The organism is Burkholderia mycopellens, from assembly GCF_964265025.1.
Classification (GTDB): Bacteria; Pseudomonadota; Gammaproteobacteria; order Burkholderiales; family Burkholderiaceae; genus Burkholderia.
In genome coordinates this window covers 230687-346029 of sequence record NZ_OZ183804.1, presented here as the reverse complement: position 1 = coordinate 346029, position 115343 = coordinate 230687, and the positions used below count along the sequence as shown (strand labels likewise).

The following is a 115343-nucleotide window of genomic DNA, read 5'->3' as shown; positions in this document are numbered from 1 at the left end:
GCGCACCATACGGAATCGGTTCCTCCCTTTACCGGACGGAACGCGTGTCGCTATACGCTGTCCGCCCCACTGTCGGCCACCCGGTTCGTCCGCGCGGTCACTTCGCGGCGATAGCGGTTCAGTTCCTGCGCGGTCGCGAACGTGTGCTCGAACAGGATCGACAGGTTGTGCAGGATCCGCTCGACGACCTTCTTTTCCCACTCGCCGTCGAACCGGATCTGCTCGTCGAGCCAGCGCTCGAGCCATTCCGGATCGGGCAGGCGCGACTGCACGGTGTCGCGCGGGAACAGCGCCTGGTTCACGTGCAGGTTGGTCGGGTGCAGCGGCTTCTCGGTGCGGCGCGCCGACGCCATCAGCACGCCGATCTTCGCGAACGCGGCACGCGCAACGTCGCCGCAGTCGTTCAGCGCCTTCTTCATGTAGCGCAGGTACGCGCCGCCGTGGCGTGCTTCATCGCGCGAGATCGTTTCGTAGATGTGCTTGATGACCGGCTCCGTATGCCAGTCGGCCGCGCAACGGTACCAGTGGTTCAGGCGGATCTCGCCGCAGAAGTGCAGCATCAGCGTCTCGAGCGGCGGCGCCGGATCGAATTCGAAGCGCACCGCGTGCAGTTCCTCTTCGGTCGGCACCCTCTCCGGCCGGAAACGGCGCAGGTATTCCATCAGCACGAGCGAATGCTTCTGCTCCTCGAAGAACCACACGCTCATGAACGCGGAAAAGTCGCTGTCGTGCTGGTTGTCGCGCAGGAACATTTCCGTCGCGGGCAGCGCCGACCATTCGGTGATCGCGTTCATCCTGATCGTCTCGGCCTGCTCGTCGGTGAGCAGCGAAGCGTCGAACGTGTCCCACGGAATGTCCTTCTCCATGTCCCAGCGCACCGCTTCCAGCGACCTGAAAAGTTCCGGATAAAGCATCGTCGTCACCGTCGTCGAAAAGCGTTCGGGCCCGGCACCGGCCACCACCGTCGCGCTCATGCCGATTGCGTGGATGCCGGCGCCGCCGCGTCGGCATCGGGCATGCGGTCGTCCGCGTCGTCTTCCACCGTGCGCGGCGACAGCCTGCCGCGCAGCAGCGCGTAATAGAACTGCCGGTACGTGCGGTGGTAGTAGCGGATGCGCGGCCCGATCGCGCCATGCAGGTCATGCAGCCGCTCGATCGGCAGGTTCGGCATCATGTGGTGCTCGACGTGATAGTTGTTGCCGTTCGTGAACCACGTCATGAACGCATTGCTCTCGATCGTCCGCGTGTTGCGGAACGGATCGGTGCTCGTCAGGTCGCAGCGGTAATGCTCGGGCATCTCGACCAGCGCATGCACGGGCGCGGCCACGAACACGAGCGGCACGACCCACACCCACACGACGAACCCGGTGTGCAGCGCGAACGACACGGCGGCCAGCAGCGCAATCGCCGCGACCATCAGCAGGTGATCGCGGCGGATCGCGCGCGACACGAGCGGATTGTCGCCGAAGCGTGCGCCCGGCACGACGAGTTTCGCGACGTTCTTCGCGAACTGGATATAGTGCGCGGCCATCGACAGCCGCCACGCCCACAGGCCGAGACTGACGACGGGGCTCGCGCCGTACTGGTCCCCGTAGTCGAAGAACTCCTTGTTCTCGGGCGTGCCGAGCAGCCGGTGATGGCGCAGGTGGCTGTCCTGGTACGCATGGAACGACACGAGCATCGGCATGCCGAGCAGCACGCCGAACACCATGTTGAGCCGCTTGCTCCTGAATCCCTGGTAATGCAGCGCCTGGTGCTGCAGCTCGACGCCGTGCGCGTACATCGCGCCGATCAGCAGGATGCCGACAATCTTCAGGACCACATACGTCGACAGCGCGAACAGCATGCCATGCGCGATGAGTGCGACGTAGACCGCCAGCTTCAGCGAGAAGACGACGCCGCTCGGGCGGCTCTTCAGGTCTGCAACCGGTTTCGGGCGGGCGACAAGCGATGAGGTGACGGACAAGACGCTCTCCTTGAGCCGGACCTTGCCCGGCACGATGACGCGGCGACGCTGGCGCGCTGCCGGGTTGCAATTCTTCTGTGAGTCGATGCTTCGGACAAACGAATTTTCCGAACGCATTGCATGACGCCCGCGCATGAGCGCCCCACATCGTGAACTAGACGACCGGTCGAATGCGTACCGACCATTCACCTCGCACGTGCTCACGCGTATCGCCACGCCGAGTGGATGCGTGCTGCTCATGCATAGCCTGCAAATATTCCGTTTGTCGCGCCCTGACGATCCGGCAAGAATCCCCCTCACTCGACGAACGGCGCCGCCGGCACCGTGGCGCGAGCGGCCGTGTTCCTCAAGGGGAGAATCCTCGTGACGAAGTACGCATCCACCATTCATCGCCTGATCGAATCGCTCGAGGACGTCGCCGGCGCCATGCATCGCATGACGTTCGTCGACGAAGCCGGCAACGAGGCGAGCATCACGTACCGGCGCTTCGCGGAAGAAGTGTTTCGCCAGTCCGGCGCGCTGCGCGAACTCGATGTGCGCGAGAACGACATGGTGATGCTGGCATTGCCCGCGTCGATCGAACACGCGGCCGCGATGATGGCCTGCGTGATGACGGGCGCGCTGCCCTGCACCGTGCCGGTTCCCGCGCGCCGCGCCACCGCCGGGCGGCAAGTGATCGACGTCGCATGCGAGCTGTACCGGCCGCGCCTCGTCATCGCCGCGGATGCCCGGTCCGCCGCATGGCGCGACGACGCGTTTCCCGCCTCGTCCACGCGCGTCGTCGATCTCGAGACGCTGTCGCTCGCTGCGGATGCCGGCGCACGCGCGCTGATCAGTGCGAAGCACGGCAGCGATCCGCATCATGTCCAGCTCACGTCGGGCTCGACGTCGCACCCGAAGGCCGCGGTGCTCAGCCACGAGAACGTGATCTCGAACGTGCTCGGCATCGGCGGGTCGGTGCGTTTCGACCTCGCGGCCGGCGACGGTACCGCGTCGTGGCTGCCGCTCTATCACGACATGGGGCTGCTCACGCTGCTGTCGAACATGCATTACCGCGCGCCGCTGCTGATGATGCAGCCGAACAGCTTCATCCGGAATCCGCTCGGCTGGTTGAAGCGCATCGCGTCGGCGCGCGCGACGACGACGTCGGTGCCGACCTTCGCGCTGCGCTACTGCGTGCGCCGTTTCAACGCCGCCGCGATGGAGGGCGTCGATCTGTCCGCGTGCCGCAACATCTTCATCGGCGGCGAACGCGTGGACGACGCGACGCTGCGCGACTTCGCCGCGACGTTCGCCCCGTACGGTCTCGCGGCCTCGACGCTGCAGCCGTGCTACGGGATGGCCGAATCGACGCTCGCGGTGTCGATGCATCGCGCGTGGCACGAAGGCGCGGTCGATGGCGCGCCGTACGTGATCGCCGACACGCTCGACCGGCGCGCGCTGATCGAGCGCCGCGATGCGCAACCGGCCGCCGCGAACGACGGCGCCGACATCGACACCGAAACCGTGCTGGCGATGGGCACGCCGATCGACGGCATGGCGTTCCGGATCCTCGACGACGGCGACCATGCGCTGCCGAACCGCGCCGTCGGGGAAGTCGCGATCCGCGGCACGTCGGTGATGCTCGGCTACCTGAATCCGGAAGACGGCTCGATCGCCGCGCCGCTGACGGCCGACGGCTGGTTCCGCACCGGCGACATCGGCTACGTCGCCGACGGCCAGCTGCATATCCTCGGGCGCAAGAAGGAAGTCATCATCATTCGCGGCAGCAACTACTTCCCGCACGAAATCGAGGAGGCGCTTGCGTCGCATCGCACGCTGCGCAAGAGCACCTGCATCGCGTTCGGCCTGCCCGACCCGGAGACCGGCACCGAGCGGCTGGTCGTCGCGATCGAGGCGCGGCCCGTCGATGCGACGCCGCAGACGCGCGCCGAGTGCCAGCAACTGCTCGCATCCCGGATCGGCTTCGCCGCGCAGGACCTGTGCTTCGTCGAACCCGGCTCGCTGCCGCGCACGACGAGCGGCAAGCTGCAGCGACTGAAGTGCCGCGACCTCTATGCGAACGGCGCGCTGTCCGTCATCCACGCGGCGGCCGCCGCCGAAGCCGGCCAGGGAGCGTACGCATGACGGCCGCCACGCTCACCCCGGTGCTCGAATTGCGCGACGTCACCCGCGTGTACGAGGGCGCCGGCCGGGTCGTCGCGGTGCGCGGCGCGACGATCTCGATCGGCCAGCGCGACGTCGTCGCGCTCGTCGGCCCGTCGGGCAGCGGCAAGAGCACGCTGCTCAACCTGGCCGGTTTTCTCGACGTGCCGAGCAGCGGCGAGCGCTGGCTCGAAGGCCGCCGGATCGACGACGCGCCGGACACGCTCGAACGGATCCGCCGCGAGCGCATCGGTTTCGTGTTCCAGCAGTTCAACCTGATACCGGTGATGTCCGCGCTCGAGAACGTCGAACTCGGCTGCTTCGCGTGGGGCACGCCGCGCACGCGCCGCGAGCGCGCCCGCGCGATGCTCGACGCGGTGGGGCTCGCCGCGCGCGAACGCCACCGCCCCGGCGAGCTGTCCGGCGGCGAGCAGCAGCGGGTCGCGCTGGCCCGCGCGCTCGCCAAGGAGCCGGCGATCGTGATCGCGGACGAGCCGACCGCCAGCCTCGACAGCACCAACGCCCGGGCGGTGGCCGAGCTGATCCTCGACACCAACCGCACGCTGGGCACCGCCTTTCTGATTGCGTCGCACGACGATCGTCTGTGCGCGCACCTGCCGCGCCGCATCGAGATGCGCGACGGCGTACCGGGAGTGAATCGTGAACTGGTCGACGTTTGCGTGGCGTAACCTCTGGCGCAACAAGCGCCGCACCGTGCTCACGATGGCGATGATCGGCGTTGCCGCGTTCGCGTCGAGCCTCGCGCTCGGCTATGTGATCGCGACCTTCGACGCGGTGCGCGAAGGGTCGATCGACAGCGGCGTCGGCCACGTGCAGGTGCTGCACCACGGCTATCTCGACCTGATCGGCGAGCGGCCGCTGCAGTACGGGCTGAGCGCCGACGAGCAGGCCGCCGCAACGCGCGCGATCGCGGCGCTGCCCGGCGTCGCGACCACCGCGCGCGGCATCGACTTCGACGGGCTGATCTCGAACGGCGACCTGAGCGACGGCTTCGTCGGCGAAGGCATCGAGCCGAACCGCGAGCCGCCCGGCTTCTTCGACTATCACACGGTGCTGTCGGGCCGTTACCTGTCGCCGACGAATGCCGGCACCGAAGTCGTCGTCGGCGCCGAACTCGCGCGCAAGCTCGGCGTGCACGTCGGCTCGGTCGTGCAGCTGATGGCGTCGACCGCGCACGGCGGCATCAACGCGACCGACGCACAGATCGTCGGCGTGATGAGCACGGGCAACAAGGACGTCGACGAGCGGATCGTCAACGTGACGTTCACGGCCGCGCAGGCGCTGCTGCGCACCGACCGCGCGTCGCGCATCGCGGTGTTCCTGTCGGACACGGCGCACACGCCGGCCGCCGCCGCGGCGCTACGCGCCGCGCTGCCGACGCTCGACGTGAAGACCTGGGACCAGCTCGTGTCGCTCTATCACCAGGTCGTCGCGCTGTACAAGAACCAGTTCTCGGTGTTCGGCGCGATTCTCTGCCTGACCATCCTGCTGTCGATGAGCAACTGGATCCTGATGAGCATCGTCGAGCGCCGTCGCGAGATCTCGACCCTGCGTGCGCTCGGTGTGCCGGCTGCAACGGTGCGCGGCGTGCTGATCCAGGAAACCGCCTTCCTCGGCCTGCTCGGCGCGGCCGCCGGCATCGCGGTGGCGCTGCTGACGATGGTCGCGCTCAATCACGCGCAGATCCACCTGCCGCCGCCGCCGGGCCGCGTGAAGCCGATCCTGCTCGAATTCACGGTCTCGCCGGCCGCCGTGGCCGCCGTCGAAGGCGCGTTCGTCGCGCTCGGGGTGGCCGCCGCGCTGCTCGCGACGCTCGGGCTCGCCAAACGCAACATCCTCGAAGGACTCGCCCCATGATTCGCATTCGCCACCTGGCCGCCGCGCTCGTCGCGTGCGCGCCGCTCGTTCATGCCGCCGACACGCCGACGGCCCAGGCCATGCTCGCCCGTGCGGACGCATACCGCAGCACGGCCGCCGATACGCAGACGAACATCCAGATCACGAACGAAGTCGGCGGACAGTCCGGCGACGCGACGCGCTATCTCGTCTATACGCGCGGCAACGGCGACACGCTCGCGCTGACGCGCAGCGGCGAGAACGACGGCCAGAAATACCTCGCGACCACGCGCGGCCATTGGTTCTACGTGCCGAACACGCGCAGCGCGGTCCGCATCAACGGGATGCAGCGGCTGCAGGGCGAGGTCGTGATCAGCGACATCACGCGCACGCACTGGGCGGACAGCTATCGCGCATCGGCCGCGGCCGGCGCGACGACGATCGCCGGCAAGCCGGCCACCGAGCTCGACCTGACCGCGACCGATCCCGACAACGTCTACCCGACGATCAAGCTGTGGGTCACGCCCGACACCGACGTGCCAGTGCGCGCGCAGTTCTTCCTCGCCAGCGGCCTGCTGTTCCGCAGCGCCGACTTCTCCGCGCCGGTCGATGCGAACGGGCGCAAGGTGATCCGCAAGATCACGTATCGCAACGAGATCGAAAAGCAGCGCGCAAGCGTCGTCGACATCCTCGACGGCCAGCCGCGCAAGATTCCGTCGGGCTGGTTCAATCCCGACACGCTTGCCGATGGCCAGTGACCACGACGCCCATGTCGACGCCCATCGTGACCGCCTCCGTCCATCGCCCGGCCGACTCTGGCCCGCCGTCGCGCTCGCCGTCCCGCTTGCGCTCGGCTGCACGCTCGCGCACGGAGCATCGCTGATGGAACAGTTGAGCACGCTGAACGGCATCGCGTACGCACGCTCGGTCGACAGCATGGACGGCCACGCGCTGCTCGGCAGCCTGATCGGCGACGAGCCGCGCAACCAGCAGGAAGCCGGGCTGCTCGCGCGCATCGACGGCGAGAACCTGTTCATGAATGCGCGCGCCGTCGCCAGCACCCATTCGCTCGGCGCGCAGGCCACCCGCTTCAACGAGGCCGGCGTGCGCTACGCGTTCGACAACGGCATCACGCTCACCGCCGGCAAGCGGATCGATCCGCTCGACACGTCGCAGGCGTTCTTTCCGCTCGGCTTCTTCCAGAAGCGCGCCGCGACGGCCGACATCTACGACCGCTACGGCGATGTCGAAGGCACGCCGCTCGTCGAGGCGAAATGGGCCGGCGAGCAGACCACGCTGCAGTTCATCGCCGGCGAGAACCGCACGCTGCGCAGCGACGTCGACAACCGCGACGTGCAGGGCGCGACGCAGCTCGTGCGCGGTGCATACAACTGGGCCGGCGGCTCCGCGGCGTTGCTCGCCGGCCGTCATGCGGGCCGCGGCGGCGCGGGCGCGACGCTGTCGTTCGACGTCGCGCGCTCGAACACCGTCTATGCGAGCGCGTGGCTCGAACGCGGCACGACACGGCCGCTGCCCGCCTTCATCGCGAACGGCACGCCGCTCGATTCGCCGGCCGCCTACGACGCGGTCGATCGCCGCAATGACCGCCAGGTCATGTGGCGCAGCGCGGTCGGCATGCAGAGCGCGCTGCCCGGCAACCTGTCGCTGATCGTCGAGTGGTCGCACGACGAGGCGCGTTACGACGCGAGCCAGTGGCGCCAGATGGTCGGCGCGGTCCGCGCGAACAACGCGCTGCTGCCCGTCGCACCCGGCGCGGCGCTGGCCGGCCTCGGCGGCACGGCCGATTTCGTGAGCGTCGACGGCAACCTGCGCGACTACCTGTTCGCGCGGCTCGGCAAGAAGATCGGCCGCGTCGAGTATTCGCTGCGCGGGGTCTATTCGCCGCAGGACAAGGGCCTGCTCGCCATCGCGCAAGTCGTCGCCGACGTGAACCAGCGTGTGAGCGTCGATGTCGCGGTCACCCGTGCGTTCTCCGACAGCCACTCCGAGTACCGGATGGTCGGTCTCGGCACCCGTATCGACGCCGCCGTGCGCGTGCGCTTCTGACAGGAACCCTGCCCCATGTCCACGCTTTCCGTCCCCGCTTCGTCCGCCGGCCCGTTCGCGACCCCGCCGCTGCTGCCGCGCGTGGCCGACCAGGCCGCGTATCCGGTGCTGCGCCACTTCGACACGATCGCGTCGCTCGGCACGCCGCCGCGCGCGGCGGCCCGGCTCGTCGAAGCGGCCGCCGTGCGGCTGCTCGACAGCGAAATGGTGATCGCGCTGCGCGCCGCCACGCCGGATGTGCTGCCCGATTCGTCCGCGTCGACGCCGCTGCGGCACGACGAGGCGCCGCTCACCGAAGCGCTGCTCGACCAGATCGGCCGCGAAGGCTTCCATCACCTGTTCAAGCCGTTCATGCGCGCCTTCATCCGCATCATGTTCGGGCTGTTCTTCTCCGACGACCAGAACCGTCGCGCGTGCGACTGCATCGACAGCGGCCATAACTTCGCGTTCCTGATGAGCGACGGCGGCGGCCCGACGCTCGCCGCATGGCGCACGGTCGTGCGCAGCGACGACAACGGCCTCGCGCTCACCGTCGACAAGGTATGGGGCATCGAGGCGCATCGCGACTGCATGGCGGTCGTCGCCGCGCGGTTGCCGGGCGTGATGTTCCCGGCCGCCTACCTCGTGTGGCCCGACGAATACCGGAAGCTGACGCGCACGACCTGCGGCGCACCGTTCCTCGCGGGCAACCTGCAGCTCGCGAATGTCGGCGGCCAGGTGCGCGCGAGTGCCGAAGATCGCCTGCGGATCGGCGGCCCGACCGTGTTCAACAAGTACCTGACCGTCGTGCGCCCCTACTTCGTCCGCGCATTGATGGCGCATATCGGCTGGCTCGAACGCACCGGCCGCGTCGAACTCGACGCCGACGCGCGCGCCGTGCACCGGTTCATCGCGGACGCCGCGCGCAGCCAGACCGACGACGCGCACTACAGCTTCGGCAAGGTGCAGCGCGTGCTCGCGATCAAGCTGCTGTCGAACGAGTTCCTGACGGCGCTCGTGCGCGACGGCAGGGTCGCCGCGTTCGACGACCAGCGCGACCTGCTGGCGTTTTCGAAGATGGAAGGCAGTTCGTACCGTTGTTATCACGAGCTTCGCAAGAGCCTGCGCTGCGAAGCCGGCAGTTGACCCACGCGACAGGCCGATCGATCCCGATCAACCCACTTCATTATCAGGAGCTCCTCTCATGACGACCCAGAACGTTCCGGCCGACGCGCTCGACATCCTGTCCCGCGAAGTCGCGAAGATCCTCAACGTCGAAACCGTCGATACCGACGCCGGCATCGGCGAGCTCGGCATCGATTCGCTGAACATCGTCGAGTTGATCGTGTTCTGCGAACAGCTGTACGGTTCGATCGACCCGGAAGCGCTGAACATCACGCAGTACACGACGCTGCAGCAGCTCGACGCGCAACTGCGCCGCCAGCAGCACGCCGCCTGACACGACGATGCTCGCGCCCCTTGCGACCGTGGCGGCCCCCGCCGCCCAGCCGGCCCCGGCGACCGCGCTGACCGTGCAGGCACTCGCGTACCGGCGCGTCGCGCCGTCGCGCGACGGCGCGGCCGTGCCGCTCGACGACACGGCCCGCGCGATCGGCCTGCTCGCGTGCGCCGAACGCGAGCGGCTGTGCGGCGCGGTCGGCGCGGACGACTACGTGGTCAGCTCGACGATCCTGTCGATGCTGCTGATGAACGATTCGCCGCCGCATCGCGTGTTCGCCCAGGCACTCGCCGGCGCGAACGACTACACGCCCGACTGGATGACCTGCTCGTACGAATGCGCGGGCTGGGGCTACGTGCTGCGCCGCACGCTCGCGACCGCAGCCGAGACCGGGCCGCGCACGCTGCTGCTGCAGATCGTCGACATCGACGTGCACGGTTTTACGTACTGGCACGGCAACCCCGCATGGGGACGCTCGGGCTTCGGCGTGTGCACGCTGCTCGTCGACGTCGGCCGCGAAGCGTCGCCGTCGGCGCCGTCGGTGCTGGCCGATGCCGCACCGCCGGCCAGCGCGGTCGTGCGGCTGGGCCGCGACATCCGCACCTTCTGCGCGGCCCGCCCCGGTTTGCAGGCGGCGCTGCCGTTCTTTCCGGCGACGTCGCGCCGCGCGCTGCTCGCGTCCGTCGGCAAGACGCCGTTGCTGCCGGACGGCCACGGGCTGTTCGGTCATGCGTTCGGCAGCGATCCGTGGCTGTCGGTGCTGCTCGCGCATCGCGACGGCGACACGCCGCGCCGCGCGGCCGTCTGCTCGCTCGCGCTGAACGGCTATTACGCGGTCGCCGACGTCGCGTTCGCGCCGGACGCGACGTTCTCTCTCGACGACGAGGCGTGACATGGTGCGACCCGTTCACTTCACCTACCGGATCGAGCGCGATGCGCGGCAGCCGGTCGCGGTCGCCGCGAGCGCGTACCGGATGCCGCTCGAGACACCGGCCGACTATGCGCGCGCCGCGCTCGCGGAAAGCGCCGGCGACCTCTACGACGCGGGCGATGCGCCCGGCGGCGAGCGCCGCGTGCTCCTCGACCACGTCCAGTACTTCGCGTTCCTCGCGGAAGTCACCGCGCGCATCCGCGATGCCGTGCATCCGGACGCACGCGTGTTCATCGAAGTCTGCGCACCGTACTTCGGTGCGCTGCCCGCCGAACTGCTCGCGCCGCACGTGCTGCTCGGCGTGCACCTGTACGACGAAGCATTACGCGATGCCGCGCGCGGCGCACCGGTCGTGTGGATCGGCGACCGGATCCTGCGCGATGCGGAGTTCGCCGGCGACAACCGCGTGTGCTGCGCGATCTGGCCCGCGCGGCTCGCCGACGTCTTCGACGCGCAGTTGCGCGGCCCGTGGCCGTCGTATGCGATCCGCCTCGACCCGCACTCAGCCATGCCGCGCGGCGCCGTCACGACGTTTACCGATTCCGCCCATGATTCCGGCGCCGCCGCGCGGCCGGGGAGACCTTGAAATGACTGACACGCTCACCGTTATGCAGGACACGGCCGACATCCGCTGGTCGATGCCCGTCGACGCACTGATGTCGAACGATTACGCGCTGCGCGAAGAGGCGCTGAACCGGCTGTACGAAAAGGCGAAGGCCGCGCAGTGGGACGTCGCGACCGACGTCGACTGGAGTCACGACCTCGATCCGGCGAATCCGCTGGGCATGCCCGACCCGACGCTGCTGATCTACGGCACGGAACTGTGGGGCAAGCTGTCCGACGCCGACAAGCGCGAGGTGCGTCATCACGCGCAGGGCTGGCTGCTGTCGCAGATCCTGCATGGCGAGCAGGCCGCGCTGATCTGCGCGTCGAAGCTCGCGTCGGCCGAGAACGGCCTGAGCGCGCGGCTGTGCGCCGCCGCGCAGATGATGGACGAAGCGCGCCACGTCGAGGCGTACGCGAAGCTCGTCAACGAGAAGCTCGACGTCAGCTACCCGATGAGCCGCTCGCTGAAGGGGCTGCTGCACGACACGATCACGAGCAGCGCGCTCGACATGACGAACCTCGGGATGCAGGTGCTCGTCGAGGGTATCGCGCTGTCGATCTTCCAGAGCGTGGTCGCGTACAGCACCGATCCGTTCATCAAGGACCTGTTCGTGCGGATCCAGCGCGACGAATCACGCCACTTCGCGGTCGGCCGGATCACGCTGTGCCGCGTGTATGCGGAGATGAGCGCGGTCGAGCTGCGCGAACGCGAGGAGTTCGTCTGCGAAGGCGCGGCCGTGCTGTACGAGCACCTGTGCGCGGACGACATCTGGGAACCGATGGGGCTGTCGAAACGCGAATGCAGCGCAATGGTGCGCGAGTCGCCGGTGTCCAGCTCGATCCGCCGCTCGATCTTCCGGCGCCTGGTGCCGACGATCCGCGAGATGGGCCTGCTCACGCCGACCGTGCAGGCGACCTTCGAAAAACTCGATGTCCTCGACTACGCGGCGATGCCGCTCAACTGAACCATGACGACGAACGCCTCCCAAGCATCCCGCGACGCCGGCTTCTGGATCGGCATCGACGCGGCGGCCTACGAGCTGCCGGGCCTGCCCGTCGATATCGAGGCCTGGGCCGCCGAGCGCGACTACCCGGCGCAGCGGGCCGCGGCGATCGCACACTCGGGCAGCCGCTATTTCCACATGGCGCTCGACACGAGCGAGACCGATCTCGCGATCGCGGCGGCCGGCCGCCTGCTCGACACCGCGCGCGTGCATCCGTCCGACATCGGCGCGATCGTGCACGTGCACACGCAGCAGTTCAGCGTGCCGCCCGCGCCGCGCAGCCTGCCGCACGAGCTGGCCGCCGAGCTCGGCATCGAGCCGCTGTGGCTCGGCTCGGTCGCGCAGCTGAACTGCGTGTCGGTCGCGGCCGGCATCGAGACGGTGCGCGCGCTGATGCGCCGCCATCCGCAGCTCGACGCGGCGCTCGTCGTGTCGTCCGACCGCGTGTACGGCGAGGACTACCGGATGCGGCAGATGACCGGCGTGCAGTGCGACGGCGCGGCCGCGATGCTGATCGCGCGCAATAGCACGAAGAACCGGCTCGGCGGCATCGCGATCGAGACGCATGCGAAATGGCATCGCGGCTCGGATACCGTCGCCGCGAACGAGGCCGACCTGATCATGATGGAGTGGCCGTACACGCGCAAGGCGATCGACGCGGCGGTCGCGCTCGAGCCGCATGCGCTCGATGCGTACGAACTCGTGCTGCCGCACAACGCCGACCTGCCCGGCTGGAATGCGCTGTGCCGCGCGATGCGCGTGCCGGCCGAGCGGCTCTATGCGGAAAACATCCATGCGCGCGGCCATGCGTGCTGTTCGGATTTCCCGATCAACCTGGCCGACGTCGGGCTCGACGCGGTCGCGCGCGGGCAGCGCGTGCTCGGCGTGATGCAGTCCAACTGCGGCGCGTACGCGGCCGCGACGCTCCATCCGGTGGGCCGCCATGACGCCTGAGCGCCCGCTTCCGCCCGCCGGCGACCACGCGTGGATCGCCGACCTGCGCACGCCGTGCTACGTGTACGAGCCGGAAGTCGCGATCGCGCGCTACCGGTCGCTGAAGGCGCGGCTCGGCACCCGGCTGATCGTGTCGCTGAAGGCGAACCCGAACCAGGACATGCTCGCCCGCTGCGCGCATGCGTACGAGGACGGCGTCGAACTCGCGAGCCGCGGCGAACTCGACGCGGTGATCGGCCGGATCAAGACGCCGCGCTACCTGAACAACCCGTCGATGGACGAGATGTTCATGCGCGCCGGGCTCGCGTCGCGCTGTCATTTCGTGCTCGACAACCCGGACGCGGTTGCCCGCTTTGTGCCGCTGGCGCGCGAGGCGGCGGCCGGCGGCAGCACGCCGGGCCCGGTCCTGCTGCGCGTGAACGCCGGCGCGCTGGCCGGCGACGATGCGCGCGCGCTGTGGCACGACCACTTCGGGATGACGCCGAACGAGGCGCACGGCGCGGTGCGCACGCTCGCCGCCGCCGGCCTGGCCGTGGCCGGGCTGCACGTGTTCTCCGGCCCGCATTCGTTCATCCGCCAGGACGCGGCGCAGCCCGACACGCTCGTGCTGCCCGAACGGCTCGCGGCGCTGGCCCGCGACCTCGCGCCCGCCAACGGCGCCCCGCTCGCGTCGCTGAGCCTCGGCGGCGGCTTTGCCGACGATCATCCGGGCGACGCCGCGTTCGAACGCTATGCCGCCGCGCTCGCCCCGCTGGCCGGCCAGTACTCGCTTGCGCACGAATCCGGCCGCGCAATCTTCGCGGATGCCGGTGTGTTCGCGACGCGCGTCGTCGCGGTCAAGACGTGGCAGGACCGCACGATCGCGGTCTGCGACGGCGGGCTGTCGCATGCGTTCCTGCTTGCGCAGACCGAATCGGTGATGCGCCGGCTGGCCGCGCCGTCGCTCGTGCGCCGCACGGCGGCGCCGCCGGTGCGCGGCGTGCCGACGATCTATGTCGGCAGCACCTGCAGCCGTGCGGACGTGATCGGCCGCGACGACACGGGCGCACCGCCGCAGGCCGGCGACATCGCCGTGTTCGCGCGCTGCGGCGCCTATCACCGCACGTACTCGATGGCGCATTTCCTGTCCCACGACGCCGCGCACGTGTACGTGCGGCCCGCCTAGACCAACCCGACAGAGGAGCCGATCATGAATGCCCTGATCAGCGTCGCCGACCTGCTCGAACACGGCGCCGCGCGCTGGCCGCGGCATCCCGCGTATGCCGACGGCGGCGGCACGATGACCTACGAACAGCTTGCGCGCGCGGTTCGGCGCGCGGCAGCCGCGCTCGCATCGCGCGGCGTCCGGCCCGGCGAGCGCGTCGCCATCTACGCGCCGAAACGCATCGAAACCGTGGTTGCGATGCTTGCGGCCAACACGCTCGGTGCAATCTTCGTGCCGGTCAATCCGCAGTTGAAGGAAGCGCAGATCGAACACATCGTCACCGACAGCGGCGCGGCGCTGTTCATCACCGGCGCGCAGCGCTTGAAGCGCCTGCCGGCGCTCGCCGCGCTCGTCGGCGAGCGCGCGATGCTGATCGAGGAACTGGCCGATGCGATCGATGCGCCCTGCGCCGACACGCCGGCGCAGGCGCTCGCCGGCCGGCCGGTGGACGACGATCCCGCCGCGCTGCTCTACACGTCCGGCTCGACCGGCAAGCCGAAAGGCGTGGTCGTGTCGCACCGCAACCTGGTGTCCGGCGCGTACAGCGTTGCCGCGTACCAGGGGCTGGCCGGCGACGACGTCGTGCTCGGCGTGCTGCCGCTCAGCTTCGACGCGGGCCTGAGCCAGCTCACGACCGCGCTGGCGTCCGGCGCGTGTTACGCACCGCTCGACTTCCTGCAGCCGGCGGAAGTGCCGCGCCATTGCGACGCGTTCGGCGTGACGTCGATCACCGGCGTGCCGCCGTTGTGGATGCAGCTCGCGTCCGCCGGCTGGAGCGACACGGCGCGCACGCGGATCCGCCGCTTCGCGAACACCGGCGGCCATCTCGCGACGCCGCTGCTGCACCGCCTGCAGGCGCTGTTCACGCACGCCGCGCCCTACCTGATGTACGGATTGACCGAAGCGTTCCGCTCGACCTACCTGCCGCCGGCCGACGCGGCGCTGCGCCCGACATCGATCGGCAAGGCCGTGCCGAACGCCGAGATCCTCGTGCTGCGCGCGGACGGCAGCGAATGTGCGGCCGACGAACCCGGCGAACTCGTGCATCGCGGTGCGTTCGTCACGCTCGGCTACTGGAACCGGCCCGAGCTGACCGCGCAGCGCTTTCGACCGCTGCCGCGCCGGCACGGCGAGATCCCGCGCCCCGACGTCGCCGTGTGGTCCGGCGACATCGTGCGGCGCGACGCGGACGGCTACCTGTATTTCGTCGCGCGCGGCGACGACATGATCAAGACGTCCGGCTATCGCGTCAGCCCGACCGAAGTCGAGGACGTGCTGTTCGCGCTGCCCCACATCCGCGAAGCGGCGGTGTTCGGCGTCCCGCACGCATCGCTCGGCGAAGCGATCGCCGCATGCGTCGTCTCGACGCTCGACGCCGACGCATGCCGCGCCGACATCGCGCGCGCGTGCCGCGACGCGCTGCCGACCTACATGAGCCCGCTCGTCGTCGAGCCGCTGCCGGCGTTGCCGCGCAACCCGAACGGCAAGATCGACCGCCCCGCGCTGAAAAACCAGTATCGCGACGCGTTCGCGCGCACGAACGAGGAGACCGCCGCATGACCCTGTCGACGCTCGATGAAACCTGCCTCGGCGCGCGCCGCGTCGCCGAACCCGGCACGCTGGCCCTGTCCGGCGGCGTCGTGGTGCTGCCGCCCGCCGTGGTGTTCAGCGCGATCCAGGCCCAGGAACGCCATCCCGGCTACCGGCACCTGCTGTTGCCGCAGGCACGCTTCGCGCGGCCGCGCGGCATGGGGGCGCTGACGCCCGACGAAAGCACGCGCCTCGCGCCGGGCGGCCGGCCCACGCTGCGGGTCGCGCCGCCCGGGCGCAGTCTCGCCGACCTGGCCGCCGATGCGGCCCTCGACCTGCGCGACCAGCTCGGCTCCGGGCAGTTGGCCCGCACGACCCACGTGATCGTCGCGAGCTGCGCGCTCAACGAAGGCATCGGCGACTCGGTCGTCGGCCGCATGCAGTACGAACTCGGCCTGCAGCGCGTGACGCCGTTCGCGCTCGGCCAGAACGGCACGCTCGGCTGGTATTCGGCGCTGATGCTGCTCGACGGGCTGCTCGACGAAGGCGACCAGGCGCTCGTGATCCTCAGCGACAAGTGGCTCTATCCGTTCTTCCGCCAGTTCGGCGACCTGGTCGGCTACGGCGACGCGGCGGCCGCGCTGCTCGTGTCGCGCGCGGGCCCGGCGCCGGAGCCGGCCGACTGGGGCGGCGTACGGTCCGTCGCGGTCGAATTCGGGCCGTCGATCGCCGATCCGTGGGCCGACGCGCCGGGCGCGCTGCGCGACGCGCTCGCACCGGTCGCCGCCCGCGCGATCCGCCGCGCGCTCGACATGGCCGGGCTGCGCGCCGGCCAGATCGACTGGTGCGTGCCGCCCGGCTTCGATCCCGGCTTCGCGGCGCGCGTGGCCGATGCCGCGTCGATCCCGGTCGCCGCCCGCATCCAGCATGAAGCCGCCGGCCACCTGTCGTCGGCCGAATCGGCCGCCGCGCTGATCCGGCTCGCGGGCGCGCTCGACGAAGGCGAACGCCGCACGGTGCTCGTGTGGGATGCGGCATTGCATGGCGCGGCGGCGGCGGCCGTCGTCGACCTCGCCGGCGGCCTCGATGCCGCACTCGATATCGAAGGAGACGCATGATGAGCGCCTACAAGGTGAGCCTGCGCGAGTTGCGCTTCTTTCTGTGGGAACTGTTCGAGGCCGACAAGCGGTTCCTCGCGGAACACGGCCTGTACGGCACGCACGACCGCGCGTCGATCGATGCGCTGCTCGAACGTGCGCGCGACTTCGCGCTCGATCTCGGCCGCAGCTACCAGCAGGCGGACGTCGAAGGCTGCACGCTGCTCGACGACGGCCAGGTGCGCATTCCGTCGCATTTCCACGCGCTGTGGGCGCGGTTTCGCGACGAATGGTCGAACACGCTGTTCGGCACCGCGCACGGGCTGCCGCCGATCGTCACGCAGATGATCTACGAGATGTTCATGGGCGCGAACCCGTCGTTCATGACGTATGGCGGCTTCACGCGCCCCGCGATCAAGCTGCTGCAGATGCACGGCACGCCGCACCAGAAGGCGCTGATCGCGCCGCTCGAGGCGTACCGCTGGGACGCCTGCTTCTGCGCGACCGAACCGCAGGCCGGCACCGACCTCACCGCGGTCGCGCTGCGCGCGACGCCGCTCGAACGCGACATTTATGCGATCGACGGCGAGAAGGTCTACATCTCGGCCGGCATGCACGAGCTGACCGAGAACACGCTGTACTTCGTGCTCGGCCGCATCGACACCGCGTCGCCCGACTCGTTCTCGCTGTCGTGCCTCGTCGTGCCGCGCTTCTGGCCTGACGAGGAAACCGGCGAGCTGCAGCCGAACCATGTCGACTGCATCGGCCTGCCGCGCAAGATGGGGCTCAAGGGCTGCGCGAACACGCATCTCGTGTTCGGCGCGAACGGCACGACCAAAGGCTGGCTGCTCGGCGGCCGCCGCAATGTCGGCCTGCTGCAACTGATGCCGCTGATGAACCAGGCGCGGATGAGCACCGGGATGTTCGGTGTCGGCGTCGCGTCGAGCGCGTACCTGCATGCGGTCGAGTATGCGGGGCGCCGGCTGCAGGGCCGGCCGATCGAGCGCGCGTCGAACACCCACGCCGCACGCGTCGCGATCGTCGAGCACGCGGACGTGCAGCGCATGCTGGTCGACATGAAGAGCCGCGTCGACGGTTGCCGCGGCCTGCTCGGCAAGCTCGCGGCGACCGCCACGCGCGCGGCGATGCTCGAAGCCACGCCCGACGCCGACCCGGCCGAGATCGAGCGCCATCGCAAGCTCCAGCTGCTGCTGACACCGATCTGCAAGGCATTCATCTCCGACCAGGCATGGCGGATCTGCGAAACCGCGATCCAGGTGCACGGCGGGCTCGGCTATACCGATGCGAGCCCCGTCGAGCAGAACGCGCGCGACGTGAAGATCCTGTCGATCTGGGAAGGCACGAACTACATCCAGGCGCAGGACCTCGTGCGCGACAAGCTCGGCTTCGGCCGTCATTCGCGGCTGATCCAGTACTACCGCGACGAACTCGACGTGTTTCTCGCACGCCAGCATCACGCGGGCACGCATGCGGAGCTGCGTCCGCTGTTCGACGCGCTGCGCGCGGGCGCCGATCGCATCGCCGCCGCGCTCGACGACATCGCGCGCGACGTGCAGGACGGCCACACGCATCGCAGCAGCCAGTTCTACACGCGCTTTCTCGAGATGTTCGGCGTCGTCACGTCGGCGTGGGTGCTGCTCGAATCGGCGACGATCGCCGCGCGCCGGCTCGACGCGCCGGAAACAGCCGACACGCCCGCCGAACTCGCGTTCTATCGCGGCAAGCTGAAAAGCGCGCGCTACTACTTCGCGAACGTGCTGCCCGTCGTCGACCAGCACGCGGCCGTGATCGCCGCGATGGCGCAGGCGGCGATCAGCGTCAGCAGCGAAGAACTCGCGCAGGTGGAATGACATGGATACGACCCTCGACTCCGGCGCGACAGCCTCGGCCGCCACGCGCCCCGCGGCAGGCGACGCGCCGCGCAACCTGCTCGGCCGCCCGGCCACTCGCCATCGCGGCACCGACCTCGACGGCGCGACGCTCGAACCCGAAGCGCTGCGCGTGCGCGATCTCGACCTGAACGCGCTGATCGGCGCGACGACGTTCGAAGGCGCGCTCGCGCACCTGTGGTTCGACGTCACGCCCGGCAGCGCCGCGCATCGCGCGCACGAGGCGGCAATCGGCACGCGGCTCGCGGCGTTCGCCGAGGCACTGGCGCCCGGCTCGGCCGCGCAATCCGTCGCAGCGGATCTCGGCGCGGCAGGCGTCGCGCCGGTGTTCGCGGCGGCATCCGGCCTGCTGCGCGGTTTCGACGACGTAACGGCCCGCCTGCACGGCGAAGCGCCGGGCGACGCCGATCTCGACACGATGCTGCTGTGCGCGGCCGCCGCGCCGTTCCTGCTGCACGCGGCGATCGAAGGCCGCCCGCTCGCCATGCGCGACGACTCGGCCGGCGCAGCGCTCGCCGCCACGTCGAACCACGCACAACGCATGCTCGTGCTGACCGGCGCGACGCGCACCGATGCCCCGGCGCAAGCCGCGATGGACATGCTGCTCGTCGCGTGGCACGCCGGCTTCGGCTACATCACGCCGACCGTGCTCGCGCCGCGTGTCGCGATCGGCACCGGCGTCACGCTCACGCAGGCGATCGCATCCGGTTTCCTCGCGAGCGGACCGTCCCACGTCGGCGCCGCGCTCGAAGCGATGCACTGGCTCGCCGCGCTCGCGCGGTCGATCCCGGGCGGCACCGGTGCACCGCCCGCCGCGCTCGACGCGGCCGGGCGCGCGGCGATCGATGCGGCGCTCGACGCGAAGCACACGCTGTACGGCTTCGGCCATCCGCTGTTCGTGGCAGACCCGCGTCCGCCGCACATGCGCGCGCGGTTCGCGGCGCAAGGCTTCGACGGCGCGTACGTGACGCTGTTCGACGCGTGCTGCGCGCAAGCCGCCGCCCGCCGCGCCTTGCGGCCGAACATCGATTTCCTGACGGCCGCGACGCTGCTCGAACTCGGTGTCGCCGCACCGTCGTGGGGCGTCGGCGTCGGTCTCGGCGCGCGCATCGCGGCGATGGCCGCGCATGCGGTCGAACGCCGGCGCCGCCCTGCCTTCGGCGTCAACAGCGCGACCGCGCGACGGCTGCTGGCCGCCGTGCCGGTCGGCTGGCTGTGAACCTTCCTCCCTCCGCACTCAGCAAAAGGAACGTCATGCTGCTCAAGAACCTGCGCCCGGCGAACGACTACGATCGCTTTGCCACCGAAACGCTTGAACCGTGGGACCTGCTGTTCATCAGCCGCATCCGCCAGCTCGCGCGCGGGATGACGCCCGGCGTGATCGCCGACATCGGCACGGCCACCGGCGTCGTGCCGGTGCGGCTCGCAACCGATCCGGCGATGCGCGGCTGGCGCTACGTCGGCATCGACCTCGATCCGGCGATGCTCGATGAAGGCCGCCCGCGCATCCACGAACTCGATCTCGACGACACGATCGAGATGCGCGTCGGCGACGCGCTCGCGCTGCCGTTCGACGACGGCGCGCTGACGATGGCCGTCGGCCGCGCGACGCTGCACCACCTGCCCGACAAGGCGTTGAGCCTCACCGAGATGTATCGCGTGCTGGAGCCGGGCGGCATCGCGCTCGTGCACGACATGCGCCGCGACGCGCCGCAGCACCTGCTCGACCGCTTCACCGAGATGCGCGCCGCCGCCGACTATCCGCCGACCCACGTCGAGGAAAAGATCACGCTCGACGAAGCGCATGCGCTCGTCGCCGAAGCCGGTCTCGCGGCAGTCGCGTCGATCTACAGCCCGAGCGCCGGGCTCGGCGCGCTCGGCTTCGAGATCCTGCTGAAGAAACCGGCGCTGGCCTGAGTGATGACCGACCTCGCCTTCCTCGCCGCACACGCCGCCGCGCGGCTCGGCGCCGACGACGTGCACTGCTCGGCGGTCGCGCCCGGTGCGACGCTGCCGCTGTGCGTGACGCCGCGCAGCGCCGAACTCGCGACCTCGCCGGAAATGTTCGTCGCATGGTACCGCTCGCGGCTCGACACGATCGACACGCTGCTCGACGCGTGCGGCGCGCTGCTGTGGCGCGGCTTCGCGGTACCCGACACCGCCGCGTTCGGCCGCCTCGGCGCGCTGTATCCGGCACACGCGAACGGCTACACGGCGGGTGCGGCGCCCCGCCAGCAGATCGACGGCCAGGTGTACGAGTCGACCCGCATGCCGCCGCCGTTCAAGATCGGGCTGCACCAGGAGATGGCCTACATGCCCGCGTTCCCGCGCCTCGTCGCGTTCTATTGCCGGCAGCCGGCCGACGCGGGCGGCGAGACGCCGATCTGCGACATGCGGCGCGTAACCGCGCGCGTGCCGGCCGCGCTGCGCGAACGGTTCGCCGAACGCGGCGTGATGTACCTGCGCAATTTCGCGGCGCCCGGCGATCGCGCGGACGGCCTCGCCGCCAACCCAAACCTGCCGTTCGCCGAATACCACCGGCCGTGGCATGACGCGTTCGGCACGTGCGAGCGCGACGAGGTCGAGCGGCTGTGCGCGGAGCGCGGCGTCGGCTGCCGCTGGCTCGACGACGGCAGCGTGACCGTGTCGCACGTCGGCAGCGCGCTGCGCACGCATCCTCGCACCGGCGAGACGGTGTGGTTCAACCAGGCGAGCGCGCAACACCCGAACCCGCGTTCGATGGGCGAGCTCAGCTACCGCTACCTGCAACGCATGTACGCCGGGCGCGCGGCGTTCCCGTACGAGATCCGCTATGGCGACGGGTCGCCGATGCCGTTCGACGATCTCGTCGCGATCTACGACGCATTCGACGACGAGGAGCTTGCGTTCCCGTGGCAGGCCGGCGACGTGCTCGTCGTCGACAACATGCTGGTCGCGCACGGCCGCAACCCGTACCGGGGCGCGCGCGACACGCAGGTCATGCTGTTCGACTGACAGGATGCAACGATGAGCGATTCGTTCCTCGCCTCCGTGCGCGCGCTGTTCGGCCCGCACACCGCGTTCGACCGGCCGCAGCGCACGGCCACGCCGCCGCTGCCCGATGCGCACGCGCCGGGCGCGGCGCTCGGCGCGCGCGCGATCGACGTCGCGGCCGGCGATTTCCGTTTTTCCGCGCGGCATGTGCGGTTCCGGCTCGGCGCCGTCACCGCGATCGTCGGGCCGAACGGCTCCGGCAAGACCACGCTGCTCGAGACGCTGCTCGGCTTCCGGCGCGGCGGCACCGACGTGCGCGTGCTCGACGTGCCGGCCGCGCGCTTCATGCGCGATACGCCGTCGCTGCGGCGCATCGGCGCGCAATTGCAGAAGGTCGAGTATCCCGACCATCTGCGCGTGTCGGAAATCGTCGCGCTGCACCGTGCGATGTACGTGCACGCGGATGCGGCGGTCACGGATGCGCTCGGCATCGCCGAACTGCTCGACAAGCCGTGCCGCGCGCTTTCGAAGGGGCAGCGCCAGCGCGTCGATCTCTACGTCGCGCTCGCGCACCGGCCCGAACTCGCCGTGCTCGACGAACCGTTTACCGGCCTCGACCGCCGCTATGCGGGCGTCGTGATCGACCTGCTGCGCCAGCGTGCACGCGGCACGAGCGTGGCGATGATCTGCCACGCGGAGGAGGAACTTGCCGTCGTCGACGATCTCGTGTGGGTGCGCGACGGCGGCGTGCGCTACCAGGGCGACAAGGACGCGCTGCGCGCCGAGCTCGTCGGCGAGGCGCGCGCGGTCCTGCATTGCCGCGACGAAGCCGATGCGCGCGCGCTGCGCAAGCGCCTCGCGGCGCTGCCGGGCGTGACCGGCGTGCGCGTATCGGCCACGCATGTCGTCGAGGTGTTCGGCGACGCGACGCTGCATCCGAACGTGCACCGGATCGTCGGCGAACAGGGCATCCAGCATCTCGCGCTCGCGCCGAGCACGCCGGGCGACCTGCTGCGCCTCTGTACCGAGGGCCCTTCCCATGACTAAGGTGTTCCTGATCCTGGTGCGCAACGAGCTGCTCGGCTATCTGCGCAGCCGCTCGTCGCTGTTCTGGACGCTCGTGTTCCCGCTGTTCCTGCTGAGCGTGATGCTGTTCGCGTTCGGCGGATCGGGTTCGCTCGGCACCGCGGACATCGCGTTCGACGTGCCCGGCGGCGCAACGCCGTACAGCCGCGCCTGCGAAGCGCAGATCGTCGCCAGCTTCTCGCACAGCGACACGGTGAAGGCGAGGTTCGACGGCCGCGGCGCGGCGGCCGATCGCGTGACCGTCGTGCTCGGCACCGACGAGCGCACGCCCGCGACGATCCGCTACGACTTCAACGGCTCGCTCGCGGTCAAGGCCGCGTCGCGCGTCGTCGAGATCGCGCTCGCGCGCTGCGCCGCGCAGCGGCTCGGGGTGCCCGCCGCGCAAGTGCACTACGAGAACGCGGCGCCGGCGCGCCGCCCGTTCGACTATGGCGCGTTCTTCGCGACCGGCATTCTCGTGATGGCGTTCATGGCGATCGGCCTCAATTCGACGACGACCGCGATCGCGTCGCTGCGCGAACGCAATACGTTCAAGCTGTACGTGTGCTTCCCGGTCTCGCGCGGCGTGTTCCTCGCCGCGCTGATCGTCGCGCGGATGGTGATGATGGCGCTGTCGGCGCTCGTGCTGCTGACGGTCGCACGCGTTGCGTTCGGCATCGCGCTGCCGATCGCGACGCCGGACGGGCTGCGCGCGTTGCCGATCGTCCTGCTCGGCGCGGCGATGGTGCTCAGCATCGGCGTGCTGCTCGCGAGCCGCACCCAATCGCTGGCCGCCGCCGAACTCGCCTGCAACGTCACCTACTACCCGCTGCTGTTCTTCAGCGACCTGACGATCCCGATGCACGACGCGCCGGCCTGGCTGAAGGCGGCGCTCGCGTTCCTGCCGACCAACCAGTTCGCGGTCGCGCTGCGCGGCGCGCTGGTCGACGGCGCCCCCTATGCGCAGCTCGCGCCGCAACTGCTCGGCATGGCCGCGAGCACGGCGCTGTTCCTGTTCGCCGCCGTGCGGCTGTTCCGCTGGCACGACGCATGACGCGTCGTCCGCTGTTTCGACGTTTCGCTGTTTCGACGAAGGAGAACCACCCGATGAAATCGAGCAATCCCATGACCGACTACCTGCTGCACGCGAGCAACTTCCTGCCGGCGATCGTGTTCCTGTTCTATGGCCGGCTCGGCCCCGAGCAGCCGGACGTGCGCTGGACGCACGCGTTCCTGATCGGCGGCGTGCTGGCGCTCGTGCACGGCGCGTGGCTGATCCGCCGCGCGGACCGCAACAGCATCGCGCTCGGCGTCGACCTGTTCCTCGTGATCGGCGCGGTGCTCGCGCTCGTGTCGCCGACAGGTAGCCGTTTGTGGGGCGAGGAACTCGGGCCCGCCGCGATGCTCGTCTGCGTGCTGGTCGTCGGCATCGTGCATACCGCGTGGTCGGACGGCGGCTTCGTCGACGGCACGTTCGTCGACCACGCTCGGGCGCGCTCGCTGTCGATCGTGCTGCTCGCCGTCACTGTCGTCGCGCTCGCCGTGTCGATCACGATGCGCCACAGTCCGCTGTGGGGCGGCGTCGTGCCGCTGATCGCGCTGGTCGTCGTGCGCGGCCGGCTGCGCAAGCAGCTCGTGCGGGCCGGCTGACGATGAGCGCGCTGCCCGACCGCACCGCGCAGCGGCACGCGCTCGCCGCGACGCTCGGCGACGGCTGGCTCGACGGTGCGTCCGACGACGCATGCGAGCCGTACACGACGGACGTGACGCTCCACGGCGGCATTGCGCTCGGCGTCGCGCGGCCGGCTTCGACCGCCGACACGAGCGCGCTCGCGCGGATCGCCGTCGCGCACCGCATCGCGCTCGTCGCGCAGGGCGCGCGCACCGGGCTCGTCGGCGCCGCCGTGCCCGATCGCAACGGCACGCAATGCGTGGTGTCGTTCGACCGGATGCGTGCCGTTCGCGCGTTCGACGCGGCGAATCGCAGCATCACGGTCGAGGCCGGCGTGCGGCTGTCCGACATCAACCGCGTGGCGGCCGAAGCCGGCCTCTGCCTGCCGATCGACCTCGGCAGCGATCCGGCGGCCGGCGGCCTCGTCGGCGCCAACGCGGGCGGCAGCCGCCTGATCAAGTACGGCGACGTGCGCCGCAACGTGCTCGGCGTCGAAGTCGTGCTCGCCGACGCAGCGGGCACCGTGATCGACGCGCTCGCGCCGCTGCGCAAACGCAACGCGGGCTTCGACGTCGCGCAATGCTTCATCGGCGCGAACGGCGCCAACGGGCTCGTGACGGCCGTGTCGTTCGCCCTCGCGCCGCTCGAACGGTCGTCGTGCGCCGCGTTCGTCGCGTTTGCGTCGTACGACGCGGCGCTCGCCGGCCTGCTCGCGTTCGAGCGCGTGTTCGGCGAGATGCTGTCGGCATTCGAATTCATGTCGGCGGCGGCCGTCGGCTGCGTCGCGGCCGCGTTTCCGGCGTTGCGCGTTCCGTTCGCCGCAAACGACGCCGCGTGCTACGCGCTCGTCGAGATCGCGACCGGCATGGCGGGGCTCGATGCGCTGCTCGAGGAACGCACCGTCGCGACGCTCGACGCGCTGGCGGGCGAACGCGTGGTGCTCGACGCGGCCTGCGCGCCGGCCGAACGGTTCTGGCGAATCCGCGACGCGCTGCCGGTCGCGGTCGCGCAAGAAGGCCTGCCGCTGTCGTTCGACGTGTCGTTTCCGCGCAGCGCACTGGCCGCGTTCGTCGCCGATGCCGAGCAATGGATCGCGGCCACGCATCCGTCGCTGCGCTGTTACGCGTTCGGGCATTTCGGCGACGGCGGCTGTCATCTCGTCGTGTCGATCCCGCACGCGAGTGCGGAACGCTACGGGCCACTGCAGCAGGTGGCGCTGCGCGGCGCGCTGTACGACCGCGTGGTGCGGGCCGGTGGCTGCTTCAGCGCCGAGCATGGCGTCGGGCCGGTCAACGTCGCGTACTACCGCAAGCATGTGCCGGCCGCGCACCGCCAGGTCGCCGCCGCCGTCCAGCACGCGATCGACCCGCTGGGGTTGATCGGGCGTGTCCGCTACTGACGCGCCGTATCGAGGCGCCATGGAGAATTCAGATGATGTTTCGACGCCCGCCCGGCCCGCGCACCGCTTCCGAACCGGACGCCGGTCAACCGTGCTCCGGTATCCCGGCCACGCTGCCCGACTCGGGTGTCGTGGTCAACGTGCGCGGCGCCGTCTACGTGATCGCGCTGTCGCCCCGCGATCACGCGCGCCCGGCGCTGTGGCGCGAGCTGGCGGATTGGCGCGATGATCGGCAGGCCGATGGACCGCCATGCAATGGGGGTGCCCCGGATGCGTCGGTCGACAGATAGGCCCTGCTCACCGCGAGCGGCACTGCAGCGTGTCTTCGTGCTCACGCGTCTTCCGGTGACGTGAAGGGAGCAACGCATGCAAAGGCGGCGCCGGACCACCTCGGTCGTCCGGCGCCGCGACGGGCGAAGACAAGCGAAGCGCGCGATCAGAACACCGCGTGCCCGCTGATGACGCTCGGCAGCCACGTCGAGAAGAACGGCAGGTACGTGACGATGTTGATCGCACTGAAGATCGCGAGATAATACGGCCACGCCATCTTCGTGGTCTCGCCGATCGACACGTTGCCGATCGCGCAGCCGACGAACTGCACCGAGCCGATCGGCGGGTGCACGAGGCCGAGCGAGCAGTTCAGCAGCAGCATGATCCCGAACTGCACCGGCCCGACGCCGCACGCCATCGCGATCGGCAGGAACAGCGGCGTCGTGATCAGGATGTGCGCGGCCATGTCGACGAACGTGCCGAGGAACACCTGGATGATGTTGATGTACAGCAGCATCAGCCAGGGCGCTGCGGTCGACTGCTTCAGCAGCCCTTCGATCGCATCCGGGATCTCGAGGTACGACATCTGGAAGCGCAGCATGTTGGACACCGCGATCAGCAGCAGCACGACACCCGTCGTACGCGCCGCATGCGTCAGCGCGCGGCGCAGCTTCTCGGCCGTCAGCGTCCGGTAGACCACCGCGGTCAGCACGAGCGAGTACACGACGGCGATCGCGGCCGCTTCGGTCGCGGTGGCAATCCCCTTCGCGACACACACGAGGATGATCGCGATCACCATCAGCCCGGGCACCGCGCCGACGAAGCTGCGCAGCACCGCATACCAGCCGGGAAACGCGGGCAGCGCCGACGAACCGTCTTCACGGCGCGGATAGCCGTGACGCACGGCCTGCCAGTACGCGGCGGCGAGCACGAAACCCATCACCCACAACACCGGCAGCAGCCCCGAGAACAGCAGGTCGCCGATCGACACGCCGCTCACCGGCTGGCCGTGCAGCATGCCGGTGATGCCCTGCGCGGCGAACGCGTAGATGATCATGTTGGTCGACGTCGGCATCAGCGCGCCGGCAAGCGAAGCATGCGTCGTCACGTTGACCGCGTACGCGGCGCTGTATCCTTCGCGCTTCATCAGCGGAATCACCACGCCGCCCATCGCCGACGTATCGGCGGTCGGCGAGCCCGACACGCCGCCGAACAGCGTACAGGCAACGACGTTCGCCATCCCGAGGCCACCGCGGAAGTGGCCGACGGTTGCCTGCGCGAAGCGCAGGATCCGGTCCGCGATGCCGCCGTGCAGCATCAGTTCGCCGGAGAAGATGAAGAACGGCACCGCGAGGAACGAGAACGCATTCATCCCAGAAATCATGGCCTGCATCGCGGTCGCGATCGGCAAGCCTTCGACCATATAGGTCAGCACGCAGGCTATCCCGAGCGCGAACGACACAGGCACGCCCAGCACGAGGAAAATCAGAAAACTGACGGACAGGATCGCGAGTTCCATGGCGTTATTGTCCCGGCGTAGAACGACGAAGCGCGAGCAGGTGCTCGAGCGAGAAGAGGATGATGGCGATCGCCGCGGGCATCGCGATCAGGTAGCGCACACCTTCCGGAATCCCGATGATCGGGATGCGATCGCCCATCGTCTCGGCGGCCATGCTGCCGCAGCCGACCATGATCATGATCGCGAACGCGATCAGGCTCAGGTGCTGGATCGCGATCACCACCGTGCGCGATGTCGGCGGCAGCCGGCGCACGAGCGAATCGAGCCCGATATGGCCGCCGTCGCGCACCTTCATCGCCGCACCGAACATCGCGATCACGATCACGAGCAGCAGCGCGATCGGCTCGACGAAATCCGGCGCGTTCTCGAACACGTAGCGCATCACGACCGCGTAGAACACCAGCACCGTCAGCACCGCCAGGCACGCCGACGCGATCACGGCCAGCACGCGCAACAGCACGTCGTTCACGCAGCGCAAGAGCGGCGCGGCATGCGGCCGCGCCGGCGTCGCGCCGTCCGGGGCGGCGCCCGCCCCGCCCGCGGCCGCTGCGCTGTTCAGGGAAGTGCGACGCGTCACTTGGTGGCCTCGATCTCGTCGACGATCTGCTTCATCTGCGGCGTCTTTTCATACTTGGTCCACAGCGGCTGCATCGCCTTCACGAACGCCGCGCGGTCGATCTGCGCGGCCGGCAGGATCTTCGCGCCGCCCTTCGTCACGGCCTGCTGCGCGGACGCTTCGCGCGCGGTCCACAGCTTCTGGTAGTACGGCACCGAATCGGCCGCCGCCTTCTTGATGGCCGCCTGCTCCTGCGGCGACAGCGTGTCCCAGACCTTCTTCGAGAACACCAGCACTTCCGGCGTCATCGCGTGCTGCGTCTCCGAGTAGTCGGGCGCTACTTCGTAGTGCTTTGTTTCCTCGTACGACGGCATGTTGTTTTCGGCCGCGTCGACGAGCCCCGTCTTCAGGCCCGTATACACCTCTGCGAACGGCATCGGCGTCGGCGTGCCGCCCATCGCCCTGATCTCGTCGACCATCAGGTCGGACGGTTGCACGCGCACCTTCAGCCCCTTCATGTCGGCCGGCGAGCGCACCGGGCGCTTCGCGTAGATCGAGCGCGCGCCGCTCTCGTAGAACGTCAGCGCGATCATCCCCTTCGCGGTGAACGCATCGAGGATCTTCTGGCCGGCCGGGCCATACATCGCCTTGCGGAAATGGTCGACGTCGCGGAACAGGAACGGGAACGACGGGATCAACGATTCCGGCACGATCTCGTTGAACGACGCGCCGTTCACGCGCGCCATGTCGATCGCGCCGATCCGCACCTGGTCGACCGTGTCCTTCTCCGAGCCGAGCGCGCTGTTGCCGAACACCTTGATCGAATCCTTGCCGCCCGTCTGCTTCGACAGTTCGTCGCCCATGAACTTCACGGCCATGTTGGTCGGGAAGTTGTCGCCATGCACGTCCGCCGAGCGGAACACGCGCGCCTGGGCAGACATCGCGCAGCCAGCCATCAGCGCGACGGCCAGGGCAATACGGGAGCGGTTGAATCGGTGCTTCATCGTCAGTCTCCTTGATGGTTGTGCTCGTTGTTGCGCGGCGATCCGCCGGCATGCGCATGCTTCGGCGGCGTGCGCGCTGACCGCTGAGTCATACGTCGTATGACGTGTTGACGCGAATGTACGTCGGTTAATCGTTTAACTCACTTGGTGCATACCCGTAGAAGCATTGTCATGGCGGGTTGTGGGGAAATTTCAGGGAATCGTTTTCTCTGTTTAGGCGTATTTGCGCGAAACGTTTTCTGGATCCGGGGCCGCATTCGAGCCGGAGGGGCGGCCCGTTGCTTCCGCCGGCATCGGGAAGCAATCTTTCGCGTCGCCTGCATTTGTTGTAGGATGACTGATCACACCGCTAGTCCGTTGGCGCGATGCCATGCGCGCGCGCCGGCCACGCACCGCCGCGTGCGGCACGACCGGGAAGGAACGACAGGGAATCCGGGCGGCGGCAGGCGCCCAGGCCTGCCCCGCGCCATCACGTCTGCATGACCAGCGATGTCAGTTGCGCCGCGCGCGCCACTGCCGTCTTCGCGTAGATCGATTTGATCTGCGAGCGGATCGTGCCGATCGACACGCCGCGCAACCCGGCGCATTCCTGCGGCGACAGCCCGTCGCAGCACAACAGCACGGCGAGCTCGGCTTCGGCCGACGACAGCCCGTAGAACACGCGCAGCCGCTGCGCGCGGGCCGACGGCGAACGCAGGTCGGCGGCCGTCATCAGCGTCGCGACGCCCGGCCGCTCGCGCATCAGCCGTGACTGCTCGGGCACCGGCATCAGCGCCAGCGGCAGCGGTTCGCCCGTCGAGCGCCGCAACAGCAGCCCGCCGCGCGCGTGCGCGCGCCGCCATTGCGCATCGTCGACACAGCCTTCCGGCGCGAATCGCCCGTTCACGACCCGCAGCGCCGGTTCGGCCGCGAGCAGTTGATCGGCCGCGCGATTCGTATAGCGCAGCTCACGCTGCTCGCCGAGCAGGAAGACCGGCACCGGAATCGCGTCAAGCGCCGATTCGGCGGCGGCCACGCGCGCTTCGAGCGCGCCGATCCGTGCCTGGATCTGCAGCGCGCGGCCGATGTGCATTCCCATGGTTTCGATCGCGTGGCGCTGGTCATCGGAAAGGCCTTGCGATTCGGGGCCGCTCTGGACGCTGAGGAATGCGCCGGAGCCCTCGCTGCGACGGATGTACAGGCCCGAGATGCTGCCGAGCCCATAAGGGTGAAGGAATTCCTGGTAGAACGCGCCGTGTGCGCGCTGGTGGGCAGACAGGTGCTTGACGTCCTCGAACCAGCGGCCCGCCGGCCAGTTGGCGGCGACCGGCACGACCGGGTCGTACAGATAGAACTCGGTGTTGTAAGTGTCGTAACACGCGGCGACCCACGACGCGTCGTCACCCGCCGCCTGCTCGATCGCCGGCACCCGCGCCGCGTCGTCGAACGACAGCAGCGTGACCATGCGCACGCCGACCCACGATCGCAGCCCGTCCAGCACCGTTTCCCATCGCTGATCGCCGAGTGCCGCAGCATAGACGTCATCGACCCATGCCGATGGAATCAATCCGTTCATTTGCATCTGGCCACCCCGCGCCGTGCGTTTTTGTCGAACGTCTTCTGCGCATCTTAGTCAATCGGCGCCAACGTTTGAATCACTCGTTCGCGCTTGATCGAAATACCACGTTTGTTACCGTTTATCGTCTGACGTAATGGCCGTTTTTCCGGCATATGCGATGCCGATCGCTTTTCATCCGGATCACGGTATGCCATGATGCGGCGCATGACGATTCGAAACACCACGCTCTCGCTGCACCATCACCACGGCCGCCCCCTGTTGCGCCGTGGCTCGTTTCGCATCTAGCAATTGCATCGGGTAAATACCCGATCAAGACGACAACCAAGGCGCCTCCGGCGCCTTTTTTGTTTTTTGCCGCCTCGAAAACCTGCCGCGCCGATCAATCGAACCCGTATGGAGTGTCTTCAATGCAACAGCCCTGGAAAGCAATCGCGTTGCCGGATTTACCGCTGCGCGAGGATCTCAAGTTGCAGCACGCGTACGGGGCGCCGCAGCTCGACGTGCCGGTCTGCCTGAACGTCAACGAGAATCCGTATCCGCCGTCGCCCGCGCTCGTCGAGCGCATCGCGACCGCGGTGGCCGACGCGGCGCGCGCGGCGAACCGCTATCCCGATCGCGACTTTGCCGAGCTGCGGGCGCATCTGGCTGCGTATCTGACGCACGACACCGGCGTGACGGTCGACGCCTCGCGCGTGTGGGCGGCCAACGGCTCGAATGAAGTGATCCAGCAGATCCTGCAGGCATTCGGCGGCCCGGGGCGTTCGGCGCTGGCCTTCACGCCCGCGTATCCCATGTATGACGAATACTGCCGCACGACTTTCACGCGCCTGCATACGTTGCCGCGCACCAGGGATTTCACGCTGGATCGGGATCAGGCGCTCGACAGCATTCGCGAGCACCAGCCGAGCGTGGTGCTGCTGACGTCGCCGAACAACCCGACCGGCACCGCGCTGCCGATCGACGATATCCGCGCGATACTCGACGTCGCGCCGGGCGTGGTCGTCGTCGACGAAGCTTATGCGGAGTTCCGGCGTCGCGGCGTCCCCAGCGCGGTGACGCTGCTGCCCGAGCATCCGCGGCTCGTCGTCACCCGCACGTTGAGCAAGGCGTTCAAGTTCGCGGGCGGCCGCGTCGGGTATTGCGCGTGCGCGCCGGCGGTCGTCGAAGCGCTGAAGCGGGTTCGATTGCCCTACCACCTGTCCGCGTTTACCCAGGCGGCGGCCTGCGCGGCGCTGGCCGCGCGCGACGAGATGCTGTCGCAAGTCGAGGCCATCAAGGCCGAGCGCGATTCGACCGTCCGCTGGCTGCGTGGCCTGGGCCTCACGGTAGCCGATTCCGATGCCAACTTCGTGATGTTCGGCGAGTTTGCGGATCGACACCGGATCTGGAGCGGACTCCTGCGCCACGGCGTCCTGATTCGCGAGTCCGGGCCGCCGGCGTACCTTCGCGTGTCCATCGGCACCGCTGCGGAGATGGCCGCGTTTCGCGCGGCCCTGCTTGACGTGATGACACCCGGACAAGCGACCGGCCATCCGGTCGGCGACGCGATGAAGCGCATGTAAGCGCCGCATCCGACGATGACTTTACTTCATCGTCGCGAACCGCATCTCCATCGCGTCGAGCTTCGCGAGCACCGCTTCGCTGAGCGTCCTGACGTGGCGCGGCACATCGGGCGCCGACAGCAGTTCCTCGATTCGCCCGCGCCAGTAGCTCGGATGTCGCACACGCCCCGCGCCCGACATCGACACATCGTCAGCGTTCGTCTCGCTGTCCAGGAGAGCGACCATTCTCTGAATGTGAGAGAGCTCTCGTTCTGCATAGTCTCGTGCCAGCATATGGATTGAAATTCCCCGAAATACGACAACAGGCCTTCCGTCATCAACGCGCCATCGTGTTGCGATGCAAACGACTCACCGCACACGTCGTGTCGCCATCGTACGCAGAAGCTGTGTCAGTCAACCTCGTGGGCATTCACTGATTTCGACACGGAACGGCGGGCCTGTCCGTTTGTTCTGATGACATCCGACCCGATGCCCTGCGGTCAATCGTAGGCTTGCTGTCGGGTGCTGGCATCTCCCAAAGTGGGGATGCGGCGCGAGATTGGCGGGACGGGGATTTCCGGTGGTGACGGGAAGCCCGGAGTCGCGCGGCAGGAATGCGGTTGCCGGCCGGCGACGGGGCGCCATCGCACCGGCCACTTGAACGGCGCGCAGTCAGCACACTGCCGCCGGGCAGGCAGGAGGCGCGGATGTGTGGCGTGCACGGGCGTAGTGCACGCCCCCATGCGCGACGACTGCGAGCGCGAACGTGGAGCGCCGTGCGCCATATGCGTCGGCCACGGCAACGTCCGCCCCCTGCTCGACGAGCGAGATCGTCTGGATGCAGGTCGCACGACAGCGCAGCCCACCTTCCCCGCCCGCCGCGCAGGTTCGCATCACAGGTATCGAATGCCGCCTGAACCTTCGCGAGATCCTCTTCGTCGAGCGACGTCTCGAATTCGTTCGCCAGCCGTTTCATTTTCTTTCGGCATTGCAGGTGCCTGTTGTCACTCGCAGGCAAGTCGTGTGCCGGATATCCGAATGTTTCGCGGAACTACGCACCCGCGAGAGACGACCCGTTTCAGTCAGTCATCGGCATTGCCCTGCTTCAACCCGAAAATGAAATCCGCTTCCACCGACGCGCCTTTGGGCAATTGCAGCACGCCGACCGACGAACGCGCGTGGACGCCTGCGTCGCCAAGCACCGCGTACAGGACATCGGATGCGCCGTCAGCCACTTCGCTTTGCATCGTGAAGTCAGGCGTGCTTCGCACATAGACGGTGATGCGTGGCACCGTCGCGATCGCGTCGAGCGTGCCGCAGTGCTTTCTGATCAGCGAGAGCGCACGCAGCGCCGATACGCCGGCGGCCCGGCGAGCTTCGTCGAGCGAAACGGATTCCCCCACGACGCCAACGAAATGCACCACATCGCCGATCCGCGGAATCTGACCGGCAATGTAGGCCGTGTTCCCGTCGACCAGGACGGGCCGGTACTTTCCACCAATCCTGATTTCCTCGTCCGGATTGAAGCCGAATTCGGCCGAGATCCGGCTCAGCTTATCGTCTCTGTTCATGGGTGAATTCCCCGATACTTCATAAAAAATGTAAAGCGGAGTTAAGTTTATGCCGGTTGTCTTCAAGAAGAAAACCCGCCGGGAACGGTCAAAGCGACGTGCCGCTGCCGTTAAAAGTGTCCGGGTAACCCTCTACGATTTCTCAAACATGACACACTTTTCAGGTGTTCGAAGCAGTCCTGTGTCGTCTTATCGACAACAAAACGCGTCGTAGAAGAGAATTTCCTCAAAATTTTCCGCTGAAACCGCTATCATGTGTGTACTCAACCTGAAGAGTGATACATGGCAACGTACAAGGAACTGAAAGCCCAAATGGAAGCTTTGGCCGAGAAAGCCGAAGCTGCACGTGCCGCGGAATTCCAGGCGATCGTCGACGACATCCGCACCAAGGTGGCGGAATTCGGCATTACCGAGAAGGATATTTTCGGTACGCGCCGTGGTCGACCGGCCAAGCAAGCGGCCGCCCCCGTGCAGGCAAAGTATCGCGACCCGAAGACCGGGGCAACCTGGTCGGGCCGTGGTCGCGCGCCCGCATGGATCAAGGACGCGAAGAATCGCAATCGATTCCTGATCCAGGAATAAGATTCCAGACGTGCAACGGCGTGCGGGTCAGCACGCCGTCCTGTTATTTGGGCATCGATACCGGCGGTATTCAAAGACCGTTCCGGTTGATGAAGCTTTGTCTCATTCGGCGCGTGGCGGCATGCTACGCGCCCGATCGTATTCTGCCCAATATTTCCTGATTCAACGTTCGTAATAAATCGCAAGCCAGACGGATTGCGTTTCTTCGTGCGTCCACGCGACGCGATGGCGGCAATGCGGCTCGATCAGCACGTAGTCGCCCGGGTGCATTTCATGGCGCGTCGGGCCTTCTTCGAATTCGAGTACGGCTGCGCCCGACAGCAACACGACCCATTCGGCGCGTGAGTCGTCATACCAAAAGCCGTCGGGGCTCGTGTGCCCCATCGATACGATTCGCTCTACGTTCAGACGCTGGCCCGTGACGAGGAGATCGATTTGCTCATCGTTGCCGCGCCGGCCTTCGGTGGCGAACAGGTTACCGGTTTGAAGTTGCATGGATTGGTCTCGTCGATGATCCGCGTAGGGGGAAGCCGGTTCGAAGGCGCCGGGGAAGCGCTCACTCTAGCCCAATGACCTGACGAACACCATTGCTCGGGCAAGACCGGTTCAAGCACATCCATGAACACGCCAATGAATCGATCGCGGCGAATTGATTGCATGACCTCGGCCGGGGTGCGTTCGCGTTCGCATTTGCCGACGACGCCAACCTACGCCGCGCAGATAGCCAGATCGCCATCGTTGCGCATCCGGCTGCCATGTGTCGGGAATGTCTTTTGAGCACTCACGTATTGGCGTGACCGGAACTGAATAATGCGCGCCAGTTTTTCAAGAAATATTCCGCGACCGCAAACCGACACCCTGCATGTCGGGAAAAATCCAAGCCCATTCCCGCCTCGGTATATGGCGGCGCGAGTCGAGACTCGCCTAATCTGCACATCGCAACTCGAACATGTCGACATCCTGAACCGGTTCGCAGATTCACCGGCAGGCCAGGATGGACGAAAAAAACTGAATCGGCATATGCAGGAGTTCATTGTGCGGAGCGCGCTTTTATCAACCTGGCTTGCCAGCAGAGGCACGACCTGCACGAAGAGCGGGATGCCATCCTGTCCAGCAAGTGCCAGCAGCCATTGAGCAATGCCGTCGAGGCGGCGGCCTTGATCCACTTGCCGCGGCTCTGGCACTGCAGCAACCGGTGAATTTGCAGTCTTGTCTCCGCTGAAGCCCGGCACCGCAACGCTGACCTTGTTTGACTCCGGATATATCCTGTCAGGCGAATTGACACGGCGCTTCAAGAAATCACCGGCTAATCACTCGCTGCGCCCGGGAAAGAAAAATTGGACGCCTATATTGACTTCTTCGAATCAGTTGACCTTAATTGACAGTCGAATATCACACGAGCCGGTAGGTTTACACCGATCCGCCATTTTCTGACGAATGTCACAAGCACGGGGCAGATTCGAGTCAGTCAAGCTAATTCAAAATTCCGGTCTCGAGCGGGTCCCGTCAGTACCCGTATCGATACTTCTATTCAATCGTCGTCAGATACGCGATCTGTCATGGAAAATCACTATCCCTCGGGGCCGTCGGATGTACCGGCCGGATTGACGCGTCCCGGCCCGTCCTACAAGCGAAATGCCTGGTTGGCCGTGGCCGGGCTGGTCACGTTCATCGTGCTGTACCTCGCGCTGACCGTCTGGTTTGCGTTGACGGGCATCAACCGGTTGCTGGCGCTCAACGCGCATTCGGGCCCGCTCGACTTCCTGGTCTGTGCATGCAGCCTGTTCCTGACGGTGTTCCTGGTCAAGGCGCTGTTCTTCATCAAGAAGGGCGAGTACGCAGGCGTGATCGAACTCAAGCGCGCGGAACAGCCGGGCCTGTTCGCCTTCCTCGACCGGGTCGCCGACGATGCCGGCGCGCCACGTCCGCACAAGGTGTTCGTCAGCGGACGGGTCAACGCCGCGGTGTTCTACGACCTGTCGCTCGTCAACCTGGTGTTTCCTTCGCGCAAGAACCTGGAGATCGGCCTCGGGCTGGTCAACATGCTCAATCTGAGCGAATTCAAGGCGGTCTGCGCACACGAGTTCGGGCACTTTGCGCAGCGCTCCATGGCGCTCGGGCGATGGGTCTACACCACCCAGCAGATCGCGGCGCATATCGTCGGCAAGCGCGACGCGCTGGACGGCTTCCTGCGACAGTTGTCGCACTTCGACATTCGGGTCGCGTGGATCGGCTGGGGGCTGAGCCTCATCGTGTGGGCGTTGCGGTCGATCGTGGATTCGGGGTTCCGGCTGGTGATGATCGTTCAGCGGGCACTGTCGCGTGAAATGGAGATGCAGGCCGACCTGGTGGCCGTGTCGCTCACCGGCAGCGACGCGCTGATTCACGCACTGCACCAGCTGCAGGTGGCCGACGATGCGTGGGACCGCGCCGTCGGGTTCGTACGCGGCGAGGCCGGGGCCGAACGCCCGCCACGCGATGTCTTTGTCGTGCAGCAGGCCATCGCGACCCGTCTCGGCCGGATTTACAACGACCCGGCCTACGGCCAGCGACCGCAGGTCCCCGTCACCGACGCCGCGGCGTTCCGCGTTTTCAAGGCCGAGCTCGCGCAGCCGCCCCGGATGTGGGCAACCCATCCGCAGAATCACGAGCGCGAGGAAAACGCCAAGCGCACGTACCTGGCGTCGCCGGAAGACACACGCAGCGCCTGGACCCTGTTCGACAACGCGCCCGCCTTGCGCGAGCGCATGACCCGGGAACTCATCGGCGACACCTCGCACGCCGTCGTCGAACCGGCCGTCACGTTGCAGCGCCTCGACGATCAGTTCGCGATCGAACAGCTCAAGCCGCACTATCGCGGCATCTATCTCGGCTTTCCGGTTACGCGCCATGCCGCCCGCGCCGACGAGTTGTACGCAGCGGTACCCGCGGACAGCGCACTCGATCCTGAAACGCTGTATCCGGCCTCGATCTCCCAGGACCTCGAGGCCCTGCGCGCGCTGGACCACGAGCATGCCCTGCTGCGCTCGCTGCGCGACGGTGTGTATGCCGCCGCCGACGGCGTGATTCGACACCGCGGCCGCATCCTCAAACACAGCGAGCTGCAACCCGCCATCGACGCGGTGGGCACGGAGCGCGCCGCGATTCGCGCTCGCCTGGCCGCTACGCTCAAGCGTGTGCGCAGCCTGCACCAGGCGCACGCCGGGCAACTGTCGCCGCAGTGGCAGGCCTATCTGAAGGGGCTGTTGCACGTGCTGCACTATGCGCACCACGCCGAGGCCGAACTGCGCGATACGCAGGCCGCCCTCGCCCGTTGCTGGCAACGCGTGAGCGCGAGCGGATCGGTCAATGCGCGCGGGGTGAAGGACGTGCTGGCCCGCGCGGAAGCCGTGCAACGCGCGCTCATCGACGTGTTCGGCGCGAGAAACGATGTTCAGCCTGGAGAACGTGTCCTGGCCGAACTCGGTCACGAGAGCTGGCCTGCCATGCTGGGCGAGCTCGGCCTCGGCCATCCGGTGCGGGAAAACGTCGGTGATTGGCTACGCGTCGCGGACAGCTGGGTCAATCATGCGGCCGGCTGCCTGTCGAGGCTCGGGCGCGCGTTGCTCGCCGAACTGCTGCATGCCGAGGCGAGCATCGCGGCAGCCACCCGCGGCGAACCGCTGCCGGAATCGCCTGTCGTCGTCCCCGCGGCGCCCGCTGCCTACACCACGCTCGTCACCGATACCGAGCGTTTCCAGCGGGTCGAGCATCCCGACTTCTGGGAGCGCTTCCGTTCGGCGAACGGGTTCCTGCCGGGGCTGGCACGTGCTGCCGTGGCCCTTGGCATCGTTGGCGCGGTGCTGGTATTCGGCTGGTCGCTCGACGAATCCACCGTGACGGTCTACAACCCGCTGGCGCGAACGATCGTGGCCACCGTCGACGGCAAACAAGTCACCCTCGCGCCCGATGCGCATGCAAGCATCGACGTTCACGCGGGCCGGGATATCGCCGTGACCGCACGGACCCAGGACGGCGACCCGATCGACGCATTCCGGACGTCGATCGATCGCGCCGACGCGCACGTCGTCTATACCGTGGCAGGCGCGGCACCCTTGCGTCAGTGGACGGCCGTCTATGGCGCCGCCAGTGCGCCCCCGCCGCGCTTGCTGCCCCCGCAGCGCTGGCAGCCGGCCGTCACCGACGTGGTGTTCGCCGCGCCGCCCGCCAGCATCAAGACCAACGGCGGCGGCGGCATGCGTACCGTGCTCGAAGGCAGCGACGACATGGCGCCGGGCGAGCTCGTCGAGCAGTTGAAGGACGCATCCGCCGCCGCGCCCATGCTGCTGTCCCATGTTCGGTTCGACGCCCCCGAGAGCGCACACCTGAACGACTGGCTGAACCTGGCCGGTGCCGTTCCCGGTTTCGACGACGCGTTTGCGGCGCGCCGCGCGCGCTTCCCGATCGACATCGTGGCCATGCGATTCGAACAGAATGCCGCCAAGGGCACGGCGGCACACGACGCCGTATGTGCACGGCAGCGGGCATTGGCCGACAAGGCGCCGGATCAACCGGACCTTGCCTACCTGGTCGCGCGATGCATGCCGGCAGGCCCCGCCCAGGATGCCGCGTTCGACGCCGGGTATCGACGCTGGCCCAATTCCGCGTGGTACGCCAATGCGGCCGGCTGGAACGCCAGCACCCAGGGACGCTACCGCGATGCGCTGGCCGACTATCAAACCGCGCTGGCCGGCAGCCCCGCGTTGCGCGAATACGCGGCTGTCGAACTGCTGCGCATGGCGCGACTGGTCGATCCGGAAGCGGCCCGATCCCGGTTCGTCGCGTTGGCCGGCCAATCCTCCACGGTGCGCGGGCTGCTGATGTACGAGCCCGGGGAAACGCCGCCGGCCGGTGCGTATCAACCGATTGCCTTGCTTGCCGGCGGCCGGCTGGACGATGCGGTGGCGTCTTCCGCCGGCAGCCCGGCTCACGCCCACGTGCTGCGGATGGCGGCGGCCTCGAACGGTGCTTCAGCCGCGCTGCGCACACGTGCGCTGAGCCTCGCGGCGGACGACGGCGTTGACCAGTACACGGCGATACTGGCGCTCGCGATGGGGTCCCCTGCCGACACACCGGCCATCCGGACACTCCTGTCAGCGCTCGGGACGCAGTATGACGTCCAGGATTTGCCGGCCCGGCTGAACCGTTTCCTCGCTTCGGCGCGCAATGGCGATACGACGGACGCGGTACGCGCGCTCGACGGCTTGCCGGTGGTGTTGCGTGCCCAGGCGCTGGTTGCCGGCATCTACGTGATGAAAGAACACGCGCCGGAGGAATGGCGTACGTTTGCACGGCGAGCGCTATTTGCCGCCGAGCGGCCGTATTTGGGGTAGGCTGCGCGCCGATTGCAGCCTGCAGGCGGGCAAGCCTGCAGACGCCGCGAGCGATTCCCCCGCTCGCGGCGGCCCGCGATACCGGCTTCTCCCTGAACCATGCGCGGCATCGCGGAGAGATCGGTTTCATCCCCTGCCTCCTGATTCGGCAAGACCAGCGCGGTTGTCCATGAGAAAGGCAAGCATTGCGTTTGCGGCCTGCCTGGTGGTCTCGGCGCTACTCCTGTATTTGGGCATCAAGCTTTACGCCGGGGTTGTGGCTCAGCATGTTCCGGGCTATCCAAACCGTGGTCAGCGCTATTCCGGCCTTTTGCTGCCATGCGGCCTGGTTGATTTGAACATCATTCTGGTTGGTTTTTCTGGCAGGTTGCGCTGGCGATACGTCACGTTGGCCCTGTCAACTCAATGCATCGCGCGACAGTGACCCCATGCTCCCGCCTGGACCGACGGTTTCGAGTGTGGTGACGGAATGGAGACATGGGTTTGCTCGATCAAACCGCCTTGATTCATCGTAAATCCATCGAAACGAGAAAGACAACTCCAGATCGACCGATTCCTGTTTCAGGATTGGAAAAATCACCTTGAAATTATCGCGCCAATAATTTCAACTTTATCAGCCATTTAAAATAAAACAAAGATACATTGCATTTTGCTTGCAATGAATGACGAATGATGTAGGCTTGACGCCGCTGTCGTGAACTTCTTGCAAACCTTATCCGTGGTGCATTTAACTATGCGCAATTTATCAGGTCGTTTCGCATCGAATTCGATTAAAACCCTCACTGGAATGCTGCTGATTGCAGCCTGCGTGGCCGAAATCGCCCATGCGGCGCCAATCGAGACGTCGTTGCAACGCTCGATCGAGCAGGCGCTTGAATCCCGATCGGGCAAGACGTTGGCACTGCCGGCCCAGTCGGACAGCGGCCTCGTCGAAGCAATAAAGACCGATGACGTTTCCGGATGGATATTTGGTACTGCGACGCAAATCCTGCGTGATGACGAATCCGCCGATCCCGTCACGAAGCTGTTCATCGCGCGCAACGTGAATGGTCGATGGATCACGGGTGTGGAGGGCAGCAGCAAGTTCGGAGAACTGCTCGATGCGGCGCCCCCCACGCTGCTCGCGGCCGACGAGCGAAAAAATCTCGCGTCACGACGCGCCTCGCTTGCGCCGCGGGCGGCGGCATTGCCGCAACCGGGCCTTGCGTTGCCGTGGGAGCAGAATGCCGGGTGGTATTGGACGGGCGGCGCACACGGCTGGTCCGGACAAAGCCGGCCGTATAACTCGCTCGATTTCTCGGGTGGCAACGGCCGCGTGCTGGCGGCGCGAGACGGCTATCTTTACAAGAGCTGCGAGCGCAACGGCAGCGCGATCGTGAAGGTGGTTCACGACAATGGCTATGCGACGACTTATTACCACATGGTCCAGCTGACGTCGCTGAACAGCGGCACACGTGTCCGTCAGGGGGAATATCTCGGCACCGTCGGAAACGGCCTGCCGTGCGGCGGACAAACGACGGGGCCGCACGTTCACTTTTCATTGAGCAAGGACGGCAATGACGTGTCCGTCAATGGCATGACGATCGGCGGCTGGCAATTCTTCGAAGGCACTTCACCGTATTCCGGATACGCGGTTCGCAATCAACGGCGCGTCTCCCCGCAGGCCTGGCTGGTCAACTACGGGAGCGCGGATTCCGGCGATCCGTCCACGCCCGTCAGCGCGCGCGTACAGGCGCCGGGGCAGGCGAACCTGCGCAGCGCGCCTTCGTTGTCGGCGCCGATTGTCGGTACGCTCGAGAACGGGCGCACCGTGCAGCTCGCTTGCCACCGGTACGGCGACTCCGTGAATGGCAACTGGGGCGCCACACGGCTTTGGTATCGGCTCGACTCGAATCAGTGGATCTCCGACGGATTCGTCTACACGAACAGCAATGACCCGGTGGTGCCGGAATGCGTGAATTAGCGCCGGCGCGGCGGCGCACGCCTGGCTGCCGCAGTGCGCCGCGCGCGGCCCCGGGCCCGGTTCGAGTCATCGTGCGCGCCTGACCGCTACCAGGACGCACGGCCCCCTGCCGCGAACCGGCAGCTGCGGCCACGACACACCGGTCGACGTACCGCGCGGCAGCCCGTGCGCGCCGCGTGCGTCAGTCAACGCGTCGCGTCGGCAACCGACTCACTCGGTCAGCAATTCGGTGCCGACGCGCGACGAAATCCCGACCAGCTGTTCGGCGGGCTGCGGCCGCGCGAACAGGAAGCCCTGCGCCTGGTGGCAACCGATCTCCCGCAGGAAAGCCAACTGCTGTTCCGTCTCGACGCCCTCCATCACGACATCGAGCCCCAGCGCGCGCCCCATCGCAACAATCGCGCGCACGATCACGTCGTCCGTGCAGCCCGAACCGCAGTCCGTGAAATGGGCGCCGTGACGGCAAGCGGCCGTTGGCATGTCCGTCGAACAACGGTGATCGCCGTGCCAAAACAAACCGCACTTCATGCGTTTCGGATATTGCGGCCGGCGCAACGCCGCCAAGGACGCCCCATACCTTTCAAGACATTTCGATTGCCTTCCACACGAACAGAACGGCGACCGATTCGTCCCGCGGGAATAAAACCCAGCCGGCTCCGGTATATCGGGGCATCACGCCGCTCACCACGTCGAACGAGCCGGTGCACTACGCCCCACCGCAACGGAGAGACCGCAATGTCACGCCCTGACCACGTCGCCTACACACGCTTCGCGATCGCCATGCACTGGTCGATCGCAATCTTGATCCTGTCGAACCTGTTGATCGGGATCTACATGGATACATTTCCGCACAACTCGTCTCGGTTCAACAGCATCCTGTTCTATCACGCGTCGATCGGCAGCCTCATCTTCATGCTGACCGTGCCGCGCCTCGCGTGGCGTGCGACGCATACACCGCCGCCGCTGCCGGCCAGCGTGCCGGCGTGGCAGGCGCGGATCGCCGGTGCACTGCACGGCGTGCTGTACCTGCTGCTGTTTCTCGTGCCGCTGACCGGCTACGTGCACCGCCTCGCTGGCGCCCATCCGGTCAGTTTCTTCGGAATCGCGGAATTGCCGGTGCTGGTCGGCCGCGACGAACCGCTGCGGCTCCTGACCGACGCACTGCATCGCGCGCTGGTGCTGACGCTTGGCTTGCTGCTGGTCATGCACATCGCGGCCGGGCTGAAGCACAAGTTCGTCGATCGGGATGGTGTCGCGGAGCGGATGGGGATCTGAGCGCGACGCGGCGGTTGACGTCGCCCAAGGCGGCCCCTCGAACATCGGTCACGCTGGCTGGGTACGCCCTCTTCATCCTCTACGGGTTTGCCTGGTGCTTTTCCGGGGGCAGCATACTTTGCGGGCTGCCCGTCCGTGCCGTTGGTGAACAAGGCACGTCGACCCAGTCTGCTCAGCACGCCACGATGCCCTGGAAATCCATTTTCCATGCGGTCCGCCAGGGATCGTCGTTACCTTTAGCGAATACGGATCTTCCGTCTGCCCGATATCGCCGATCGCTCCATGAAATACGGCGAAGAAACGCCACCCGACGACCGATACGGCATCAGTTCGAATGACGCGCAAACGGGCGACGGTGCGACAGACCAACGGAAGCTGTCGGGCGGCGCGTGCTTCCTGCGCCGCGCGCCACGCTCGCGGCTCGCTTGCCTGAAAAGGACTGGCCTGAAATCGATCATCGGCAGAGCGGCACTGACACGTCAGCCATCGATCTGGCGTTGCCGATCGGCCGCCGTCGGTCGACGCCAGCGTCATGCTCACTGCGCGAGTGCGGGATCGATCTCCCTCTGCGTCAGGCCGAATGCCGCCATTCTGGCTCGATGGTCCGGCGAACCCAGGTATGCACGGAGTTGCCTGTTGACCGCATCGAGCAGATCGCTGTCTCGCGGGTTGAACGAGAACGCGCCGAGCGGGAGCCCCTGTTGCTGATCCGCCGTTCCCCGCACGTGCGGCACGGCCTCGAGCGCGGAACCGCCGATCCGATTCGCCACGATGCGATTTCCGACGGCGGTACTCGCATATGCGTCGATTTTTCCGGAGAGGACCGCATCGATCGCGTCGGCTTGTTGCGCGAACATGACTATCTGGTCCCCGCTTACGCCCGCCGCTTTCGCCGAGTCGTGCTGAACCTGTCCGGCAATGATGCCAAGGCGGGCATCGGCGCGTTTGGCCAGTGACGCATAGCTGTCGAGACCTTTCGGATTCCCGGCCCGAACCAGAAAGCCGTCTCCGATCCCCCATACGGGTACGCTGAACGCCACCTTTTCGGCGCGTTCAGGCGTGACGAAGAGCGGAACGTTCATGTCCCAGCGCCCGGTCGCAACGCCGGGCAGCAATTCACTGAACGTCGTCAGTCGATGCTCGATCTGCGTGACGCCGATCGCCCGAAGAATGGCATCGGCCAATTCAATGTCGGCGCCGGTGGCGGCACCTTCGGGTTTCGTCCATCCAAAAGGGGGTTCGTCGATGTACGCAATCGTCACCTTCATCGCCAGGTCTCGCGAAATGGGAACGGCGGCCGCATCCAGAGCGGAGTGCTGATCATTCTACCTGGTGGAGCAGATGTCTCGTCGGGGTCGTCCGGAGCCGTGCGCGTCGCCCAGGCGCCGCCATTCGCCGCTGGTCGCAGTGCCGATGCGGAATGACCGTCTCGTCAACCAACCACTTCGGTACTGCCCGCAGAACGAACGATCAACGAGAGGAATTTTCAGTTCACGACACCCGCTTGAGGTGAAGCGCGGCCAGCAGAGTGCCGCTTTGCCGGAGTAGCGCAGCCACTACTCCGGACTTCCGCGCCGGCGATCAGAAGCCGTGGTACATGCCAATGTTGACTTGAACCTGGTTGCCGCCCGATGCGGTGTTGCCAAAGTCGGCAACCGAAGCCTGAGCGCCCTGAGCATGAACGTACCCGCCCATCGCGTACAACGCGGTGCTCTTCGACAGCGAGTACGTCGCCCCCAGCGACACCTGGTTGATCGACGCCATCGTGCGGCCCTGGGCAGCCAGCGTGGGCGTGGCTGCGGAACCGTAGACGTACGTGTACCCGGTCGCCAGCGACAGCGCCGGGGTGACCTGGTACTGCAGGAGGGCACCCAACACGTTGAAGTGGATCGACGGCTGGCCGGCGTTGCCCTGGTACTGAGCGTTCGAGTAGCGCAAGCCGGCCGTGTACGGACCAATCTGGTATTGAGTCGCGACTTGCGCGATGCCCGCGCTCTTGAACGCATTGCCGCCGTTGTAACCCGAACTCGGATAGCCCAGCGCACCACCGAAACTCGGTTGCGCTGTTGCGTTCGTCCACCCGTTCTCACCCTGGTTTGCGGCATGGAAGTAGCCGCCGGCAACCGTCAGACCACCCTGAGCGTAGTTCGCAGCCACCGACCACGATTGCCCCGAACCCATCGAACCGGCAACGCCGCCGAACGAGTACGCGCCTTCAGCCTGGAAGCCATGGATGAGCGGCGAAATGTACTTCACGGCGCTGTTCTGGTTCGTCGTGTTGTCGTTGTTGTCCACGTCGCCCGGGGTCGAGAATGTCGACGCCGAAATGGCGTCGCCCGTCAGGACCTGAACCATTTCCGTCACGGCGTCGAGCTGGCGCCCCAGACGCACGGTACCGTACTGATCGGAAGCGAGGGATACGTAAGCCTGGCGGTTGAACAACGAACGCGTGGAACCGATCGGCCCCTGGCCGCCTATGCCGCCTGTACCGATGTTGAAGCCGTTTTCGATCTTGAAGATTGCCTTGAGGCCGCCACCGAGATCTTCCGTCCCCCTGAGGCCCCACTTGTTCGAACCTGCGGCACCACCGTCGAGGCCGAACCGCTTGTGGCCATTGATGTTCGACGTGTAGCCGATACCCGCATCGAGCATGCCGTACAGGGTGATCGACGACTGTGCCATTGCTGCCGACGATGCTGCGAAGGCGGCAACAGCGATAACGCTGACCTTGATTTCCTTGTTTTTCATCGGTATTTCGCTGTCAGGAGTGGTTTCGGGATTGTTTGAAACGGTTTTTGTTGTATTCGAATGCAGATGACGGCGCACGACCTGCGCGTCGTCTCGAGCCGCAACGGCCGGCGTCATGTTCTCCAGATCGGCATATCTGACTCAATCATTTCGTCATCCTCAAAATTTCATGCAGGAAGGCGTCTCGCATCTCGACCTGTCCGGCATTCTCTCGATTAGAACCATCGCGGCGTCCCTGCCTGGACGAAAGCCGCTTTCTCGCTTCCGTTGCCGCTCCAGTTCCACGGCGACGCGGATTGATAACATGCCGAACCGCCTTGAAGCAGCACAAACACGTTGCCTTCCAGTTCCAGCAATACCGCCCCGTCGATCACGCAAAGGGACTCGCCCCTGAGTGGCGACTTCCGAGCGCGTCTTGCCTACAGGGCAGCACCCGAGAATTCACTCGAACCGACGTCCTGCCACCGCATTCGTGATCCGGACGAGCAGATGTGCCAAATCCACGCAGCCGAAGAACCCAAGCGAATCACCGCGCGAAACCGAACGTTTCTTCGATGGCATTTCGAAGAAGCACGGCATCGTCACGTTCCATGCGCGCGCCATTCCCACGAGCGAGATCGGCGATGACGAAGCCGGACCACGCTCGACCCGCGCTACAACACGGCCTGGAAATACCGGCCGCCATGGCAGGCCGGTTGCACGTCCGATTCAGCCGCCGGCGAAGTACGCCGACCTGTTTACCGAGCGCCAACGCAACCGGGCCGCGCTTTGCAGGTGCGAAAAACCATATCAGGAACATAAATCGTCGTCAAAATTTGTTTGATATAAGTTAATCGCGTCTGATAACCCTGAGCTTTACCGGGATTTCCCTAATAGGAACCGGCGCCAAGACAAAGCGTCAGGGAGATCCGTGCCGTCACTCTGATGCACGGCTCGCATGGCATCGAGCCATGTAGCGAGCTGACGCCGGAAACTCCCGAGCGGCGAGGCGGGCCAGGCACCTGGCGGTCAAACGGTCGGGATGCACCGAAACCTGTATGCCGTTATGTCGGCGTGCGGATCAAAAACTTCTCCCGATCTTGTCCGGCCATCCAGCGCGGTGTCCGTCCACGTCCACTCCAGACAGCGCCTGACACAGGATCCCGATATTTCGCGATCGCCGGTGCGCGACGCCTGACCCGACAGGGCACACATTGGATCCCGACAAACAAATCCTCAGGCCTCAGATCGAACTCGGCAATGACTTTCTGGACGTCCTTTACGGCGTTCTCCATTTCATTCTTGCGCGCAAGTTCCACCTGAGCTTGAAGTGTACGCATCTTGGCTTTCAGCTCCAGGTAGGTAGACATCTCGGTTCCTTTGGTTTGTGCAACGTTTTGAACTGGTCGATTTGCAACCGTCATAATTCAATATTTTTCGCAATACTTACTATTTTCAACTGAACGAATGCAATGATTGTTCGGAATAAAAGGCGCGATCGACAGGGGCGATCGCGAACCGCCTGCGCCGAGAGCTAACGCGTCGCAGAATACAGGCGGGGGCCAGCGACTGAGGCTAGTAATTCTTACGGAAACAAGCCGATCTGCTCACTGCTTGATAACCCGGCTGCATGCCGAGCGCGCAAGCGCTACGACAGCCGGATGCAGATGGGATTCCAGGCTCGAGCGACCGGAGAAATTGCAAAGACGCGCTCGCTGCGCCCGCGCGCCCGTCGGCACCAGGATGCTTGTGTCCCCCCCGCCTGTTCAAGGGTTCCTGCAGTCGACGATCGCGTCCAGCGAATCGTGCCGAGAGACGCACGAGGGTGTCTACGCAACGTTTCGGCACGTCGATAGTGCGCAGTGTGCGGTCAGCCATGGTGGTCTCTCTATGTGTACGCCAACGTCAGGCCGCAGACGATGTTCGCAGCATCGTCTACGGCCGCTTCCGGCGCGTCACTGCCCGATTTCGGCAAAATGCACCGAGGATTCGTTCAGGAAGTCAACGAGCTCCAGCGCGTCTCATTGATTTCCCTTCAACTTCAACCAGACCTTGTTGCGTAGCTGAATCGCCGCAGGCGAGCACATCTTGTACGGTTTGAGCCTGTCCTTGTATTGCTCGGGCATCTTGGTCGCGGGGTTGTTCAGCAGCGCAGGATCAACGTAGCGCTCCGACCCGATGATCTCGTTGTTGTATCGAATCGCGTTCGTCACCAGCGCGATGTTTTCAGGCCGCATCATCCAGTCGACGAACTTGTAGGCCGATTCGACGTTCCGCGCTTTCGCCGGGATAAGCAGACTATCCATGAACAACCGGACGCCCTCTTTCGGATACACGAATCGAATGCTCGCCAGACGATCCTGTGCGCGCGCAGCGGCACCATTCCAGATGTGCTGAACGGTGATTTGCCTGGACGCGAGACGGTCGATCGTTCCGTCGTTGCTGTATGTCTTCACGAACGGCTTCTGCTTCTGCAAGACGTCAAGCACGCGCTTCGCATCCTCGGGGCGCTCGGTGCATTCGTCTTGCCCCAGATACCAGCTCGCGGCCATGTACAACTCCTCCTCGACGTCCAGATCGCCGATCTGGCCGCGCAGTGCCGCGGGGGGCTCGAAAAAGGATTTCCAGCTATCGTCGAGCCTGCCGCCCGGCACGCGCGCGCTGTCATACGCAAACCCGGTCAGGACGATCGTAAAGGGCATCGCGTAGTCCCGCTGAGAATCGAATGCCGGATGACGGTATTCCGGCTTGATGTTTGCGATATTCGGCAACTTGCTCTTGTCGAGCTTGAGCAACAGGCCGGATTTCACGAGCACCGGGACGTAATAGTCGCCGGCCACCACGACGTCGTAGCCGCCGCCTCCCGCCTGCAGTTTCTGGGTCAGTGCGGCATCGCTTGCATAGGTGTCCAGCGTCGTCTCGATACCGGTATCCGTCTCGAACTTCTTGATCAGGTTCGCAGGCAGGATGCCGGGCCAGCTTCCGATATGAAGCTCGGCAGCCTGCGTCGTCACAGCGGCAAGGAGCAACATCGCCCCGATTGTTTTTTTCATACTGTTCCTATTGCTTGGAGATTTGCGTGATGTATCTCGGATTGCCTGGGCGTGGATCTTCTTTTACCTCGAGCACCGATGAGCCAGACCGCGATCAGCTGCACCGACGAAAGGCCGATGACGACGGTCGAGACCGCACTGACCTTGGGCGTGATCCCGATCTTCATCGCACTGAAGATGTACATTGGCAGTGTGGTCATGCCGGCCCCGGCGAGAAAGTAACTGGTGACGTAGTCATTCATCGATGCGACGAACGACAGCAGCGCCCCTGCGACTATGCCGGGTAGCGCCAAAGGCAAGGTGATGTGCCGAAACGCCGCCCAGGGCGTGGCCGACAGGTCCGCGGCGGCCTCGAGCAAGGTGCGATCGATCCGTTTGAGCCGGGCTTTGATCGGCAGGTAAGCAAGCGGCACGCTAAAGACCACATGCGCGAACAGGACGACGCCAAATGCGGGCTCGGTCCCGAACATCGAGAACAGCATCATGGTGGCGATCGCCAGCACGATTTCGGGTATTGCCAGAGGAAGCGCGATGAGAAGTCCCGCCGGGTCGAAACCGCGCCGATCGCTTCGCGACCACCAGGCGACCGCTGCACTCGTCGCAAGCATGGTGGAAAGCACCATCGACGCCAACGCCAGCAGCAGCGAGTTCTTCGCGGCGCGGACCAAGGTCGGATCAGACCAGGCTTCCACGTAACCACGGATACCGAACCCGTCCCATATGAGGGCCGACTGACCGACGTTGAAGCTCATCCCTATCACGATCAGCATCGGCAGATAAAGGAACAACAGTGCCGCGAATGCGATTGGACGCGTCAACGGAAACCGGCGCAGGTCACGCGAACTCATGAACGCGCTCCTGTCGTTGAAAGAGCACGCCCAGTCGAGACACGAGCATCGCCAGAAGCACGACGGCGAGCAATGCAAACGACATGGCAGCGCCCAAAGGCCAATCCCGTCCACCGGCGAACTGGAAATCGATCAAGTTGCCGATCATGAAAGCATGGTTGCCCCCGAGCAAACCCGGGATCGTATAGGAGCCCAGTGCCGGAACGAATACGAGGCCGACGCCCGCCATGATGCCCGGACGACAGCACGGCACGACGACATGGGCAAGCGCGGCCGGCTTGTGTGCGCCCAGATCGTAGGCCGCTTCGACCAACCGCCAGTCGAGATCATCGAGCGCCGCGAAGATCGGCAGGATCATGAATGGCGTGAACGCATAGACGAGGCCGATCACCGTCGCGAGATCGGTATAGAGCAAGCCGAGCGGGCCTTGCATGAGGCCGGCCCTGGTCAATATCTGATTCACCAGGCCGTTGTCCGCGATGATGATGATCCACCCGTACATCTGGACGACGACGCAGGTCCAGAACGGGATCGTGATCAAGATCAGCAACGCGGCTTTCCACTTCCGCGGGCGCGTCGCCATGAAAAGCGCCGTCGGGAATCCGATCAACAGACATCCCGCGGTGGTCAGCAAGGCCATGACCATCGACCGGGCAAAAATGGCGAGATAACCCCGCTGAACGACAAGCGAACCATCAAAGTCCCGGTCGAAGACGACCCGCTCGTACGCCCGAGCAGTGAAGTTGCCCCACGCAACACCGCCGAAGTCGAGCGGCACACTGAGCGAAACCACTGCCAGGACGATCATCGGAAGCACAACACCCGCGACCATGACGGGCACCGCCGGGTTATTCATCTTCCGCCATGATTTCAACAGGTTGACTATAGGGACTTGGCGCACTACCCATAACCTCAAATCGGTTCGATTGGCAGGAAGCGTATCAAATTGGCTGCTTTATATACAGGGGTTGCCCGTGCCGTTCGCGCCAAAGTGTTACCCGTGAGCGCCAATGAAATTATAAATTTGGCGGTCGGTATTTTTTGGTAAATTATTTCAAATATGGAAATTCACTAATTAGTGTAATTGTGATCGTCGTAGGGATATTAAATTATTGGCCAATCGCCAGGCCGCCATGAACGGTCGTCGGGTGCTGTCCCACGCCGATGGCCGAGTGGCGGCCCGTGCGGCGCTTTGCGGCTTCGCCGATGGTCGCGTGCCCCTCAGTCCGCGGCGGCGCATGTGGACATGCTATCCCGTTCCTGCGTCATGATCGTTGGTGGAATTGCAAAAATCGTGAGATAGTTGCCCAAGTCGTACCACGTATATTTCATATAACGAGATGAGAGACGATATCGAATATGGCCATTGCTGAGAAACTGGAATACCGCCGAATGACCGAGCGCGACATCGGCGCTTTTTATGACGTGCGATTCTCCGTGAGCGAGAATAGAATCCATCCGCACCAAGTTCACCTGCTCAACCGCAACCTCTTGATCGAGAAAATCAGGCAGGGAGGCGGCTGGATTTGTGAATCTCGTGACGAGGTGGTCGGGATCTGCCTGCCGGTCATCACCGAAAAGCCGTTCATCACCGCGTTGTTTGTGAGGCCGTCATTCCATGGCGCCGGCATCGGCCGCGCGTTGCTCGACCGTGCGTTGACGTGGTTGAAGGAAAAGGGCGTGGCCCAAGTCACGCTCGTGACCGATCCGGGCTCGCGAGCCGATGGCTTCTACCAGCGTCTCGGGTGGAAGCGCGGCGAACTGGACGAGTATGGATGCCAGGTCGTGTTTACGAAGTCGCTCGGAAATGCGTGATCCAAGGCGTCAAATGAAGCCGGTAGCCGACGTCAGTCACCGCACTGCAGCGCAACGTCCCGCGCCGCTTCACACCATCTTCATCACGCTCGACTTCATGAAGCGCATGGGGGTTCCCGTCGACGTCCTGCTGAGAGGCACGGGCATTTCTCCGTCGGACGTCGAGCGACCCAACGCAATGGTCACGCATGCACAGGAAATGGTGCTGTTTGCGAATGCACTCGAGGCAACCGGCGACACCGCGATCGGGCTTCATATCGGAAACGCGATCCCGGTGACATCGTACGGCCTGCGAGCCCACGCGATGCTGGTGAGCCCGACGTTGGGTGACGCGCTGCGCCTGGGCTTCGAGCATCCATTGCTGGGGATCAGTTATTTCAGAATGAGGATGACGACAAGGGGCGATGTGGCCAGGATTGCGGTTGGCGGCTATACCTATCGGTCGGATCTCCTTGTCTTGAATACCGACATGGTTTTCACCGCCATTCGCCGAGAGATGCATGATTTGATCGGCAAATATCCGGCGTTTCTGAGGATAGGATTTTCTTATCCGGAGCCACCGCACGCGGAATCTTACCGCGCCTATTTCAACTGCCCGATCGAATTCAATTCCAGTGAAAATTTTCTTGAGTTCGATCGATCAACGCTCGAGACCGCGCTTCCGCTCGCACACCCGATAGAATTCGAATTGGCAAAAAAGGCGTGCGCAAAGCGCGAATTCGAACTGGCGCACTGGGTTCCGTCGGACCTCATCGGACGACTGCTCGGCCTGATGTATGACAACCCCGCATGTCAAGACATCGCCGATTTTTCCAGCGCGCTCGGACTTTCACTGCGCAGCTTGCAGCGGAAACTCCAGGAAATGGGCACGTCGTTCAGCGCCATGCACAACCTTGTACGTCAAGACCTGACGTCGCAATATCTGTCCAAAAAGGAATATTCGATCAAGGAGGTTGCTGCGCGACTGGGGTACAAAAACACATCCGCATTCAGCCGGGCGATGAAGCGCTGGTCGAAAGAAGCGACCGGATGACATCCGGAAGATTGTCTATGTGACCCACGCGATCGAGTCGCGGTACATGCGGCTTCGCAAGATCATCAAGGCGGCAGCCGATCGTACACGTCGCCAGCCGCCCTTCATCCAACCACCGCCCTCAACCACCCCAGCAATTCCGCCTGCGCACTCCCCGCCGCCACCGGTTCCGGCGTCAACAAGCAGTAATGCGAGCCATCCTCGACGAACCCCATCGGCGCGACCAGCACACCGCTTTCGATATCATCGCGAACGAGATGCCACGGCCCCATGGCGACACCGAGCCCCGCGACCGCCGCCTGCAGGCTGAAGTAGAAATGGTCGAACACCTGCCCGCGCCCGCCCGCCACCGGCTGATGCGCCGCCACCGCCCATTCCTTCCACGCGTCCGGCCGTGTCCGCGTATGCAACCGCGGCGCGTCCGTCTTCAATGAACGATCGCCGCGACGCGCAGAAAACCACGCATCGACCTTGTCCGGCCGGCAAACCGGCCCGACCTTCTCCGCGAACAGCCGCTCCGCGTGATAACCCGCTGGCCACGCAAAGTCATTGCGTCGAATCGCCATGTCGATGCCGCTGTCGAACGAAAACGGACCACCCGCGGCAGCCAGGTGAATGTCGATGCCTGCATGCCGCTCCTGAAAATCCGGCCAGCGCGGAATCAGCCAGCGCATCAGAAGCGTCGGCTCGCACGACAGAACCCAGCGCCGCGCCCGGGCGGCCTCGGTACGCAATTCCTGCGCGGCGTGACGCATCAGCCCGAGCCCGTCATGGACGGCCTGCGCCAGCTTGCGGCCCGCATCGGTCAGAAACACGCGACGGCTGCGCCGCTGAAACAGCGCCACGCCCAGGTCGCCCTCGAGCAATCGCACCGCGCGGCTGACCGCGCCATGGGTCAAGCACAGTTCGTCGGCGGCACGGCTGAAGTTCTCGTGACGCGCCGCCGCCTCGAAGCAACGCAGCGCCATCAGCGAAGGCAGGTTCACGCGAACCGACTGTGAGTCAATCTCACCATTCTGGTCAGAAATCATCGCTTTTCCCGATGGAACATGATCCATAAGATTGGGCCATCAAGCCATCAATCGCAAGGACAAGACGATGACCGAGTTGATAGTTGTAGTCACCATCACACTGCTTGCCGTGATCAGCCCGGGGCCGGATTTCGCGATGGTCACGCGCAATAGCCTGATGCTGTCGCGCCGTTCGGGCGTGCTCACCGCGCTGGGTATCGGGCTCGGCGTGACGATTCACGTGAGTTACACGCTGCTGGGCGTCGGCCTGCTGATCCACCAGTCCCTGTGGCTCTTCAATGCCGTCAAGCTGGTCGGCGCGATCTACCTGATCTACCTCGGCGTGAAGATGCTCATGACGAAGGCCGGCAACGGGCGGCCGGATGCACCGGCCGCACCGCTATCCGATCTGGCCGCGCTGCGCACCGGCTTCCTGACCAATGCGCTGAACCCCAAGACCACGGTGTTCATCGTCAGCCTGTTCATGCAGGCCGTGCGGCCGGACACGCCGTTGATCGTGCAGATCGGCTACGGCGCGTTCATCGCCGTCGCGCATGCCGGCTGGTTCAGCCTGGTGGCCCTGTGCTTCTCCGCGACGGCCGTCCGCGACCGCCTGCTGGCAATGCGCCACTGGATCGACCGGACCTTCGGCTGTCTGCTCGTCGGCTTCGGCGTCGCGCTCGCCATCGCGCGCGGCGGGCGCTGAAGATCGAATCCGGCCGCCGGCGTGAACGAGCCCGGCGACTGATAACCGAGCCCGCGCGCATGGATCACCGCCGCTTTTTTCCGGCCAGCTTGCCCGCGCTGCCGGAAATGGAATTCGTGATGATGCATGGCGCGGTGCTGCCGGCCGCCGTCGAATTCGCCGCGACGATTTTCGATGAAACCGCCATGCGCAACGGGGCAGGCACGCGCAACAAGCGCTAGCGGGCATCGTTCACGGTTGAGGTCCGAACCACGCATTCGCCGACGCATTCGCCTTCGCCCCCCACGGCGCGCCGCTTGCGAAACAGCCGCGCGCCGGGCGCGGTGCGTCGCCGGTCTCAGCGCTTCGCGGTCAATCCCGCCCGCACGCCCTCCGGTTCCCGGCGCCGCCCGAGCAGCGCCGCCAGCGACAGGTCCGCGAGCTTGCCGAACGGCGCGCGCAGCAGGCTCGGCAGGTTCCAGCGCCCCAGCACGAACACGCCCTTGGCATGGCTCATCGCGCGGAATCCCTCGATGCCGTGATACGCCCCCATCCCGCTCGGACCGACGCCGCCGAACGGCAAGTCCTCCTGCGCGACATGCAGGAGCGTGTTGTTGATGCCGACATTGCCCGACGTGGTGCGCGTCAGCAACGACGCGCAGTCGCTGTCCTGCGCGCCGAAGTAATACAGCGCGAGCGGCCGCGGACGCGCATTCACGTAGTCGACGACTTCGTCGATCGTGCGATAGGTGCGCACCGGCAGGATCGGCCCGAAGATCTCTTCCTGCATGACGGCCGTATCGTCGCCGGCCCCGACGATCAGCGTGGGCGCGAGCGTCCGCTTGCGGGTGGCCGCCTGCTGCGGGTTCACGCCCGCCTCGATCACACGTGCGCCTTTGCTGCGTGCTTCGTCGACGAGACGTTTCAGGCGATCGTAATGCCGGTCGCTGACGATCGACGTGTAATCGGGGCTGGTCGGCCCGTCCGGGTAGAAGCGCGCGACGGCCGCGTCGTATTGCGCGACGAACGCGTCGAGGTCGTCTTCATGCACCAGCGCGTAATCCGGCGCGACGCAGGTCTGGCCGCCGTTCGACAGCTTGCCGAACACGATGCTGGACATCGTCCGGCTGTCGACGTGCCCTCTCGCGACGATCGCCGGGCTCTTGCCGCCGAGTTCGAGCGTCACCGGCACCAGATTGTCGCTGGCCGCCTTCATGACCTTGCGGCCCACCTGCGTGCTGCCAGTGAACAGCAGATGGTCGAACGGCAAGCCGCTGAAGGCGGCGCCGACTTCCGGGCCGCCGAGCACGACCGCGACTTCTTCGCTCGGGAAGGTCTCCGCGAGCATCCGGCGCATCACCTCGCTGGTGCGCGGCGTCAGTTCGGACGGCTTGAGCATCGCGCGGTTGCCCGCGGCCAGCGCGGTGGCCAGCGGAATGAACGTGAGCGCGAACGGGTAATTCCACGGCGCCATCACGCCGATGACACCCAACGGCTGGTATTCGACGCGCGCCTGCCCGGCCCGATAAAAAATCCCGACGTGCCGGCGCTGCGGCTTCATGAAGCGGCGCAGGTTGCGCGTCAGGTAGTCGATCGCCTGGATCGCGCCGACCAGTTCCATGATCGCGGTCTCGTGTCGCGAGCGGTGCCCGAAATCGGCGCTGACCGCCTCCTCCAGTTCGCGGCGATACGCGAGCACCACGGCGCGCAGCCGCGCGAGCCGGGCCTTGCGCTGCTGCATGCTCGGCGGCCCCTCGCTGACAAACGCGTTGCGCTGGCGGGCCAGCAACACCGCCGGGTCGAAGCTCGAGCTGGATTCCGCGGAAACGGCCATGGTGCACCTCACGAGGTTGCGTCAATGTAGACACTGTCAACTTGCATGCGGCGGATCATAGGACCACAATGTGTTCCCTGTCAACATAGGAGCAACACGATGTCGTCGGATGGGGATGCGGACGCCGGGCAAAAGGCTTATCACCACGGGGATCTGCGTCGCGCGATCATCGAAACGGCGCTCGACACGCTGCACGAGCAACAGGGCTGGCAGTTCACGCTGCGCGAAATCGCGCGGCGCGCGAACGTCAGCCACTCGGCGCCATACCGGCATTTCCCGGACAAGGCCGCGTTGCTGCACGAACTCGCGCTGATCGGCTTCGATCGGCTGCACGACGACCTCGTCGCGTCCGTCGATCCTGCAGCGGACGCACCGGACGTGCTGCTCGCTCTGGCCTACGCCCATCTCGCGTTCGGGCAGCGCAACCCGGATCTCTATCGACTGATGTTTGCCGCGGATGCCGGGGAGCCCACGGACATCCATCTCGATCCGCGCGTGCAGGCGCCGTTCCTGCTGGTCGTCGACATCCTGGAGCGCGGCCAGCGCGCCGGCACGATCCGCCCGCGCCCGGCGCTCGGCCAGGCGACCGCCTGCTGGGCGCACCTGCATGGCCTGACGATGCTGGCGATCGACGGGCGGCTGGTGCGCGAGAAGGTCGGCGATCACGCGATCGAGGATGCGCTGACCACCTTGCTGGACGGACTCGTGCTGCCCGTGAATCCCGCGAAGGCGGCGAAAACGAAAAGGCCTTGACCTTCAACTTTGCTTCAAGGTTATGGTTTGCCTCGGCAGCCTATCGAGGTCATGGGTATGGGTACTGCCATCCGACAATCCGGCGGTGCGTCGACGACGCCCGCCCGCCCGTGGCCGAAAAAGGGAAACCGCATCATGAGCAAGCGCATCCTCCACGTCGTCAGCAACGTCGCGCACTATGCCGATCCGTCGCAACCGACCGGCCTGTGGCTGTCCGAGCTGACGCATGCCCATCACATCTTCGCGGCGAAAGGCTATGAGCAGCAGCTCGTGAGCCCCAAGGGCGGCGTGTCGCCGCTGGAGCCGCGCTCGCTCAAATGGCCGCATGTGGACGCCGCCGCGAAGGCGTGGCGCGCCGACCCGGCCAACGCGGCGCTGCTGGCCAGCACCGCGCGCCCTGACGAGATCGATCCGGCCGATTTCGATGCGATCTACTTCACCGGCGGCCATGCGGTGATGTGGGACTACCCGGACGATGCGGGGTTGCAGCGGCTCACGCGCGAGATCTACGAGCGCGGCGGCATCGTGTCGTCGGTCTGTCACGGCTACTGCGGGCTGTTGAACACGAGGCTGTCGGACGGCTCGCTGCTGGTCGCCGGCCGCCGGATCACCGGCTATTCGTGGTTGGAGGAAATCCTGGCCGGCGTCGCGAAGAAGGTGCCCTACAACGTCGAGCAGCAGATGCAGCAGCGCGGCGCGCGCTACGAGAAGGCGCTGCTGCCGTTCACGTCGAACGTCGTCGTCGACGGCCGCCTGGTGACCGGCCAGAATCCGCAGTCGGCGAAAGCGACCGCGGAACAGGTCGTCGCGTTGCTGTGACGTGATGCGCCGGCGGCGGCTCAAGCGCCGCTCGACCGGCGCACAACTGCTTCGCCACGATCGACCGCGACCGTTGCAACGTCACCGCTTCCGCGATCCGCCGCATGCCCGGGTAGAATCCGCGGCAGTCATCGTTGCGCACGGGTTGCACAATCGACCGACTCCAGCTTCGCGGCGATTTCGGCGATCCTCGTCAGGATCCGTGCCTTGCGCTGCGCGAGCTGCGCCTCGAGCGCCTCGATGTCCTGCACCTTGCGGCCCAGCGCAGCCAGCAACGAATCGCATGGCCATTGCGCGAGGTCGGCCGGGATCAAGGTGCGAATCTCGTCGAGACTGAAATCCGCCTGCTGCGCGGCCGTGATCAGATCGAGCACCGTCACCGCTTCCTGCGGATAAGTGCGATAGCCGTTCGCTTCGCGCTCGACGATCGTCAACAGACCGATGCGTTCGTAAAAGCGGATGCGCGAAGGGGTCACGCCGGTGCGTTCCGCCAGTTCCCCGATCTTCATGTTCCGATACTCCCCGGCCGGATCGCGTCCGGCCCTCTGCCCCGTCGTGACTGTCGGCTGTCTCCTGATATTGATTCGCAATCCGATCTTTATCGGCTTCCTGTCGAATGGCGAACGGCACGCGCTCAAATCACTTCGAAACGCAACCCCGCATGGCGAACCAGGCGCTCGATGTAGCGCGCGTCGAACATCGTCGCGGGGGTCCAGAAGCCGCCGCCGCGACCGGTCTTGATGCCGTCGCCCGCGCAATCCAGTGCGAGACTGATCGCGGCCTGGCCGAGCATCTTGCCGGTGGAGCCGTAGCCGGGATCGCGGTCGCCGGTGACTTTCACCCGCAAGGTCTTCCCGTCGTCGGCACGGCCGAAGAACCGCAGATCGTAGCGGCCGGCCAGTTGCGCCGCCGCGCTCGGCCCCTCGCCGGGTTTCGGCAGCAGGAAGCGCTCCATCAGGCTGCGCACCGGCTTGATGACGACACCCACCATGAACGCGCCGAGGCCCGCCACCATCGTCACCGCGGTCAGGCGGCCCTTGAGGCCCGTGCCCGTCATCACCGCTTCGTCATACGTGAAGCGGCTGCCGTACGCGTTGCCGGCAAGCGCATTGGAGCGATGCACGATACGCTCGTTGATCGCCGCCATCACGAATGGCGCGATCCACGCATCGAAGTCGCGGTCGAACGCGGCGGACCGCACCGCATGCTGGCGCATCGTGAAGCCATGCCCCTTCGGGCACAGCGAATAAGGATCGAGCAGTTCCCTGCGCAATGCGGGATCGGCCGCGGCCTCTCGGACGACGTTGATCACGCTCGCCACCGTGCCGCCCGACGCGCCGCCCTTCAGCGTCCTGACGCGCATCTTCACCTGCGTGGCCGGCACGCCCCACTGCTGCCGCGCCTGTTGCTGCAGGAAGAACACCCCCATGTCCGACGGCACCGAATCGAAGCCGCAGCAATGGACGATGCGTGCGCCCGATTGCCGGGCCGCCGGCTCGTACTTGTCGATCATCCGCTTGATCCACTGCGTCTCGCCGGTAAGGTCGCAGTAGTCGGTGCCGGTTTCCGCGCAGATCCTGACCAGCGGCTCCCCGTAAAGCGCGTAGGGGCCGACGGTGGACACGACCACCCGCGTCTGCGCGCAGAGCGCTCGAAGCTGCGCTTCGTCGGCCGCGTCGGCGACGATGATCGGCACCGACTGCCCGGCCGCGCCCAGCGTGTCCCTGACCTGCCTGAGCTTTGCCTCGGAGCGGCCGGCAATGGCCCAGCGCAGCGTCTCGCCAGCACCCGACAGGTATTCCGACAGATAGCGGGCCAGGATCTGCCCGACGAAACTGGTGGCGCCGAACACGACGAGATCGTGGATCGGACGGGTCGTGGGCGACGCCTTCGGCGCCGGCGTGCCGCGGTGTTGCGTGGTGTCAGCGTTGCTTTCCGGGTTCATCGAAGGCCTTCAAGGGAGTCGGCAGGTTCAGCACCAGTTGCGCGTCCTTCACCACGTCGAGACGCAGGATGGTGGACGCGCCCAGCCCGTCGAGCAGCTGGCTCAACGGACCGCCGTGCCGCACGAGCTCGACGTTGCGCGGCAGCAGGCGCTGGGCGAACGATAGCGCATTCGTCTGCACCCATGTCTGGTGCCATTCGCCGTCGATGCGGTTGATCATCGTCGACGTGCCCATGTGCGACTGCGACGCGACGTGGGTCAGCTCGGGCATCGGTACGCTCAGGCTCAGGTCCGGCCGGCCGCCCGGGCCGGCAATGCGGGCGCTGGCGGTGGCGCCGAGGTTCACGTCGATATCGGCGAGCCACTTGGGCAGTTGATAGCCGTGCACGCCGCGCACCCGCGCGATTTCGGTGGTGACCGGCAGCGCCAGGACGTGCGCAAAGAAGCTCCGGCGCCGCATCGAGTCGATCAGCTCGAGCGCGTGCGACCCGGTCGCGCCGGGCCGCCGGATCACCACCGCGACCGACACTTCGTCGTACGGATCGTTGTCGCACACCGAATACGAGAAGAAGGTCAGCGCGACGAGCCCGTACCCAGGGAGCGCGCGCAGCGGCTCGAGCGGCACCGGCAGCGTGGAACGCAGGCGTTCGAGCGGCGCGAGGAACAGCAGCTGAATGCTGCTGGAACGATAGTAGAAATTCGGCGCCCAGGTCGGGCCGACCCTCGACTCCACCTGACGCTTCGGAATCCGACGAAAAAAATCGATGTTCCCCGCCGCGGGATCGCGCGCCACCTCGTCGAGGTCAGGGTTCATCCGGAACCGGTCGTAGTACCCGCCTTCGGGCACGTCGATCTTGTGTGGTCCGAAGTCGACCTGTGTCAACCGCCTGTCCATGTTCGTCGCCTCTCTTCGATGATCGACCGTGGCAGGCAACACCCGATGCCCGCTGACTCACTGCCGTCAGCAAGCACTCTAGGATTGAAGTCAACTTTAAGGTCAAGGGCCCAAGTAGAGGGGCACGTCGGATTGCGTCCGGGCGACCGGCAGGCGCTCGCCGCGCCGGTGTCGGATCATTTGGCGGCCGTGCGACGCCCCTTGACGGGTGTCGACACCTCGCCCGAATTGCGCAACCGGTCCATCACCCATCGCGTACGCTCCGAGCAGTTCAGCTCGGTCGGCCGGTTCTTGATGCTGTCGATCGCAACCAGCAGCTGCGCCTTGTTCTCCTTGAGGCGCTTCTGCATCGCCTCGATCTCGGCGACTTTCCGTTCGAGTGCCTCCACCAGCCCGTCATGCTGCCAGTTGCCGGCTTTCACCGGCAGCAGATGGCGAATCTGCTCCAGCGAGAACCCGGCGCTCTGTGCGCTGGCGATGATCTCGAGCATCCACACCGCATCGTCGCCGTAGTCGCGATAACCATTCGTGCCGCGCTCCACCGCCGTGAGCAGCCCTTCAGCCTCGTAGAAACGGATCCGCGATGCCGTCAGGCCACTGAGCTTCGCGAGCTCCCCAATTCTCATACGTGCCTCGCCAGCGTATTGACACTAAACCTAACTTTAAACCTAGAGTGAGTGCATCGCCAAGGCAGGCGGACGGCCGATGCCGCCACGTACGCAGCGCCCGCCTGGCGACCACCGCGAACGGCAGGACCGTCACGGATCGATATCGCCCACCGAACAGGGGCAGACATGGGATACGTCACAACGAAGGATGGCGTCGACATCTTCTACAAGGACTGGGGCCCGCGCGACGCCCAGGTGATCTTCTTTCATCATGGCTGGCCGCTCAGCGCCGACGACTGGGATGCGCAGATGCTCTACTTCCTCGCGCAGGGCTACCGCGTGATCGCGCACGACCGTCGCGGCCACGGGCGCTCCAGCCAGGTCTGGGACGGTCATGACATGGATCACTATGCAGACGACGTCGCCGCGGTCGTGAAACACCTCGGCGTGCAAGGCGCCGTGCACGTCGGCCATTCGACCGGCGGCGGCGAGGTCATCCACTATGTCGCCCGTCACGGCGAAGACCCCGTCGCCAAGGCCGTGCTGATCAGCGCCGTTCCGCCGCTGATGGTCCAGACGGACAGCAATCCGGGCGGCCTGCCGAAAGCGGTGTTCGACAACCTCCAGGCGCAACTGGCGGCAAACCGCGCTCAGTTCTACTACGACGTCCCGGCCGGCCCGTTCTACGGCTACAACCGCGACGGCGCAAAACCGTCGCAAGGCGTCATCTGGAACTGGTGGCGGCAGGGCATGATGGGCAGCGCGAAGGCGCACTACGACGGCATCGTCGCGTTCTCGCAGACCGACTTCACCGAAGACCTGAAAAGCACCACGATTCCCGTTCTCGTGATGCATGGCGACGACGACCAGATCGTCCCGTATGCCGACTCCGGTCTCCTGTCGGCGAAGCTGGCCAGGAACGGCACGTTGAAGACGTATGCCGGCTTCCCGCACGGCATGCCTACGTCGAACGCCGAGACGATCAACGCCGATCTGCTCGCGTTCATCCGCAGCTGAACGCCGACAACGCCACCGCGACCTTCAGTTGCCGCCGCGGCTGAAGGCCATCCGATTCGTATTCGATTCCGCCATATCGCGCAAACCGTTACTCCGGCGGAACCCGGCTGGTTTATAGTGCCGGTTGCCCATTCGACGAGGAGCGCTGCGATGACATTGCTGGCTAATGGTCCGTTTGAAGTGAAGCTGAATCCGGAATCCCTGAGTACCGTCGCGGAACGGTCCGGGCTCGGCCGCATGTCGCTGGACAAGCAATATCACGGCGACCTGGAAGCCGTCAGTCAGGGCGAGATGCTCGCGTTTCGAAGCAGCGTCCAGGGTTCCGCCGGCTATGTGGCGATGGAAACCGTGCAAGGTGCGCTGGGCGGCCGCCACGGCAGTTTTGTCCTGCAGCACAGCTCCACGATGACCCGCGGGCAGCCGCAGCAATCGATCACCGTCGTGCCCGATTCCGGAACCGGAGAATTGCTGGGGCTCTCAGGCTCGATGACCATTGCCATCGACAACGGCCAGCATTCGTACCGCTTCGACTACACGCTGCCTGACTCGCCCTGGTAAGCCGACGCATCGGGTGCGGTGACTTCATCGCGTCGCCGCGACGTGACAGTCACACCCGCCCGGCAGCATTCATCCGCCCGATACCCGGCGATTGCGCTTCGACGAACGCATTGCCGGGTTCGCTCATGATCGTGTGAGGCATTCGACCGCGGCGATGCGCTCAACCCTCGCCGCGCCATCACACCACGGTCGCGACGCGTTCAATTCCACGCATGGCGCGCCGGCCGCACGCCGTTCAGGTAGTAGTTGCCGACGAGGTGATATTTCCAGCGCACCGGATCGTGCAGCGTGTGCGTGCGCGCATTGCGCCAATGCCGGTCGAGGTTGTGCTCGGCCAGCGTCGACTGCGTGCCGGCCAGCTCGAACAGCTTCTCGCCCGCGAGCAGCGCGATCTCCGTCGTCAACACCTTCGCCTCGCCCACCGCCACCGACGCGCGCGCCACATCGCCCTCGGTCACGTCGCCGCGCGCCGCGATCTCGTCGAGCGTCCGCGCCGCGCGCTCCAGCAGCGCCTCCGCCGCATGCAGCTGGATGTGCAAGTGGCCGATCTCGCGAATCGTCAGCGGATCGTCGGCCGCCCGCTCGACGCCGCTGTCGACCCACGGCCGCGTGCGCGTGCGCACGAACGCCAGCGTATCGTCGAGCGCGGCCTTCGCGATGCCCGCGTCGATGGCAGCCTGGATGATCTGCGACAGCGGGCCGTTCAACGTCGGCAGATCCGACACGCGCTGGGCCGGCAGCACGTGCGACGCAGGCACGCGCACCTGGTCGAGCACAACGGTGCCGCTCGCGGTGGTCCGCTGCCCGAACCCCGACCAGTCGTCGATCACGGTCAGCCCGGGCGTCGGCTGGCGAATGTACGCGAGCCACGCGTGGCGCTCGTCGTCGAGGCCGAGCACCGGCACGTAATGCGCGAACAGCGCCCCGGTCGAATAGAACTTGGTACCGTCGACGACGTAATCGTCGCCGTCCCGCCGCACGCGCGTCTTCAGGTCGAGCACGTGCTTCGTGCCCTTCTCCGAAAAACCGTTGCCGAACCGCTTGCCGCTCAGCACTTCCGAGAAGAAGTGGCGCTTCTGCGCGTCGGTGCCGGTCAGCGCGATCACGTCGACCAGCCCGAAATGATTTTGCGGCAACTGCCCGAGCGACGGATCGGCCGCCGCGACGATCTTCACGACCTCCGTCAGCGTCACATGCGACACGCCCGCGCCGCCATAGGCCTTCGGCACCGTGATGGCCCACAGCCCCGATTGCGAGAACAATTCGATCTCGTCGCGCGGTAGCCGGCGCTCCCGGTCGCGCTCGGCTGCCCCCTCCGCGAGCCGCTGCGCAAGCGCATGCGCGGCCGCGATGGCCTGCGCGTCGTCGGCGATCACGCGGGCTGCCTGCGGTTGCGTATCGGCCGGCCGTTCCTGGATCGTGGCGCTCGTCTCTGACATCGGGCTCTCCTGTTGATTGACGGAAAGATTCAATCTAGCAGTGCCCCGCATGCCGGCAAACCGATCGATTCGCACAACGATATTCCTTCGGATGACAAACGATCCGGCACGCCGCAGGCAGGAAACCGCGCGTCAGCGGTGAGATCGACGTTTCAGCATCGATACCACGCCGCCCCGCCGGCGTAATGCCCGATGGCGATAACGATGTGCGAATCCGTTATTGGATCGTCCTCAGCACGCTTCCTATACTGGCCTGCCGGCATCGACGGCCCCGCCTTTCAAGGACTCCCGCATGACTTCGTCTTCCGCAGCAACCCGCCTTTCCACCGGCGCCGACTATGACGCGCTTGCCAGCCGCTTCAGGCCGATCTTCGAACGCATCGCGGCCGGCACCGCGGAACGCGAACGCCGCCGCGAGCTACCGCACGAGGCGATCGGCTGGCTGAAGGCCGCCGGTTTCGGCGCCGTGCGGCTGCCGGTGCACGATGGCGGCGCCGGCGCGTCGCTGCCGCAGCTGTTCCGGCTGCTGATCGAACTCGCCGCCGCCGATTCCAATCTGCCGCAAGCATTGCGCGGGCACTTCGCGTTCGTCGAGGACTGGCTGAACGCGCCGCCCGGCGCCGATCGCCAGACGTGGTTCGACCGCTTCGCGAGCGGCCAGCTCGTCGGCAATGCGTGGACGGAAACCGGCGACGTCGCGCTTGGCCAGACCATCACGAAGGTTTCGGAACAGAATGGCCGGTTCGTGCTGAACGGCCGGAAGTTCTACAGCACCGGCAGCCTGTTCGCCGACTGGATCGACGTGTTCGCACAACGCGCGGACGACGGCCGTGACGTGATCGTCGCCGTGGCAACCGCGCAGCCCGGCGTGATCCGCGAAGACGACTGGGACGGCTTCGGCCAGACGACGACCGGCAGCGGCACCACGCGCTTCGAAGACGCGGCGGTCGACGCACGGGACATCATCGACTTCGCGCGACGCTTCAAGTACCAGACGGCGTTCTACCAGCTCTTCCACGTCGCGACGCTGGCCGGCATCGGCCACGCGATCGTGCGCGACGCGGGCGACCTGGTACGCCGCCGCACCCGCGTCTACAGCCACGGCAACGCCCCGCGCGCGGCCGACGACGCGCAGCTTCAACAGGTCATCGGCGAGATCGCGTCGTGGGCCTATGCGGCCGACGCGCTCGCGCTGCGCGCCGCGCAGCCGCTGCAACAGGCCTACGAGGCGCACTTCGGCGACGACGCAACGGCCGAGCACGATGCGAACGTCGCGGCCGAGATCGAATCCGCGCAAAGCCAGCTCGTCGTGTCGGAACTCGTATTGCGCGCGGCGACGCGCCTGTTCGACGCGCTCGGCGCGTCCGCGACCCGCAGCACGACGGCGCTCGATCGTCACTGGCGCAATGCGCGCACCGTGTCGTCGCACAATCCGCTCGTCTACAAGGCGCGAATCGTCGGCGACTGGGTCATCAACGGGCGCACGCCGCCGTTCGTCTGGCAGATCGGCAACGGCACAGGCGCGAATGCGGATGCGGATGCGGATGCGAGCGCGAACACGAACACGCAGGCAGCGACAGGAGCCGCCCGATGAGCAAGACCATCCGCTTCAACGCGTTCGAGATGAACTGCGTCGGCCACCAGTCGCCCGGGCTGTGGGCGCACCCGCGCGACCGGTCGTGGCAGTACAAGGATCTCGACTACTGGACCGATCTCGCGCGCGTGCTCGAACGCGGGATCTTCGACGCGATCTTCATCGCGGACGTGATCGGCTATTACGATGTCTACCAGGGCAGCAATTACCACGCGCTGCAGCAGGCCGCGCAGATCCCGGTCAACGATCCGCTGCAGCTCGCCGCGCCGATCGCGATGGCGACCGAGCATCTCGGCATCGGCATCACCGCATCGACGACGTTCGAACACCCGTACACGTTCGCGCGCCGGCTGTCGACCGCCGACCATCACACGAAGGGCCGGCTCGCGTGGAACATCGTCACGTCCTATCTCGAAAGCGGCGCGAAGAACGTCGGCGATCACGGCTTGCGCACGCACGACGACCGCTATGCGGTCGCGGCCGAATACGTCGAGGTGCTGTACAAGCTGTTCGAGGGGAGCTGGGAAGACGGTGCGGTCGTCCGCGATCGCGACGGCCGCGTGTTCACGCATCCGGAGAAAGTGCACGAGATCGGCCACAAGGGCCGTTTCTTCGACGTGCCCGGCTACCACCTGTGCGAACCGTCGCCGCAGCGCACGCCGGTGCTGTTCCAGGCCGGCGCGTCCGGCCCCGGCAAGGCGTTCGCCGCGCAGCACGCGGAATGCGTGTTCGTTGCCGCACCGACCCGCCCGCAGCTCGCGCGCTACGTGGCCGACGTGCGCGCGCAGGCCACGGCTGCCGGGCGCGACGCGAGCAAGGTCCTGATCTACAACCTCGTCACCGTGATCGTCGACGAAACCGACGAGAAAGCGCAGGCGAAGTTCGACGAGTATCGCCAGTATGTGTCGTACGACGGCTCGCTGGTGTTCATGTCCGGCTGGACCGGCATCGACTTCGGCCAGTACGCGCCGAACGATCCCGTCCGGCGCGTCGAAACGAATGCGATCGTGTCGGCGGTCGAACACCTGGCGGGCGGCGACACCGCATGGACGATCGAGGAACTGGCGGCCTGGGGCGGCATCGGCGGCCTGGGCCCGGTGTTCGTCGGCTCGGCCGCGACCGTCGCGGACATCCTGCAGGAATGGGTCGCCGCTACCGACGTGGACGGCTTCAATCTCGCGTATGCGGTGGCGCACGAAACCTTCGAGGATGTCGTACGTCATCTCGTCCCCGAGCTGCAGCGGCGCGGCGTGTATCCGACCGGCTATGCGCCCGGCACGCTGCGCGAGAAACTGTTCGGCGGATCGGCGCGGCTGCCGGACGAACATCCGGCCGCGCAGTTCCGCGACATCGAGCAGGTCAAGCGCGATGCCGAGCGAGTAGCGGCCTGAGCGTGACGTCAACGCGTCGGCTGGTTGGCCCGCGTGCGGGCCGGCCGGCTTCACGATGAGCAGAAACCGGTGCGTCGGGCCACCACTCGCCCGACCCGCCGCCCGATCGCCCCTCTCCCGTCACTCGCCACCCGGTGCGGCCCCTACGTGCACTCTGCTTCCGCGCTCGCACACCGACAGGGCGAGCATTGCGGTTGCGGCAACGGCGACGCGCGCACCAAGCGCGCCCGCTTTCCCAATGACGAGCGACCACGACCGCGACCTCGCTCAAGCAACGCCCTCGTCGTCGATATCACGCGCCGTCGGCTCGTAACGCACGATCAGCAGGAACACGATCGGCGTAGCGGCGCTGATCGCGACGACCCAGAACATGTCCGTACCGAGCCGGGCCTGCAGGATCGGCAGCACGAACAGCGCGAGCGCCTGACCGATGCCGCACAGCGAACGCCCGAAGCCGACGCCGGTGCCGCGGATCGCCGCCGGATACGACAGCGTCGGGTAGATCATCATCTGCGCGCCGGGCCCGAACCCTTCGGCGAACAGCCAGGTCCCGAGCATCAACAGCACGAAGCCGATCGCGACTGCGCCATGCGGATGCCCCGCCAGCGCGAGCGCCACCAGCGCGACGCACTGGAGCGCGAATCCCGCGATCGCGACATGACGCGACGCATGGCGATGGGCAAGGCGCATGCCCAGCAAGCCGCCGGTGAACGCAAACAGGACGTTCAGCGCCAGCGACGCCGCGATCGTTTCGAACACACCCGCACCGAGAAACTGCGACAGGATCGACGGCAGGAAGAAGGCAATCGCCGTGTATTCGAACGGGATGCACAGATTCATCACGCTGGCGACGATCGTGCGCCCCAGGTACGGGCGCTGGAACAGCACGCGAATTCGCACGGGCGGCGGGCTCGGCACGCGGCGGGCGTCCTCCGCTTCGTGCGCGTGAATCCCGTACGACTCGCGCAGAATCCGCGCGGCATTGGCCAGATCGCCCTGGTTCGCGGCCCACAGCGGCGATTCGTTCATGAAGCGGTTCCTGAACAGAATGATGACGAGCGCGGGCACCGCACCAAAGATCAGCGACGCACGCCAAAGCCATCCGGCATGCTCGGCAGGCAGCAGGAAATACAGCCCGAAGATCAGCAGGAAGCAGACCGAGGACGCCACGTACCACATCGGGCACCACGCCGCGAGCCGCGACGCCTTGTTGCCGCGACCGTTGAACTTCGAGAACTCCGCGAGAAACGCCATCGCGACCGGCAGATCGATGCCGACACCAAGCCCCATCACGAAGCGCGCGCCGATCAGCACCCAGACGTTCGGCGCCAGCCCGGCCGCGATCGCCGCGACCACGAAAAACAGCATGTCGGCCATGAAAACCTGATAGCGGCCGATCTTGTCGGTCAGCCATCCGCCGATCAGGCTGCCGAAGATCGTGCCGATCATGATCGCCGACCCGACCAGCCCGGTCAGCGCAGGTGTCAGGCCGAACTCGCGCGCCACGTCATCGATCCCGTAGGACAGCGTCGTCAGGTCGTACGCATCGAGAAAGACGCCGCCGAGCGCCAGCAACACGATCATCCGGGCATGGCTGACCGGGCTGCCTACCGTGTTGATCAGGCGCGCGACGTCGCTTGCCGAGCGAATGGGAGATGACGCCGGCGTGACGGCGTTCAGGTCAATCGAACTCATCGCATTCCTTAGTTTTTCGCCGAATGATCGGCGAGGTCCGCATGGAGCCGGAACTCGGGCGTTCAACATGCGCGACCGACAAGGACCCGGTGCTACCGCGATCCGTTCGACACGCGCCGCCATCACGTTCCGGCCGCATGCATTCTGTTCTCCCGATCCGGTTATCCCAAGCGATATAAAGCGATAAATTATTCGGCCTGCGTCATTAAGTTGCTCGCCGTCCGCGCTTAGCAGCAGCGTACATGTTCAATCGCGGATTTCTTCGTTCGCGGATCGCCGATGCTTCGTTACATTAGCCGGTCACCCTGACTGTTCGCGGCACCTTGCCGCCCTTCCGGAGCATCCCCGATGAAGCTGTCCTGGCCCCGCGCGTGGCGCTCCGCGGCCCTCGTCGTTGCCGCGTTCGCCGGCCTCGTCTCGGCGCACGCACGCGCCGCGACACCCGCGGAGATCCGCGTCGACTACGCGTACTACTCACCGGAGAGCCTGGTGATCCGTCACTTCGGCTGGCTCGAAGACGAATTCAAGGCCGACCGCACGTCGATTCGCTGGGTGTTGAGCCTGGGCAGCAATCGTGCCCTCGAATACCTGAACAGCGGCGCGGTCGATTTCGGTTCCGCCGCGGGTCTCGCGTCGGTGCTCGCCCGCGCGAACGGCAACCCGATTCATACGGTCTACGTGTTCTCCCGCCCTGAATGGACCGCACTCGTGGTCCGCAAGGATTCGCCGATCCGCTCGCTCGCGGACCTGAAGGGCAAGAAAATCGCCGCGACACGCGGCACCGATCCGTTCCTGTTCACGCTTCGCGCGCTGCACACGGTCGGCCTGACCCGCGACGATGTCGAGATCGTCAACCTGCAGCATCCCGACGGGCGCACCGCACTCGCGAACGGCCAGGTCGATGCCTGGGCCGGCCTCGATCCGCACATGGCCGCGGCGCAGCTCGACGACGGTGCTCGCCTGCTCTATCGCAACGTTGCATTCAACACCTATGGTTTCCTGAACGTCCGCGACGCGTTCGCCAGCCAGTACCCGCAGGCCGTCACGCGTGTACTGAAGGTCTACGATCGCGCGCGTCAGTGGATCGTCGCGCATCCGGCCGATACCGCGCAGATCGTCGCCGACGCATCGAAGGTATCGCTGCCGGTGGCGACACTGCAGCTGCAGCGCAACGACTTCAGCGATCCCGTTCCCGGCGACACGCAGCGCGCGGCGCTGAAGGCGGCGGCGCCCGTGCTGACGGCCGAACAGCTGACCAGGCCCGGCGTCGATCCCGCGAAGATCGTCGATACGCTGATCGATCCGGCGTTCGCGCGCCCGCTCGTCGGCGCGTCGCGCTGAGCCTGCCGCCCATGACCGACACCGCCGCCCGCGACGACGCGCTCGCCCCCCGTCACACCGCTTCGGCACGCGCCGTCCGGCGCGATCCGCTGCGCGGATGGCGAATCGCGGGCCTCGCACTGCCGTTCGCGGCGCTCGCATTGCTGGAGGTCGTCGTACGGCAGGGCTGGCTGCCGAATCATCTCGTCCCGGCGCCGAGCGAGATTCTCGACACGCTCGCGCGCATGGGCGTCACGCGCGTGGCGCGCCATGTCGGCGCGAGTACGCTGCGGGTTGCGGCGGGATTTGCCGCGGGCGCCGGGCTCGCGCTCGTCGTCGGCGCCGCGATGGGCCTGAGCCGCCGGATCGACGCGCTGTTCGAACCGACGTTCCAGGCGCTGCGCGCGATTCCGTCGCTCGCGTGGGTGCCGGTGTTGCTGCTGTGGCTCGGCATCGATGAAGCACCGAAGATCACGCTGATCGCCATCGGCGCCTTCTTCCCGGTCCACCTCGCGGTAGTCGCCGGCATTCGCGACGTCGATCGCAAGCTCGTCGAGCTCGGTGCGGTGTACCGGCTCGGCCCGCTCGCGCTGTTCCGTCGCATCCTGCTGCCGGCCGCGCTGCCGCAGATCGTCACCGGCTTGCGCACCGGCCTCAGTCTCGCGTGGATGTTCATGGTCGCGGCGGAGCTGATCGCGGCCACGCGTGGCCTCGGCTTCCTGTTGAGCGACGGCCGGGAAACCGGGCGCCCCGATCTCGTGTTCGGTGCGATCCTGCTGCTAGCGTTGCTCGGCAAGCTGACCGACGGCGCGATGGCGCGCATCGAAGCGCACTGGCTCGGCTGGCGCGACGCGTTCGACCACACGCCACGCAAGGTGTCGACATGAGCACGCGTCCTTCTGCGCACACGGCGGCGGATACCACGACACCGCTGCTCGACCTGCGAATCGCCCGCAAGCGTCATGGTGATCGCACGATCCTCGCCGACGTCGCGCTGCAGGTCGCGCGCGGCGAGATCGTCTGTGTGGTCGGCCCAAGCGGTTGCGGGAAGAGCACGCTGCTGCGGATCGTTGCGGGCCTCGACACCGATTTCCGCGGCAACGTGACGCTGGGCGGCATCGCGCTCGACGGCCCCTCCCCGCGCGTTGGCGTGATCTTCCAGGAGCCGCGGCTGCTGCCGTGGCTATCGATCGCGGACAACGTCGGCTTTGCGGCCGGCCCGCAAGGCGGGCGCGAGCCGTCCGTCGCACGGCTGCTCGACGAAGTCGGCCTGGCCGCGGTCGCCCGGCAACTGCCGGCCACGTTGTCGGGCGGGATGGCCCAGCGCGCGGCAATCGCGCGCGGGCTGTTCGGCGAACCGGACCTGCTGCTGCTCGACGAACCGTTCAGCGCGGTCGACGCCATCACCCGGATGCGGTTGCAGACGCTGCTGCTCGATGTCGTCGAGCGGCACCGGATGGCTGCGATCGTCGTCACGCACGATCTGGACGAAGCGCTGTATCTCGGCGATCGCGTGCTGATGCTCGCGCCCAACCCGGGCCGCATCGATGACGAGATCCACGTCGAGGTCGCCCGGCCGCGCGATCGCCGCGACCCGACGCTGGCCGGGCTGCGCGCGCGGCTGCTGGGCGCATTCCAGCAGCTTCAGGATCGTGCCGACGAGACGAGGCACCGAATGCGTGACCTTCAAACCCCCGAAGCCTGACTTCACGCCGGCTGACTCATTCGGCATGCGTACGGCACCGGGACGACGCATCCGTCATGGAATACCGGTGCGACAGGAATCGCAGTCATATCCGCGCGCCGATAGGGTACGCAGGATATCGTGCGCCTACTCGCCCAGCAGCGGCGCGACAGACTGCAACGCTCCGGTGCACCGGCGCACCTCAACCGTGCGTATGCCGCAACTCGCCGTCGATCGTTTGCGGCAGTCGCAGCAGGTTGAAGATCGGGCACAGGGCCTCGACTGCTTGATGCAGTGCGCGAATCGTCTCCGGCGGTTCGGGCGACACGATATCGAGCGTATAGCGGAGGTTGTGCGGGAACACCGGCACATGCTCGAAACCCGGTTGCTGCGCGAGCGGATGCTGGTCGCCGGTCACTTCGACCTCGATCGAGTCGATTTTCAGGCCGCGCTCCGCGGCCTGGATCAGCGTGATGTGCGTCAGGCAGCTGCCCAGCACGCCGAGTTGCAGCTCCGGCGACGCCGGCCCAAGGTTGTAGCCCGCGAAATCGGGCGGGCTGTCGCTGATCACCTGGAAATCGCGAATGCGGATTTCCCGCACGCCGCTGCGGCCCAGCGCGCGTACGGTCGCTTTCAGCGGGGTCGCCTTGAGATCCGGATGGCTGCGGGCGGCTTCCTTTTTCGCGAGCCACGCGTCGCGCTTTTGCTGGAGATAGTCGTTCAGTGTCGTCATGTCGGGCCGGTACGGTCGCAATGACTGGCCACGCATGCGGCGGCCAATCAAGAGGGGGTTTCATGCTATGCCCTTTCGCAACAGCCACGAAACGATCATTCCGGCAAAGCAATTCACGGTACGTGATGTCGCATGGCGACACGCGCGCACGCGAACCGTCGGCGGTCCTTCGTCACCGTCGAGTTATCCACATTTTCCGTGCATAACCCTGTGGAGAACGTTCGAGAAATTACGCGGCCGCCTTGGCCGACAAGGATCGCGGCGGCGGCATCATCGCCTCGCGGGCCGTGAACGCAGACCGCTTCACATCGGGTTCGGCGCTCGTCCGAGCGTCATGCTTCACCACGCCGGTGCATGAAGCGCGCGTCGACGTCGGCAGTCAGCATGTCCGCACCAGAACCGTGCCGCTTCGACACCGGCGCACCGCGTCGGCCACACGTGCGGCCCGACGATCGCGCTCCGGCCGCGCGCATCGATGCGTCAGGCGAGCGCTGCGTCACGCACACGGAACTGCGCAACCGCCGCACTCAGCCGCGAGCCTTGTTCGTCGAGCGACAGCGCCGCAGCCGCGGCCTCCTCGACCAGCGCGGCATTGCGCTGCATCGTCTGCTCCATCTGGATGACGGCGGCGTTCACCTGCTCGATGCCCGACGATTGCTCCTCGAACGCGTTGCTGGTTTCGTTCATGATCGTATTGACCCGCTCGACCGCCGCGACGAGCTCGGCCATCGCCGAGCCGGCCTGTGCGACGAGGCCGCTGCCGTCTTCGACACGCTGCGCGGAATGGCCGATCAGTTCGCGGATCTCCTTCGCCGCCGACGCGCAGCGTTGCGCGAGCCCGCGCACCTCGGTCGCGACGACCGCGAAGCCGCGCCCCTGCTCGCCTGCGCGCGCGGCTTCGACGGCGGCATTCAACGCCAGGATGTTGGTCTGGAACGCGATGCTCTCGATCACGCCGACGATCCCCGAGATCCGCGTGGAACCGTGCGAAATCGCCGACATCGTCTCGACGACGCGCTGCATCGCCTCGCCGCCGCGCGACGCGATGCCGGCCGCACCTTCGACATAGGTGCGGGCATCGCGCGCGTTGTCCGCGTTCTGGCGCACGGCCGCCGTCAGCTGCTCGACGCTCGCCGCCGCCTGTTGCAGCGATACGGCCTGCTGCTCGGTACGCGCCGACAGGTCGACGTTGCCGCTCGCGATCGTGCGGACGTCGCCGACGATCGTCTCCGTGCTCGCGCGCACCTGGTTCACGGTGTCGACGAGGCCGTCCTGCATCCGCTTCAGCGCATGCAGCAGATAGGCCATCTCGTTCTCGCCGGGCACGACCACCGTTCCGGTCAGGTCGCCTTTCGAGATCTTCTCGAACTGGTCGACCGCGAGATTGATCGGATCGATGATCGCCTTGGCGAGCACGCGCTGGGCAAAGAAGCCGACGACGAGTGCGAAGGCCGCAACGGCCGCCATCCCCCACACGATCCGGTGGAAATGCACCCCGGCCGCCTCATAGCGCGCCTTTTCGCGCGCAACCTGGAACGACTCGAGCGCATCGATCGCCTCCTGGTAGGCGGCGAACAGTTCGGGCGGCGCGGTACGTTGCGTGTCGAGAAAGCCGAAACCGTCGTCGCCGTCGAGTTGCGACAGCGCCTTCAGGAACACGCGGTCGAGCAACGCCCGGCGGCGATTCTGCAGCGTGTCGAACAGCGCCTGCTCGTCGGCGTTGCGTGCGTGCAGGCCCGTATAGGCATCCAGTTCGTCGTTGCTCTGCTTGAGGAGCGTGCGGAGTTTCGCGATCTCTTCCTTGCCCGAGCGGCCGGCGCTGATGATCTGCGCGACGTCGCTCATGCGTTCGCGCAGCACGAGCATCCGCTCGGAGCTGGTCTTCAGGTGCAGCAGCGACGCGGTGTCGTCGCGGTACATCGCCTCGAGCGAACCGTTGCCCATATAGAGGGCCGCGATGCACGCGCCGACCACCAGGACGAGCAGCACGGTGTAGCCGGTGACGGTCGCGACGAGACCACCACGGATAGTGAGTTGTTTTCGCATGACGTTCCCTTGCGCCGGCCGGGCGCGGCCAGCGGCGGATGTGGATTCCGGATCACGTAAGACGCGCGCCGCGTCGCAACACGGGGCGCAGGGGCTGCGAACGGGTTAACGGCGGGGGGAACGGGGAGGTTTTATCTGCACGCGACGTGAATCTTGACGATTGCGACAGGTGTCGGTTGCCTGGTGCCCTGTCCCGGAAATAACTTTACATAGCCGAGCCGCTTTCCGGGGAATGGAATCGGCGGTCGCCGTCCATACGAACGGCCGCTTGTGCTGGTTGTACTGCTCGATTTAGCGTTCGATGTCAGCAATGAGTTGGCGCACGTTCCTGAACGAGCCTCGCCGGGTTGCCTGCTGCGTAATCAGGCCAAACCAGCGTTCGACCTGATTTAGCCGACTCGAGTAGGTTGGCGTGAAGTGCATGTGGTAGCGCGTAGCGTGGCCAACCACGCCTTGACCTTCGGATGCTTGTGTGTCGCGTAGTTGTCGACGATCGGATGCACATCGAGATCGGCCGGTACCGATTGGTCGATATGCTTGAGAAACGCCAAGAATTCCTGATGCCGGTGGCGTGGCTTGCATTGCGCGGTGACTTCGCCCGTTGCTGCATTGAGCGCAGCAAACAAGGTCGTGGTGCCATGCCGGACGTAGTCATGCGCGCCCCTTCGATATCGCCCAGCCCCATCGGCAACATCGGCTGCGTACGCTCCAGCGCTTGGCACTGGCTCTTCTCGTCGACGCATGGCACCAAAGCATCGGTAGGCGGACTCAGGTACAGCCCGACAATATCGCGCACCTTCTCGACGAAGTACGGATCGTTAGACAGCTTGAAGCGCTTGGAACGATGGGGCTGCACACCGAACAGCGACAGATACCGGGACACCGAACGCTTCGAAATCCGTGACTTCGCAGCAACAGAACGCACACCCCGGACGCTCCGCCGATAACGACTCCATCAGCACGGTCGCCTTCTTCGATTGCACGGCATCGTCTTGAGCGAAATAGCGGACCAACACGTTCGTATCCAGTCCGATCATCGCGCGGACGCTCCCTGTTCGGCGATGGCCCAATTCATGTCCTCGATTGATACCGGTTTCTCGGGCCTCTTCACGATGCCCTTGAGCGATGCGAGCGCGCGCGTGGCCGAGTAGATTTCGTACCGGCCCGTTGCCTCGTTGAAGCTGAATTCGATCCGGTCTCCGGACTCCAGGCCAAGCTGATTGCGGATGTTCACCGGAATGGTGACCCGCCCCTTTGAAGTGATAGTTGCTGCCGTCATTGCGATACCTCCAATATTCCTTACTTTGAGATAAGGCGAATGGAAGGGCAAGGGCCAGCCGCAGGCGTCCAATCGCCAACGACACCCCTAACGTGGCGCACGTCACCCGCCGAGATCAATCGCGGCGATAGCCTCGCGCCGGTCGCCTGCTTGTGGACGCGCACCGAGATCCCGGGCGCCGACGGCTTGTGGTCGTTCGCGGCGATCACCGCCGAGCCACCGCCGGAAGTGGCGGCGGCCGGACACGACCGCTGCGTCTGAATACTACTCACTGTTGGATCGTCGTAAGTCGTTGATCTGGTGGGCACTTCCACAACGAACAGGTTGTAGCTCGGTTCCCCAGTATCAGCGTTAGACGCCCCTCCGAGAGCGTCGACCAACGCAAAATCGTCACCGTTTGCAAAAGAAGCAGATCACTTCGCCGGCCGACACCGATGCCGAAGGGGAAAATGTCGTCACGCGTGCCGCGAAATGAAGTCGTCCCGACGCTCGGCGTTGCGAAGACTGACGCAATCTCGCCCAGGGCAGGCGTATTGAGAGTCACGCACCATTCCAGAGATTAGCATCCCTCAGCAATCAACCCTTAGGTACGCTACTTGATCTTGACCACGACTTTACCCTTCGCACGTCCTTGGGCCAGGTATTCAAGTGCATCCTTTGCTTGTTCAAACGGAAATACCTTGTCAATCACAGGATGGATACGTTCGGATTCGAGCAGTTTGCCGATCTCGTCAAGTTGAGCGCCGTCGGGGCGTACGAAGAGAAATGAGTAGGTAACATCCCGCTTCCTCGCAAGACGCATGATCTTGCGGCTCATCAGGCCGAATACACACTTCAGGACGAAGTTCAGCCCCCGGGCACGGGCGAACGCTGCGTCCAGCGGCCCGACAAGAGAGACGATCTTCCCTCCTGGCTTCAAGATTCCTACCGATTTTTCAACCGCGTCACCCCTGATCGTGCCAAGCACCACATCGTAGTCGCGCAGCACGTTCTCGAACGCTTGTTTCTTGTAGTCGATTACTTCGTCCGCGCCCAGGCTTTTCACCAACGGGATGTTACCCGTGCTGGTATTGGTTCCCACCTTGGCGCCGAAATATTTGGCCAGTTGGATCGCCAATGTTCCAATACCGCCGGACCCCGCGGGAATGAACACCTTCTGACCCGGCTGAAGATTGGCCCGCTCCTTCAGTGCTTGCCATGAAGTGAGCCCGACCATTGGAACCGAGGCGGCCTGCACGAAGTCCAGATTGACCGGTTTCCGGGCTGCTGCGCTTTCCGGTACCACGGCAAATTCGGCGATAGACCCTCTTCCAAGGTCGAACAGACTTGCAAAGATGGCGTCGCCTTTCCTGAAGCGAGTGACGCGGCTGCCGACATCGATCACGATGCCGGCCAGATCGCTACCCATGGTCGCGGGCAATTGGACCTTCAACACGGGTTTGAACATTCCCGTTGGAATCATGTTGTCGATCGGGTTCACCCCCGCGGCGTGAACCTCAACCAGCAGTTCGTCGGGCTTGAGCGTGGGACGCGGCACTTCGGCGAACCCGATCTCGGGTGATTTGCCATAGCGTCTGAATGTGAGTGCTTTCATGTTGCGCTTGCTCCGATGCTGCGTCGTATTCGCGAAAGACGTCATACCCTCTCGTCCGCAACGTATTCATTGCGATAGAAATTCCAGTGCCGTGGGTACGAAGTGGGTGTGATGCTGGAAAATTCCACCGTGGCCAGCGTCCTGATAAATGACGAGCCGCGCCTGGGGGATGCGGCGGGCCATATCGCGGCTGAGTGCGGTGGGCACCATGATGTCGTTATCCCCATTGGCGATCAGGACCGGCATGGGCAGACTCGCGAGGTCCTGCGGCGCTTGCCGGCCCCACGCGTTGATCGCCTTGAGTTGATGAAGGAAGGCGCGAGGTGTCGGCCCCTGGTCGCGGCCGGCCTTACGTTCCTTCAACCGTTTCAAGAAGGCGCTTGCCGCCTGCTGGCCGTTGGTTGTGGACGTGAAGAACAAATACGCTTTCGGATCGCGCAGCGTCAGCAGGCCTTTGAGCATGAGCGGCCAGGATACGGCACCCACACGATCGATACCGTGACCGCCGGCAGGGCCCGTGCCAGTGAGGATAAGCCTACGCACCAGGCCTGGCGCCTCGAGCGCCACGTCCTGCGCCACGAAGCCGCCAAGCGAGAAGCCGAGCAGATCGACTTGATCGAAACCCATTGCGCGAATCAGCGCGATGGTGTCGCGCGCCATCTCGCCCACGGTTACGGGCGCGATGCCACCGGATAAGCCAATGCCTCGATAGTCGATCGCGATGACGCGATGTTTCTGGGCCAAGCCATCGACGATGCGCGGGTCGAAGTTATCCAGCACGGCGCCCCAGTGGTTCAGCAAAACTAAAGGAATGCCGCCGTGCGGCCCCAGTTCACGGTAGGCGAAGCGGGTTCCAGCCGCGTTGACGAACTTGTTCGGTGCCCGCGCATACGACGTTGTCGATTGGGTGTCCGGGTTGACGCTCTTCATCATTCACTCCCTGGGCGCTGCTTTCATAGGTCGAGCATCATGCTGACGGGAAAAAAAGGTGGGACTTCAATCCGCGCCGCGAACCGATGCTCAAGCGTGGCCTCAAGCATCGATTCGGACAACGGCGCTTCTTCGACTGCGCACGCCAGCATCGACGATGCGCTCGTGCGGGGCTTGCGTCGATCGGGTGGTGGATCGTTGCATCTGACGTTCACCAGCCGCTGCTGAACGCAGACTTCAGGAACACTGCAAGCCCGCCCTCGTCGGGGCGCGGTTCTCCAGGCGAATCGAGTACCGTTGACATCCACGAAGCGCGTGGGCGTGGTGATAGGGTTGTCGGTCATCGTGGTATCCATCGTCCGCCGTTTGCCGCAATTGAATGGTCAGGCACGGAGCTGATAACGCTCGGCCGCGTGTGCCTGTCGAATGTCCGATAGCAGTCCCTGGCGAGCGCCATCCAGCGCGTCCCACCGCCCGGCTACGTGCAGCGGCGGGATCGTGACCCGTTCGCGACGGTCGAACCCGATCAGTGCCGCATCGACCAACTCGCCCACTTCCATCACCTCGGGCAGCGTGTTCACGTCGACCCCGGCGCGCTCCCAGATCTCCGTGCGCGTCGCCGCCGGCAGGACGGCTTGCACGTAAACACCCTTGGGCGACAACTCGAGATGCAGGCCCTGCGACAGGAACAGCACGAATGCCTTGGTCGCGCCGTAGATCGACATGCCGAACTCGGGCGCGAAACCTACCACCGAGCCAATGTTGACGATCGAGCCGTTACCGGACTGCACGAAGCGTGGCGCGACCGCGGCTGCAAGCCTCGTCAGCGCCGTCGTGTTGAGCGTGATCAGGCGTTCGATGCTTTCAGGGGTTTGCTGCAGGAAGCCGCCCGACTGAGCCACGCCGGCATTGTTGATCAGAATTCCTATTCGATCGTCATCGCGCAGACGAGCCTCGAGCGCGGACAGATCGGTGGACTGGGTCAGGTCGGCCTGCAGCACGTCTACCGCCACACCGGTTTCCTCCCGCAGGCGCGCTGCCAACGCGTCGAGTCGCGCCTTGTCGCGGGCGACGAGGACGAGGTCATGGCCACGCCGGGCGAAGCGCTCGGCGTAGGTGGCGCCGATGCCGCTGGAGGCGCCGGTGATGAGGACTGTCGGAAGCGTGGTCATGGGTACTTTCCTTTGCAAGGGTTCTGCTGGTGGAGACTCAGTCAAGGGCACGAGCCTTAGCCGGAAATCGTCGGGTAATCGATGTAGCCCGCCGCGCCACCGCCATAGAGCGTCGCCGGGTTGAATTGCGTCAGGGGTGCGCCGTGCTTCAGGCGTTCGACCAGGTCCGGGTTGCTGATAAACGGACGGCCGAACGCGAACAGGTCGGCTCTGCCCTCATGGAGTTGCGTGGTGGCGAATTCCAGGTCGTAACCGTTGTTGGCCAGATAGGTCTGCTTGAAACGGCGGCGCAGCGCGTCATAGTCGAATTCCGCCACATCGCGTGGGCCACCCGTCGCGCCTTCGACCACGTGCAGGTAGACGACGCCCTGGGCGCTGAGCTGTTCGGCGATGTAGTCGTACTGCGCTTGCGGATCGCTGCAGGAAATGCCGTTGGCCGGCGAAACCGGCGAGATGCGCACGCCGGTGCGCTCTGCGCCGATTTCCTCGACCACGGCGGCGACGACTTCCAGCAACAGGCGCGCACGGTTCTCGATCGAGCCGCCGTAGTCGTCGGTACGCTGGTTGGCTCCGTCCTTGATGAACTGCTCCAGCAGGTATCCGTTGGCGCCGTGAATTTCCACGCCGTCGAAACCGGCGGCAATCGCGTTGGCCGCGGTCTGTCGAAAGTCGTTCACGATGCCCGGCAGCTCGGCGAGTTCCAGCGCGCGCGGCTCGGACACGTCGGCAAATCCGTTGTTGACGAAAGTCTTCGTCTCGGCGCGGATAGCGGAAGGTGCGACCGGCGCCGTACCGTGAGGTTGCAAGTCCGTGTGCGAGACGCGGCCCACATGCCAGAGCTGCACGAAGATGCGTCCACCCTTGGCGTGGACGGCGTCCGTGACCTTGCGCCAGCCGGCAATCTGCTCGGGCGTGTACAGGCCGGGAGTGTCCTGATAGCCCTGGGCCTGGGCCGAAACCTGGGTGGCCTCGGTGATGATCAGGCCGGCCGAGGCGCGCTGGGCGTAGTAGGTCGCGGCGTGCTCGCCGGGCACCAGCCCGGCGCCTGCACGGTTGCGAGTCAGCGGTGCCATGACGATGCGATTGGCGAGCGTCAGGCCACCGAGGGCGTACGGCTCGAAAAGCGTTTTCTCTGACATGTCGTTCCAGCGTCGGATGGTGGGAATGGCTTAATGATGACGATCATAATCTAACGTGTCAACACTTTGATGATGACCAACATCAATGTATAGTCAGGCCATCAGACAGGAACGCGCCCACGGAGAGGAAAAGTGAAAGTCACCAAGGCACAGGCCGAGGCCAATCGGGCCCACGTTGTTGAAACAGCGTCGACGCTGTTCAGGGAACGCGGTTTTGATGGGGTCGGAGTAGCGGATCTGATGGGCGCAGCCGGGTTCACCCACGGCGGCTTCTACAAGCACTTCCGCTCAAAGGCCGATCTGATGGCGGAATCGGCGGCCTGCGGCATGGCGCAGACCGTTGCGCTGTCGGCCGGGGTCGACGCATCGGAGTTCGTGCGGCAGTATCTCGCGCGCGAGCACCGCGACTCGCGCGCAACCGGCTGCACGATGGCTGCACTGGGCGGGGATGCCGCGCGCCAACCCGAAGCGGTCCGGGCCACATTTGCGGACGGCATAGAAAGACTGCTGGCGGCATTAGTTCAAGAACGAGATCCGTCAGACGGTGCGGACTCGGCGGAGGTCCGAGCCAACTGCCTCGACATCATGGCGCACGTGGTTGGCGCGATTGTGTTGTCGCGCGCTTGCCCGGATGATTCTCCACTCGCAGACGAAATCCTGACGGTATGTCGCGACAAGATTCTCGCGACACTGGACACATCGGCGACAGCGCGCGAATCGGGTCGCAATCATGGTATCGACATCGCCGCCAAGTCAAAGTGACACGATTTGCCGACTCGAAGCCCGTGTCACGAACCACACCCGGACGCAAGGAATAGACCCAGCCACGCATGGCCTCGGTGGCGACTGCCGAGATGCTGCGCTTCAGCCCCTTGCTCTTGACCCTCGGAATGGCCAGTTGCAGTGCCTCGCGCGTCTCTGCTCTGCTCTGCTCTGCTCTGCTCTGCTCTGCTCTGCTCTGCTCTGCTCTGCTCCGGCGACGGGGCGCGGCCCCGGTCTGGACCTCGTCGGGCGCGCTGCCTGCGCGGCTGCGCATGCAGCCTCCTGCGCGGCCCTGCAAGCCTGGGTCTGGCCAACGGTCGGCAGCGCGCAGCCGCGATCCCGCAGCACCTGCGTCGAGCGCTCGACCGCCCGCCGCGCCTTGTCCTCCACCGCGGGGCCGCAATCGGTGATCGCTGCTAGCCGCAGGTTGTCCAGGTGGATCATCCGCCACGCAGATGCTTGCCCTTGGTCGATGATGGCCTGCGAGCCACCACCGCACATTGATGGGTCGTACACCCCTGCCTGATCGGTCGCGGAGCGTGCGGCGACGCAGCCCTCAAGGGACCGGGATCGAACCGGGCCTGCGCACCCGGCCATGTCGCGAGTCGCTACGACTCAGCCTCATCCAAACACTCAAAGGTTCGCTCACGGGCGATTGCCCGGAAAGCAAAAACCCGCGTTCCGGGCCGGTTGTAACGATATCCATCCAGTCGATCGCTATTCCGCCGGCAACATGACGGCGCAAACAATCGAACGGCTTTGCGATTGGATCGTGCGCATCAGAATGATGAACGGCTCGATCGCGAGCAAGCGAATTGGAAGCGGCGCACGTCAACCCGTGCGATTGAAACCGGTACCCCCGCCGGACATGAACATGGCGTTCCGTGGCGTCTGCGCGCCGCCCCGTTCACGCTCAGACACGGGCGGGTTCGACAGGATCGACTACGCGCGTCCCGTCTTCCTACGACATACATCCACGCAGCCTCATGTTTAACTCATGCCCAGCCGGATCGGGCGTATTCCGATTCCGAGCGGCGCGCATCTTGAGTCTTCATGAAGTCAATCCATGCCTTTATGACGTCCGATGTGCCTGACGCACTGCCTGTGCACAGCGATGACGAACCGGCTATCGGCGTGTGAACCAACGCGCGCGTTGCTGCCGCCCCCGTTGCTCTCCAAGCGAAGATTGCCGATGCGTCGCCATGGCAACAATGACTGGAACTTGAATGGTGAAAAACGCCGAACACGTGAATTTCCACAGCGCGATCGCCTGTGCGCCAGGCGCAAGTGAGCCGCTCGCATGCGCCTGATCTGCTTTCCCTACGCGGGCGGCTCGGCCGCCGTCTATCGTGCGCTGCAAGCGTTGTTGCCCGGCATCGAAGTGCGCCGTCATGAATTGGCAGGCCGGGGCAGCCGCCTATCCGAGCCGGCCGTACAAGACATGTCGACGCTGGTCGACACGTTGCTGCGCGACCTGGCCGACTGCTTCGATCGTCCCTTCGCGCTGCTCGGACACAGCATGGGCGCGGCGATTGCCGTCGAACTGGCGCTGCGGCTGCCCGCCCACGCGCAACCGAACCTGCGGCATCTGTTCCTGAGCGCGCGCCCCGCACCGGGCAAGGAGCGCCACGATCGACGCATGCAGGCGCTGGACGACCGCGCCTTCGTCGATGCACTGCGCGACATGGGCGGCACACCGAAGGCGGTGCTGGACAACAGCGAACTGATGGCGCTGCTGATGCCGGCGCTGCGTGCGGATTTCACGATGATCGAGAACCACCGGCCCGTGCCGGGGCGCAGGCTGGCGGTGGACATCACCGCGTTCGCGGGCCGCGCGGACGAACAGGTTCCCGTTGATGCCGTTGCAGGCTGGGGCGCCGCGACCACGGGGCGCTTCGATTTTCACGTCATCGAAGGCGATCATTTCTTTCTGAGGCACCAGATGCGGACGATGGCCGGCATCATCGCGGCCCGCCTGCGGCGCACGGAACACGTCGCGTTGAGCGCCCTGCAAGCATGACGGGCCGATCCTTGCGATCGGCGTGCCGGCCGGTGCCGTGATCGCCGAATGAAAAGGCCCGCGCGCCCTATCCGCTTCCACGCGGCTATGCGGGCCGGTCAAGCACGCCGGGAGGCCGCGTCGCTTCCCTGCGCGCGATACTTGGAGTGCCATTGTGCAACGTAATCGAAAGCGAATCCTCGTAACAGGTGGCGCAGGTTTCCTCGGTTCGCATCTTTGCGAGCGCCTGGTCGAACTCGGTCACGACGTATTGTGCGTCGACAACTATTTCACCGGCACGAAGCAGAACGTGGCGGCGCTGCTCGGCAACCCGAGCTTCGAGGCGCTGCGCCACGACGTCACCTTTCCGTTGCATGTGGAGGTGGACGAGATCTACAACCTCGCCTGCCCGGCTTCGCCCATCCACTATCAATTCGATCCCGTGCAGACCACCAAGACCAGTGTGATGGGCGCGATCAACATGCTGGGGCTCGCCAAACGCACGCATGCACGCGTTCTGCAAACCTCGACGAGCGAGGTGTACGGCGACCCCGACGTGCATCCGCAACCGGAGAGTTACCGCGGCAACGTCAACCCGCTCGGGCCGCGCGCCTGCTACGACGAAGGCAAACGTTGCGCGGAGACGCTGTTCTTCGACTATCACCGCCAGCAGAACGTGCTCATCAAGGTGGTACGCATCTTCAACACGTACGGGCCGCGCATGCATCCCAACGACGGCCGCGTGGTGTCCAACTTCATCGTGCAGGCGCTGCGCGGCGAGGACATCACGCTGTACGGCGACGGCAGCCAGACCCGGGCATTCTGCTATGTCGACGACATGGTCGACGGCTTGATCCGGATGATGGCGACGCCCGCGGACCTCACCGGCCCGATCAATCTCGGCAATCCGTACGAGATCGCGGTCAGCGAACTCGCGCAGATCATCTTGCGCCTGACCGGCTCGAAGTCGCGGCTCGTATTCCGTCCGCTGCCGAAGGATGACCCGACACAGCGTTGCCCCGATATCAGCCTCGCACGCACCCACCTCGACTGGGAGCCGACGATCGGGCTCGAAGCCGGGCTCCAGCGCACCATCGATTATTTCCGCGCGACCCTCGCTGCTTGACGCCGCGCACGGAAACCACGCTTCGCTGATCGGAAGGCAGTGGCATGACGGGGTGACGTCGCGTTGCCGGTGTCCCTTCTTTACGTGACAGACGTGGCGGGGAGACCATGCTCCAATCGGGTCGTACCGTTACACCATTGGCCAGGATGAAGCGATTCTCGTGCGCCAGTGTCCATCAATCCGCCTCGCAAGCCGGATCTGCGCGCATGGAAAAACTCGAGTATCTGAAGCAGGTCGAATCGAAGGCGCGAACCTACGCTGCCTCTTTCCCGCGGCTGTTTACCCATGCCAAAGGCGTACGCATACGCGACTCCGAGGGGCAGGAATACATCGACTGCCTGTCAAACGCGGGTACGCTCGCGCTCGGACATAATCACCCGGAAGTCAATGAAGCCGTCATGCGGTTTCTGTCGTCCGATCAAATGCAACAGGCGCTCGACCTGGCGACGCCGGCAAAGCACGCGTTCGTCGAGCAGTTGTTCTCGCTCCTGCCCGGGAAGATCGCCGAATCCGGCAAGATCCAGTTTTGCAGCCCCAGCGGAGCGGATGGCGTCGAAGCGGCGATCAAGCTGACCCGGCACCATACGGGCCGCTCGACGATCATGGCGTTCCATGGCGCCTACCACGGCATGACGGCCGGCGCACTCGCCGCGTCGGGAAATCTCACGCCCAAATCGGCCGGCGGCCACGGACGCGACGTGCATTTCCTGCCTTATCCCTATGCTTTCCGCTGCCCGTTCGGCACCGATGGCTCGGCGACCGATCAACTCAGCATCAACTATATTCGGACCGTCCTGTCCGATCCCGAGAGCGGGATAACGAAACCGGCGGCAATCATCGTCGAAGTCGTGCAAGGCGAAGGCGGCTGCATCCCCGCTCCCGACACCTGGCTGGTCGAGTTGCGCGAGCTGACGCTGCGGCACGAAATCCCGTTGATCGTCGATGAGGTGCAGACCGGGCTCGGTCGAACCGGCGCCCGGTTCGCCATCGAACATTCCGGCATCCGGCCGGACGTACTGGTGCTGTCGAAGGCATTCGGCGGCGGCTATCCGTTATCGGTGGTGGTCTATGACGAGCGCCTGGACACCTGGCCGCCCGGCGCGCATGCCGGGACCTTCCGAGGCAACCAGATTGCGATGGTGGCCGGCTTGTCGACCATGCGCATCGTCGAACGAGAGGATCTGTCGGCGCACGCGGGCAGAGTCGGCAAACGCCTGGTTGCCGGCCTCGAAGCGCTGGCCGAACGCTTTCCCTGCCTGGGCCAGATACGCGGCCGCGGCCTGATGATCGGCGCCGAAGTCGTCATGCCCGGCACACATGGCCGAACCGGCCCGACCGATCCGGAACGGGCAAAAGCCATCAAGCGGAACTGCCTGCGAAACGGGCTCATCATCGAAACCGGCGGCCGCAACGGCGCGGTACTTAGGTTCCTGCCGCCGCTGATCGTGTCGGAAGCGGATATCCACGAGATTCTCAATCGCTTCGAGCACGCCGTGGAAACGGCCTGCCGGGCATAGCCACACCCCGGCGCGACCAAGCAGACCCACCCGTCCGGTTTCGCCGCGATCCACGTTCAGGAAAGGATGACTGAAGATGCTGGGCATGACGGAACGCAAGCTGCTTGCCGACGGAAGCTCTCCGTGGCTGCTGGAACCCGTGTCGAACCGGCGCGATATCGCGCAGGCGGTGAACGACAACCGGGAGGCGCTCGAATCCCGACTGCTGGAACACGGTGCACTCCTGTTTCGCGGCTTCGACGTTTCATCCGTGAGCGGCTTCGAGGCGTTCGCTCACGCGATTTCGGCCCATCGGTCCGACTATGTCTACCGTTCCACTCCGCGCACCGCGATCGGCAACGGCATCTTCACCGCGACCGAGTATCCGCCGAGCGAGACAATCGCACTTCATTGCGAAAACGCGTATCAACGCAGCTGGCCGCTGAGAGTGGCATTCTGTTGCCTGACGCCGGCCACGACCGGCGGTGAAACGCCGCTTGCGGACATGCGGGAGGTGAGCCGCAGGATCGGACCGCGCATCCTGGATCAGTTCGAGGCGAAACAGGTCCGCTATGTCCGGCACTACCGGCGGCACGTCGACATTCCATGGGAAACCGTCTTCCAGACCGGCGACCGCAACCAGGTGGCCGCCTTCTGCGCAGACAACGGCATCGAGCACGAATGGCTCGACGACGACACGTTACGCACCGCACAGATCAACCAGGGTGTCGCCTATCATCCGGTCACCCGCGACCGGATATTCTTCAACCAGGCCCATCTATTCCATATCTCGAACCTGGAAGCATCGCTCGCCAGTTCGATCGTCAGCCTGTTCGGCGAGGATCGAATTCCGCGCAATGCGTGCCATGGCGACGGGAGCCCATTCGATCTCGCCGACATCGAGCAGATCCGCAACGCGTTCCGCGAATGCGCGATCACGTTTGCCTGGCAGCGAGGCGACGTCCTGCTGGTCGACAACATGCGCTTCGCGCATGGCCGCAACCCGTTCGAAGGCGAGCGCAAGGTCGTCGTGTCGCTGCTCGACCCGTACGCGCCCGACATCGACGGAATCGCCGATCGTTAGCGAGCGCGGGCGGGCAATTCAACGAACAGCCGTATTGATCCAGTGCGCGAAACGCCGTGTCCTTGGATTACGGGGCAGACGCCGGATTAGAGCAATGCTCTAATTTCAAGACCATCCAGTTCAAGAAGCAAGCTTGGCAGGATCGCCACAACCGGCCCTGAGACATTCAACGTTTAGAAGACCACGAAGGTTGAGCATGCTTCCCGATACAAAATTCAGGACTGTTACAGAAATTTTGTTGTTTCGCGGCAAGGTCGAAGCGGAGAAGACGGCATTCGTTTTTCTCGAGAACGGCGAAGCGGAACTGACTCGACTCACGTACGGCGACCTGGACCAGCGGGCTCGCGGCATCGCCGCCCGGCTGCAGGACATCGCGCAACCAGGCGATCGCGTCCTGCTGGTCTATCCGCCCGGGCTGGAATTCATCTGCGCATGGGTGGGTTGCCTGTACGCGGGCCTGATCGGCGTACCGGCCTATCCCCCGCGCAGGCATCGTCCCGCCGATCGTCTCAAGGCCATCGTCGCCGACGCCAGGCCGGTCGTCGCGCTGACCGACGCCGCCACGCTCGACGGCATCGCGCATCACGCGGACGGCTATTCCGACACGCTGGAACTGAAGATCCTGGCGACGGACCAGCGCTTCGACGCACCGGCCGAACAATGGCGCGCACCGGCAATCACGCCGCAGACGCTGGCGCTTCTGCAATACACGTCAGGCTCCACCGGCACGCCCAAAGGCGTGATGATCAGCCACGCGAACATCCTGAGCAATATGGCGGTCATCGCCGAGGCGAGCGATGCCGATGCGTCGGCGGTGTTCGTCAGCTGGCTCCCGGTGTTTCACGACATGGGCTTCTTCGGGAAGGTGCTGCTGCCGATCTACCTCGGTGTGCTGTCGGTGCTGATGGCGCCCGCGGCGTTCGTGCAGAAGCCCATCCGCTGGCTGCAGGCCATCACGAAGTATCGCGGCACGCATTGCGCCGCGCCGGATTTCGCGTACGACCTGTGCGCGCGCAAGATCTCCGACGCGTCTCGCGCGCAGCTGGACCTGAGCAGCTGGCGGGTGGCATTCAACGGCGCGGAACCGGTGCGCGCGGAGTCGGTGGCACGTTTTTCGCGCGCATTCGCCGCATGCGGCTTCCACGCGCACACCATGCGTCCGGTCTACGGCATGGCCGAGGCGACCTTGTTCATCTCCGGTCAGCCGGCGCGCGCGCTGCCGCGCGTGACGGACTACGACGCCGACGGCCTGGCGCAACGCGTGGCGACAAGAAGCGGCCACGGCAAGCGCCACGCGCTGGTCTCATGCGGCCGGACCTGGGCGGAGCACCGCCTGCAGATCGTGAATCCGGATACCGGCGAGCGCTGCGCGCCCGGTCGGATCGGCGAAATCTGGCTGACCGGCCCGAGCGTCGGCGTCGGTTACTGGAACCGCGTCGAGGAAACGGAGCACACCTTTCGCGCGATGCTGGATGGCGACGACGCGCATTACCTGCGCACGGGCGATCTCGGCTTCGTCGATGGCGAGGACCTCTTCGTCACCGGCCGGTTGAAAGACCTCATCATCATCGCCGGCCGCAATCACTACCCGCAGGATCTCGAACAAACCGCGGAGGGAAGCCACGCCGCGCTGGCGCCCGCCGCATCGGCGGCGTTCTCGATCAACGTCGACAACGTGGAGCGGGTCGTCATCGCCTGTGAAGTGCGCCGGGAAGCGCTCAACACCCTGGACGCGGAAGCCGTCGCCTCGGAGATCCGGCGCACGCTCGCCGAAGCGCATGACGTCGATCTGTATGCGGCAATCCTGTTGAAGCCCGCCACGATCCTGCGCACGTCCAGCGGAAAAATCCAGCGCAGCCGGATCAGGCAGGCATTCCTCGATGGACAGGGGCTCGCGATCGCGGGCGAGTGGCGGCGGTCGTTCTCCGCGGAGGACGCGCCCGCCACGGCCGCGGCGCGCGACACGCAAGCGCTGGTGCAATGGTGCATCGAGCGTGTCGCGCGTCTGTCGGGAATCGACTCCGGCAAGATCGACCCCGACGCGCCGTTCAGCGTCCATGGGCTCGATTCGAAAGACGCCATCATGCTCTCGGGCGAGTTGCAGGACTGGCTCGGGCGGCCGGTTTCCCCGACCGTCGTCTACGATTTTCCGAGTATTGCCCTGCTGGCGCGCCATTTGAGCGGCACCGGGAATGCGATGCCGGACTCCGCGCCCGGCTCAGCCGCGGCACGCGCGGATATCGCGATCGTCGGCATCGGATGCCGCTTCCCCGGCGCCGCCAATCCCGACGCATTCTGGCAACTTCTCGTGGAGGGCCGGGACGCGGTCGGCGCGTCGACCAAGCGCGCCGCCGGCCTTCCGCCCGCCGGGCTGCTGGACCAGGTCGATCAGTTCGATGCGGCATTCTTCGGCATCAGCGCCCGCGAAGCCGAATCGATGGATCCGCAACAGCGCCTGCTGCTGGAGGTTGCCTGGGAGACGCTCGAGCATGCGGGGATCGCGCCCCGGCGTCTCGCCGGCGGACGCACCGCGGTCATCGTGGGCATCAGTAATTCGGACTACATCCGTCTGGCGCAGGAAGCAGTCGCGGACGTCGGCCCTTATGTCGCGACGGGCAATGCGCTCAGCGTCGCCGCCAACCGCATTTCCTACACGCTCGATTTGCGCGGCCCGAGCTGGGCGGTCGACACCGCGTGTTCGTCGTCGCTCGTCGCGGTTCATCAGGCGTGCCGCGCGCTGCAGCGCGGCGAGTCCGATGCGGCGCTGGCCGGCGGGGTCAACCTGATCCTGGCGCCGCAATTGAGCGCCTCCTTCACGCAAGCGGGCATGCTTTCGCCGGATGGCCGATGCAAGGCGTTCGATGCGGCAGCGAACGGTTACGTGCGCGGCGAAGGCGTGGGCATGGTGCTGCTCAAGCGCCTCGACGATGCGCTCGAGAACGGCGACACCGTGTACGCCGTGATCCGCGGCTCGGCGGTGAACCAGGATGGACGCAGCAATGGCCTGACCGCGCCCAATGGCCCGGCCCAGCAGGCCGCGATTCACGGTGCGCTGCGCGACGCCGGCGTACGCGCGCACGACATCGGCTTCGTCGAGGCGCACGGTACGGGAACGCCGCTCGGCGACCCGATCGAGTTGAACTCGCTGGCGGCCGTCCTGAGCGACGCTCGTCGGCCGGACGATCCCTGCTGGATCGGTTCGGTCAAGACCAACATCGGCCATCTGGAATCGGCGGCGGGCATCGCCAGCCTGATCAAGACCGCCCTGGCGCTGCACCATCGCGTCATTCCGCCGAACCTCCATTTCCGGTCGATCAATCCGCAAATCTCGCTCGACGGCACGCCCTTCCGCATTCCGCAGCAGGTCACGCCGTGGCATTCGGAACATGGGCCGCGCATGGCCGGCGTGAGTTCGTTCGGCTTCGGCGGCACCAACGCGCACATGATCCTGTCCGAAGCGCCGCAGCCCACGGAGATCGAAGCCGACCCGGCAGCGCCTGCGGCGCGCGTCGTGACGCTCTCCGCGCGCACGCCCGAAGCATTGCAGGCGCTGGCGGCTTCCCTTGCGGCCTATCTCGACGCCCATCCCGAGGTCCGCCTGCGGGATGTCGCGTTCACGGCCAATACCGGGCGCACCCACTTCGCGCGGCGCGCGGCCATCGTCGCATCGAGTCTCGATTCGTTGCGTTCGCAACTTGACGCCGTTTCGTCCGGCGAGCCGGCGGATACACCGCCTGCGCCGACCTTCCACTTTTGCGCCGACGACGGCGGCAGCGCCGACGCGGTGCGGCAATTGCGCGCCGCCTGCCCCGCTTTCGACGCGCTGATGCAGCGGCAATCCGAGGCGCCCGGGCTCGCCCCCGCCGAAGCCGGGTTCACGGCATTCCAGCGCGCGCTTGCGCAACTGTGGATCTCCTTCGGCATCACGCCGGGCGCCGTCAGCAGCACCGGCGACGGGCATCGCGCTGCCGCCTCGTGGGCGGACGTGCCGCAGGCGCCGGACGGCGGTGCCACGGGACACCACGGCATCGTGATCGAGATCGGCGCGCACGCGGCCGCGTGGGACACGATCCTGCACACGCTCGCCGCGCTCTACGTGCGCGGCGTGTCCATCGACTGGGATGCCGTGGAGCAGGACGCACCGCGCCGCCGGCTCGCCCTGCCGACTTACCCGTTCGAGCGTCGCGCCTTCTGGATCAGCCCGCGTGCGCCTCGCCATCCGTTGCTCGGGCACCTCATGGAGCAGCACGCGCATGCGCCGGCCACGTGGATCTGGCAATCGCGTCTCGATGCGCCGGCCACTACCTTTCTCGACGGTCATCGCGTCAAGGGAGCGCCCGTCCTGCCCTATTCCGCCTATGTGGAAATGGCGCTGGCGGCCACGTCGGAAATCGGCGCCGCCGGCCATACGACGTTGAAGGACCTCGCACTGCATGCGCCGTTGCCGCTGCATCCGCATGCATCGCGCACCGTGCAGACCGTGCTGAGCCGCCGGTCGTGGGGGCCGTTTTCGTTTGCCGTCTATCACCGGATCGAGGACACCCGCGCCGCCGCGACGTGGCAGATGTGCGCGAGTGCCGAAATTCACGAATCGGATCGGAGCCAAGCATGAAATTCGGCCTGATGTTCTTCGCCAGCAGTGAAGAAGCGCTGTCCGGCAACAAGTACCAGCTCGTGATGGAGAGCGCGCGTTTCGCCGATGCGAACGGGTTCTCCAGCGTCTGGGTGCCGGAGCGCCATTTCACCGAATTCGGCTCGCTGTACCCGAATCCCGCCGTCCTGCACGCCGCGCTCGCCGCCGCCACCCAACACGTGAAGCTGGTCGCGGGCAGCGTGGTCGCCGCGCTGCACAACCCGATCCGGATCGCGGAAGAATGGTCGATGGTGGACAACCTGTCGAACGGCCGCGTGGGCGTGTCGTTCGCGTCCGGCTGGAATCCGGACGACTTCGTGTTCGCCCCGGACAAATATGCGAGCCGGCAGGATGACATGCTGGCGACGATGCGCGCCGTCCAGCATCTGTGGCGCGGCGGCACGCTGGATGCGACGAACGGCGTCGGCAAGCCGGTGCGGTTGCGCATCTATCCGACGCCGGTGCAGCCGGAACTGCCCGTCTGGGTGACGGCCGCGAGCAATCCGCAGACGTTCGTGCGCGCCGGCGAAGCCGGCGCCAACCTGCTGACCCACGTGCTCGACCAGGATCGGGACCAGCTCGCGCACAAGATCGCCCTCTACCGCGAGGCGCGCGCACGGCATGGCTTCGATCCGGCGGCCGGCACCGTATCCGTGATGCTGCATACGTTCGTCGGCGAGGATGCCGCGCAGGCGCGCGAACAGGCGCGTGTGCCGTTCTGCAACTACATCCGCAGCAATATCGGGCTGTTGAACGGGCTCGCGCAGAGTCGCGGCCAGTCGGTCGACGTGCGCGCGATGGGCGCGCGCGAACTGGACGAGTTCGTCGAGTTTCTCTATGAACGCTTCGCGCAATCGCGCGGCCTCATCGGCACGCCGGACACCTGCGTCGAACTGGTGCGGGATCTCGCGTCGATCGGCGTGGATGAAGTGGCCTGCCTGCTCGATTTCGGTCCGCCGGTCGAACTGATCCTCGGCAATCTTCCGCAGTTGCGCCGACTACGCGAGATGTGCGCGCCCAGGCGAGCCGCCGCGCCGACGAGATTCGATGCGGCCGAGGTGCAGGCCCGCTGTATCGAAACGACGTCGGGCGCGGATTTCAACGGCGAAATCCGGCAGCACGGCGTGCAGATCGACGGCGTGTTCAACGCGATCCAGCAGATCTGGCGCACGACCGGCGAGGCGCTGGGGAAAATCAGCCTGCCGGCCGACGCGCTGGCGCAGTCGCCCTACCAGGTGCACCCCGCCTTTCTCGACGCGTGCAGCCGCGTGCTCGCCGCCGCCATCGATCCGGACGCGCTGGCGTCGGGCGACCTGTACCTGCCCAGTTCGATCGGCGCGGTACGGGTTCATCAGCCGCCGTCGTCGACCGATGCATGGAGTCACGCCACGCTGCGCCAGCCGAACGGACAGGGCGCGCTGGAGGGCGATATCCGCGTCCATGACCTGGCGGGGCGACTGCTGATCGAGATCGATGCGCTGCGGTTGCAGCAGGTGCGCGCGGGGCGCGCCGTCGAGCGGCACGACTTCGCCGCGCTGCTTTATCAACGCGTCTGGAGACCGTCGAACGTCGACGCGGCAACCGGCGGTGCGGCGCCGGGCGAGTGGCTGATTCTCGCGGACCGTGGCGGCGTGGGCGCGCAGCTGTCCGCCCTGCTGGAAAGCGCGGGCGATACGTGCACGCTGCGCTTCGCCGACGCGACGCCGGACCTGCCCGCGCCCGAGCGCCCGCTGAAGGGCGTCATCCACCTGTGGAGTCTCGATCTCGCGCCCGCCGACATCGCGGCGAGACGGCGTGCCAGCGCGAGCGTGCTGCACCTGGTCGGCGCGCTTGCGGCACGCGCGCCGTCGGCCCGGCAGGCGCGTCTGTGGCTGGTGACGTCGGGCGCGATGAATGTTCTGGACGGCGAATCGATCGCGGTGGCGCAGGCCCCGCTGTGGGGATTGGGCCGGGCGATCGCGGTCGAGCATGCGGCGCTGTGGGGCGGGCTCGTCGACCTCGATCCCGCGCAGCCGTCGGCGGCGCACATCGTGCAAGCCGTACAGGCCGGCGGCCGTGAAGACATGATCGCGTTTCGCCGTGAACAGCGCTACGTCGCGCGCATCGCCCGCGACAATCGCGAATACGTCAGCCACCGGCCGATCCGGTTCCAGCCTGACGCGACCTACCTGGTGACCGGCGGGCTCGGCGGGCTCGGCCTGCGGCTCGCGTCCTGGCTCGCCGACAACGGCGCCGGGAACATCGTGCTGCTGGGGCGCGGCGCGCCTTCCGCCGCGGCCGAGACCATCCTGCGCACGCTCGGCGCGCGGTTCATTCGCGCCGACCTGTCGCGTCGCGAGGACGTCGAGCAGGCGCTCGGTGAAATCGCGCATTCGATGCCGCCGCTCAAAGGGGTCTTTCACCTCGCCGGCGCACTCGACGATGCGCTGCTGACGCGCCAGGACGTCGACTGCTTCCATCGCGCCGGCAGCGGCAAGGCCGACGGCGCCTGGTACCTGCACGAGCTGACGGCCGACTTGCCGCTCGACCACTTCGTCCTGTTCTCGTCGATGGCCGCGCTGATCACCATGCCGGGCCAGGGCAACTACGCGGCGGCGAACAGCTTCCTCGACGCCCTCGCGCAGCATCGGCGCGCGCAGGGCAAGCCGGCGCTCAGCGTCAATTGGGGGCCGTGGGCGGAAATCGGCCACGCCGCCACCGACTACGGGCGGCGCGCGCACGAACAACTGGGCGCGCTCGGCGTCGGCACGCTGTCGCCCGAACTGGCCATCGCGACGCTGGAACGGCTGATGGCGGCCGGCGTCGCCCAGTCCGGGGTCGCGCGGATCGACTGGCCGACCCTGTTCCAGGTCGATGCGCCGGCCGCCGGGTCCGCGCTGTTTTCCGAGCTGGCGCAACCGGCCGCGCAGCCTGCGCAGCAAGAGACGGCATTGCTGCGACAACTGCACGCGTGCGCGCCGGGCGAGCGGGTCGGGCTCATCACCGACACGCTCGCGACGATGCTGGCCGAGACCTTGCGTCTTGCCGGCCCCGACGCCATCGCGCCCGAGCAATCGCTGCTCGATCTCGGCCTGGATTCGCTGGTCGCGCTCGAGCTGACCGATCGCCTCACCAAGGTGTTCGGCAGGCCGTTTCGCGCGACGTTGTTCTTTTCCTATCCGAACCTGCAGACGCTCGCCCAGTACGTGCTCAACGAACTGTCGCCGTCGCTCCCCGCGCCGGTCGTCGACGAAGCATCCGACGACCTCGACGAGGACGACCTTTCCGAACTGATCGCCCAGGAGATCGGCGCACAATGAACGCCAAGGCCACGCATGCACTGAAAACCGCGCTCGACGAACTGCGCCTGCGGCGCGCGGAAATCGCGGCGCTGCGTTCGGACCGCAACGAGCCGATCGCCGTCATCGGCATGGCTTGCCGCTTCCCCGGCCGCAGCGATACGCCGGACGCGTTCTGGCAATTGCTCGATGGCGCGCGCGACGCTGTCACCGAAGTGCCGGGCGAACGCTGGGACATCGATCGCTATTACGACCCCGATCCGGCCGCGCCCGGCAAGATGGCGACCCGCCACGGCGCCTTTCTCGAACGCGTGGATCAGTTCGACGCGGCGTTCTTCGGGATCGCGCCGCGCGAAGCCACCTACCTGGATCCGCAGCAACGGCTCCTGCTCGAAGTGGCGTGGGAGGCGCTCGAGAACGCCCATCTCGCGCCCGAGCGCTTCCGGCAGTCCGCCACGGGCGTGTACGTCGGCATCACCTGCTTCGACCATGCGATCCAGGTGTCCAATGCGTCGATGCCGTCGAGCAGCTACGCCGGCACCGGCAGCGCGCTGAACATGGCCGCGGGCCGGCTATCGTTCGTGCTGGGCCTCACCGGCCCGAGCATGGCGATCGATACCGCCTGCTCGTCGTCGCTGGTGTGCCTGCACCTGGCCTGCGAAAGCCTGCGCTCGCGCGAAACCGGCATGGCGCTCGCAGGCGGCGTCAACCTGATGCTGTCGCCCGAGGTCATGGTCAGTTTCTCGCAGGCGCGCATGCTGTCGCCGGACGGACGCTGCAAGACCTTCGACGCGGCGGCGGACGGCTATGTGCGCGGCGAAGGGTGCGGCATGGTGGTGCTCAAGCGCCTCGCCGACGCGCTCGCCGACGGTGACCGGGTGCTCGGCATCGTGCGCGGCACGGCGGTCGACCAGGGCGGCGCGGGCGGCGGGCTGACCGTGCCGAGCCGCGATTCGCAGGAACGCGTGATCCGCCGCGCACTGAACCAGGCGGGCCTCGCGCCCGGCGATGTCTCCTATGTCGAGGCCCACGGCACCGGGACGTCCCTCGGCGACCCGATCGAGGTCGAAGCGCTGGCCGGCGTCTACGGCGCCGGGCGCGCGGCGAACGAGCCGCTCGTGATCGGTTCGGTCAAGACCAATATCGGGCATCTGGAGTCGGCCTCCGGCATCGCCGGCCTGATCAAGGTCCTGCTGTCGTTCGAGCACGACCGGATTCCGGCGCACCTGCATTTCACGCAACCCAATCCGCATACGCCGTGGCAGGACATCCCGATCCGCGTCGCGGCCGATCCGGTCGCGTGGCGGCGCGGGGAACGCCGGCGCATCGCCGGGGTGAGCGCGTTCGGATTCAGCGGCACCAACGCCCACGCGATCGTCGAGGAACCGCCCGTCGCGCCGGCGCACGCCGCGCAGCGCACGCTGCTGCTGCTGTCGGCCCGATCCGAAGCGGCGCTGGCGGCGCTCGCGCAACGCTACGAGCGCGCGATCGCCGGCGCGGCGCCTCAGGAGCTGGCCGCCATCTGCCGCGCCGCGGCCATCGGACGCAGTCACTATCCGTTTCGCGCGGCCTATGTATCGGGCGTGAGGGCAGCGTCGGCGGCAGCCGCGCGCACGGGCAAGGCGTTGCGCCTGGGCTTGATGTTCGGCGCGCCGGACACCGGCGTCGCGCACGCGCTCCACGCGTCGGAACCGCTGTTCCGCGACGCGTTCGCGCGTTGCGCGGTGCCGCTGGCGGCACTCGACACCGACGCGGGCCGTTTCGCGATGCAGTTCGCGTGGGCGGAACTGTGGAAGGGATGGGGCATCCGGCCGGCCGTCGTGTCGGGCCATGGCATCGGCGAATATGTCGCGGCCTGCGTGGCAGGCGTCGTGAGCGTTGCCGACGCGCTGCGCCTCGTGGCCGCCCGCCCGGATGCCGAAGCCTTGCGCGCCGTGCTTGAGGACATGCCGTTCGCACGGCCGTCGATCCGCCTGATTTCCGGCTGTCTCGGCGCAGAAGTGACCGACGAGGTGACACACCCGCAGTACTGGCTGCAGCTTGCCGGGGCGTCGGATCGAGCCGACGCGCCGCACCCGCCGGAGGGGCTCGCCGACGGCTGGCTGCCGCCGCCCTGCGCCGGCGATGCACTGGAGCGCGCGCTCGCGGCGCTGTACGTGCAGGGCGCGCAGTTCGACTGGCGCGCGCTGTTTCCGGGGCCCGCCCAGCCCGCCACGACCCTGCCGAACTACCCGTTCGAGCGGCAGCGCTTCAGCCTGGAGAAGATCCGGTCGCCCGGCGTCGGCCTGGATGCCGGCAGCATCGACGCGGCGGTGCGGCACCTCAAGTCGTCCGGCAAGTACCCGGAGGACATGCTGAACGCGTTTCCGGACCTGCTCAGGACGGCATTCGCCCCCGCCGACACCGCCGCGTCGAACCCAAGCCCGCTCTATCACGTGGTGTGGGAGCAGCAAGCCGCGTTGCCGTCGGCGCCGCTCGCCGCCGACGCGTCTGCGTGGCTGATCTTCGCGGATGCGAGCGGTGTCGGCGAGCGGCTCGCGGCGCTGCTGCGGGCGCGCGGCGCCTCCTGCTCGCTGGTGCGCCCCGGCCCCGACGCCGTCGCCGACGGGGAAACGGGCCGGCAGGTCGCGCCCGAGCGGCCGGACGATTTCGTCCGCCTGCTGGACGAGACCGCCGCCCCCGGCCTGCGCATCGTGTTTCTATGGGCGCTGGACGAAGCCGTCGGCGCGACGCGCATGTCCACGGCGCTGCTGCATCTCGTGCGCGCGCTGGTCGGCAGCGCGCGCGAGTGGACGCCTTCGACCCGGCCCAGGATCTCGGTGGTCACGCGCGACGCGGTGGAAGCCGGCGAAGCGCCCCGCGTCACGGGGTTCGCACAGGCTGCGCTGTCGGGCCTGGCACGCGGGGCGATGATCGAGCATCCGGAATGGTTCGGCACCGCGATCGATCTCGACCCGGCCGCGCCGGCGGACGAGACGCAGGCGCTGCTTCAGGAGATGCTCGGCGAGAGCCGCGAAGAACAGGTGGCGTTGCGGCACGGCGCGCGCCACGTCGCGCGCCTGAGCCCGCTCGCGCAGGCCGACACCGCCGCGTTGCCGGTCGACCCGGACGCGGCCTACCTGATCACCGGCGGGTTCGGCGCGCTCGGGCTGCACACCGCCCGATGGCTGGCGGCGCGCGGTGCGCGCACGCTGATCCTGGTCGGCCGTCAAGGGGCCGCGAGCGACGCAAGCCGGCAGGCGATCGCCGAGCTGCGCGAGCGGAACGTCGCGCTGCGCTGCGAGCGCCTCGATATCGCCGACCCCGCGGCGGTCGCCGCTTTCTTCGCCGCGCTCCGGCGCGACGGCGTGCCGCTGCGGGGCATCGTGCACGCGGCCGGCATCGTCGGCTACAAGCCGATCCTGCAGGTCGAGCGCGAGGAACTGGACGCGGTCCTGCAACCGAAGGTCGCCGGTGCGTGGCTGCTCCATCAGCAAAGCGGGCACTTCCCGCTCGACTTCTTCATCCTGTTCTCGTCGATCGCGTCCGCGTGGGGTTCGCGTGAGCAGGCGCACTACAGCGCCGCGAACCGCTTCCTCGACGCGCTCGCGCATCATCGCCGCGGCCTGGGCCTGCCGGCCCTGAGCGTGAACTGGGGCCCCTGGGCGGAAGGCGGCATGACGTTCCCCGAGGCGGAAGCGCTGCTGCGGCGCGTCGGCATCCGGTCGCTGGCGGCCGATCGCGCGCTCGACGCGCTGGATCGTCTGCCCGCCGTGCCCCAGGTCGCGGTCGTCGATATCGACCTGGCGCTGTTCCAGGGCTCCTACGAGGCGCGCGGGCCCAAGCCCTTCCTCGACCGCGTGCGGATCGCCCAAAGCGCGCCAGCCGCGCCGGCGATGCCGGCGTTGAGCGCGGCATCGCCGCGCGAGCGAAAGCGCCTGCTGGCGGACAGCATCGATCGCGCGGTTGCCCAGGTGCTCGGCTACGGCGCGGGGACGCTGGATCGCGATCTCGGCTTCTTCGAGATGGGCATGGATTCGCTGATGGCGCTCGACGTGCGCACGCACCTCGAAAAAGCGCTGGGCATCCCGTTGTCGGTCGCGCTGCTGTTCGATCATCCGACGGTCAACGCCCTCGCGGATTTCCTCGCGGAGCAGTCGTCCGGCACGGCGCCGGACGCGCACGCGGCGCCGGCGCAGGCCGTGCCGCCGCAAGCTGTACCGCCGCAGCCGCAGACACGGCCGGTCGCACCGGCCACCGACGCACGCGAGGCCGGCACGCCGGAGCCGATCGCGATCGTCGGCATGAGTTGCCGGTTTCCGGGCGCCGCGCACGATCTCGACGCCTATTGGCGTCTGCTGAACGACGGGGTGGATGCGATCTCCGAAGTGCCGCGCGAGCGCTGGGACATCGACGCGTACTACGATCCCGATCCGGAAGCGCCCGGGCGCATGGTGTGCCGCTTCGGCGGTTTTCTCGACGACGTCGACCAGTTCGATCCGGCGTTTTTTCGCATCACGCCGCGCGAAGCGGCCGCGATGGACCCGCAGCAGCGCCTGTTGCTCGAAGTCAGTCACGAAGCGCTGGAGCATGCCGGCATTCCGGTCGACAGTCTCAAGGGCAGCCGCACCGGCGTCTTCGTCGGCATCACCACCAACGATTACGCGAACCTGCAGCTTCGCAACGGCGGCGGCAGCGGCATCGACGGCTATTTCTTCACCGGCAACCCGCTCAACACGGCGGCCGGCCGCATCTCCTACGGACTGGGCGCGCAGGGGCCGAGCATGGCGATCGATACCGCCTGCTCGTCGTCGCTCACCGCGATCCATACCGCCAGCCAGAATCTCCGAAGCGGCGAGTGCGATCTCGCCATCGCGGGCGGCGTCAACCTGATCCTGTCGCCGGACAACTCCATCGCCGTCTCGCGCACGCGGGCGCTGGCGCCGGACGGCCGCTGCAAGACCTTCGACGCGTCCGCGGACGGCTTCGTGCGCAGCGAAGGCTGCGGCGCGCTGGTGCTCAAGCGCCTGTCCGATGCGCTCGCCGCGGGCGATCGCGTGCTCGCCGTGCTGCGGGGTTCGGCCGTCAACCACGACGGCGCGTCGAGCGGCTTTACCGCGCCGAACGGACGGGCGCAGGAAGCCGTGATCCGCCAGGCGCTGGGCGGGCTTCCCGCCGCGTCCATCGATTACGTGGAAGCGCACGGCACCGGCACCCCGCTGGGCGACCCCGTCGAACTGCAGGCGCTGGCGACGGTGTTCGGCGCAGGCCGCGACGAGGGCCGGCGGCTGCGCGTCGGCTCGGTGAAAACCAACATCGGCCACACGGAATCCGCCGCCGGCATCGCGGGGGTCATCAAGGTCGTGCTGTCGCTGAACCACGACCGCCTTCCCGCCCACCTGCATTTCCGCCAGCCGAGCCCGCTGGTGCAGTGGGACGCGCTGCCCATCGAGGTCTGCGCCGAGGCGAGCGCGTGGCCGCGCGGCGAGCGGCCGCGGCGCGCCGGGGTCAGCGCGTTCGGCGCGAGCGGCACCAATGCCCACCTGGTGCTCGAAGAAGCGCCCGCGCCGGCGCGGCCGGTGGCACCGTCCCGGCACAAGGTGCATCCGCTGGTGCTGTCGGCCAAGACGCCCGCGGCGTTGCGCGCGCTTGCCGGGCGCTATCAGCGGCGGCTCGAAGCCGAACCCGGTCTCGACATCGCGGCCGTGGCCTTTTCGGCGGCGACCGGCCGCTCGCATTTCGCGCATCGGCTGGCACTGCCGGTGACGTCGCTCGACGACGCCATCGACAAGCTGCGCGCGTTCCACGCGAAGGAACCCGCCGGCGCGGCGCAGCCCGCCCCGCGCGTGAAGATGGCCTTCCTGTTCACCGGCCAGGGCTCGCAATACGCGGGCATGGGCCGCCGCCTGTACGACGCGTATCCGGTGTTCCGCGACGCCATCGACCGCTGCCGCGCGGTGGCCGATCCGCTGCTCGACACGCCGTTGCTCGAGGTGCTGTCCGCCCAGGGCGAGGACATTCACCAGACCGGCTACAGCCAGCCGGCCCTGTTCTCGCTGCAGTACGCGCTCACCACGCTGCTGGCGTCGTTCGGCGTGGTGCCCGACGCCGTGATGGGCCACAGCGTCGGCGAGTACGCGGCGGCCGGCGCGGCCGGCGTCTTCTCGCCGGAAGACGGCCTGCGGCTGATCGCCGAACGCGGCCGGCTGATGCAGGCGTTGCCCCGCGACGGCGAGATGGCGGCCATTTTCACCGACCTCGCCACGGTCGAGCGCGCGATCGAAGCGTGGCCGCACGAGGTCGCGGTGGCGGCCGTCAACGGTCCGGCGAGCATCGTGATCTCCGGCAAGCGCGAGCGCATCGCGATGCTGGTCGACGCGTTCGCCGCGCGGGACATCCGGTCCGTGCTGCTCAACACGTCGCACGCGTTTCACTCGCCGCTAGTCGAGCCGATGCTGGACGGCTTCCAGGCCGCGGCGAAAGCCGTGCCCGTCGCACGCCCGGCGATCCCGTTCTATTCGAATCTCACGGGCGCCGTGATGGACGAGGCGCCCACCGATACGTACTGGCGCCGCCACTGCCGCGAGCCGGTGCAGTTCGCGCGCAGCGTCGAGCGCCTCGCCGCAGCCGGTTTCAACGTGCTGGTCGAGATCGGCCCCAAGCCGGTGCTCGTCAACCTGGCCCGCGCGTGCTGTGCGCCGGACGCCGGCATCCAGTTCCTTGCCCTGCAGCGGCCGCAAGTCGAGCAGCAAGCGCTGGTCGAAACGCTGTCGAGCCTGTATGCCCGCGGCGTCGATGTCGACTGGGCCTCGATCGAAACACCCGCGCCCGCGCGCGTCGCATTGCCGTCCTATCCCTTCCAACGCAGCCGTACCTGGTTCCAGAAAGCGGACACGTCCATGACTCAGACAAGCGCATCACCCATCACTGCAGCCCCGACGCCCAATCGCAGCGGCGAGGTTCTCGAATGGCTTCGCGGCAAGATCGGCGAATTGATCCAGGCCGATCCCGCCACCATCAACATCGAACTGCCCTTCCTGGAGATGGGCGCCGACTCGATCGTGCTGATCGAGGCCATTCGGCACATCGAGGCGGAGTACGGCGTGAAGCTGGCCATGCGCCGCTTCTTCGAAGACCTGGCGACGGTGCAGGCGCTCGCCGAGTATGTTGCCGACCACCTGCCGGCGGACGCCGCGCCGGTTGAGGCCGAGGCCGAAGCCAGCTCCGTGGCGGCACCGTCCACGGCGGCGGTCGCACCGTCCGCGGAGCAATTTGCGCCGCTCGCCGCCGCCCCGGCGGAATGGGTGGCGGCCGAAGGCGGCTCCACGGTCGAGCGCGTGTTGCGGGAGCAGAATCAGTTGCTGTCCCACGTGATGAGCCAGCAGATGGAACTGCTGCGCACGTCGTTGACCGGCCAGGCCGGCGCCCGGCCGACGACGGCCGCCGCGCAAGCCGTCGCAAGCACGGCGAGCGTCGCATCGAAGGCCGCGATCGCGGCCCCGGCGGCCCCGTCCGCCGCGCCCGCCGCGCAGCCCCGGCCTGCCGCTGCCGCGGCGCCCGCGGCCGACAATCCGCGCCCCAAGCCGATGATGCCGTGGGGCAGCCCGGTCGAACAGCGGGCGCGCGGCTTGTCCGCCGTGCAGCAGGAGCATCTCGAAGCGCTGATCGTGCGCTACACGACGCGCACCCGGAAATCGAAGGACTCGGTGCAGGCGTCGCGCCCGGTGCTGGCCGACAGCCGCGCCACGGTCGGCTTCCGCTTTTCGACCAAGGAGATGCTGTATCCGATCGTCGGCGATCGCGCGGCCGGTTCGCGGCTGTGGGACATCGACGGCAACGAGTACATCGATTTCACGATGGGCTTCGGCGTGCACCTGTTCGGCCACACGCCGGATTTCATCCAGCACCAGGTCACCCGCGAATGGCAGCGCCCGCTCGAACTGGGCGCGCGTTCCAGCCTCGTCGGCGAAGTGGCCGCGCGCTTTGCCCGCGTGACCGGCCTCGATCGCGTGGCGTTCTCGAACACCGGCACCGAGGCCGTCATGACCGCCATGCGGCTTGCGCGCGCGGTGACCGGGCGCGACAAGATCGTGATGTTCACGCATTCGTATCACGGCCATGCCGACGGCACGCTCGCCGCGGCGAACGCGGACGGCGTGACGGAAACCATCGCCCCCGGCGTGCCGTTCGGTTCGGTCGAGAACATGGTCCTGCTCGACTACGGCAGCGACGCCGCGCTCGAGGCCATTCGCGGCATGGCGTCGACCCTCGCCGCCGTGATGGTGGAGCCGGTGCAGAGCCGCAACCCCTCCCTGCAGCCCGTCGCGTTCCTGAAGGAACTGCGTCGCATCACCGAGGAGGCCGGCGTCGCACTGATCTTCGACGAGATGATCACCGGTTTCCGCGTCCATCCGGGCGGCTCGCAAGCGCTGTTCGGCGTCAGGGCCGATCTCGCAACGTACGGCAAGATCATCGGCGGCGGCCTGCCGCTGGGCGTCATCGCCGGCACCAGCCGCTTCATGGATGCCATCGACGGCGGCATGTGGACCTACGGCGACCACTCGTTCCCCGCCGCGGACCGCACCGCGTTCGGCGGCACCTTCTGCCAGTATCCGCTCGCGATGGCGGCGGCGCTGGCCGTGCTGGAGAAGATCGAACAGGAAGGCCCGGCGCTGCAGGCCGCGCTCAACGAACGCACCGCGCAGATCGCCGGCACGTTGAATGCGTTCTTCGCGGAGGCCGAGGCGCCGATCAAGGTGACGTGGTTCGGCTCGATGTTCCGCTTCGAATTCACCGAGAACCTCGACCTGTTCTTCTATCACATGCTCGAAAAGGGCATCTACATCTGGGAATGGCGCACCTGCTTCCTGTCCACCGCGCATACGGATGCGGATATCGACCGCTTCATCCGGGCGGTGAAGGACAGCGTCGCCGACCTGCGCCGCGGCGGCTTCATCCGGCCGCACTCGAAACACGGCACGGTGGCCGCGCTGAGCGAAGCGCAACGCCAGCTGTGGGTGTTGGCGGAAATCGATCCCGAAGGGTCGCTCGCCTACAACGTCAACACCACCCTCGAACTGAACGGCCGGCTCGACGAAGCCGCGATGCGCGCGGCCGTCCAGAGCCTGGTCGATCGGCACGAGGCGCTGCGCACCACGGTGATGCCGGACGGGTCGGGCCAGATCGTGCAACCGTCGCTGAAGCTCGAGATTCCGCTGATCGACACGGACCAGGACGCGTGGCGGGACCGCGAAAGCCGCCAGCCGTTCGACCTGGTGAACGGTCCGCTCTTTCGGGCCGCGCTCGTGCGCGTGGGCCGCGAGCGTCACCTGCTGGTGATGACGGCCCATCACATCATCTGCGACGGCTCGACGTTCGGCGTGCTGCTCGAGGATCTGGCCCGCGCGTATGCCGGCGCGGCGCCGGCCGAGGCGCCGCTGCAGTTTCGCGCGTACCTGAAGCAGCTCGACGGCCAGCGCCACAGCTCGGAAACGAAGGCGAATCGCGCGTACTGGCTGGCGCAATGCGCGCATCAGGTTGCCCCGCTGAATCTTCCGGTGGACTACCCGCGGCCCGCGGTGAAGACGTTTCACGGGGCGCGCGTGTCCCTGCATCTGGACGCGGCGGCGGCCGCGACGCTGCGCACCGCGGCCCGTCAGAACGGCTGCACGCTCTACATGGTGCTGCTCGCGGGCTTCAATCTGTTCCTGCACCGCGTCGCCGGCCAGCAAGCGATCGTCACCGGCATTCCGGTGACCGGCCGCTCCGTGGCCGGCAGCGATCGCCTCGCCGGCTACTGCACGCACCTGCTGCCGCTGCACTCCACGCTGCCGGAGCAGGCCACGGTGGCCAGCTTCCTGGCCGGCACCCGGCAGAACCTGCTCGACGCGCTCGAGCACCAGGATTATCCGTTCGCCGAGCTGGTCCGCGAAATCGGCGCGCAGCGCGATCTCAACGCCGCGCCGCTGGTATCGGCGGTGTTCAACCTCGAACCCGTGTCGGCGCTGCCCGAACTGCCCGGCCTGACGGTCGGCCTCGTTGCCCCGCTGATCCGCCATACCGCGTTCGACCTGAACGTCAACGTGCTCGACGCGGGGCAAGCACTCCTGATCGATTGCGACTACAACACCGATCTGTTCGACGCGAGCACGGTTCAACGTTTCCTCGGCATCTACCGGACCCTGCTGACGGGTCTCGCGGACGATGCGTCGGCCGCCGTTGCCCGGCTGCCGTTGACGAGCGACACGGAGCGGAGCTTGGTGACCGTCGAGTGGAATCGGACCGACATGGATTTCGGCGAGGCCGCCGCGCAACCGTTGCATCGCTTGTTCGAACAGCAGGTCGAGCGCACGCCCGATGCCGTCGCCGCCGTCTTCGATGACGTCTCGCTCGCCTACGCCGAACTCAACCTGCGCGCCAACCGCCTCGCCCACCGTCTCATCGAACTCGGCGTCGGCCCCGATGCACTCGTCGGCGTCGCGATGGAACGCTCGCTCCACATGAGCGTCGCGCTGCTCGCGATCCTCAAGGCCGGCGGCGCCTACGTCCCCGTCGACCCCGACTACCCCGCCGAGCGCGTGCGCTTCATGATCGACCACGCGCAGTTGCGCTGGCTCCTCACCCAGCAGCATTTGCTCGCCGCGCTGCCCGACACCGACGCCCGCGTGATCGCCGTCGATACCGACGATCTCGACCTCGACGCCGCGCCCGCGTCCAACCCCGCGCCCGCGCTGAACGGCGACAACCTCGCCTACATGATCTACACGTCCGGGTCGACCGGCCGGCCCAAGGGCGCGCTCAACGCCCATCGCGCCATCACCAACCGCATCCTCTGGATGCAGCACGCCTACGCGCTCGACGCCGACGATGCCGTGCTGCAGAAGACCCCGTTCAGCTTCGACGTCTCGGTCTGGGAACTCTTCTGGCCGCTCGTCACCGGCGCGCGCCTGGTGTTCGCCCGCCCAGGCGGCCAGCGCGAGACCGACTACCTCGTCGACCTCATCGAGCGCGAACGGATCACCACGATCCACTTCGTGCCGTCGATGCTGCGCGCGTTCCTCGATCATCCGGACCTCGACGCGCACTGCGCGTCGCTGCGGCGCGTCGTGTGCAGCGGCGAGGCGCTACCCCATGACCTGCAGCAGCGTTGCCTCGAGCGCCTGGACGTCAAGCTCTGCAACCTCTACGGCCCCACCGAGGCCGCCGTCGACGTGAGCGCGTGGGAATGCCGGCGCGACGATCCGCACCGCATCGTCCCGATCGGCCGGCCCATCGCCAACACCCGCCTCTACATCGTGGACGCGCAGATGCAGCCCGTGCCGGTCGGCGTGCCCGGCGAATTGCTGATCGGCGGCACGCCGGTCGGGCGCGGCTACCACGGCGAACCCGAACTGAGCGCCGAGAAGTTCATCGCCGATCCGTTCTCCTCCGACCCGCTCGCGCGCCTCTACCGCACCGGCGATCTCGCGCGCTATCGCCCCGACGGCAACATCGAGTTCCTCGGCCGCATCGATCACCAGATCAAGCTGCGCGGCCTGCGCATCGAACCCGGCGAAATCGAGGCGGCGCTGGTTTCTCACCCGCTGGTCGATGCCGCCGTCGTGGCGCTGCGCGGCGTGGACGACGGCGCGAGACTGGTCGGCTGGCTGTGCTCGTCGCACCCCGAAGCCGAACTGGTCGAAGCGGTGCGCGGCCACCTGCGGCAGCAACTGCCGGACTACATGGTGCCCTCCGCGTTCGTCGTCGTGACCGCGTTCGAGCACCTGCCCAACGGCAAGCTCGATCGCGCCAGGCTGCCCGAACCCGGCGACGGCCTGGACCATGTGGCGCCCGTCAACGCGCTCGAAGCGCAGTTGACGGCGATCTGGCAGGAGGTACTCGGCAAGGCGCGGATCAGCACGACCGCCAACTTCTTCGAGCTGGGCGGCAATTCGCTCTTGGCGACGAAGGTCGTCGCGCGCATCCGTCGCGATCTGCATGTGAAGCTGGAGATCCGCAGCCTGTTCGCACTCCCCACCATTTCGAGCCTCGCGAAGCGCATCGCCGATACGCAGCCGATCGATTACGCACCGGTGACCCCGCTGCCGGCGCAGGCGCACTACGAACTCTCTCCCGCCCAGACGCGGCTGTGGGTCCAGGATCGTCTCAATCCGGCGCAAGCGGGCGGGCCGCTGCCCACGTCCCTGCTGTTCGAGGGCGTGCTGGACGTGGACGCGCTCGTGCGGGCGTTCCGCGCGTTGAGCGAGCGTCACGAGATCTTGCGCACGCGTTTCGTGCTGGCGGGCAACCAGCCGGTCCAGCAAGTCCTGCCGCCCGGCGAAGCCGCGTTCCCGGTCGAGGTCGTGGATCTGCAGGATGCCGAGGACCGGGACGCCCGGGCGGCGTCGATCCAGGCGAGCGAACGGCTCGCGCCGATGGATCTCGCGACCGGCCCGCTGTTCCGCGTCAAGCTGCTCAGGCTCTCCGAAGTCCGTCACGTCTGCATCTGCACGATGCATCACATCGTGAGCGACGGCTGGTCCACGGAGGTCCTGCTCGACGACCTGTCGGCGCTCTATGACGCCTTCGTCGAGCGTCGCGACACGCCGCTGCCCGCCCTCCCGATCCAGTACAAGGATTACGCCGGCTGGCTGAACCGCCTGCTCGCCGGGCCGGACGGCGCGCGCATGAAGGACTACTGGCTGACCAAGCTGGGCGGCCTGCGCGCGCTGGAACTGCCGGGCGACGTCGCGCAGCCGGCCGCGCCGAGCTGGAAATCCTGGCGATTCGACCTGCCCGCCGCCGAGACGACGGCGCTGGAATCGCTCGGCAAGCGCCACGGCGCGACCTTGTTCATCGCGCTGCTGTCCGCCATCAAGGCGCTGTTCTACCGCCGTTCCGGCCAGGAGGACATCGTCGTCGGCACGCCGGTCGCGGGCCGCGAGCTGCCCGAACTCGAGTCGCAGGTCGGCCCCTACCTGAACGTGCTGGCGCTGCGCGACCGCGTCGCGGGCGACGACCGGTTCGACACGCTGCTGACCCGCGTGCGGGACACCACCCTCGAAGCGTTCTCGCACCCGCTGTATCCGCTGGATCGCCTGCTCGACGAGCTGCACGTCAAACGCGTTGCGGGACGCAACCCGCTCTTCGACATCGGGCTGACGCTGCAGAACCAGCGACACGGCCCCGTCGATCGCTACGCGGGACAAGTGCACATCGCCGAGCTGCCGGACCACGACCCGCAGGGCGCGGACACGGAAGCCGCGACCGACTTCTGGCTCCTCGCCGAACCGCGCGCCGAGGGCCTCGCGATCCGCGTCGTCTATCACGCGGGGCGGTTCAGCGAGGCGCTGGTGCAAGGGCTCGCGAACGAACTGACGTCCGTCATCGGCGAAGTGCTTGCCGATCCGGGCGTTCGCATCCGGAACCTGACCCTGGGACAACGCGCGCTGCACGCCGAGGCCCGCCAGCCCACCGTCGAACTCAGCGCATTCTAAGGAGCCTTCGTTGACTATTTCGTCCAGCACGCAGGTCTACCTGCGACCCAACATCCAGTTCGAACCGCTGATCAACAGCTGGTACGCGTGGTATCACACGCTTCCGCCGCTGACCGCCGCCCTCAACGTGGCGGAGCGGTTCCTGCCGCTGCTGAAGTCCTATGCCGCGTCGCCGATGATGCATGCGGCGGCCTGCAAGGATCCCGCGATGCGCGGCGGGCCGTTCCTCGACCTGGGCGGCCAGCGCGTCGACGAAATCCGCGCGCTGATCGAGCAGACCACCCGGCGCGCGACCCGGCAACTGGAGCTGGCGAAGGCTTACAAGGCGTTCTCCACGCTGCTGCTGGAACAGGCCCGGGGGATGGCGTCGGACCCGCTCTACCCCGAGATTCCGGAGGTGTTGAAGGGCTATGTCGAGATCTACTACGACCTGAACCACAACCCGTCCTTCCGCGTGTTCGAAAGCTTGCTGTACGCGAGCCCGTTCTATGCGCGCGATGCGCAGAGCATCGCGCTGTCGGCGATCGAGGAGAACACGCCCCGGCCGTTCATCCTCAGCACGCCGCGGCTCAGCGACGCGCGCACGGTGTTCAGCAACATGGCCTTCGACGACCGCGCGCTCGACGCGCTGTTCCGCATGCGCGACACGCCCGGCAGCTACGCGAAAATCGTCGACCTGATGCGCGTGGAGGAGAAGGACGAGCCGCTGTTCCGCTCGTTCTTCTCCGAGGCGGCGCCGGCGCCGAAACCGGATCGTTCGTTCGACGGCGACGACATCCGCATCCGCTACTACGGCCATGCGTGCGTGCTGATCCAGAGCCGGGGCGTGAGCATCCTGATCGATCCGGTGATCAGCTACGGCTACGACACCGCGCTGCCGCGCTACACGTTCGCCGACCTGCCGGACCAGATCGACTACGTGCTGATCACGCACAGCCATCACGATCACATCGTCCTCGAGACGCTGCTGCAGCTTCGCCACAAGGTCAAGACCGTGGTGGTCGGCCGGAATCTCGACGGCTTTCCGCAGGATCCGTCGATGGAACTGGCGTTGCGCAAGCTCGGCTTCGACGACGTGCTGGAAGTTCGGGATGCGCAGGAAATCAAGCTGCCCAACGGCGCCATCACCGCCATTCCGTTCCTGGGCGAACACAACGACCTGGCGATCCACAGCAAGCAGAGCTTCATGATCCGCTTCGGCTCGCGCTCGGTGCTGTGCATCGCCGATTCGTGCAACCTGGACCCGCGCCTCTACGAGCATGTGTTCCGCCTCGCCGGCAAGCCCGACACGCTGTTCGTCGGGATGGAAACCGAGGGCGCGCCGCCGTCGTGGGTCTACGGCCCGCTGTTTCCCAAGTCGCTGCCGCGCGATATCGATCAGTCGCGCCGGGCGCGGGGCTGCCAGTTCGGCGAGGCCGCCGCGCTGGTGGACGATTTCCCGTTCAACGCGGCGTATGTCTATGCGATGGGCCAGGAGCCGTGGCTGAACCACCTCCTCGACAACACCTTCGACGAAAACTCGCCCAGCCACATCCAGTCCACCCAGTTCGTCGCGCACTGCAAGGCCAAGGGCATCGCTTCCGAAATCCTGTACGCGCAGAGGGAGATCGTGCTTTGTCAGAACTGAATCTCAACGCGCTCTCGACCAGCGGGCAATACCAGGAACACGTGGCGTTCTGGAACGACGCGCTCGGTCGCATCGACGAAGACTTCCGCCTTCAGCAGGCGTGGCAGGCGTATGCGCTGCCGCTCGGCCCCGCGCCGACACTGACGTTCGCGCTCGACGGCGACGCGGCGCCGGTGCTGGAGAAGCTCGCCGCCGGCAACGAGCTGGGCGCGTTCGTCGTGCTGCTCGCCGCGCTGTTCCGCGTGCTGGGGCGCTACAACGGCGCGGCCGGCCTGTTCGTGGCGTCGCCGCGCCTGATCGTCGGACCCGCGAGCGATCCGGCCGATGCCGTCCCGCTGCTCGACGCCGGCGAGCCCGGCCCCACGGTTCGCGCGTACCTGAACCAGCTGCGCGACCGGGTGCAGCGCAGCTATTCGTACCAGGATTTTCCGATCGCCGCGCTCGCGCACAAGCTGCATGGCGAACGGCGCGCGACCAATGTCGGCGTGCGCTTCGACGGCCTTCACGACGCCTGGGCGTCGGCGGACTACGACCTGTCGATCGAGATCCGGCATCGGGAGCGCTACGAGATCGCGCTGACGGGCCGGCCGACGGTGTTCACGCTGCACTATCTCCAGCATCTCGCGCGGCACCTGCGCAACGTCGTGGCCGGCTTCGGCGCACTGGACGCCGCGCTCGACACCGTCTCGCTGCTCGACGACGAAGAGTGCGCGCGCCTGCGTTCGCACGCGGCGCCCGTCGCCGCACAGGGAACCTTCCTCGAACAGTTCGCGCAGCGGGTCGCGGCCGCGCCGGACAGCGTTGCCGTGGCGACCGCCGACGCGTCGCTGACCTATGCCGAACTCGACGACCAGGCGTCCCGGCTGGCGAGCTTCCTGCTCGCGGAGTACGCGATCGAACGCGGCGACGTGGTGGGCGTGGTGGCCGACCGTTCCGAGCGCTGGATCGTCGGCATGCTCGGCGCGCTCAAGGCGGGCGCGGTGTATCTGCCGCTCGACCCGGAGTTTCCGCGGGAACGGCTGCGCTTCATGATCGAGGATGCGCAGGTCAAGGCGCTGCTGACGCACTCGGAACACCTGCCGCTGCTCGCCGATTTCTGGGCGATCCCGATGTTCGCCCTCGACTTCCAGCTCGACACGCTGGCGCCCGCGTCGGCGCAGGTCGAGGTCCGGCCGGACGATGCGGCGTACATCATCTACACGTCCGGCTCCACGGGCGTGCCCAAGGGCGTCGTGCTCGAACATGCAGGGCTCCTGAACATGGCGCAGTACCATGTGGACGCGTTCGGTTTCGATGCCGACGACCGGTTCGTGCAGTTCTACTCGCCGGGCTTCGACGGCTCGATCATGGAGATTTTCGTCACGCTGCTCGCGGGCGCGCGCCTGGTGCTGGCGAAGACCGCCGTGATCCGCGACGTCCCGCGTTTCGTCGAGTTCATCGCGCAGCAGGGCGTCACCACCCTCAACGCGACGCCGGCCTATCTCGCCGCGCTCGACTGGCACGCGCTCGGCACCGTGACACGGGTCATCAGCGCGGGCGACAACGCCCGCGTGGCGGATCTGCGCGAGCTGGCCCGGACCCGCACGTGCCACAACTCGTACGGCCCGACCGAGGCAACCGTGTGCATCGCGGACTACGTGGTCGACCCGGCCATCGCCTACGGGGCCCGTCTGCCGGTGGGCCGCCCGATCCGCAATACGCACCTGTACCTGCTCGACGAGCACGGCGCGCTGGCCCCCGAGGGCTGCACGGGCGAGATCTGCGTGTCCGGCATCGCGCTGGCGCGCGGCTATGTCGGCCGGGACGACCTGACGGCCGACGCGTTCGTCGACCACCCGTTCGAGGCGGGCGAGCGCCTCTATCGCACCGGCGACCTCGGCGTCTGGCTGCCGGACGGCAACCTGGAAGTCACCGGGCGGCGCGACGCGCAGGTGAAGATTCGCGGCTACCGGATCGAGATGGGCGAGATCGAGGCGGCGCTCAGGCAGCACGCCGATGTCGCCGACGCGATCGTGTTCGTGCGCGAGGACGCGCCGCAGCACAAGCAGCTGGTGGCCTGCGTCGCGACCGCGACGGCCAGCGTCGCCAGCCTGCGGGAACACCTGAAGGAACGGCTGCCCGAGTTCATGGTGCCGGCGTCGATCGTGACGCTCGAACGCCTGCCGCTGACGCCGAACGGCAAGCCCGACCGCAAGGCGCTCGCCGCGCTGGAACTGGCGCCCGCGCCGAGCGAAACCGCGTACGTCGCGCCGACCAATGACGTCGAGGCGCGCCTGGGCAAGATCTGGTCCGACGTGCTGGGCCGCGAGCCGATCGGCGTGCACGACAATTTCTTCGAACTGGGCGGCGACTCGATCCTGATCATCCAGGTGATGTCGCTGGCCCAGCAAGTCGGCCTCAAGTTCAGCGCCGACCAGTTCTTCGCGCATCCGACCCTCGCCGAACTCGCCCAGGTAGCGACGGAGGCGCCGTCGATCCGTATCCCACAGGAGCCGGTGATCGGCCCCGCCCCGCTGACGCCGATCCAGCACTGGTTCTTCGCGCAAGACCTGGCCGATCCGCACCACTACAACCAGTCGACGATGATCGAGGTGCCCGCGTCGCTGCGGCCGGACACGATCGAGCGCGCGCTGGCGGCCGTCGCGACGCATCACGACGCGCTGCGGCTGAGTTTCGAATGCGTCGCCGGTGCGTGGCGGCAGTCGCATGCGGCGCCGCCGCTGGCCATTCCGCTCGGCGTCACGTCGCTGGCGGACGCGGCGCCCGCCGCCCGGCAGGCCGCGATGCTGGCGACCGCCACCGGCATGCAGGAGCGCTTCACGCTATCGGCGCCGCCGTTGCTGCGCGCGCACCTGTTCCAGTTCGGTCCCGACGCGTCGCAGCGCCTGCTCGTGGTCGCGCACCATCTGGTGATCGACGGCGTCTCGTGGCGCATCCTGTTCGAAGACCTGTACACCGCGTGCCGCCAGCTCGAAGCGGGCGAAGCGGTGCAGCTCCCGGCCAGGACGACGGCCTGGCGCGACTGGTCGACGCGTCTGTCCGAACTCGGCGCGACCCGGCTCGACGGGCTGGACTACTGGCTCCAGGGGCACGCCGTCGAGCCGGCGTGCTTCGACGACATGCCGGTCGGCACCGTCGCCGAAGCCGGCTCGACGGTCGTCGAGTTCGACGCGCAGCAGACGCTCGCGCTGTTGCAGGACGTGCCGCGCGCGTTCAACACGCAGATCAACGAAGTCCTGCTGACGGCCCTGCTGCTCGCGTTCGGCGACTGGACCGGCAACGCGTCGCTGGTCGTCGATCTCGAAGGCCACGGCCGCGAGGACCTCTTCGACGGCGTCGATACATCGCGCACGATCGGCTGGTTCACCGTCCACTACCCGGTATTCCTGAACGCCGGCGACGCCACCCTGGCGGTCGACGCGCTGCGCCACGTCAAGGAGCAACTGCGCGCGGTCCCGATGCGCGGGCTCGGCTACGGCATCGCCCGCTACCTCGGCCACGACGCCGGCATCGCGGCCGCGCTGGAGCGGCAGCCGCCGGCGCCGGTGCGCTTCAACTATCTCGGCCAGGTCGATCGCGTGCTGCCCGACGACACGGGCTGGAAGCCGGTGCTCGACTTCCAGAGTCCCGAGCACAGCCCGCGCGCGCGGCGCGGCCATCTGTTCGAGATCGACGGGATGGTGTTCGACGGCCGCCTGCGCCTGACCTGGCACTACAACCGCGCGGCCTGCGCGCCCGGCGTCATCGAGCAGCTGACGCAGTGCTACCGCAGCCGCCTGCTGTCGATCGTCGCGGCCAGCGGCGACGGCCCGCGCGCGCTGAGCCCGTCGGACTTTCCGGCCGCGCGCATCAGCCAGGAAGCGCTGGACGCCCTTGTCTCAAGGATCAAATCGTGACATCCCCCACCATTGCCGATATCTACGAGCTCTCCCCGATGCAGGAGGGGATGCTCTTCCATGCCGTGCACGAACCCGGCACGAGAAGCAGCTTCAACCAGCTCAGTTGCCGGATCACCGGCAGCCTCGATCCCGCGCTGTTTCATGCCGCGTGGCAGCAGCTCGTCGATCGGCATCCGGTGATGCGCACGTCGTTCCATTGGGAAGAATTCGACAAGCCCATGCAGGTCGTGCACGCGCACGCCACGCTGCCGTGGGTGCAGGACGACTGGCGCGACCTGCCGGAACACGAACAGCGCACGCGGTGGCGCGCGCATCTCGACCACGACCTGGCGGAGGGCTTCGCGCTCGATCGCGCGCCGCTCGTGCGCTGCCGCCTGGCGCGCGTCGCCGCCGACGCCTACCTGTTCAGCTGGAGCCACCATCACCTCCTTGCCGACGGCTGGTGCCTGTCGCTCGTCATCGAGGAGATCTTCCACGTGTATGGCGCGCTCGCGCGCGGCGTGCCGCCGGCGCTCCCGCCGGTGCGCCCCTATCGCGACTACATCCAGTGGCTGCAGCAGCACGAGCCGCAAGCCGCGCGGCAATACTGGACGCGCTATCTCGAAGGGTTCCGCTCGCCGACCCCGCTGCCCACGGCCGCGCGCGCGGACGCGGGCGAGCGCTTCGGCCAGGGCCTCGCGCAAGTGCAGGCCGACCTGTCGGCCGACCTGAGCGCGCGCCTGCGGCAATTCGCGGCCCGCCATCACGTCACCCTCAATACCCTCGCGCAGGCAGCCTGGGCGCTCGTGCTGTCGCGTTACAGCGGGGAGGCCGACGTGGTGTTCGGCGCCGTCGTGTCCGGGCGGGGCGCCGATCTGCCGGGGATCGAAACCATGCTCGGCCTGTTCATCAACACGGTGCCGGTGCGGGTGCGGGTCGACCCCAGGCAGCCGCTGGTGCCGTGGCTGAAGATGATCCAGGCGCGCGTGGCCGCCCGCGCGCCGTTCGAGTCCACCCCGTTGCCCGACATTCAGCGCTGCAGCGAAGTGCCGCCGACGATGCCGCTGTTCGAGAGCAACATCACCTTCATGAATTACCCGCTCGACGCGTCCCTGACGCATGGTGCGCACGGGCTAGCGGTCGACGAGGTAGCGCTCTACAACCGCGCCGACATTCCGCTCGAATTCGTGGTGACGGCGCGCGACGACTGGAAGATGGAACTGTCGTTCGACCCGCGGCGCTTCGACGAAGACACGATGCAGCGGATGCTGGGCCACGTGGCCGCGACGCTCGACGCGTTCGCGGCCGATCCGAACCGGCTGCTCGGCCGCGTGCCGATCTTGCCCGAGGCCGAACGCCGG

General features: G+C 66.7%; 87 protein-coding genes and 3 pseudogenes (1 of these 90 cut by a window edge). 54 read left to right on the top strand and 36 right to left on the bottom strand.

Going from position 1 to position 115343, the window contains the following annotated elements; all coding sequences use genetic code 11:
- Positions 1-50 precede the first annotated feature (50 nt).
- Positions 51-914, bottom strand: coding sequence for a ferritin-like domain-containing protein (locus ACPTTC_RS35370; protein WP_423396566.1), 864 nt, complete (start codon positions 912-914; stop codon positions 51-53).
- Positions 915-970: 56 nt separating this feature from the next.
- Positions 971-1918 (bottom strand): fatty acid desaturase family protein, encoded by a 948-nt coding sequence (locus ACPTTC_RS35365; protein ID WP_423396565.1) that lies wholly within the window; start codon positions 1916-1918, stop codon positions 971-973.
- Positions 1919-2329: 411 nt separating this feature from the next.
- Between ACPTTC_RS35365 and ACPTTC_RS35360 the strand changes: the two genes are divergently transcribed.
- Genes ACPTTC_RS35360 through ACPTTC_RS35250 form a run of 23 tightly spaced genes read left to right on the top strand, consistent with a single transcriptional unit; the run spans position 2330 to position 26108 of the window.
- Positions 2330-4093 (top strand): fatty acyl-AMP ligase, encoded by a 1764-nt coding sequence (locus tag ACPTTC_RS35360; protein ID WP_423395973.1) that lies wholly within the window; start codon positions 2330-2332, stop codon positions 4091-4093.
- Positions 4090-4800, top strand: a complete 711-nt coding sequence (locus ACPTTC_RS35355; protein ID WP_423395972.1) for an ABC transporter ATP-binding protein — start codon at positions 4090-4092, stop codon at positions 4798-4800. Before ACPTTC_RS35360 ends, ACPTTC_RS35355 begins: the two co-directional genes overlap by 4 nt.
- Positions 4772-5989, top strand: a complete 1218-nt coding sequence (locus tag ACPTTC_RS35350) for an ABC transporter permease (protein ID WP_423395971.1) — start codon at positions 4772-4774, stop codon at positions 5987-5989. Before ACPTTC_RS35355 ends, ACPTTC_RS35350 begins: the two co-directional genes overlap by 29 nt.
- Positions 5986-6726 (top strand): outer membrane lipoprotein-sorting protein, encoded by a 741-nt coding sequence (locus ACPTTC_RS35345; protein ID WP_226198356.1) that lies wholly within the window; start codon positions 5986-5988, stop codon positions 6724-6726. Before ACPTTC_RS35350 ends, ACPTTC_RS35345 begins: the two co-directional genes overlap by 4 nt.
- Positions 6716-8035: a hypothetical protein gene (locus tag ACPTTC_RS35340; protein WP_423395970.1), complete on the top strand. Its 1320-nt coding sequence runs from the start codon at positions 6716-6718 to the stop codon at positions 8033-8035. The genes ACPTTC_RS35345 and ACPTTC_RS35340 overlap by 11 nt, the downstream gene beginning before the upstream one ends.
- 15 nt (positions 8036-8050) lie before the next feature.
- The gene (locus ACPTTC_RS35335) at positions 8051-9160 is read left to right on the top strand and encodes a hypothetical protein (protein WP_423395969.1); all 1110 of its coding nucleotides are present in this window, start codon (positions 8051-8053) and stop codon (positions 9158-9160) included.
- A 58-nt stretch (positions 9161-9218) separates the two neighbouring features.
- Entirely contained in the window at positions 9219-9473 is a 255-nt protein-coding gene (locus tag ACPTTC_RS35330) for an acyl carrier protein (RefSeq protein WP_011350104.1), read from the top strand.
- Positions 9474-9480: 7 nt separating this feature from the next.
- Positions 9481-10365, top strand: a complete 885-nt coding sequence (locus tag ACPTTC_RS35325) for a hypothetical protein (RefSeq protein ID WP_423395968.1) — start codon at positions 9481-9483, stop codon at positions 10363-10365.
- 1 nt (position 10366) lies between these two features.
- Positions 10367-10990, top strand: a complete 624-nt coding sequence (locus ACPTTC_RS35320) for a hypothetical protein (protein WP_423395967.1) — start codon at positions 10367-10369, stop codon at positions 10988-10990.
- Between the two features lies 1 nt (position 10991).
- Positions 10992-11975, top strand: coding sequence for a ferritin-like domain-containing protein (locus ACPTTC_RS35315; RefSeq protein ID WP_069249716.1), 984 nt, complete (start codon positions 10992-10994; stop codon positions 11973-11975).
- Between the two features lie 3 nt (positions 11976-11978).
- The gene (locus ACPTTC_RS35310) at positions 11979-12968 is read left to right on the top strand and encodes a ketoacyl-ACP synthase III family protein (protein ID WP_423395966.1); all 990 of its coding nucleotides are present in this window, start codon (positions 11979-11981) and stop codon (positions 12966-12968) included.
- Positions 12958-14133: a PLP-dependent decarboxylase gene (locus ACPTTC_RS35305; RefSeq protein WP_423395965.1), complete on the top strand. Its 1176-nt coding sequence runs from the start codon at positions 12958-12960 to the stop codon at positions 14131-14133. Before ACPTTC_RS35310 ends, ACPTTC_RS35305 begins: the two co-directional genes overlap by 11 nt.
- A 24-nt stretch (positions 14134-14157) precedes the next feature.
- Complete coding sequence (locus ACPTTC_RS35300; RefSeq protein WP_423395964.1) at positions 14158-15732, top strand: acyl-CoA ligase (AMP-forming), exosortase A system-associated; 1575 nt, start codon at positions 14158-14160, stop codon at positions 15730-15732.
- Positions 15729-16820, top strand: a complete 1092-nt coding sequence (locus ACPTTC_RS35295; RefSeq protein WP_226198364.1) for a hypothetical protein — start codon at positions 15729-15731, stop codon at positions 16818-16820. The genes ACPTTC_RS35300 and ACPTTC_RS35295 overlap by 4 nt, the downstream gene beginning before the upstream one ends.
- Positions 16820-18670, top strand: a complete 1851-nt coding sequence (locus ACPTTC_RS35290) for an acyl-CoA dehydrogenase (protein WP_423395963.1) — start codon at positions 16820-16822, stop codon at positions 18668-18670. Before ACPTTC_RS35295 ends, ACPTTC_RS35290 begins: the two co-directional genes overlap by 1 nt.
- 1 nt (position 18671) lies before the next feature.
- Positions 18672-19928, top strand: a complete 1257-nt coding sequence (locus ACPTTC_RS35285; RefSeq protein ID WP_423395962.1) for a citrate/2-methylcitrate synthase — start codon at positions 18672-18674, stop codon at positions 19926-19928.
- Positions 19929-19963: 35 nt separating this feature from the next.
- A complete protein-coding gene (locus ACPTTC_RS35280; protein WP_226198367.1) occupies positions 19964-20626 on the top strand; it encodes a class I SAM-dependent methyltransferase in 663 nt (220 codons plus the stop codon).
- Between the two features lie 3 nt (positions 20627-20629).
- A complete protein-coding gene (locus tag ACPTTC_RS35275) occupies positions 20630-21703 on the top strand; it encodes a TauD/TfdA family dioxygenase (protein ID WP_423395961.1) in 1074 nt (357 codons plus the stop codon).
- A gap of 12 nt (positions 21704-21715) precedes the next feature.
- Entirely contained in the window at positions 21716-22729 is a 1014-nt protein-coding gene (locus ACPTTC_RS35270) for an ATP-binding cassette domain-containing protein (RefSeq protein ID WP_423395960.1), read from the top strand.
- Positions 22722-23801: an ABC transporter permease gene (locus ACPTTC_RS35265; protein ID WP_423395959.1), complete on the top strand. Its 1080-nt coding sequence runs from the start codon at positions 22722-22724 to the stop codon at positions 23799-23801. Before ACPTTC_RS35270 ends, ACPTTC_RS35265 begins: the two co-directional genes overlap by 8 nt.
- Before the next feature lie 53 nt (positions 23802-23854).
- Complete coding sequence (locus ACPTTC_RS35260; protein ID WP_226198371.1) at positions 23855-24397, top strand: permease; 543 nt, start codon at positions 23855-23857, stop codon at positions 24395-24397.
- Positions 24398-24399: 2 nt separating this feature from the next.
- The gene (locus ACPTTC_RS35255) at positions 24400-25818 is read left to right on the top strand and encodes an FAD-binding oxidoreductase (protein ID WP_423395958.1); all 1419 of its coding nucleotides are present in this window, start codon (positions 24400-24402) and stop codon (positions 25816-25818) included.
- A 32-nt stretch (positions 25819-25850) separates the two neighbouring features.
- Positions 25851-26108 (top strand): hypothetical protein, encoded by a 258-nt coding sequence (locus ACPTTC_RS35250; RefSeq protein WP_423395957.1) that lies wholly within the window; start codon positions 25851-25853, stop codon positions 26106-26108.
- A gap of 146 nt (positions 26109-26254) precedes the next feature.
- Here the strand turns inward: ACPTTC_RS35250 and ACPTTC_RS35245 are convergent, their stop codons facing one another.
- The 5 genes from ACPTTC_RS35245 to ACPTTC_RS35225 all read right to left on the bottom strand — a co-directional run bounded on the left by ACPTTC_RS35245 (position 26255) and on the right by ACPTTC_RS35225 (position 30946).
- Positions 26255-27607 (bottom strand): TRAP transporter large permease, encoded by a 1353-nt coding sequence (locus ACPTTC_RS35245; protein WP_423395956.1) that lies wholly within the window; start codon positions 27605-27607, stop codon positions 26255-26257.
- A gap of 4 nt (positions 27608-27611) precedes the next feature.
- Positions 27612-28184 carry a TRAP transporter small permease gene (locus ACPTTC_RS35240; protein WP_423395955.1) on the bottom strand — a complete coding sequence of 191 codons (573 nt, stop codon included), beginning with the start codon at positions 28182-28184 and terminating at the stop codon, positions 27612-27614.
- Entirely contained in the window at positions 28181-29167 is a 987-nt protein-coding gene (locus ACPTTC_RS35235; protein ID WP_423395954.1) for a TRAP transporter substrate-binding protein, read from the bottom strand. Before ACPTTC_RS35235 ends, ACPTTC_RS35240 begins: the two co-directional genes overlap by 4 nt.
- Before the next feature lie 469 nt (positions 29168-29636).
- A complete protein-coding gene (locus tag ACPTTC_RS35230) occupies positions 29637-30722 on the bottom strand; it encodes a helix-turn-helix transcriptional regulator (RefSeq protein ID WP_423395953.1) in 1086 nt (361 codons plus the stop codon).
- 53 nt (positions 30723-30775) lie between these two features.
- Positions 30776-30946, bottom strand: coding sequence for a hypothetical protein (locus ACPTTC_RS35225; RefSeq protein WP_423395952.1), 171 nt, complete (start codon positions 30944-30946; stop codon positions 30776-30778).
- Positions 30947-31132: 186 nt separating this feature from the next.
- On the opposite strand from ACPTTC_RS35225, the gene ACPTTC_RS35220 reads away from it, so the two are divergent.
- Positions 31133-32287: a histidinol-phosphate transaminase gene (locus ACPTTC_RS35220; RefSeq protein WP_423395951.1), complete on the top strand. Its 1155-nt coding sequence runs from the start codon at positions 31133-31135 to the stop codon at positions 32285-32287.
- 21 nt (positions 32288-32308) lie between these two features.
- Here ACPTTC_RS35220 and ACPTTC_RS35215 read toward each other — a convergent pair whose 3' ends face one another.
- From ACPTTC_RS35215 to ACPTTC_RS35205, 3 genes are all read right to left on the bottom strand, one after another.
- On the bottom strand, positions 32309-32560 hold the full coding sequence (locus tag ACPTTC_RS35215; protein ID WP_175969178.1) for a hypothetical protein: 252 nt from the start codon (positions 32558-32560) through the stop codon (positions 32309-32311).
- Between the two features lie 378 nt (positions 32561-32938).
- Complete coding sequence (locus ACPTTC_RS35210; protein ID WP_423395950.1) at positions 32939-33160, bottom strand: hypothetical protein; 222 nt, start codon at positions 33158-33160, stop codon at positions 32939-32941.
- Between the two features lie 188 nt (positions 33161-33348).
- On the bottom strand, positions 33349-33837 hold the full coding sequence (locus ACPTTC_RS35205) for a RidA family protein (protein ID WP_423396564.1): 489 nt from the start codon (positions 33835-33837) through the stop codon (positions 33349-33351).
- Positions 33838-34119: 282 nt separating this feature from the next.
- On the opposite strand from ACPTTC_RS35205, the gene ACPTTC_RS35200 reads away from it, so the two are divergent.
- Entirely contained in the window at positions 34120-34419 is a 300-nt protein-coding gene (locus ACPTTC_RS35200; RefSeq protein WP_011350136.1) for an H-NS family nucleoid-associated regulatory protein, read from the top strand.
- 162 nt (positions 34420-34581) lie between these two features.
- Here the strand turns inward: ACPTTC_RS35200 and ACPTTC_RS35195 are convergent, their stop codons facing one another.
- Positions 34582-34914, bottom strand: coding sequence for a cupin domain-containing protein (locus ACPTTC_RS35195; RefSeq protein ID WP_423395949.1), 333 nt, complete (start codon positions 34912-34914; stop codon positions 34582-34584).
- Positions 34915-35978: 1064 nt separating this feature from the next.
- On the opposite strand from ACPTTC_RS35195, the gene ACPTTC_RS35190 reads away from it, so the two are divergent.
- The 3 genes from ACPTTC_RS35190 to ACPTTC_RS35180 all read left to right on the top strand — a co-directional run bounded on the left by ACPTTC_RS35190 (position 35979) and on the right by ACPTTC_RS35180 (position 41754).
- Positions 35979-39791: a M48 family metalloprotease gene (locus tag ACPTTC_RS35190; protein WP_423395948.1), complete on the top strand. Its 3813-nt coding sequence runs from the start codon at positions 35979-35981 to the stop codon at positions 39789-39791.
- A gap of 169 nt (positions 39792-39960) precedes the next feature.
- The gene (locus ACPTTC_RS35185) at positions 39961-40215 is read left to right on the top strand and encodes a hypothetical protein (RefSeq protein WP_423395947.1); all 255 of its coding nucleotides are present in this window, start codon (positions 39961-39963) and stop codon (positions 40213-40215) included.
- Between the two features lie 309 nt (positions 40216-40524).
- Complete coding sequence (locus ACPTTC_RS35180) at positions 40525-41754, top strand: peptidoglycan DD-metalloendopeptidase family protein (RefSeq protein ID WP_423396563.1); 1230 nt, start codon at positions 40525-40527, stop codon at positions 41752-41754.
- Positions 41755-41964: 210 nt separating this feature from the next.
- Here the strand turns inward: ACPTTC_RS35180 and ACPTTC_RS35175 are convergent.
- Positions 41965-42201: pseudogene (locus ACPTTC_RS35175) on the bottom strand (EAL domain-containing protein); the annotation flags it as partial.
- Positions 42202-42489: 288 nt separating this feature from the next.
- Between ACPTTC_RS35175 and ACPTTC_RS35170 the strand changes: the two are divergent.
- Positions 42490-43029: a cytochrome b gene (locus ACPTTC_RS35170; RefSeq protein WP_423395946.1), complete on the top strand. Its 540-nt coding sequence runs from the start codon at positions 42490-42492 to the stop codon at positions 43027-43029.
- A gap of 536 nt (positions 43030-43565) precedes the next feature.
- Here ACPTTC_RS35170 and ACPTTC_RS35165 read toward each other — a convergent pair.
- Positions 43566-44297, bottom strand: a complete 732-nt coding sequence (locus ACPTTC_RS35165; RefSeq protein ID WP_423395945.1) for a transporter substrate-binding domain-containing protein — start codon at positions 44295-44297, stop codon at positions 43566-43568.
- Positions 44298-44610: 313 nt separating this feature from the next.
- Complete coding sequence (locus ACPTTC_RS35160) at positions 44611-45777, bottom strand: porin (RefSeq protein WP_319000845.1); 1167 nt, start codon at positions 45775-45777, stop codon at positions 44611-44613.
- Between the two features lie 394 nt (positions 45778-46171).
- On the opposite strand from ACPTTC_RS35160, the gene ACPTTC_RS35155 reads away from it, so the two are divergent.
- Positions 46172-46600 (top strand): hypothetical protein, encoded by a 429-nt coding sequence (locus tag ACPTTC_RS35155; RefSeq protein WP_423395944.1) that lies wholly within the window; start codon positions 46172-46174, stop codon positions 46598-46600.
- 220 nt (positions 46601-46820) lie between these two features.
- Here the strand turns inward: ACPTTC_RS35155 and ACPTTC_RS35150 are convergent, their stop codons facing one another.
- The 4 genes from ACPTTC_RS35150 to ACPTTC_RS35135 form a co-directional block, all read right to left on the bottom strand.
- Positions 46821-47126, bottom strand: coding sequence for an H-NS family nucleoid-associated regulatory protein (locus tag ACPTTC_RS35150; protein ID WP_423395943.1), 306 nt, complete (start codon positions 47124-47126; stop codon positions 46821-46823).
- Positions 47127-47777: 651 nt separating this feature from the next.
- Entirely contained in the window at positions 47778-48809 is a 1032-nt protein-coding gene (locus ACPTTC_RS35145; protein ID WP_423395942.1) for an extracellular solute-binding protein, read from the bottom strand.
- Positions 48806-49657 carry an ABC transporter permease gene (locus ACPTTC_RS35140; RefSeq protein ID WP_226198386.1) on the bottom strand — a complete coding sequence of 284 codons (852 nt, stop codon included), beginning with the start codon at positions 49655-49657 and terminating at the stop codon, positions 48806-48808. The genes ACPTTC_RS35145 and ACPTTC_RS35140 overlap by 4 nt, the downstream gene beginning before the upstream one ends.
- Entirely contained in the window at positions 49644-50489 is an 846-nt protein-coding gene (locus tag ACPTTC_RS35135) for an ABC transporter permease (protein WP_423396562.1), read from the bottom strand. Before ACPTTC_RS35135 ends, ACPTTC_RS35140 begins: the two co-directional genes overlap by 14 nt.
- A gap of 527 nt (positions 50490-51016) precedes the next feature.
- Here ACPTTC_RS35135 and ACPTTC_RS35130 point away from each other — a divergent pair.
- Both ACPTTC_RS35130 and ACPTTC_RS35125 read left to right on the top strand, forming a co-directional pair.
- Positions 51017-51472 (top strand): GNAT family N-acetyltransferase, encoded by a 456-nt coding sequence (locus ACPTTC_RS35130; RefSeq protein ID WP_423395941.1) that lies wholly within the window; start codon positions 51017-51019, stop codon positions 51470-51472.
- Positions 51473-51485: 13 nt separating this feature from the next.
- Positions 51486-52505 carry an AraC family transcriptional regulator ligand-binding domain-containing protein gene (locus tag ACPTTC_RS35125; RefSeq protein WP_423395940.1) on the top strand — a complete coding sequence of 340 codons (1020 nt, stop codon included), beginning with the start codon at positions 51486-51488 and terminating at the stop codon, positions 52503-52505.
- Positions 52506-52609: 104 nt separating this feature from the next.
- On the opposite strand, the gene ACPTTC_RS35120 is transcribed toward ACPTTC_RS35125, so the two are convergent.
- Positions 52610-53536, bottom strand: coding sequence for a LysR family transcriptional regulator (locus ACPTTC_RS35120; RefSeq protein WP_423395939.1), 927 nt, complete (start codon positions 53534-53536; stop codon positions 52610-52612).
- Between the two features lie 67 nt (positions 53537-53603).
- On the opposite strand from ACPTTC_RS35120, the gene ACPTTC_RS35115 reads away from it, so the two are divergent.
- A complete protein-coding gene (locus ACPTTC_RS35115) occupies positions 53604-54221 on the top strand; it encodes a LysE family translocator (RefSeq protein WP_423395938.1) in 618 nt (205 codons plus the stop codon).
- Between the two features lie 59 nt (positions 54222-54280).
- Positions 54281-54442 (top strand): hypothetical protein, encoded by a 162-nt coding sequence (locus tag ACPTTC_RS35110; RefSeq protein WP_423395937.1) that lies wholly within the window; start codon positions 54281-54283, stop codon positions 54440-54442.
- A gap of 116 nt (positions 54443-54558) precedes the next feature.
- Here ACPTTC_RS35110 and ACPTTC_RS35105 read toward each other — a convergent pair whose 3' ends face one another.
- The gene (locus ACPTTC_RS35105) at positions 54559-56034 is read right to left on the bottom strand and encodes a coniferyl aldehyde dehydrogenase (RefSeq protein WP_423395936.1); all 1476 of its coding nucleotides are present in this window, start codon (positions 56032-56034) and stop codon (positions 54559-54561) included.
- A 99-nt stretch (positions 56035-56133) separates the two neighbouring features.
- Here ACPTTC_RS35105 and ACPTTC_RS35100 point away from each other — a divergent pair, with 99 nt between their 5' ends.
- Together ACPTTC_RS35100 and ACPTTC_RS35095 are read left to right on the top strand one after the other, a co-directional pair.
- A complete protein-coding gene (locus tag ACPTTC_RS35100) occupies positions 56134-56787 on the top strand; it encodes a TetR/AcrR family transcriptional regulator (protein ID WP_423395935.1) in 654 nt (217 codons plus the stop codon).
- Positions 56788-56922: 135 nt separating this feature from the next.
- Complete coding sequence (locus tag ACPTTC_RS35095; RefSeq protein WP_175969162.1) at positions 56923-57606, top strand: type 1 glutamine amidotransferase domain-containing protein; 684 nt, start codon at positions 56923-56925, stop codon at positions 57604-57606.
- A gap of 128 nt (positions 57607-57734) precedes the next feature.
- Here the strand turns inward: ACPTTC_RS35095 and ACPTTC_RS35090 are convergent, their stop codons facing one another.
- From ACPTTC_RS35090 to ACPTTC_RS35075, 4 genes are all read right to left on the bottom strand, one after another.
- Positions 57735-58115 carry a MerR family transcriptional regulator gene (locus ACPTTC_RS35090; protein WP_423395934.1) on the bottom strand — a complete coding sequence of 127 codons (381 nt, stop codon included), beginning with the start codon at positions 58113-58115 and terminating at the stop codon, positions 57735-57737.
- A gap of 125 nt (positions 58116-58240) precedes the next feature.
- A complete protein-coding gene (locus ACPTTC_RS35085) occupies positions 58241-59551 on the bottom strand; it encodes a saccharopine dehydrogenase family protein (RefSeq protein ID WP_423395933.1) in 1311 nt (436 codons plus the stop codon).
- Positions 59529-60446: an acetoacetate decarboxylase gene (locus ACPTTC_RS35080; RefSeq protein WP_423396561.1), complete on the bottom strand. Its 918-nt coding sequence runs from the start codon at positions 60444-60446 to the stop codon at positions 59529-59531. Before ACPTTC_RS35080 ends, ACPTTC_RS35085 begins: the two co-directional genes overlap by 23 nt.
- A gap of 176 nt (positions 60447-60622) precedes the next feature.
- Positions 60623-61072, bottom strand: a complete 450-nt coding sequence (locus tag ACPTTC_RS35075; RefSeq protein ID WP_423395932.1) for a MerR family transcriptional regulator — start codon at positions 61070-61072, stop codon at positions 60623-60625.
- Between the two features lie 168 nt (positions 61073-61240).
- Between ACPTTC_RS35075 and ACPTTC_RS35070 the strand changes: the two genes are divergently transcribed.
- Complete coding sequence (locus ACPTTC_RS35070) at positions 61241-62071, top strand: alpha/beta fold hydrolase (protein WP_423395931.1); 831 nt, start codon at positions 61241-61243, stop codon at positions 62069-62071.
- A 150-nt stretch (positions 62072-62221) separates the two neighbouring features.
- Complete coding sequence (locus ACPTTC_RS35065; protein WP_423395930.1) at positions 62222-62629, top strand: DUF3224 domain-containing protein; 408 nt, start codon at positions 62222-62224, stop codon at positions 62627-62629.
- 200 nt (positions 62630-62829) lie between these two features.
- On the opposite strand, the gene ACPTTC_RS35060 is transcribed toward ACPTTC_RS35065, so the two are convergent.
- Positions 62830-64068, bottom strand: a complete 1239-nt coding sequence (locus ACPTTC_RS35060; RefSeq protein WP_423395929.1) for an SfnB family sulfur acquisition oxidoreductase — start codon at positions 64066-64068, stop codon at positions 62830-62832.
- Positions 64069-64360: 292 nt separating this feature from the next.
- Here ACPTTC_RS35060 and ACPTTC_RS35055 point away from each other — a divergent pair, with 292 nt between their 5' ends.
- On the top strand, positions 64361-65662 hold the full coding sequence (locus ACPTTC_RS35055; protein ID WP_423395928.1) for an acyl-CoA dehydrogenase family protein: 1302 nt from the start codon (positions 64361-64363) through the stop codon (positions 65660-65662).
- Positions 65659-67053, top strand: a complete 1395-nt coding sequence (locus tag ACPTTC_RS35050) for an LLM class flavin-dependent oxidoreductase (RefSeq protein WP_423395927.1) — start codon at positions 65659-65661, stop codon at positions 67051-67053. Before ACPTTC_RS35055 ends, ACPTTC_RS35050 begins: the two co-directional genes overlap by 4 nt.
- A 267-nt stretch (positions 67054-67320) precedes the next feature.
- On the opposite strand, the gene ACPTTC_RS35045 is transcribed toward ACPTTC_RS35050, so the two are convergent.
- Positions 67321-68748, bottom strand: a complete 1428-nt coding sequence (locus tag ACPTTC_RS35045) for an MFS transporter (protein WP_423395926.1) — start codon at positions 68746-68748, stop codon at positions 67321-67323.
- A 348-nt stretch (positions 68749-69096) separates the two neighbouring features.
- On the opposite strand from ACPTTC_RS35045, the gene ACPTTC_RS35040 reads away from it, so the two are divergent.
- Genes ACPTTC_RS35040 through ACPTTC_RS35030 form a run of 3 tightly spaced genes read left to right on the top strand, consistent with a single transcriptional unit; the run spans position 69097 to position 71773 of the window.
- Positions 69097-70089: an aliphatic sulfonate ABC transporter substrate-binding protein gene (locus ACPTTC_RS35040; protein WP_423395925.1), complete on the top strand. Its 993-nt coding sequence runs from the start codon at positions 69097-69099 to the stop codon at positions 70087-70089.
- Positions 70090-70100: 11 nt separating this feature from the next.
- A complete protein-coding gene (locus ACPTTC_RS35035; protein ID WP_423395924.1) occupies positions 70101-70955 on the top strand; it encodes an ABC transporter permease in 855 nt (284 codons plus the stop codon).
- Entirely contained in the window at positions 70952-71773 is an 822-nt protein-coding gene (locus ACPTTC_RS35030; protein ID WP_423395923.1) for an ABC transporter ATP-binding protein, read from the top strand. The genes ACPTTC_RS35035 and ACPTTC_RS35030 overlap by 4 nt, the downstream gene beginning before the upstream one ends.
- 181 nt (positions 71774-71954) lie before the next feature.
- Here the strand turns inward: ACPTTC_RS35030 and ACPTTC_RS35025 are convergent, their stop codons facing one another.
- From ACPTTC_RS35025 to ACPTTC_RS34980, 10 genes and pseudogenes are all read right to left on the bottom strand, one after another.
- Positions 71955-72485 (bottom strand): OsmC family protein, encoded by a 531-nt coding sequence (locus tag ACPTTC_RS35025; RefSeq protein ID WP_175952324.1) that lies wholly within the window; start codon positions 72483-72485, stop codon positions 71955-71957.
- 480 nt (positions 72486-72965) lie between these two features.
- Positions 72966-74531: a methyl-accepting chemotaxis protein gene (locus ACPTTC_RS35020; protein WP_423395922.1), complete on the bottom strand. Its 1566-nt coding sequence runs from the start codon at positions 74529-74531 to the stop codon at positions 72966-72968.
- A 183-nt stretch (positions 74532-74714) separates the two neighbouring features.
- Positions 74715-75456, bottom strand: a pseudogene (locus ACPTTC_RS35015) (IS630 family transposase); the annotation flags it as partial.
- A 1-nt stretch (position 75457) separates the two neighbouring features.
- Positions 75458-75568: pseudogene (locus ACPTTC_RS35010) on the bottom strand (VapC toxin family PIN domain ribonuclease); the annotation flags it as partial.
- Positions 75565-75810, bottom strand: a complete 246-nt coding sequence (locus ACPTTC_RS35005) for an AbrB/MazE/SpoVT family DNA-binding domain-containing protein (RefSeq protein ID WP_423395921.1) — start codon at positions 75808-75810, stop codon at positions 75565-75567. The gene ACPTTC_RS35005 and the pseudogene ACPTTC_RS35010, both read right to left, overlap by 4 nt.
- Before the next feature lie 592 nt (positions 75811-76402).
- Positions 76403-77404 (bottom strand): NADP-dependent oxidoreductase, encoded by a 1002-nt coding sequence (locus ACPTTC_RS35000; protein ID WP_423395920.1) that lies wholly within the window; start codon positions 77402-77404, stop codon positions 76403-76405.
- A 66-nt stretch (positions 77405-77470) separates the two neighbouring features.
- A complete protein-coding gene (locus tag ACPTTC_RS34995; RefSeq protein ID WP_423395919.1) occupies positions 77471-78334 on the bottom strand; it encodes an alpha/beta fold hydrolase in 864 nt (287 codons plus the stop codon).
- Positions 78335-78357: 23 nt separating this feature from the next.
- Positions 78358-78678, bottom strand: coding sequence for a hypothetical protein (locus ACPTTC_RS34990; RefSeq protein ID WP_423395918.1), 321 nt, complete (start codon positions 78676-78678; stop codon positions 78358-78360).
- Positions 78679-78717: 39 nt separating this feature from the next.
- Positions 78718-79506: an SDR family NAD(P)-dependent oxidoreductase gene (locus ACPTTC_RS34985; RefSeq protein WP_423395917.1), complete on the bottom strand. Its 789-nt coding sequence runs from the start codon at positions 79504-79506 to the stop codon at positions 78718-78720.
- A gap of 56 nt (positions 79507-79562) precedes the next feature.
- Positions 79563-80645: an alkene reductase gene (locus ACPTTC_RS34980; protein WP_423395916.1), complete on the bottom strand. Its 1083-nt coding sequence runs from the start codon at positions 80643-80645 to the stop codon at positions 79563-79565.
- 132 nt (positions 80646-80777) lie between these two features.
- Here ACPTTC_RS34980 and ACPTTC_RS34975 point away from each other — a divergent pair, with 132 nt between their 5' ends.
- From ACPTTC_RS34975 to ACPTTC_RS34925, 11 genes are all read left to right on the top strand, one after another.
- Positions 80778-81407 (top strand): TetR/AcrR family transcriptional regulator, encoded by a 630-nt coding sequence (locus tag ACPTTC_RS34975; protein WP_423395915.1) that lies wholly within the window; start codon positions 80778-80780, stop codon positions 81405-81407.
- Positions 81408-82707: 1300 nt separating this feature from the next.
- Positions 82708-83427 carry a thioesterase II family protein gene (locus ACPTTC_RS34970; RefSeq protein ID WP_423395914.1) on the top strand — a complete coding sequence of 240 codons (720 nt, stop codon included), beginning with the start codon at positions 82708-82710 and terminating at the stop codon, positions 83425-83427.
- A 154-nt stretch (positions 83428-83581) separates the two neighbouring features.
- On the top strand, positions 83582-84532 hold the full coding sequence (locus ACPTTC_RS34965) for a UDP-glucuronic acid decarboxylase family protein (protein ID WP_423395913.1): 951 nt from the start codon (positions 83582-83584) through the stop codon (positions 84530-84532).
- Positions 84533-84738: 206 nt separating this feature from the next.
- Positions 84739-86049, top strand: coding sequence for a diaminobutyrate--2-oxoglutarate transaminase family protein (locus ACPTTC_RS34960; RefSeq protein WP_423395912.1), 1311 nt, complete (start codon positions 84739-84741; stop codon positions 86047-86049).
- A gap of 76 nt (positions 86050-86125) precedes the next feature.
- Complete coding sequence (locus tag ACPTTC_RS34955; RefSeq protein WP_423395911.1) at positions 86126-87112, top strand: TauD/TfdA family dioxygenase; 987 nt, start codon at positions 86126-86128, stop codon at positions 87110-87112.
- 196 nt (positions 87113-87308) lie between these two features.
- Positions 87309-91724: a beta-ketoacyl synthase N-terminal-like domain-containing protein gene (locus ACPTTC_RS34950; RefSeq protein ID WP_423395910.1), complete on the top strand. Its 4416-nt coding sequence runs from the start codon at positions 87309-87311 to the stop codon at positions 91722-91724.
- A complete protein-coding gene (locus ACPTTC_RS34945; RefSeq protein WP_423395909.1) occupies positions 91721-95044 on the top strand; it encodes a type I polyketide synthase in 3324 nt (1107 codons plus the stop codon). Before ACPTTC_RS34950 ends, ACPTTC_RS34945 begins: the two co-directional genes overlap by 4 nt.
- The gene (locus ACPTTC_RS34940; protein WP_423395908.1) at positions 95041-108477 is read left to right on the top strand and encodes an amino acid adenylation domain-containing protein; all 13437 of its coding nucleotides are present in this window, start codon (positions 95041-95043) and stop codon (positions 108475-108477) included. Before ACPTTC_RS34945 ends, ACPTTC_RS34940 begins: the two co-directional genes overlap by 4 nt.
- A 10-nt stretch (positions 108478-108487) precedes the next feature.
- Positions 108488-110104, top strand: a complete 1617-nt coding sequence (locus ACPTTC_RS34935; protein ID WP_423395907.1) for an MBL fold metallo-hydrolase — start codon at positions 108488-108490, stop codon at positions 110102-110104.
- Positions 110092-114000 carry an amino acid adenylation domain-containing protein gene (locus ACPTTC_RS34930; protein ID WP_423395906.1) on the top strand — a complete coding sequence of 1303 codons (3909 nt, stop codon included), beginning with the start codon at positions 110092-110094 and terminating at the stop codon, positions 113998-114000. The genes ACPTTC_RS34935 and ACPTTC_RS34930 overlap by 13 nt, the downstream gene beginning before the upstream one ends.
- On the top strand, positions 113997-115343 hold the beginning of the coding sequence (locus tag ACPTTC_RS34925) for an amino acid adenylation domain-containing protein (protein ID WP_423395905.1). Its footprint extends 7749 nt past the window's final position; 1347 of the gene's 9096 nt are visible here — the first part of the coding sequence; its start codon is at positions 113997-113999; its stop codon lies off the right edge, out of view. The genes ACPTTC_RS34930 and ACPTTC_RS34925 overlap by 4 nt, the downstream gene beginning before the upstream one ends.

What these genes read in the sequence shown, in the direction of transcription:
- ACPTTC_RS35040 (WP_423395925.1), top strand. Translation starts at nt 69,097, where the DNA reads ATGAAGCTGTCCTGGCCCCGCGCGTGGCGCTCCGCGGCCCTCGTCGTT.
- ACPTTC_RS35200 (WP_011350136.1), top strand. Translation starts at nt 34,120, where the DNA reads ATGGCAACGTACAAGGAACTGAAAGCCCAAATGGAAGCTTTGGCCGAG.
- ACPTTC_RS35335 (WP_423395969.1), top strand. Translation starts at nt 8,051, where the DNA reads ATGTCCACGCTTTCCGTCCCCGCTTCGTCCGCCGGCCCGTTCGCGACC.
- ACPTTC_RS35340 (WP_423395970.1), top strand. Translation starts at nt 6,716, where the DNA reads ATGGCCAGTGACCACGACGCCCATGTCGACGCCCATCGTGACCGCCTC.
- ACPTTC_RS35355 (WP_423395972.1), top strand. Translation starts at nt 4,090, where the DNA reads ATGACGGCCGCCACGCTCACCCCGGTGCTCGAATTGCGCGACGTCACC.
- ACPTTC_RS34995 (WP_423395919.1), bottom strand. Translation starts at nt 78,334, where the DNA reads ATGAAGAGCGTCAACCCGGACACCCAATCGACAACGTCGTATGCGCGG.
- ACPTTC_RS35005 (WP_423395921.1), bottom strand. Translation starts at nt 75,810, where the DNA reads ATGACGGCAGCAACTATCACTTCAAAGGGGCGGGTCACCATTCCGGTG.
- ACPTTC_RS35315 (WP_069249716.1), top strand. Translation starts at nt 10,992, where the DNA reads ATGACTGACACGCTCACCGTTATGCAGGACACGGCCGACATCCGCTGG.
- ACPTTC_RS35120 (WP_423395939.1), bottom strand. Translation starts at nt 53,536, where the DNA reads ATGATTTCTGACCAGAATGGTGAGATTGACTCACAGTCGGTTCGCGTG.
- ACPTTC_RS35090 (WP_423395934.1), bottom strand. Translation starts at nt 58,115, where the DNA reads ATGAAGATCGGGGAACTGGCGGAACGCACCGGCGTGACCCCTTCGCGC.
- ACPTTC_RS35060 (WP_423395929.1), bottom strand. Translation starts at nt 64,068, where the DNA reads ATGTCAGAGACGAGCGCCACGATCCAGGAACGGCCGGCCGATACGCAA.
- ACPTTC_RS34985 (WP_423395917.1), bottom strand. Translation starts at nt 79,506, where the DNA reads ATGACCACGCTTCCGACAGTCCTCATCACCGGCGCCTCCAGCGGCATC.
- ACPTTC_RS35230 (WP_423395953.1), bottom strand. Translation starts at nt 30,722, where the DNA reads ATGAACGGATTGATTCCATCGGCATGGGTCGATGACGTCTATGCTGCG.
- ACPTTC_RS35165 (WP_423395945.1), bottom strand. Translation starts at nt 44,297, where the DNA reads ATGAAGGTGACGATTGCGTACATCGACGAACCCCCTTTTGGATGGACG.
- ACPTTC_RS35095 (WP_175969162.1), top strand. Translation starts at nt 56,923, where the DNA reads ATGAGCAAGCGCATCCTCCACGTCGTCAGCAACGTCGCGCACTATGCC.
- ACPTTC_RS35145 (WP_423395942.1), bottom strand. Translation starts at nt 48,809, where the DNA reads ATGAAAAAAACAATCGGGGCGATGTTGCTCCTTGCCGCTGTGACGACG.
- ACPTTC_RS35270 (WP_423395960.1), top strand. Translation starts at nt 21,716, where the DNA reads ATGAGCGATTCGTTCCTCGCCTCCGTGCGCGCGCTGTTCGGCCCGCAC.
- ACPTTC_RS34955 (WP_423395911.1), top strand. Translation starts at nt 86,126, where the DNA reads ATGCTGGGCATGACGGAACGCAAGCTGCTTGCCGACGGAAGCTCTCCG.
- ACPTTC_RS35320 (WP_423395967.1), top strand. Translation starts at nt 10,367, where the DNA reads ATGGTGCGACCCGTTCACTTCACCTACCGGATCGAGCGCGATGCGCGG.
- ACPTTC_RS35160 (WP_319000845.1), bottom strand. Translation starts at nt 45,777, where the DNA reads ATGAAAAACAAGGAAATCAAGGTCAGCGTTATCGCTGTTGCCGCCTTC.
- ACPTTC_RS34980 (WP_423395916.1), bottom strand. Translation starts at nt 80,645, where the DNA reads ATGTCAGAGAAAACGCTTTTCGAGCCGTACGCCCTCGGTGGCCTGACG.
- ACPTTC_RS35055 (WP_423395928.1), top strand. Translation starts at nt 64,361, where the DNA reads ATGACTTCGTCTTCCGCAGCAACCCGCCTTTCCACCGGCGCCGACTAT.
- ACPTTC_RS34950 (WP_423395910.1), top strand. Translation starts at nt 87,309, where the DNA reads ATGCTTCCCGATACAAAATTCAGGACTGTTACAGAAATTTTGTTGTTT.
- ACPTTC_RS35215 (WP_175969178.1), bottom strand. Translation starts at nt 32,560, where the DNA reads ATGCTGGCACGAGACTATGCAGAACGAGAGCTCTCTCACATTCAGAGA.
- ACPTTC_RS35330 (WP_011350104.1), top strand. Translation starts at nt 9,219, where the DNA reads ATGACGACCCAGAACGTTCCGGCCGACGCGCTCGACATCCTGTCCCGC.
- ACPTTC_RS35210 (WP_423395950.1), bottom strand. Translation starts at nt 33,160, where the DNA reads ATGCGAACCTGCGCGGCGGGCGGGGAAGGTGGGCTGCGCTGTCGTGCG.
- ACPTTC_RS35025 (WP_175952324.1), bottom strand. Translation starts at nt 72,485, where the DNA reads ATGACGACACTGAACGACTATCTCCAGCAAAAGCGCGACGCGTGGCTC.
- ACPTTC_RS35035 (WP_423395924.1), top strand. Translation starts at nt 70,101, where the DNA reads ATGACCGACACCGCCGCCCGCGACGACGCGCTCGCCCCCCGTCACACC.
- ACPTTC_RS34940 (WP_423395908.1), top strand. Translation starts at nt 95,041, where the DNA reads ATGAACGCCAAGGCCACGCATGCACTGAAAACCGCGCTCGACGAACTG.
- ACPTTC_RS35050 (WP_423395927.1), top strand. Translation starts at nt 65,659, where the DNA reads ATGAGCAAGACCATCCGCTTCAACGCGTTCGAGATGAACTGCGTCGGC.
- ACPTTC_RS35205 (WP_423396564.1), bottom strand. Translation starts at nt 33,837, where the DNA reads ATGAACAGAGACGATAAGCTGAGCCGGATCTCGGCCGAATTCGGCTTC.
- ACPTTC_RS35255 (WP_423395958.1), top strand. Translation starts at nt 24,400, where the DNA reads ATGAGCGCGCTGCCCGACCGCACCGCGCAGCGGCACGCGCTCGCCGCG.
- ACPTTC_RS35280 (WP_226198367.1), top strand. Translation starts at nt 19,964, where the DNA reads ATGCTGCTCAAGAACCTGCGCCCGGCGAACGACTACGATCGCTTTGCC.
- ACPTTC_RS35070 (WP_423395931.1), top strand. Translation starts at nt 61,241, where the DNA reads ATGGGATACGTCACAACGAAGGATGGCGTCGACATCTTCTACAAGGAC.
- ACPTTC_RS35125 (WP_423395940.1), top strand. Translation starts at nt 51,486, where the DNA reads ATGAAGCCGGTAGCCGACGTCAGTCACCGCACTGCAGCGCAACGTCCC.
- ACPTTC_RS35130 (WP_423395941.1), top strand. Translation starts at nt 51,017, where the DNA reads ATGGCCATTGCTGAGAAACTGGAATACCGCCGAATGACCGAGCGCGAC.
- ACPTTC_RS35235 (WP_423395954.1), bottom strand. Translation starts at nt 29,167, where the DNA reads ATGAAGCACCGATTCAACCGCTCCCGTATTGCCCTGGCCGTCGCGCTG.
- ACPTTC_RS35115 (WP_423395938.1), top strand. Translation starts at nt 53,604, where the DNA reads ATGACCGAGTTGATAGTTGTAGTCACCATCACACTGCTTGCCGTGATC.
- ACPTTC_RS35310 (WP_423395966.1), top strand. Translation starts at nt 11,979, where the DNA reads ATGACGACGAACGCCTCCCAAGCATCCCGCGACGCCGGCTTCTGGATC.
- ACPTTC_RS35075 (WP_423395932.1), bottom strand. Translation starts at nt 61,072, where the DNA reads ATGAGAATTGGGGAGCTCGCGAAGCTCAGTGGCCTGACGGCATCGCGG.
- ACPTTC_RS35135 (WP_423396562.1), bottom strand. Translation starts at nt 50,489, where the DNA reads ATGGTCGCGGGTGTTGTGCTTCCGATGATCGTCCTGGCAGTGGTTTCG.
- ACPTTC_RS34970 (WP_423395914.1), top strand. Translation starts at nt 82,708, where the DNA reads ATGCGCCTGATCTGCTTTCCCTACGCGGGCGGCTCGGCCGCCGTCTAT.
- ACPTTC_RS35275 (WP_423395961.1), top strand. Translation starts at nt 20,630, where the DNA reads ATGACCGACCTCGCCTTCCTCGCCGCACACGCCGCCGCGCGGCTCGGC.
- ACPTTC_RS35295 (WP_226198364.1), top strand. Translation starts at nt 15,729, where the DNA reads ATGACCCTGTCGACGCTCGATGAAACCTGCCTCGGCGCGCGCCGCGTC.
- ACPTTC_RS34945 (WP_423395909.1), top strand. Translation starts at nt 91,721, where the DNA reads ATGAAATTCGGCCTGATGTTCTTCGCCAGCAGTGAAGAAGCGCTGTCC.
- ACPTTC_RS35250 (WP_423395957.1), top strand. Translation starts at nt 25,851, where the DNA reads ATGATGTTTCGACGCCCGCCCGGCCCGCGCACCGCTTCCGAACCGGAC.
- ACPTTC_RS34990 (WP_423395918.1), bottom strand. Translation starts at nt 78,678, where the DNA reads ATGACCGACAACCCTATCACCACGCCCACGCGCTTCGTGGATGTCAAC.
- ACPTTC_RS35105 (WP_423395936.1), bottom strand. Translation starts at nt 56,034, where the DNA reads ATGGCCGTTTCCGCGGAATCCAGCTCGAGCTTCGACCCGGCGGTGTTG.
- ACPTTC_RS35150 (WP_423395943.1), bottom strand. Translation starts at nt 47,126, where the DNA reads ATGTCTACCTACCTGGAGCTGAAAGCCAAGATGCGTACACTTCAAGCT.
- ACPTTC_RS35140 (WP_226198386.1), bottom strand. Translation starts at nt 49,657, where the DNA reads ATGAGTTCGCGTGACCTGCGCCGGTTTCCGTTGACGCGTCCAATCGCA.
- ACPTTC_RS35265 (WP_423395959.1), top strand. Translation starts at nt 22,722, where the DNA reads ATGACTAAGGTGTTCCTGATCCTGGTGCGCAACGAGCTGCTCGGCTAT.
- ACPTTC_RS35260 (WP_226198371.1), top strand. Translation starts at nt 23,855, where the DNA reads ATGAAATCGAGCAATCCCATGACCGACTACCTGCTGCACGCGAGCAAC.
- ACPTTC_RS35300 (WP_423395964.1), top strand. Translation starts at nt 14,158, where the DNA reads ATGAATGCCCTGATCAGCGTCGCCGACCTGCTCGAACACGGCGCCGCG.
- ACPTTC_RS35080 (WP_423396561.1), bottom strand. Translation starts at nt 60,446, where the DNA reads ATGGACAGGCGGTTGACACAGGTCGACTTCGGACCACACAAGATCGAC.
- ACPTTC_RS35370 (WP_423396566.1), bottom strand. Translation starts at nt 914, where the DNA reads ATGCTTTATCCGGAACTTTTCAGGTCGCTGGAAGCGGTGCGCTGGGAC.
- ACPTTC_RS35290 (WP_423395963.1), top strand. Translation starts at nt 16,820, where the DNA reads ATGAGCGCCTACAAGGTGAGCCTGCGCGAGTTGCGCTTCTTTCTGTGG.
- ACPTTC_RS35065 (WP_423395930.1), top strand. Translation starts at nt 62,222, where the DNA reads ATGACATTGCTGGCTAATGGTCCGTTTGAAGTGAAGCTGAATCCGGAA.
- ACPTTC_RS35170 (WP_423395946.1), top strand. Translation starts at nt 42,490, where the DNA reads ATGTCACGCCCTGACCACGTCGCCTACACACGCTTCGCGATCGCCATG.
- ACPTTC_RS35305 (WP_423395965.1), top strand. Translation starts at nt 12,958, where the DNA reads ATGACGCCTGAGCGCCCGCTTCCGCCCGCCGGCGACCACGCGTGGATC.
- ACPTTC_RS35325 (WP_423395968.1), top strand. Translation starts at nt 9,481, where the DNA reads ATGCTCGCGCCCCTTGCGACCGTGGCGGCCCCCGCCGCCCAGCCGGCC.
- ACPTTC_RS35220 (WP_423395951.1), top strand. Translation starts at nt 31,133, where the DNA reads ATGCAACAGCCCTGGAAAGCAATCGCGTTGCCGGATTTACCGCTGCGC.
- ACPTTC_RS35100 (WP_423395935.1), top strand. Translation starts at nt 56,134, where the DNA reads ATGTCGTCGGATGGGGATGCGGACGCCGGGCAAAAGGCTTATCACCAC.
- ACPTTC_RS35110 (WP_423395937.1), top strand. Translation starts at nt 54,281, where the DNA reads ATGGATCACCGCCGCTTTTTTCCGGCCAGCTTGCCCGCGCTGCCGGAA.
- ACPTTC_RS35345 (WP_226198356.1), top strand. Translation starts at nt 5,986, where the DNA reads ATGATTCGCATTCGCCACCTGGCCGCCGCGCTCGTCGCGTGCGCGCCG.
- ACPTTC_RS35190 (WP_423395948.1), top strand. Translation starts at nt 35,979, where the DNA reads ATGGAAAATCACTATCCCTCGGGGCCGTCGGATGTACCGGCCGGATTG.
- ACPTTC_RS35285 (WP_423395962.1), top strand. Translation starts at nt 18,672, where the DNA reads ATGGATACGACCCTCGACTCCGGCGCGACAGCCTCGGCCGCCACGCGC.
- ACPTTC_RS35020 (WP_423395922.1), bottom strand. Translation starts at nt 74,531, where the DNA reads ATGCGAAAACAACTCACTATCCGTGGTGGTCTCGTCGCGACCGTCACC.
- ACPTTC_RS35195 (WP_423395949.1), bottom strand. Translation starts at nt 34,914, where the DNA reads ATGCAACTTCAAACCGGTAACCTGTTCGCCACCGAAGGCCGGCGCGGC.
- ACPTTC_RS35180 (WP_423396563.1), top strand. Translation starts at nt 40,525, where the DNA reads ATGCGCAATTTATCAGGTCGTTTCGCATCGAATTCGATTAAAACCCTC.
- ACPTTC_RS35030 (WP_423395923.1), top strand. Translation starts at nt 70,952, where the DNA reads ATGAGCACGCGTCCTTCTGCGCACACGGCGGCGGATACCACGACACCG.
- ACPTTC_RS35045 (WP_423395926.1), bottom strand. Translation starts at nt 68,748, where the DNA reads ATGAGTTCGATTGACCTGAACGCCGTCACGCCGGCGTCATCTCCCATT.
- ACPTTC_RS35085 (WP_423395933.1), bottom strand. Translation starts at nt 59,551, where the DNA reads ATGAACCCGGAAAGCAACGCTGACACCACGCAACACCGCGGCACGCCG.
- ACPTTC_RS35245 (WP_423395956.1), bottom strand. Translation starts at nt 27,607, where the DNA reads ATGGAACTCGCGATCCTGTCCGTCAGTTTTCTGATTTTCCTCGTGCTG.
- ACPTTC_RS34960 (WP_423395912.1), top strand. Translation starts at nt 84,739, where the DNA reads ATGGAAAAACTCGAGTATCTGAAGCAGGTCGAATCGAAGGCGCGAACC.
- ACPTTC_RS35185 (WP_423395947.1), top strand. Translation starts at nt 39,961, where the DNA reads ATGAGAAAGGCAAGCATTGCGTTTGCGGCCTGCCTGGTGGTCTCGGCG.
- ACPTTC_RS35000 (WP_423395920.1), bottom strand. Translation starts at nt 77,404, where the DNA reads ATGAAAGCACTCACATTCAGACGCTATGGCAAATCACCCGAGATCGGG.